Annotated in this window: 91 protein-coding genes (1 of these 91 running past the window's edge); 52 read left to right on the top strand and 39 right to left on the bottom strand. The window is 73.1% G+C overall.

The features are described from left to right. On the top strand, window positions 1-117 hold the 3' portion of the coding sequence (locus tag Plo01_RS29705) for an ABC transporter ATP-binding protein (RefSeq protein ID WP_203894024.1). Its footprint begins 1,101 nt before the window's first position; only the last 117 of its 1,218 coding nucleotides appear in the window; its start codon lies beyond the left edge, outside the window; the stop codon is at window positions 115-117. Window positions 118-267: 150 nt separating this feature from the next. On the opposite strand, the gene Plo01_RS29700 is transcribed toward Plo01_RS29705, so the two are convergent. Next, window positions 268-1,020 carry an SDR family NAD(P)-dependent oxidoreductase gene (locus Plo01_RS29700; RefSeq protein ID WP_203894023.1) on the bottom strand — a complete coding sequence of 251 codons (753 nt, stop codon included), beginning with the start codon at window positions 1,018-1,020 and terminating at the stop codon, window positions 268-270. 93 nt (window positions 1,021-1,113) lie between these two features. Here Plo01_RS29700 and Plo01_RS29695 point away from each other — a divergent pair, with 93 nt between their 5' ends. Further along, entirely contained in the window at window positions 1,114-2,304 is a 1,191-nt protein-coding gene (locus Plo01_RS29695) for a PQQ-dependent sugar dehydrogenase (protein ID WP_203894022.1), read from the top strand. Here the strand turns inward: Plo01_RS29695 and Plo01_RS29690 are convergent. Beyond that, window positions 2,301-2,699: a carboxymuconolactone decarboxylase family protein gene (locus Plo01_RS29690; protein WP_203894021.1), complete on the bottom strand. Its 399-nt coding sequence runs from the start codon at window positions 2,697-2,699 to the stop codon at window positions 2,301-2,303. The genes Plo01_RS29695 and Plo01_RS29690 overlap by 4 nt on opposite strands. Before the next feature lie 365 nt (window positions 2,700-3,064). Here Plo01_RS29690 and Plo01_RS29685 point away from each other — a divergent pair, with 365 nt between their 5' ends. The 4 genes from Plo01_RS29685 (at window position 3,065) to Plo01_RS29670 (ending at window position 9,275) form a co-directional block, all read left to right on the top strand. Further along, on the top strand, window positions 3,065-3,736 hold the full coding sequence (locus Plo01_RS29685) for a hypothetical protein (RefSeq protein ID WP_203894020.1): 672 nt from the start codon (window positions 3,065-3,067) through the stop codon (window positions 3,734-3,736). A 13-nt stretch (window positions 3,737-3,749) separates the two neighbouring features. After that, on the top strand, window positions 3,750-6,722 hold the full coding sequence (locus Plo01_RS29680; RefSeq protein ID WP_203894019.1) for an AAA family ATPase: 2,973 nt from the start codon (window positions 3,750-3,752) through the stop codon (window positions 6,720-6,722). Between the two features lie 122 nt (window positions 6,723-6,844). After that, a complete protein-coding gene (locus Plo01_RS29675; protein ID WP_203894018.1) occupies window positions 6,845-7,252 on the top strand; it encodes an ATP-binding protein in 408 nt (135 codons plus the stop codon). A 199-nt stretch (window positions 7,253-7,451) separates the two neighbouring features. Further along, window positions 7,452-9,275: a M14 family metallopeptidase gene (locus Plo01_RS29670; protein ID WP_203894017.1), complete on the top strand. Its 1,824-nt coding sequence runs from the start codon at window positions 7,452-7,454 to the stop codon at window positions 9,273-9,275. A 48-nt stretch (window positions 9,276-9,323) separates the two neighbouring features. Here the strand turns inward: Plo01_RS29670 and Plo01_RS29665 are convergent, their stop codons facing one another. Next, window positions 9,324-10,133 carry a class I SAM-dependent methyltransferase gene (locus Plo01_RS29665; RefSeq protein WP_239317314.1) on the bottom strand — a complete coding sequence of 270 codons (810 nt, stop codon included), beginning with the start codon at window positions 10,131-10,133 and terminating at the stop codon, window positions 9,324-9,326. A gap of 171 nt (window positions 10,134-10,304) precedes the next feature. Between Plo01_RS29665 and Plo01_RS29660 the strand changes: the two genes are divergently transcribed. Beyond that, a complete protein-coding gene (locus Plo01_RS29660; RefSeq protein ID WP_203894015.1) occupies window positions 10,305-10,625 on the top strand; it encodes a hypothetical protein in 321 nt (106 codons plus the stop codon). Between the two features lie 122 nt (window positions 10,626-10,747). Here Plo01_RS29660 and Plo01_RS29655 read toward each other — a convergent pair whose 3' ends face one another. Next, entirely contained in the window at window positions 10,748-12,283 is a 1,536-nt protein-coding gene (locus Plo01_RS29655; protein WP_203894014.1) for an aldehyde dehydrogenase family protein, read from the bottom strand. A gap of 116 nt (window positions 12,284-12,399) precedes the next feature. Continuing rightward, window positions 12,400-13,113: a TetR/AcrR family transcriptional regulator gene (locus Plo01_RS29650; RefSeq protein ID WP_203894013.1), complete on the bottom strand. Its 714-nt coding sequence runs from the start codon at window positions 13,111-13,113 to the stop codon at window positions 12,400-12,402. Between the two features lie 111 nt (window positions 13,114-13,224). Here Plo01_RS29650 and Plo01_RS29645 point away from each other — a divergent pair, with 111 nt between their 5' ends. After that, on the top strand, window positions 13,225-14,418 hold the full coding sequence (locus Plo01_RS29645) for an FAD-dependent monooxygenase (protein WP_203894012.1): 1,194 nt from the start codon (window positions 13,225-13,227) through the stop codon (window positions 14,416-14,418). Window positions 14,419-14,482: 64 nt separating this feature from the next. Here Plo01_RS29645 and Plo01_RS29640 read toward each other — a convergent pair whose 3' ends face one another. After that, complete coding sequence (locus tag Plo01_RS29640; RefSeq protein ID WP_203894011.1) at window positions 14,483-15,451, bottom strand: helix-turn-helix transcriptional regulator; 969 nt, start codon at window positions 15,449-15,451, stop codon at window positions 14,483-14,485. Between the two features lie 62 nt (window positions 15,452-15,513). Between Plo01_RS29640 and Plo01_RS29635 the strand changes: the two genes are divergently transcribed. Then, window positions 15,514-15,900 carry a VOC family protein gene (locus tag Plo01_RS29635; protein ID WP_203894010.1) on the top strand — a complete coding sequence of 129 codons (387 nt, stop codon included), beginning with the start codon at window positions 15,514-15,516 and terminating at the stop codon, window positions 15,898-15,900. A gap of 64 nt (window positions 15,901-15,964) precedes the next feature. Here Plo01_RS29635 and Plo01_RS29630 read toward each other — a convergent pair whose 3' ends face one another. The 3 genes from Plo01_RS29630 to Plo01_RS29620 form a co-directional block, all read right to left on the bottom strand. After that, on the bottom strand, window positions 15,965-17,065 hold the full coding sequence (locus Plo01_RS29630) for a LacI family DNA-binding transcriptional regulator (protein WP_203894009.1): 1,101 nt from the start codon (window positions 17,063-17,065) through the stop codon (window positions 15,965-15,967). A gap of 47 nt (window positions 17,066-17,112) precedes the next feature. Next, window positions 17,113-18,000: a PfkB family carbohydrate kinase gene (locus tag Plo01_RS29625; protein ID WP_203894008.1), complete on the bottom strand. Its 888-nt coding sequence runs from the start codon at window positions 17,998-18,000 to the stop codon at window positions 17,113-17,115. A gap of 85 nt (window positions 18,001-18,085) precedes the next feature. Further along, window positions 18,086-19,087, bottom strand: coding sequence for an SIS domain-containing protein (locus Plo01_RS29620; protein ID WP_203894007.1), 1,002 nt, complete (start codon window positions 19,085-19,087; stop codon window positions 18,086-18,088). Between the two features lie 326 nt (window positions 19,088-19,413). On the opposite strand from Plo01_RS29620, the gene Plo01_RS29615 reads away from it, so the two are divergent. The 4 genes from Plo01_RS29615 (at window position 19,414) to Plo01_RS29600 (ending at window position 23,482) form a co-directional block, all read left to right on the top strand. Further along, window positions 19,414-20,736, top strand: coding sequence for an ABC transporter substrate-binding protein (locus tag Plo01_RS29615; RefSeq protein WP_203894006.1), 1,323 nt, complete (start codon window positions 19,414-19,416; stop codon window positions 20,734-20,736). A gap of 36 nt (window positions 20,737-20,772) precedes the next feature. Beyond that, window positions 20,773-21,660, top strand: coding sequence for a carbohydrate ABC transporter permease (locus Plo01_RS29610; RefSeq protein ID WP_203894005.1), 888 nt, complete (start codon window positions 20,773-20,775; stop codon window positions 21,658-21,660). Next, window positions 21,654-22,490: a carbohydrate ABC transporter permease gene (locus tag Plo01_RS29605; protein WP_203894004.1), complete on the top strand. Its 837-nt coding sequence runs from the start codon at window positions 21,654-21,656 to the stop codon at window positions 22,488-22,490. The genes Plo01_RS29610 and Plo01_RS29605 overlap by 7 nt, the downstream gene beginning before the upstream one ends. A gap of 143 nt (window positions 22,491-22,633) precedes the next feature. After that, window positions 22,634-23,482 carry a sugar phosphate isomerase/epimerase family protein gene (locus Plo01_RS29600; protein ID WP_203894003.1) on the top strand — a complete coding sequence of 283 codons (849 nt, stop codon included), beginning with the start codon at window positions 22,634-22,636 and terminating at the stop codon, window positions 23,480-23,482. A 10-nt stretch (window positions 23,483-23,492) separates the two neighbouring features. On the opposite strand, the gene Plo01_RS29595 is transcribed toward Plo01_RS29600, so the two are convergent. Together Plo01_RS29595 and Plo01_RS29590 are read right to left on the bottom strand one after the other, a co-directional pair. Beyond that, window positions 23,493-23,945, bottom strand: a complete 453-nt coding sequence (locus Plo01_RS29595) for a cupin domain-containing protein (protein ID WP_307837416.1) — start codon at window positions 23,943-23,945, stop codon at window positions 23,493-23,495. Between the two features lie 152 nt (window positions 23,946-24,097). Then, complete coding sequence (locus Plo01_RS29590) at window positions 24,098-24,685, bottom strand: hypothetical protein (RefSeq protein ID WP_203894001.1); 588 nt, start codon at window positions 24,683-24,685, stop codon at window positions 24,098-24,100. A 198-nt stretch (window positions 24,686-24,883) separates the two neighbouring features. Here Plo01_RS29590 and Plo01_RS29585 point away from each other — a divergent pair, with 198 nt between their 5' ends. From Plo01_RS29585 to Plo01_RS29555, 7 genes are all read left to right on the top strand, one after another. After that, the gene (locus tag Plo01_RS29585) at window positions 24,884-25,939 is read left to right on the top strand and encodes a sensor histidine kinase (RefSeq protein ID WP_203894000.1); all 1,056 of its coding nucleotides are present in this window, start codon (window positions 24,884-24,886) and stop codon (window positions 25,937-25,939) included. Beyond that, window positions 25,909-26,589 carry a response regulator transcription factor gene (locus Plo01_RS29580; RefSeq protein ID WP_203893999.1) on the top strand — a complete coding sequence of 227 codons (681 nt, stop codon included), beginning with the start codon at window positions 25,909-25,911 and terminating at the stop codon, window positions 26,587-26,589. The genes Plo01_RS29585 and Plo01_RS29580 overlap by 31 nt, the downstream gene beginning before the upstream one ends. 67 nt (window positions 26,590-26,656) lie before the next feature. Continuing rightward, window positions 26,657-27,937 carry an SWIM zinc finger family protein gene (locus Plo01_RS29575; RefSeq protein WP_203893998.1) on the top strand — a complete coding sequence of 427 codons (1,281 nt, stop codon included), beginning with the start codon at window positions 26,657-26,659 and terminating at the stop codon, window positions 27,935-27,937. A 110-nt stretch (window positions 27,938-28,047) separates the two neighbouring features. Then, the gene (locus Plo01_RS29570; protein ID WP_239317312.1) at window positions 28,048-29,421 is read left to right on the top strand and encodes a DUF5691 domain-containing protein; all 1,374 of its coding nucleotides are present in this window, start codon (window positions 28,048-28,050) and stop codon (window positions 29,419-29,421) included. Next, the gene (locus Plo01_RS29565) at window positions 29,418-30,485 is read left to right on the top strand and encodes an ATP-binding protein (RefSeq protein ID WP_203893996.1); all 1,068 of its coding nucleotides are present in this window, start codon (window positions 29,418-29,420) and stop codon (window positions 30,483-30,485) included. Before Plo01_RS29570 ends, Plo01_RS29565 begins: the two co-directional genes overlap by 4 nt. Further along, the gene (locus tag Plo01_RS29560; RefSeq protein WP_239317310.1) at window positions 30,472-32,913 is read left to right on the top strand and encodes a DUF5682 family protein; all 2,442 of its coding nucleotides are present in this window, start codon (window positions 30,472-30,474) and stop codon (window positions 32,911-32,913) included. Before Plo01_RS29565 ends, Plo01_RS29560 begins: the two co-directional genes overlap by 14 nt. Beyond that, window positions 32,910-34,097 (top strand): VWA domain-containing protein, encoded by a 1,188-nt coding sequence (locus tag Plo01_RS29555; RefSeq protein ID WP_239317308.1) that lies wholly within the window; start codon window positions 32,910-32,912, stop codon window positions 34,095-34,097. Before Plo01_RS29560 ends, Plo01_RS29555 begins: the two co-directional genes overlap by 4 nt. A 123-nt stretch (window positions 34,098-34,220) precedes the next feature. Here the strand turns inward: Plo01_RS29555 and Plo01_RS29550 are convergent, their stop codons facing one another. After that, the gene (locus Plo01_RS29550) at window positions 34,221-35,678 is read right to left on the bottom strand and encodes an MFS transporter (RefSeq protein ID WP_203893995.1); all 1,458 of its coding nucleotides are present in this window, start codon (window positions 35,676-35,678) and stop codon (window positions 34,221-34,223) included. Window positions 35,679-35,972: 294 nt separating this feature from the next. Between Plo01_RS29550 and Plo01_RS29545 the strand changes: the two genes are divergently transcribed. The 3 genes from Plo01_RS29545 to Plo01_RS29535 all read left to right on the top strand — a co-directional run bounded on the left by Plo01_RS29545 (window position 35,973) and on the right by Plo01_RS29535 (window position 39,348). Next, window positions 35,973-36,788, top strand: a complete 816-nt coding sequence (locus Plo01_RS29545) for a TetR/AcrR family transcriptional regulator (protein WP_203893994.1) — start codon at window positions 35,973-35,975, stop codon at window positions 36,786-36,788. Window positions 36,789-36,836: 48 nt separating this feature from the next. Beyond that, window positions 36,837-38,225: an MFS transporter gene (locus Plo01_RS29540; protein ID WP_239317305.1), complete on the top strand. Its 1,389-nt coding sequence runs from the start codon at window positions 36,837-36,839 to the stop codon at window positions 38,223-38,225. Window positions 38,226-38,334: 109 nt separating this feature from the next. Then, window positions 38,335-39,348, top strand: coding sequence for an enolase C-terminal domain-like protein (locus Plo01_RS29535; RefSeq protein WP_203893992.1), 1,014 nt, complete (start codon window positions 38,335-38,337; stop codon window positions 39,346-39,348). A 66-nt stretch (window positions 39,349-39,414) separates the two neighbouring features. Here the strand turns inward: Plo01_RS29535 and Plo01_RS29530 are convergent, their stop codons facing one another. Continuing rightward, a complete protein-coding gene (locus Plo01_RS29530; protein ID WP_239317303.1) occupies window positions 39,415-40,878 on the bottom strand; it encodes an LCP family protein in 1,464 nt (487 codons plus the stop codon). A 224-nt stretch (window positions 40,879-41,102) separates the two neighbouring features. Between Plo01_RS29530 and Plo01_RS29525 the strand changes: the two genes are divergently transcribed. The 4 genes from Plo01_RS29525 (at window position 41,103) to Plo01_RS29510 (ending at window position 45,145) form a co-directional block, all read left to right on the top strand. Beyond that, window positions 41,103-41,984 (top strand): crotonase/enoyl-CoA hydratase family protein, encoded by an 882-nt coding sequence (locus tag Plo01_RS29525; protein WP_203893990.1) that lies wholly within the window; start codon window positions 41,103-41,105, stop codon window positions 41,982-41,984. Between the two features lie 5 nt (window positions 41,985-41,989). Beyond that, a complete protein-coding gene (locus Plo01_RS29520; RefSeq protein ID WP_203893989.1) occupies window positions 41,990-42,943 on the top strand; it encodes an alpha/beta hydrolase in 954 nt (317 codons plus the stop codon). Between the two features lie 140 nt (window positions 42,944-43,083). Further along, window positions 43,084-44,622, top strand: coding sequence for a carboxylesterase/lipase family protein (locus Plo01_RS29515; protein WP_203893988.1), 1,539 nt, complete (start codon window positions 43,084-43,086; stop codon window positions 44,620-44,622). Between the two features lie 184 nt (window positions 44,623-44,806). Further along, window positions 44,807-45,145: a VOC family protein gene (locus Plo01_RS29510; RefSeq protein ID WP_239317301.1), complete on the top strand. Its 339-nt coding sequence runs from the start codon at window positions 44,807-44,809 to the stop codon at window positions 45,143-45,145. 25 nt (window positions 45,146-45,170) lie between these two features. Here the strand turns inward: Plo01_RS29510 and Plo01_RS29505 are convergent, their stop codons facing one another. Continuing rightward, window positions 45,171-45,566, bottom strand: a complete 396-nt coding sequence (locus Plo01_RS29505) for an IS5 family transposase (RefSeq protein WP_275415435.1) — start codon at window positions 45,564-45,566, stop codon at window positions 45,171-45,173. Between the two features lie 59 nt (window positions 45,567-45,625). Here Plo01_RS29505 and Plo01_RS29500 point away from each other — a divergent pair, with 59 nt between their 5' ends. After that, window positions 45,626-46,783, top strand: a complete 1,158-nt coding sequence (locus Plo01_RS29500; RefSeq protein ID WP_203893986.1) for a sensor histidine kinase — start codon at window positions 45,626-45,628, stop codon at window positions 46,781-46,783. After that, a complete protein-coding gene (locus Plo01_RS29495; RefSeq protein ID WP_203893985.1) occupies window positions 46,780-47,379 on the top strand; it encodes a response regulator transcription factor in 600 nt (199 codons plus the stop codon). Before Plo01_RS29500 ends, Plo01_RS29495 begins: the two co-directional genes overlap by 4 nt. A gap of 125 nt (window positions 47,380-47,504) precedes the next feature. On the opposite strand, the gene Plo01_RS29490 is transcribed toward Plo01_RS29495, so the two are convergent. Further along, window positions 47,505-48,995, bottom strand: coding sequence for an alpha/beta hydrolase family protein (locus Plo01_RS29490; protein ID WP_203893984.1), 1,491 nt, complete (start codon window positions 48,993-48,995; stop codon window positions 47,505-47,507). Window positions 48,996-49,179: 184 nt separating this feature from the next. On the opposite strand from Plo01_RS29490, the gene Plo01_RS29485 reads away from it, so the two are divergent. The 3 genes from Plo01_RS29485 (at window position 49,180) to Plo01_RS29475 (ending at window position 56,270) form a co-directional block, all read left to right on the top strand. Further along, entirely contained in the window at window positions 49,180-50,331 is a 1,152-nt protein-coding gene (locus tag Plo01_RS29485; protein WP_203893983.1) for an exonuclease SbcCD subunit D, read from the top strand. Further along, window positions 50,332-54,669 carry an AAA family ATPase gene (locus tag Plo01_RS29480; RefSeq protein ID WP_203893982.1) on the top strand — a complete coding sequence of 1,446 codons (4,338 nt, stop codon included), beginning with the start codon at window positions 50,332-50,334 and terminating at the stop codon, window positions 54,667-54,669. It begins immediately after the preceding gene. 197 nt (window positions 54,670-54,866) lie between these two features. Beyond that, the gene (locus tag Plo01_RS29475) at window positions 54,867-56,270 is read left to right on the top strand and encodes a GGDEF domain-containing protein (RefSeq protein WP_203893981.1); all 1,404 of its coding nucleotides are present in this window, start codon (window positions 54,867-54,869) and stop codon (window positions 56,268-56,270) included. Window positions 56,271-56,282: 12 nt separating this feature from the next. Here Plo01_RS29475 and Plo01_RS29470 read toward each other — a convergent pair whose 3' ends face one another. From Plo01_RS29470 to Plo01_RS29450, 5 genes are all read right to left on the bottom strand, one after another. After that, complete coding sequence (locus Plo01_RS29470) at window positions 56,283-59,303, bottom strand: coiled-coil domain-containing protein (protein WP_239317299.1); 3,021 nt, start codon at window positions 59,301-59,303, stop codon at window positions 56,283-56,285. A gap of 101 nt (window positions 59,304-59,404) precedes the next feature. Beyond that, window positions 59,405-60,607 carry a hypothetical protein gene (locus Plo01_RS29465; RefSeq protein ID WP_239317332.1) on the bottom strand — a complete coding sequence of 401 codons (1,203 nt, stop codon included), beginning with the start codon at window positions 60,605-60,607 and terminating at the stop codon, window positions 59,405-59,407. A 28-nt stretch (window positions 60,608-60,635) separates the two neighbouring features. Beyond that, entirely contained in the window at window positions 60,636-61,853 is a 1,218-nt protein-coding gene (locus Plo01_RS29460; RefSeq protein ID WP_203893980.1) for a hypothetical protein, read from the bottom strand. An 84-nt stretch (window positions 61,854-61,937) separates the two neighbouring features. Further along, window positions 61,938-62,651 carry a M50 family metallopeptidase gene (locus tag Plo01_RS29455; RefSeq protein ID WP_203893979.1) on the bottom strand — a complete coding sequence of 238 codons (714 nt, stop codon included), beginning with the start codon at window positions 62,649-62,651 and terminating at the stop codon, window positions 61,938-61,940. Window positions 62,652-62,811: 160 nt separating this feature from the next. Then, window positions 62,812-65,019 carry a thiamine pyrophosphate-dependent enzyme gene (locus Plo01_RS29450; protein WP_239317297.1) on the bottom strand — a complete coding sequence of 736 codons (2,208 nt, stop codon included), beginning with the start codon at window positions 65,017-65,019 and terminating at the stop codon, window positions 62,812-62,814. A gap of 224 nt (window positions 65,020-65,243) precedes the next feature. Between Plo01_RS29450 and Plo01_RS29445 the strand changes: the two genes are divergently transcribed. Continuing rightward, window positions 65,244-66,350 (top strand): hypothetical protein, encoded by a 1,107-nt coding sequence (locus tag Plo01_RS29445; protein WP_203893977.1) that lies wholly within the window; start codon window positions 65,244-65,246, stop codon window positions 66,348-66,350. A gap of 119 nt (window positions 66,351-66,469) precedes the next feature. Here Plo01_RS29445 and Plo01_RS29440 read toward each other — a convergent pair whose 3' ends face one another. The 4 genes from Plo01_RS29440 to Plo01_RS29425 form a co-directional block, all read right to left on the bottom strand. Continuing rightward, window positions 66,470-67,327: an ABC transporter permease gene (locus Plo01_RS29440; protein ID WP_203893976.1), complete on the bottom strand. Its 858-nt coding sequence runs from the start codon at window positions 67,325-67,327 to the stop codon at window positions 66,470-66,472. Window positions 67,328-67,357: 30 nt separating this feature from the next. Beyond that, the gene (locus Plo01_RS29435) at window positions 67,358-68,332 is read right to left on the bottom strand and encodes an ATP-binding cassette domain-containing protein (protein ID WP_203893975.1); all 975 of its coding nucleotides are present in this window, start codon (window positions 68,330-68,332) and stop codon (window positions 67,358-67,360) included. Window positions 68,333-68,486: 154 nt separating this feature from the next. After that, on the bottom strand, window positions 68,487-69,803 hold the full coding sequence (locus Plo01_RS29430; protein WP_203893974.1) for an MFS transporter: 1,317 nt from the start codon (window positions 69,801-69,803) through the stop codon (window positions 68,487-68,489). A 694-nt stretch (window positions 69,804-70,497) separates the two neighbouring features. Further along, window positions 70,498-71,043 (bottom strand): SACE_7040 family transcriptional regulator, encoded by a 546-nt coding sequence (locus Plo01_RS29425; protein WP_203894075.1) that lies wholly within the window; start codon window positions 71,041-71,043, stop codon window positions 70,498-70,500. A 143-nt stretch (window positions 71,044-71,186) separates the two neighbouring features. Here Plo01_RS29425 and Plo01_RS29420 point away from each other — a divergent pair, with 143 nt between their 5' ends. The 4 genes from Plo01_RS29420 to Plo01_RS29405 are packed head-to-tail and all read left to right on the top strand — an operon-like array spanning window position 71,187 to window position 76,976. Then, the gene (locus Plo01_RS29420; RefSeq protein ID WP_203893973.1) at window positions 71,187-72,794 is read left to right on the top strand and encodes a carboxyl transferase domain-containing protein; all 1,608 of its coding nucleotides are present in this window, start codon (window positions 71,187-71,189) and stop codon (window positions 72,792-72,794) included. Window positions 72,795-72,841: 47 nt separating this feature from the next. Beyond that, on the top strand, window positions 72,842-74,836 hold the full coding sequence (locus Plo01_RS29415; RefSeq protein ID WP_203894074.1) for an acetyl/propionyl/methylcrotonyl-CoA carboxylase subunit alpha: 1,995 nt from the start codon (window positions 72,842-72,844) through the stop codon (window positions 74,834-74,836). Between the two features lie 55 nt (window positions 74,837-74,891). Further along, window positions 74,892-75,809 (top strand): hydroxymethylglutaryl-CoA lyase, encoded by a 918-nt coding sequence (locus Plo01_RS29410; protein WP_203893972.1) that lies wholly within the window; start codon window positions 74,892-74,894, stop codon window positions 75,807-75,809. Between the two features lie 12 nt (window positions 75,810-75,821). Continuing rightward, complete coding sequence (locus tag Plo01_RS29405; RefSeq protein WP_203893971.1) at window positions 75,822-76,976, top strand: acyl-CoA dehydrogenase family protein; 1,155 nt, start codon at window positions 75,822-75,824, stop codon at window positions 76,974-76,976. A 46-nt stretch (window positions 76,977-77,022) separates the two neighbouring features. Here the strand turns inward: Plo01_RS29405 and Plo01_RS29400 are convergent, their stop codons facing one another. Continuing rightward, window positions 77,023-77,913, bottom strand: coding sequence for a LysR family transcriptional regulator (locus Plo01_RS29400; protein ID WP_203893970.1), 891 nt, complete (start codon window positions 77,911-77,913; stop codon window positions 77,023-77,025). A gap of 72 nt (window positions 77,914-77,985) precedes the next feature. On the opposite strand from Plo01_RS29400, the gene Plo01_RS29395 reads away from it, so the two are divergent. The 6 genes from Plo01_RS29395 (at window position 77,986) to Plo01_RS29370 (ending at window position 84,164) form a co-directional block, all read left to right on the top strand. Next, entirely contained in the window at window positions 77,986-78,828 is an 843-nt protein-coding gene (locus Plo01_RS29395; RefSeq protein WP_203893969.1) for an NAD-dependent epimerase/dehydratase family protein, read from the top strand. 14 nt (window positions 78,829-78,842) lie between these two features. After that, the gene (locus tag Plo01_RS29390; protein ID WP_307837415.1) at window positions 78,843-79,712 is read left to right on the top strand and encodes an aldo/keto reductase; all 870 of its coding nucleotides are present in this window, start codon (window positions 78,843-78,845) and stop codon (window positions 79,710-79,712) included. A 22-nt stretch (window positions 79,713-79,734) separates the two neighbouring features. Then, window positions 79,735-80,538, top strand: a complete 804-nt coding sequence (locus Plo01_RS29385) for a MerR family transcriptional regulator (protein ID WP_203893967.1) — start codon at window positions 79,735-79,737, stop codon at window positions 80,536-80,538. Continuing rightward, a complete protein-coding gene (locus Plo01_RS29380) occupies window positions 80,538-81,377 on the top strand; it encodes a hypothetical protein (RefSeq protein WP_203893966.1) in 840 nt (279 codons plus the stop codon). The genes Plo01_RS29385 and Plo01_RS29380 overlap by 1 nt, the downstream gene beginning before the upstream one ends. Window positions 81,378-81,446: 69 nt before the next feature. Further along, entirely contained in the window at window positions 81,447-82,622 is a 1,176-nt protein-coding gene (locus Plo01_RS29375; protein ID WP_203893965.1) for a WD40 repeat domain-containing protein, read from the top strand. A gap of 204 nt (window positions 82,623-82,826) precedes the next feature. Further along, the gene (locus tag Plo01_RS29370) at window positions 82,827-84,164 is read left to right on the top strand and encodes a glycoside hydrolase family 6 protein (RefSeq protein WP_203893964.1); all 1,338 of its coding nucleotides are present in this window, start codon (window positions 82,827-82,829) and stop codon (window positions 84,162-84,164) included. Window positions 84,165-84,372: 208 nt separating this feature from the next. Here Plo01_RS29370 and Plo01_RS29365 read toward each other — a convergent pair whose 3' ends face one another. The 5 genes from Plo01_RS29365 to Plo01_RS29345 form a co-directional block, all read right to left on the bottom strand. Next, window positions 84,373-85,149: a class I SAM-dependent methyltransferase gene (locus Plo01_RS29365; protein WP_203893963.1), complete on the bottom strand. Its 777-nt coding sequence runs from the start codon at window positions 85,147-85,149 to the stop codon at window positions 84,373-84,375. Window positions 85,150-85,171: 22 nt separating this feature from the next. Continuing rightward, complete coding sequence (locus tag Plo01_RS29360; protein ID WP_203893962.1) at window positions 85,172-86,962, bottom strand: hypothetical protein; 1,791 nt, start codon at window positions 86,960-86,962, stop codon at window positions 85,172-85,174. 64 nt (window positions 86,963-87,026) lie between these two features. Next, complete coding sequence (locus Plo01_RS29355) at window positions 87,027-87,968, bottom strand: carbohydrate kinase family protein (RefSeq protein ID WP_239317329.1); 942 nt, start codon at window positions 87,966-87,968, stop codon at window positions 87,027-87,029. A 16-nt stretch (window positions 87,969-87,984) separates the two neighbouring features. After that, a complete protein-coding gene (locus Plo01_RS29350) occupies window positions 87,985-88,923 on the bottom strand; it encodes a pseudouridine-5'-phosphate glycosidase (RefSeq protein ID WP_203893960.1) in 939 nt (312 codons plus the stop codon). Between the two features lie 122 nt (window positions 88,924-89,045). Then, window positions 89,046-90,197 carry a YeiH family protein gene (locus tag Plo01_RS29345; RefSeq protein ID WP_203893959.1) on the bottom strand — a complete coding sequence of 384 codons (1,152 nt, stop codon included), beginning with the start codon at window positions 90,195-90,197 and terminating at the stop codon, window positions 89,046-89,048. A 265-nt stretch (window positions 90,198-90,462) separates the two neighbouring features. On the opposite strand from Plo01_RS29345, the gene Plo01_RS29340 reads away from it, so the two are divergent. The 7 genes from Plo01_RS29340 to Plo01_RS29310 all read left to right on the top strand — a co-directional run bounded on the left by Plo01_RS29340 (window position 90,463) and on the right by Plo01_RS29310 (window position 99,809). Further along, complete coding sequence (locus Plo01_RS29340; RefSeq protein ID WP_203893958.1) at window positions 90,463-91,368, top strand: LysR family transcriptional regulator; 906 nt, start codon at window positions 90,463-90,465, stop codon at window positions 91,366-91,368. A gap of 150 nt (window positions 91,369-91,518) precedes the next feature. Further along, window positions 91,519-93,039 carry a phytoene desaturase family protein gene (locus Plo01_RS29335; RefSeq protein WP_203893957.1) on the top strand — a complete coding sequence of 507 codons (1,521 nt, stop codon included), beginning with the start codon at window positions 91,519-91,521 and terminating at the stop codon, window positions 93,037-93,039. 113 nt (window positions 93,040-93,152) lie between these two features. Beyond that, window positions 93,153-93,860: a response regulator transcription factor gene (locus tag Plo01_RS29330; RefSeq protein WP_203893956.1), complete on the top strand. Its 708-nt coding sequence runs from the start codon at window positions 93,153-93,155 to the stop codon at window positions 93,858-93,860. Then, window positions 93,857-95,386, top strand: coding sequence for a HAMP domain-containing sensor histidine kinase (locus Plo01_RS29325; protein ID WP_203893955.1), 1,530 nt, complete (start codon window positions 93,857-93,859; stop codon window positions 95,384-95,386). The genes Plo01_RS29330 and Plo01_RS29325 overlap by 4 nt, the downstream gene beginning before the upstream one ends. Before the next feature lie 409 nt (window positions 95,387-95,795). After that, on the top strand, window positions 95,796-96,992 hold the full coding sequence (locus tag Plo01_RS29320; RefSeq protein WP_203893954.1) for a bifunctional glycosyltransferase family 2/GtrA family protein: 1,197 nt from the start codon (window positions 95,796-95,798) through the stop codon (window positions 96,990-96,992). Continuing rightward, on the top strand, window positions 96,989-99,070 hold the full coding sequence (locus Plo01_RS29315) for a glycosyltransferase family 39 protein (RefSeq protein ID WP_203893953.1): 2,082 nt from the start codon (window positions 96,989-96,991) through the stop codon (window positions 99,068-99,070). Before Plo01_RS29320 ends, Plo01_RS29315 begins: the two co-directional genes overlap by 4 nt. A 91-nt stretch (window positions 99,071-99,161) precedes the next feature. After that, a complete protein-coding gene (locus tag Plo01_RS29310) occupies window positions 99,162-99,809 on the top strand; it encodes a TetR/AcrR family transcriptional regulator (protein WP_203893952.1) in 648 nt (215 codons plus the stop codon). An 82-nt stretch (window positions 99,810-99,891) separates the two neighbouring features. On the opposite strand, the gene Plo01_RS29305 is transcribed toward Plo01_RS29310, so the two are convergent. From Plo01_RS29305 to Plo01_RS29265, 9 genes are all read right to left on the bottom strand, one after another. Further along, a complete protein-coding gene (locus Plo01_RS29305) occupies window positions 99,892-100,152 on the bottom strand; it encodes a hypothetical protein (protein WP_203893951.1) in 261 nt (86 codons plus the stop codon). A gap of 46 nt (window positions 100,153-100,198) precedes the next feature. Beyond that, a complete protein-coding gene (locus Plo01_RS29300; protein ID WP_203893950.1) occupies window positions 100,199-101,071 on the bottom strand; it encodes a helix-turn-helix domain-containing protein in 873 nt (290 codons plus the stop codon). Window positions 101,072-101,155: 84 nt separating this feature from the next. Then, entirely contained in the window at window positions 101,156-101,362 is a 207-nt protein-coding gene (locus Plo01_RS29295; RefSeq protein ID WP_203893949.1) for a hypothetical protein, read from the bottom strand. Window positions 101,363-101,516: 154 nt separating this feature from the next. Further along, window positions 101,517-103,349, bottom strand: coding sequence for an acyclic terpene utilization AtuA family protein (locus Plo01_RS29290; protein WP_203893948.1), 1,833 nt, complete (start codon window positions 103,347-103,349; stop codon window positions 101,517-101,519). Window positions 103,350-103,407: 58 nt separating this feature from the next. Next, window positions 103,408-104,232, bottom strand: a complete 825-nt coding sequence (locus Plo01_RS29285) for an enoyl-CoA hydratase/isomerase family protein (protein WP_203893947.1) — start codon at window positions 104,230-104,232, stop codon at window positions 103,408-103,410. A gap of 58 nt (window positions 104,233-104,290) precedes the next feature. Further along, complete coding sequence (locus tag Plo01_RS29280; RefSeq protein WP_203893946.1) at window positions 104,291-106,264, bottom strand: acetyl/propionyl/methylcrotonyl-CoA carboxylase subunit alpha; 1,974 nt, start codon at window positions 106,262-106,264, stop codon at window positions 104,291-104,293. Between the two features lie 8 nt (window positions 106,265-106,272). Further along, window positions 106,273-107,805 carry an acyl-CoA carboxylase subunit beta gene (locus tag Plo01_RS29275; RefSeq protein WP_239317326.1) on the bottom strand — a complete coding sequence of 511 codons (1,533 nt, stop codon included), beginning with the start codon at window positions 107,803-107,805 and terminating at the stop codon, window positions 106,273-106,275. Window positions 107,806-107,943: 138 nt separating this feature from the next. Further along, window positions 107,944-109,749: a protein kinase domain-containing protein gene (locus Plo01_RS41120; RefSeq protein WP_275415434.1), complete on the bottom strand. Its 1,806-nt coding sequence runs from the start codon at window positions 109,747-109,749 to the stop codon at window positions 107,944-107,946. Window positions 109,750-109,900: 151 nt separating this feature from the next. Continuing rightward, window positions 109,901-111,262 carry an FAD-binding oxidoreductase gene (locus tag Plo01_RS29265; RefSeq protein ID WP_203893943.1) on the bottom strand — a complete coding sequence of 454 codons (1,362 nt, stop codon included), beginning with the start codon at window positions 111,260-111,262 and terminating at the stop codon, window positions 109,901-109,903. Window positions 111,263-111,505: 243 nt separating this feature from the next. Here Plo01_RS29265 and Plo01_RS29260 point away from each other — a divergent pair, with 243 nt between their 5' ends. Continuing rightward, window positions 111,506-114,244: an immune inhibitor A domain-containing protein gene (locus tag Plo01_RS29260; protein ID WP_239317295.1), complete on the top strand. Its 2,739-nt coding sequence runs from the start codon at window positions 111,506-111,508 to the stop codon at window positions 114,242-114,244. A gap of 135 nt (window positions 114,245-114,379) precedes the next feature. Beyond that, a complete protein-coding gene (locus tag Plo01_RS29255) occupies window positions 114,380-115,318 on the top strand; it encodes a diacylglycerol/lipid kinase family protein (protein ID WP_203893941.1) in 939 nt (312 codons plus the stop codon). The last annotated feature ends 25 nt before the right edge of the window (window positions 115,319-115,343 follow it).

Genomic DNA, 115,343 nt, shown 5'->3' with positions numbered 1-115,343 from the left:
TCCCGCAGCCACGTCCGCCCGGGCCAGAACATCGAGCTGGTCGTGGACACCCACAACCTGCACTTCTTCGACCCGACCTCCGGTCTGTCGATCGGCCACGCCGGCGCCCGCGTCTGACCATCCCCGCAAGACGACTGGACCCGCGCCACGACCCCCTCCCGTGGCGCGGGTCCTTTCGTGTGCCCGGAACGGTACGGCGCGGCCGCGCGGCCGCGCGGCCGCGCCGTACGGAAAGCTACGCCGTGCGGCGGGGTCGGCCGCGGCGCCTCAGCGGCGGCCGAGGCGGCGGGAGATCTGGCCGGTGAGGCCGCTGGGGAGCAGCCTGCCGACCGCGACGATGGCCTTGTAGCGCAGGTCCGGCACGCTCACCCACCTGCCGGCGGCCAGGTCGCGCATGGCCTCGGCGGCCACGTCGTCGGCCGACAGCCACAGGAAGCCGGGGATGCCGGAGGTGTCCATCGAGGCGCGGTCGTGGAACTCGGTGCGCACGAACCCCGGGCACAGCGCCATGACCCGGACCTTGCTCCCGGTCAGCTCGGCGGCCGTGGACTCGCTGAAGTTGACCACCCACGCCTTGGAGGCGCTGTAGGTGCCGCGGGTGAAGAACGCCGCCACCGAGGCCACGTTGATCACCGCGCCCCGGTCGCGCTCCTTCATCCCGGGCAGCGCGGCCAGCGTCAGCCGGAGCACCGCCTCGCAGTGCAGCTTCAGCATGCGCAGCTCGTCGGCGACGGGCACCGCGAGGAAGGCTCCGGGATGGCCGAAGCCCGCGTTGTTGACCAGCAGGTCGACGCCCCCGCGCAGCCGCTCCTCGACCGCGGTCAGGCCTTCTTCGGCGGTCAGGTCGGCGGGAAGCACCTCGACCTCCACCCCGTAGCGCAGGCGGAGCTCCTCGGCGGAGGAGGCGAGACGCTTCTCGTCGCGGGCGACGAGGACGAGGGAGAAACCGTCGGCGGCCAGGCGGCGGGCGAACGCGGCACCGATGCCGGCGGTCGCGCCTGTGATCAGTGCGGAAGGCATGACCGCAGTCTAGGACGTTTCCGGAACCTTCCCGCTGGCGGCCGGGTACAAGGGATCATCGAGAGTACGGTTTCACGATGGAGGATGAGGACTGTGCCGATCTCTTACCGGACCGGGGCGGGGGCGGCCCTGCTCTGCGCGGTGCTGGCGGCCTGCTCGGCGGGCGAGCCCGTCGCGACCGCCGAGCCCGCCACGCCCGGGGCCCGGCCCGCCACGAGCGCCGCCCCGGACACGGGCACGGCGACGCCGGCGCCGTCCGGGGACGCCCGGCCCAGGTTCACCGAGATCGCCCGGCTGGACATGCCGGTGGCGATGGCCCTGCGTCCCGGTGACGACACGCTCTACGTCGCCGAGCAGAGCGGCCGGCTGCGGGCGATCACCGGCGGGAAGGTCGCCGAGGAGCCCGTCGTGAACCTCTCGGCCGAGATCAGCCGGGGCAACGAGCAGGGACTCCTGGGGGTGGCGTTCCATCCGGAGGAGGACTTCCTCTACCTGAACTGGACCGACCGCGAGGGGCACAGCCACGTCACCGAGTGGGCCTTCGACGGGCGGAAGGCGACCGGCCGCAGGGACGTGCTCACCCAGCGGCAGCCGTACTCCAATCACAACGGGGGGCAGCTCGCCTTCGGGCCGGACGGCCACCTCTACATCGCGCTGGGCGACGGCGGCAGCGGGGGAGACCCGCAGGGCAACGGGCAGAACCTGGACACCTGGCTGGGGAAGATCCTCAGGATCGATCCGCGCGGCAAGCCGTACACCGTTCCCGAGGACAACCCGTTCGTGGACCGGAAGGGCGCGAAACCCGAAATATGGTCCTACGGCCTGCGCAATCCCTGGCGCTTCACGTTCGACCGCCGGACCGGTGACATGTGGATCGGCGACGTCGGCCAGAACGCCTGGGAGGAGGTCGACTTCGAGCCCGCGGGCGAGGGAGGGCGCAACTACGGCTGGAACCTCCGGGAGGGCCGCCACCCGTTCCGGGGAGAGGCCCCCAAGGGGGAGACGGTCGACCCGGTCATCGAGTACCCCCTGGGCACGGGCGGCAACTGCTCGGTGATCGCGGGATACGTCTACCGGGGCACGAAGCTCCCCGGCCTGGCAGGCCGGTTCGTCTACGGCGACTTCTGCGCGGGCTGGGTGAAGGCGACCCCCGCCGACCAGCCCGGCGAGGGGCGCGACCTGGGCAGGATCGAGCAGCTGTCGTCCTTCGGCGAGGACCACGGCGGCGAGCTCTACGCGCTCAGCCTGGCCGGCCCCGTCTACCGCCTGGAGGCCGCCCCCTAGTCCTCCCCGTCCCGGCCGGATCGGGCGATCAGATCCTCGACCTGCCCGTTGAGCTGGGCCCCGCGCGGCCAGCCCGCGTAGTGGGTGAGGAAGACGACGATCTCCCGGAGCTCGCGGGGGGTGAGCTCCGCGGTCCGCAGGGCGGCGTCGAGCTGCACCTGCAGGGCGTCGTCCATGCCCTGGCCGACGAGCAGGCCGAGCAGGAGCAGCCTCCGGTCCCGCCCGGACAGTCCGTCGCGGGACCAGACCTCGGCGAACAGATGCTCGATCGTCATCGAGAAGAAGTCGCCGCCGGAGCCGGGCCCGCCGTCGGCGTCGCGGCCGGCGGCCTGCTTCGTGATCTCCAGGCCGCGGGTCCGCCGGCCGGGATCGGTCTCGTCCGAATGCTGGTCCATGGGGCAACTCCGGGTCCGTCGGCAGGCCGGGGCGGGACGGGCGTGACGTCCCCCGCGCCATCGAAGATCACACAAATGGGGTTGCGTCCACGTTGCCCGGCCGTCCACGTTGCCCGGCCGTCCACGTTGCCCGGCCGCGCCGGGGTCTCCCGACGGAGGCTTTCATCCACGGCGGGCGGCGGCTCGATTGGTTCACTGGACGGCTCTGATGTTCTGTAACGAACAGAGTCAATGTAACGCCAAAATTCGGTGAAGATTTCTCCGATGATCATGAGGTGGAGCGGGAGAGATGCCGAAAAGTGGGGCATAAGTTCCCCATTGGCCTGTAAAGCGGAGGTCCAGCCCTGGTGAGAAGATCGAGGGCAATGTTCACCGCGGCGGTGGTGCTCACCGCCGGCATGACCGCTGGAACGGCCGGGTGCGGGAGCCCGGAGTTCACCTACGTCAATCTCAACGACGGCCAGACCTACTTCAAGCTACCGACCTCTTGGCGGCAGATCGACGAGAAGGCGTTGCACGCCTTCTTCGAATCGGGCGACTCCGAATCTGCGACGGCCCAGATCCTCAGGCAGCGCACCGCGCTGGCCGCCTACGACGCCCACGCCGAACCCTCCGTCCTCCACTTCTACGGGCTCGGCGCCGCGGACGAGCCGTTCGTCCTCGTCCGGACCATGATCCTGCTCCCGTCCGAACGTGACGCGATCTCCCTGAACTCGCTGCGCGACTTCTTCATGCCCTTCACGGCGGCCAAGCGACAGCAGGCCGCACAGCTCCCGAACTATCCGATGAAGAAGTTCGAGCCGCTCATCGACGAGGTCGTCCAGCCCGGCGACGGGGTGCGCGGGATCCACGTGCGGTTCAACTACGAGGTCCGGGGGGCCGGCATCCACACCTTCGACGTCACCTCCTACCTGGCCGCCGACGGCCAGCGGGTCTCCATGATGCTGATCCGCTGCTCGGCGGCCTGCTACCGGAAGCGCGCGCAGGAGTTCGACAAGATCTCGCAGTCCTTCACGATCAAGCGCCCCATCGGGTGAGGAGAGCCCGGATATGAAGCCATCCTCGTCGACCTCGCACGTCGAGGGCCTCCGCCCGCCGGGCACCGGCCCGAACGACCCGCACCCCCTGACGCGCAAGCGCATGCCGATGTGGGACCGGATCAAGTTCCTCCTCATCCTGACGATCATCTACTTCGTGCTCGTCTGGAACCAGATGGCCTCCTACGAGGGCATCATGAGCTTCCAGGACGCGATGATCGTCACCGCGCGCGAGACCACCTGGATCTTCTGGTTGCTGGGGATCGAGACCCTGCGGCAGGTCCACTTCCTCATCAGTGAACGCTCCGCCGGGTACCACGGCTTCTGGACCCGCCGGGTGTTCGGCGGGTTCGAGGGCTGGAACCACCGCCGCTTCTCCGACTGGAACCGCTTCCGCATCGCCCGCCTGCTCAAGTGGCTGTTCTGGATCGCGGTCCTCGCCCTGGTACTCGGCCAGATCCTGGACACCTCGCCCGCCCTCGCGCTGTTCCAGGCCCCGGCGCTGCTGTGGTCGGTGCTGCCCTACGCCGCGCAGCTGGCGTTCGCGTTCTTCTTCATCATCTTCCAGTTCGTCGGCCTGTTCTGGTTCCTGTCGCGCGGCGGCGTCGAGACCTACTTCCCCGACGACATCAAGACCCGCTTCACCGACGTCTGGGGCCAGGACCACGTGGTCGAGCGGGTCAAGGAGAACATCGTCTTCCTGGAGAAGCCGGACGCCATCGAGGAGCGCGGCGGCTACGTGCCCAGCGGCCTGCTGCTGTGGGGACCGCCCGGCACCGGCAAGACCCTGATGGCCGAGGCGGTCGCGGGAGAGACCGGCAAGCCGTACGTCTTCGTGGATCCCGGCGCGTTCGTCAACATGTTCATGGGCATCGGCATCCTGAAGGTGAAGTCGCTGTTCCGCAAGCTGCGCAAGCTCGCGCTGCGCTACGGCGGCGTCATCGTCTTCTTCGACGAGGCCGACTCCCTCGGCCGCCGCGGCGCGCTGGCGCAGCAGGGGCCCCGCGGCGGGCAGCCCGGGTTCTCCGCGAAGGCCGGGCACGCCGGGCACCTCGACCAGCTCGGCGGCTGCCACGGCTTCACCTACCTGTCGGAGGACGCGCGCTCACTCCTCGCCGGCAAGGCGGGCAACGAACGGCCGGACCCCACGCGCAACCGCTTCTTCATGGGCGGCAACATGGGCGGCGGCGGCGATCCCGGCACCCTGCAGGCGCTGCTCACCGAGCTGTCCGGCCTGAAGAAGCCGCGCGGCCTGGTCAACCGCTACGTGCGCAGGCTGTTCGGCATGCAGCCCAAGCCGCCGCCCAAGTACCGGATCCTGGTCATGATGGCCACCAACATGCCCAACGCGCTGGACGAGGCGCTGCTGCGGCCCGGCCGCATCGACCGCATCTACAAGGTGGGCTACCCGTCCAAGGCGGGCCGGGTGCGCACCTACCGCGGCTACTTCGACAAGGTCCGGCACGAACTGACCGAGGAGCAGCTGGACAAGCTGGCCACGATCACCCCCTACGCCACCGGGGCCACGATCAAGGACCTGGTGAACGAGTCGCTGATCACCGCGATCCGCGACGGCCGGGAGGTCATCACCTGGTCCGACGTGATGCACGCCAAGCGGCTCAAGCAGCTCGGCCCGCCCGAGGACGTGGAGTACATCGAGCGGGAGCGGCACGCGGTGGCCGTGCACGAGGCCTGCCACGCGGTGGCCGCCTACCGCACCCGCTTCCACTTGGAGATCGACGTCGCCACGATCGAGAAGGGCGCCGACTATCTCGGCATGGTGGCCAGCATCAAGCCCGAGGACCAGTTCACCCGCTGGAAGTCCGAGCACGAGGCCGACATCACGGTCTCACTCGCCTCGCTGGCCGGAGAGCGGATGTTCTTCGCCGGGGACAACTCCTCCGGCGTCTCCGGTGACCTGTTCTCGGCCACGTACCTCACCGCGCTGATGGAGGCGCACTGGGGCATGGGCCGCGGTGTCACCTCCCTGCCGGCCCTGCAGGAGCTGGAGATCTCGGGCGGCAAGTCGATGCCCGGCGGCGGTCACGGGACTCCTCCGCCGCGGGGCGGCAGACAGGCGAGCGTGCCCGACGTGCTCGGCGAGCGGATCGAGTACAACCTGGTGCGCCTGCTGAAGGAGACGGAGGACCTCCTGGAGGAGAACCGGCGGGAGGTGCTCTGCCTGGCCCACGCGCTGGAGACGCACAAGACGCTCAACGGCGACGACGTGGTCGCGGTCCTGGAGCGACGCCCGGGACCGCTGGTCGACGGCTCGATCTACGCCTCGGACGAGTTCTACGCCGAGATCGAGGCCTACCACCTGGAAGCCGCCCGGGCGCACCGGGAGCACAACCGGGTGGAGCACGGGCTGCCCGTCCCGGCGACCGCCCTCCGGCTGGAGCCGGCCGCGGTCATCCAGGGCACGGTGGTGACCGGCAACGGGCACGGCGCGCCGGCCACCCTCGAAACCGCCGCGCTCGGACCGGCGGTGGAAGTGGGGCCGGAATTCGTGTCCTGGGAGAAGAAGGAGGCCTCGCCGCTCCATCCGGCGTCCCCGGCCGGCGAGACGATCGGGCCCGACCCCTTCGGGATCTCCCCGTCCCCGCGGCGGGGGCCGCGCAGGATCGTGCGGTCCGTCCTGACGGTCGCCGCCAGCCTGGCCGCGCTCGCCGCGTTCACTCTCCTGGGCGCGTACGCGCTCACCGGAGAGCAGCTGACGGCGGCCCGGACGGCGGGCGCGCCGCCCGGATCCAGCCCGCTGCTGGGGGTGTTCGTCGCCGCGGTGGCGGTCGCCCTCGTGGCGGGGATCGCCTACGCGGTCGTCCGGGGCGCTCAGGCCGCCCGGTCCAGGGCCGAGGGGCAGCGGGACCGCGCGGTGGAACGAGCCCAGCTGCTGGCCGCGGCGATGGACCCGGAGATCGCCATGCGGCTGCTGGGGTACCGCGGTACGGAGGGCGGTGAAGAGTCCGGGAGCGGGAGAAGTTGAGGGATTGCGCCCTTTGGCGGAACGAGCCGCTCTGATTTTGATAGAAAAGTTCACCGTGAGTGAGTGCGCCGTCTCGGAACGCGACCTCCAGTGGAGTTCGCCCGCCAGGAGTGAGGCCGGACATGGTGACCGGGCAGCAGATCGTTCCGCCCCGCTCGACGGTGACTCTGCGAGGGGTGCCCGAGTCGGTGGCGGTGGCCCGGCACCGCGCCATGGAGCTGCTGGGTGAGGGCCACCCGGCCTTCGAGGACGTGGTCCTGCTCGTCAGCGAGGTCGTCACCAACTCGGTGGTCCACTCCGGGTCGGCCGGCGGCGGCCGGGTGGCGATGACCCTGGCGGTGGAGGCCGGAACCGTGACGGTGGAGGTGCGCGACGCCGGATCCGCCGATTCCGTGCCGCGGGTGCGCATCGCGCCGGACGAGGAGGGCGGCCGGGGGATGTTCCTGGTCGACCTGCTCGCCGCCCGCTGGGGGGTCAGGCAGGACGGCTCGCGCGGACCGCGGACGGTCTGGTTCCAGATCGCCTTCTGAGAGGTACGGCCCCGCGGCCCGGATGATCGGGAGGGTGCGACGCCGGAGTGAACCGGGAGGCGGCCGGCCCGGAGGATGACGGTCTGCGACGCCGGGTGGGATTCAGGTGGAAATTTGGGCCTTTCCCTATCCACTGGTGTAGCTGACTCTCGGTTCAGGCGTGTGAAAACCCCCCGAGAACGCGCCTGAGGAGGACCCGGTGAGACACCGTCTGATCGTCGGAATCGCCGCCCTGGCGCTGTTGTGTCTGGGCATGACCGGGGTGGACGCCTCGGCCGAGCCACCGCCCAACAGCCAGTACACGGTCGAGGGTCCCAGCGACTCCCGGCAGCGCAGCGCGGTCGCGGCCACGGGCGCCGCGATCGACCAGGTGGACCCCGCCTCGATCGTGGTCACCGCCACGGAGGCCGAGGTCGCCGCCATCAAGAAGCTGGGCTACAAGGTCACGAAGATCGACAGATCGTTATCCCCCGAAGCCCGCGCCTTCGACTTCCCGCCGGCCGACTCCGGCTACCACAACTACGCGGAGATGAACGCCGAGATCAACGCGCTGGTCGCGGCCCATCCGACCATCATGAGCCAGTCCAACTACGGCACGTCCCACGAGGGCAGGCAGCTCCGCCTGATCAAGATCAGCGACAACGTCGGGGTCGACGAGAACGAGCCCGAGGTGCTGTTCACCCACCACCAGCACGCCCGTGAGCACCTGACGGTCGAGATGGCGCTGTACATCATGCGCCTGATGACCGACAACTACGGCAGCGACAGCCGCATCACGAACCTGGTGAACAGCCGCGAGATCTGGATCATGCCGGACATGAACCCGGACGGCGGCGAGTACGACATCGCCACGGGCTCCTACCGCTCCTGGCGCAAGAACCGCCAGCCCAACGCGGGCTCGTCCGCCGTGGGCACCGACATGAACCGCAACTGGGCCTACAACTGGGGCTGCTGCGGCGGCTCCTCCGGATCCGCCTCCAGCGACACCTACCGCGGCCCGTCGGCGGAGTCGACGCCCGAGGTCCGGGCCGCCGCCAACTGGGTGCGCAGCCGGGTGATCGGCGGCGTGCAGCAGCTCAAGTCGCACATCGACTGGCACACCTACAGCGAGCTGATCCTGTGGCCGTACGGCTACACCTTCAACGACACCGCGCCCGGCCTGACCCAGGACGACCGGGACGCCCACGCCACCCTCGGCCAGAACATGGCCTCCACCAACGGCTACACCCCGGAGCAGGCCAGCGACCTGTACATCACGGACGGGACCATCGACGACTGGATGTGGGGCGCCCACAAGATCTTCAGCTTCACGTTCGAGATGTACCCGACGGGCTCCAGCCCCGGCTTCTACCCGCCCGACGAGCAGATCGGCCCGCAGACCACCCGCAACCGGGAGGCGGTGCTGCGCTTCCTGGAGTACTCCGACTGCGTCTACCGGATCATCGGCAAGGAGGCGCAGTACTGCGGGACCGGCACGCCGCCGGTGACGGTCTACTCCGACACCTTCGAGACGGCCACCGGCTGGACGGTCAACGCCTCGGGCACCGACACCGCGACCACCGGGCAGTGGGAGCGCGGTGACCCCGAGGCCACCACCTCCAGCGGGGCCAAGCAGCTCGGCACCACCGTCAGCGGCGTCAACGACCTGGTCACCGGCCGTCTGGCGGGCTCCTCGGCGGGCGCCTACGACATCGACGGCGGCGTCACCAGCATCCAGTCGCCGGCGATCACCCTGCCGTCGAGCGGGACGCTGACCCTGTCGCTGTCGTGGTACCTGGCGCACGGCTCCAACGCCTCCAGCGCCGACTACTTCCGCGTGCGGGTCGTCGGCGCCACCACCTCGACGGTCCTCAACCAGGCCGGCGCGGCGACCAACCGCAACGGCTCCTGGGCGACGGCCACGGCGAACATCTCCGCCTTCGCCGGGCAGAGCGTCCGGATCGTGATCGACGCGGCCGACGCCTCCGGAGCCTCGCTGGTCGAGGCCGGGGTGGACGACGTGAAGATCACACAGCAGCCCTGATCCGCCGAGCGGTACGGCCGCCGCATGGCCGGCGGCCGTACCGCCGCCTCACACCCGGCAGATCAGCTCGCCGTGGAGCAGGGACAACCAGCCGTCCTCCTCGGCGGCCCAGGCCCGCCATCCCGCCGAGATGCGGTGCAGGTCCTCCTCGGCGGCGGCGCCCGAGTCGAGGGCCTGGCGGGCCATGTCGGACTTCAGGATCCGCTCGGCCCACAGGCCGCCCCACCACCGCCGGTCCTCGGGCGTCGCGAAACACCAGGTCGAGGAGGTCGCCGTGATGTCGGTGAAACCCGCCGCGCGGGCCCAGGAGAGCAGCCGCCGCCCGGCGTCGGGCTCGCCGCCGTTGGCGCGGGCGACCTTCTGGTAGAGGGCCATCCACTCGTCCAGCTCGGGCCGCGCCGGGAACCAGGTGAAGGCGGCGTAGTCGCTGTCGCGCACCGCGATGATCCCGCCCGGCCGGCAGACCCGCCGCATCTCGCGCAGCGCCAGGACCGGGTCGCCCACGTGCTGCAGCACCTGGTGGGCGTGGACGACGTCGAAGGAGCCGTCGGGGAAGTCCAGCGCGTGCACGTCGGCGACGGCGAAGGCGACGTTGGCCAGGCCGCGCCGGTCGGCCTCGGCGCGGGCCAGGCCGAGGGCCTCCTCGGTGATCTCGACCGCGGTGACCGTCCCCGGGGCGATCCGGTCCGCCAGGTCCGCGGTGATGGTGCCGGGACCGCAGCCCACGTCCAGCAGCGACATCCCGGCCTCCAGGTACGGCAGGAGGTGGCCCGCGGAGTTCTCCGCGGTGCGCCAGCGGTGGGAGCGCAGGACGGACTCATGGTGGCCGTGGGTGTATACGGCGTCTTTCGGTGTCACGGGGCCACTCCTCAAGATCGGGTGGATCCACCGTAACAGCAGTCTCATCAAATGAGAGTATTTGTCTTAAAATATGAGAATTACGCAATCCATACGTCTCTGTACTTGTTGTCACGGTGAACGGCGCACAGACTCGAACCATCGTCGGTGTCACCGATGGAGGTGGTTCGCGTGCGCGAGGAACTCAGCGTCCGCGAGACATGGCCGCTGGAGTGCCTGCACTGCAGGCATGAATGGCAGGAGGAGTACACCGTCCGCCGCATGACCGACGGACACGGCCACGACGTCGTGGTCTGGATGAGGGGAGAGGTCCCGGTCCAGCCGCCCTGGGCGGGGACGAACTGCCCCGGCTGCGACATGGACACGGTGAGCGTCTTCCCCCAGGGGGAGTACGCGCGGCGGCGCGCGCCCGCCTCGGCGGACTTCGCCAGCCCGCCCGTGGAGCAGCTGTACTCGCCCGTCCAGCCCCGCCCGTCGATCCCGCTCTACTGACGCGGCCGTGCGGGACCGCGCCGCAGCACGCGGTCCCGCACGGGCCGGGGCCGTCCCCTGCGGGACGCCCCCTGTGAGCGTGCCGCGATCATGGTGAGGGGAACCCCGGGGAACGGCAAAGATCAGATCCGGTAGTCCAGATCGGGGACGATCTCGGCCACGTCCATCTGCGCCTTCTGCAGGCGGCCGGAGTAGTCCCAGTTCATCGCCTGCCAGCGGGTGAACTGGTCGAGCACCCACATCCCCGACTGGCGGCTGCCGTTGCCCGACTTGCCGTTCCCGCCGAACGGCAGGTGCGCCTCGGCCCCCGAGGTGGAGTTGTTGACGCTGACCATGCCCGCGCCGATGCCCGCGCGGAACCGGAAGGCGGCCTTGGGATCGGTGGTGTAGATCGAGGACGACAGGCCGTACCCCGGCAGGTTGGCCAGCTCGACGGCCTCCTCCAGGGTGGTGAACGAGGTCACGCCCACGATCGGCCCGAAGGTCTCCTCCATGAACAACCGGTCCCCGGCGCGCACGCCGTCCACGACCACCGGGTGGTAGTACAGGCCGCCCGCGCCGTCGAAGCCGCCCCGCGGGTTGTCCGCCGTGATCCGGCCGGTCGGGCCCGACACGACCGTGTGATGGGGCTCGATCCAGCCGAGGTACTCCTCGTAGCGCTCGGCGAACTTGTGGTCGAGCAGCGGCCCGCAGAGCACCTCGCCCGCCGGGTCGCCGATCGCCGCGTCGGCCACGGCGCGCGTGTAGCGGGCGACGAACTCGTCGTGGACGCTCTCGTGCACGATCACGGTCCCCAGCGAGGTGCAGCGCTGCCCCGCCGTGCCGAACCCGGCGAACAGCGCGCCCTCCACCGCCAGGTCCAGGTCGGCGTCCGGCAGGACCACCATCGGGTTCTTGCCGCCGAGCTCCAGGCACGCCGACTGCAGGTGCCGCCCGCACAGCTCGCCGATCTTCCTGCCGACCGCGCTGGAACCGGTGAACCCGACCTTGTGCACCGTGCCCTCGCCCAGCGCCGTCTCCAGCCCGGCGTAGGTCGCCTCACCGTCGGCGAGCACCAGGTTGAGCACCCCCTCGGGCAGCCCCGCCGCCGCGAACAGCCGGTAGAGCGCGTGCGCGGACGCCGCGGCGTACTCGGCGGGCTTCCACACCACCGCGTTGCCGCACAGCAGCGCCGGGACGAGGTACCACGACGGCACCGCGACCGGGAAGTTCCCCGCCGTGATCACCGCCGCCACGCCCACCGGGACCCGGAAGGTGAACAGGTTCTTGTCCGGCATCTCCGACGGGACGGTCTGCCCGTACAGCCGCCGCCCCTCGCCCAGGAAGAAGTCGCACGTGTCGACGATCTCCCGCACCTCGCCCAGGGCCTCGGCGTACGGCTTGCCGATCTCCCGCGTGACCAGCCGGGCCAGCGCCTCGGCGTTGGCCTCCACCAGCCGCCCGATCGACGCGATCACCCGCCCCCGCACCGGCGCGGGGACCTGCGCCCAGTCCCGCTGCGCGGCGGCGGCCGTACGGCAGGCGGAGGAGAACGTGTCCGCGTCGGCCAGCCGCACCCGCGCGACGACCTCGTCCACGCGGGACGGGTTGATCGAATCGTAGACGGCGCCGCCGGACGCGTCCTTCCCGCCGATGACGGAGACGATCTCGAGGGTCATCGTTGACCTCCTTGATTAGGGCGTTGTAACCGCATTCTCTCCGCCCGCCGGGAAACCGTCACACCTCCCGCCGTCACCGCCTTCGGCGTGTTCGGGGCGGGGCGGGGCGGTCCGGGTCAGGCCGGGGGGACGCCGGATTCGTCGCGGCCGTCGTCGATGAGGTCGCTGAGCAGGGCGACGACGGAGTCCGCGAGGCCGGGCAGCGTGCCGTCGCCGGGCGCCGGGCCGTTCTCGAACGCCCGCTGGACGGTGCGCGCCAGCAGGTCCGCCCGCCGCTCCAGGCCCTCGGCGGGGACGCCGTCGTCGGCCCGCAGGAAGCCCTCGAACGTCGCCTGATAGGCGTAGCCGAGCTCGTCGGCGTCCATGTCGTCGCGGAGCAGGCCGTGCTCGGTGAGCAGGCGGAAATAGTCGCGGGCCATCGCGCGGTGCCGGCCGTCGAGGGCGGCGCCGCGGGAGGCGGCCAGCTTGCCCAGCAGGCCGGGATCGGCCAGGAGGAACCCGCGCAGCAGCGGCCGCCTGGTGATGGCCAGGAAATAGGCGCGCGCGAAGCGGTGCAGCAGGCACCCGCGCGGATCCTGTCGCAGCGCCTGCCGCAGCTCGTCGAGCGCGTAGCGGACCTCGCGCTCGAAGACCGCGCCGAACAACTGCTCGCGGGTCTTCCAGTGCAGGTAGACGGTGCCCTTGCCGATGTTCGCCCCGGCGGCCACGTCGTCGATGGTCACCCGCCGGTAGCCGTGGCGCGCCAGCAGATCGGCGGCCACGTCGAGGATCAGCCGGGCGCGTTCGGCCCGCCCCCGCGCGTCCCGGACCCGTTCGGTGCTGGCGCTCACCGGAGAACCGTATGACCGGATGTGAGTTTCGGTCAACTCACTCTCTGCTTGTTGACTGATTTTCAAATTTAGTCATATGTTCCTAAGGGTTCCCAACGACAGGAGCGCGTCATGAACATCACGAGCAGACCGACCGTGCTGATCTCCGGGGCCGGCGTCGCCGGGTCCACGCTGGCCTACTGGCTGGCCCGGCACGGGTTCCGCACCACCGTCGTCGAGCACTCGGCCGGGCCGCGCTCCGGCGGCAACCCGGTGGACGTCCGCGGCCCGGCCGTCCGGGTGGCCGAGCGGATGGGCGTCATGGGGCGACTGCGTGAGGCCGCCACGTCCGTGACGGCGATGAGTTTCGTCGACGGCTCCGGCCGTGAGGTCGGCCGGGTCGACATGCGGGCCCTGCGGCGGGCGAGCGGCAGCGGCGAGGTGGAGGTGACGCGCTCCGATCTGGCGAGGATCCTGTACGAGGCGAGCCGGGACACCGCCGAGTTCCTGTTCGGCGACACCATGACCGCGCTCAGCCAGGATGGCGACGGCGTGCACGTCACCTTCGAGAAGGCGGCTCCGCGCCGGTTCGACCTGGTCATCGGGGCCGACGGGCTGCACTCGGCGACCCGCCGGCTGGCCTTCGGGCCCGAGGAGCGGTTCGTGCGCCACATGGGCCTGTACGTCGCGACGATGCCGCTGAGCGGCCCGGCCGGGAACGGGCACGACGTCGTCCTGCACAACGCCCCGGGCCGGATGGTCTCCCTCCATCCCGTCCACGGCCGCGCGCTGGCGGCGTTCGTCTTCCGCAGCCCCGCCGTGGAGGGTTTCGACCACCGCGACATCGCCCGGCACCGGCGGATCCTGGCCGACGCCTACACCGGCGGCGGCTGGCGCGTGCCCGAACTGCTGGACCTGGCGCGCACCGCCGAGGACCTGTGGTTCGACTCCGTCAGCCAGGTGCGGATCGACCGCTGGAGCAACGGCCGCGTCGCGCTCCTGGGCGACGCCGCCTCATCGGTGTCGCTGTTCGGCGACGGATCCACCCTGGCCATCGCCGGAGCCCACACGCTCGCCCGGGAACTGGCGGCCACCCCCGCCGACCCCGTCTCCGCCTTCACCCGGTACGAGACCGGGCACCGCGCCTTGGTCGACCCCCGGCAGGGCAGCATCGCGACAGCCGCCGCGCTGATGGTCCCCGCGACCCGCGCCGCCATCACGGCCAGGAACCTGGCGACGCGGCTCTGGCCCGCCGTCGCCGCCGCCGGATGGCTGCGCGGGCGGCTCGGCCCGCGTCGGGAGCCCGTGCGGGCAGCCGCCGGATAGACAGCCGGCCTCCACGCCACCGCGTTGCCGCGGACCGGCCGGGGGCGGGGGACGAGGGCGGCGTCTACTGCGGGGACCGGCCGCCGCCGTTGTCCTCCGACAACTCCCGGGTACGGCGCAGCAGAGCCTCCCGGACCTCGTCCGGGGACAGGACTCGCAGCGGGGTGCCCAGGCCGAGGAGGTACCGGGCGAGCTCGTCGGCGTCGTTGGCGCCGATTTCGACGATGGTGGCATCGGGCCCGTCCGGGTGGTGGGCGCCGATCGTCGGCGGGATCAGCCGCAGGGCCCGGTCCATGGGGTGGGGGAGCCGGACCCTCCCGTAGAGGGGGTACACGACGCTCGCGATGCCCCGGGAGACCAGGAGGGCCGGGTCGGGCGGGTCGAGGAGTTCGACCGGCCGTCCGGTCGGCTGCACGTTCACCACCCGGTCGGCCCGGAACGTCCGCCACTGGTCTCTGGCCACGTCCCGGGCGACGAAATACCAGCGCAGGCCCGTGTGCACCAGGCGGTAGGGGTCGACGTCGCGGACACTCGCCCTGCCCGCATGGTCGCGGTAGGACAGACGGGCGCGCTCACCGCGGCGGCAGGCGGCGGCCAGCTCCAGCAGCACGCCGGGGGGGATCTGAGGCCCCTCGGGCCGGGGAGTGTGGACGAAGGTGGCGTCCATCTCACCCAGCCGGTCCGCGATCCGAGGCGGCAGGACCTGCCGCAGTTTCAGCAGCGCCGACAGCGCGGCCTGGTCGCTGCCGAGGACGCCGCTGAGCGCGGCCTCGCGCAGCGCCACGGCCACGGCGAGCGCCTCCTCGTCGTCGAGGATCAGCGGCGGCACCCGGGTGCCGCCGCCGAGGCGGTAACCGCCCCAGGGCCCGGGGTCGGACTCGATGCAGTAGCCGAGTTCCCGCAGCCGGGCGACGTCCCGCCGGACCGTGCGGTCGGTGACCGCCATCCGCTCGGCCAGCTCGCGGCAGGTCCAGGTCGGCCGGGTCGACAGCAGCGAGACCAGTCGCAGCAGGCGGGCGGAGGTGCTGATCACACTCTGAAGTGTCCCCGATGACCAGGACCGGAACTGTCCTGGTCCCGTCATAGCGTCTTCCCATGAGCACCGAACCCGTATCCGCGCCCGCCGTCCGCTTGCTGTCCATCGACTTCGACTGCCCGGACCCCGTCGAGCTGTCCCGCTTCTACGGCGAGGCTCTCGGCCTGCCCGTCGTCTACTCCAGCGACGACTTCGTCCTGCTCGGCCGCGACGGTTCACCGGGACTGGGTTTCATCCGGGTCGCCGACTACCGGCCTCCGACCTGGCCCGACCCCTCCCATGGCAAGCAGGCGCACATGGAACTGGGCGTCGACGACCTGGAGGCGGCTCAGGCACGGATGCTGGCCCTGGGCGCCACCGAGCCCCCGGCCCAACCGCATCCCGAGGAGCGGAGGGTCCTGCTGGACCCCGCCGGCCACCCGTTCTGCATCTCCACGCAGAACTGAACGTCATCGGCTGATGCCGTGACCGGCTCCGGAGCCGGACGCGGCCACGGTGAGCTCCCTCCCGTCAGTGGTGGGGGCCAGGGGGAGGGGCGACCGAGGAGCGGGCGATCAGGCGGGAACGGAGGGTGTGCGTCTCGCGGGCGGGCTCGCCTCCGGCGATCGCGTCGAGGAGCACCTCGGCCGCCTTGGCGCCGAGCCGGTGCACGGGCTGCTCGATCATCGTCAGCGGCGGTTCCATGACCGCCGCCCACGCGCTGTCGTCGAAACCGATCAGCGCGACGTCGCGCGGGCACGACAGGCCCGCCGTCCGCAGGGCGCGCAGGGCGCCGGTGACCCCGTCGGTCTCGGTGCAGAAGATCGCGGTGATGCGGTCGGGCAGGGAGAGCATGCGGGCGACCTCCTCGGTCACCCGTTCCTCGGTCTTGCGCCCGACCATCACCAGTTCGGGATCGAAGGGGATGCGCGCGTCGTCGAGCGCGTCGAGGTAGCCGCGCAGACGTTCGCCGTCGGTCCACAGGTTCCTGGACGCCTCGGCCAGCAGCCCGCGCCGCGTCACGGGCTGCTGCGCCGCCGGGGGCCCCCACACGAACCCGATGCGGCGGTGCCCGGCCGCGATGAGCGTCTCGACCGCCTCCCGCGCCGCGTCGCGGTTGTCGATGACGACCGTGTCGAGGTCGAGGGAGGCGACCGCGCGGTCGACGAGGACGACGGGGATGCGGTCCATCGCCGCCCTGATGTGCGCGACCTCGCGGCGGCCGACCGCGGCCGAGGCGATGATGACGCCGTCGACGCGCTTGTCGATGAGCACGTTCGTCGCCGCGACCTCCTCGTCGAGGTTCTCGTACGTGCTCAGCACGATCGTGTCGAAGCCCCGCGCCCGGGAGGTGTCGCAGATCCCGCGGACCACACCGGCGAAGAAGGGGTTGCCGATGTCGGCGACGATCACTCCCAGGGTGTGGCTCACCCCGGTCGACATGCTGCGCGCGAGGGCGTTCGCCCGGTAGCCGAGTTTCTCGGCCGCCGCGAGCACCCGCTCGCGCAGTTCCGGGCTGACGTATCCATATCCGCCGAGCGTGCGGGCCGCCGTCGCGCGGCCGACGCCGGCCTCGGCAGCCACTTCGGAGATCGTCGGCTGTCCCGCCGCCTGGCCCCGGTCAGCTGGCATGGATCGCGTCCCTCATTTCTCGCGTTCGGAGGCTCGCCACATGCTAGCTATCGCGGGCGCCCGGACGGCGCCTCGCAGGGGCGGCCGCGGCCGAAGGCCCCTTCGACGAAGCACTGCCGGTAGGCCGAGGCGGCGCCCGCGCGCAGCGCGCGGCCGATCAGCTGGGACCGCGGCGGGGAGCCCGCGGACCAGCCGTCGCGCAGCAGCGAGACCGCGAACCCGGCGAGGAAGGCGTCGCCGCACCCCATCGTGTCGACGATCTCGTGAGGGTCCTCCACCCGGCGTGCCGGGACCGACACGGCGGCGTGTCCGTCCCAGGCGATCGCCCCGTGCACGCCGCGGGTGGCGAGCGCCAGGCGCGCGCCCCGCCGTACGGCCTCGGCCAGCAGCGCGCGCGTGGCGGTCTCGTCCAGGTGGGAGCACGACAGCAGCACCAGGTCGGCGTGGGGGCAGACGCGGTCGAGGTAGGAGGGGGCGCGGAACTCCTCCTCACTGGAGAGGTCGAAGCTGACCAGCGTGCCGAGCCCGGCCAGCTTCGGCAGTTCGTCCTCGCTGCGGGAGTACACGCTCGAGTGCACCAGGTCGAAGGACGAGACGTACTCCAGGAGGCCGGAGTCGAGCGTGAGCGGCTCCCGCACCGTGACCCCGCCGCCGTTCCAGCCGAGGAAGACGCGGTCGCCGTCGTCGACCCGGAGCAGAGAGAGACCGGTCTCACCCGGCCGTACGACACAGCGGTCGACGGCGACCCCCTCGGCGGCGATCGTCTCGCCCAGGAAACGGCCGAGGTCGTCGTCGCCGAAGACCCCCAGGTAGGCGGCTTCGAGGCCGAGGCGGCGGGCGTAGACGGCGACGTTCACGCTGTTGCCGCCCGGGTAGTCGACGCCGCGGTCGACGAACCGGTCGACGATGTTGTCGCCGAAGCCGAGGACTCTCATGGGTTCTCCTGTGTGCGGGCCTCCGCGTGGGGGAGCGGGAGCCCGGGTGGGCGCGGCGGGGCCGGTGGGACGGGGGCTGGGCGCGTCAGTAGTCCATGACGCGGTAGTAGCGGCGCAGGTCGAGCGAGTGGTCGCGGACCCGCTCCAGGTGCTTGCTGACCCGGCCCAGTACGGTGTCGAGCACCAGCGGGGCGATCAGGCCGCGGAACTCGGGGCTGATCCCCTCCAGCGGGTAGTCACGGGTGTCGAAGACGGTGACGTCCTTGGAGATGCGCCGGGCGAAGGACTCGACGCGGTCGGTGAGCGCGCGGGTCTCGTCCTCGCCCTGGAAGATGACGACGCTCGTGTCCTCCTCGATCAGCTCCAGGGAGCCGTGGAAGAACTCGGCGCTGTGCACCCTGGTGGTGCGCAGCCACTGCATCTCCTCGAGGATGCACATGGAGTACAGGTAGGTGAACCCCCACAGGTTCCCCCCGCCGACCAGGAAGTGGTAGCCGGTGTCCTTGTGGGCCTCGGCGAAGGCCGCGGCCACCGGCTCGGCCTGCCTGGCCACCTCGAGGAGGATCCGCGGGAGGCCGGCGAGCTCGTCGGCGAGCTTCTCGTAGCCGGCGAACTCGCCGCGCCGCGACAGCAGCCGGCCCATGAACAGCAGCATCTGCGCGTCGAAGGGCCAGGCCTTGGGCTCGGAGACGAGGGCGACGTCGACCTTCTGGGCGACGGGCGAGTCGGGGTAGCCGGTGAGGCCGACGGTGCGGGCGCCCTTGGAGCGGCAGTACTCGATCGCGCGGACGCTGTCGTCGGTCGTGCCGGAGACCGAGGGGAAGATCACGACGGAGCGCTCGCCGAGGGACGCGTCACCGGAGGCGATCAGTTCCGCGGCGATCACGGCGCGCACGGGGAGGGTCGAGGAGCGCCGGGCCAGGTGCTCGTACGGCCACATCTGGGCGTAGGTGCCGCCGGCGCCGACGAGGAAGAGGTTGTCGAACCCCTCGTCCACGAGCCGATCGACCAGTTCCTCGATCTGCGGGCGCAGCGCCACGGTGCTGGTCAGCTGCTGGAGGAATTCCGGCTCGTTGAAACGGAGCATCTTGCGTCCTTTCGGGAGTGCCTGCGGCCGGCGCCGTTCTGAGGCTGATACCGGTATCACGCGGGGGTCACGCTGACACAGGTGGATGCGTGCCGTCAACACCGCCCCTTCGGACAGCTCCTCATTAGCTGGGGATACGCGATGCACTCGACTTGATCTCGTTAGTGCATCTCCGCCAAAGATCTTGGATTTAGATCTGGTACCGGTATCAGAAGGTCTGTACAGTCGGCCCACACCAAGCGCTTCGTGTCGCAGACCTCCAGGGCGGATCTGAGGTGCCCCACGCACCGGCGGTCCCCTCTCCCCCCGAGAGAAAGGAAGAGCCCATGCGCTCTCGCGCGCTGACGACGTTCGCGGTACTCGCCGGGACCTCGGTGCTCGCCCTCGCCGGCTGCGCCGGCGAGCCGGCCGCGAAGGCCCCCGCGGCCGACGCCGCCGCCACCCCGGAGTTCTCCGGGACGCTGAGCATCCTGACCAAGTTCGCCGGCGACTCCCTGAGCCCCTACTTCGAGGGCGTCGTCGCCGACTACCGGAAGCTGCACCCCGAGGTGAAGGTCGAGCTCATCCAGGAGACCGACCAGAGCATCAAGGACAAGACCAAGACCCTGACCGCCTCCGGGGCCCTGCCCGACATCTACTTCAGCTGGACCGGCAACTGGGCGGAGAACTTCGTCCGCGGCGGCCTGGCCGCCGACCTGACCAAGGTGATCGGCCCGGACACCGCGTGGGGCAAGACCTTCAGCCCGGCGGCGCTGTCGGCCTTCGCCTACGACGGCAAGTACTACGGCGTCCCGCTGTACAACAACGGCAAGTTCATGGGCTACAACAAGGCCGCCTTCGACAAGGCCGGGGTGAAGGCGCCGACCTCCTTCGAGGAGCTCGTGGCCAGCTGCGCCCCGCTGCGCAAGGCCGGATACGAGCCCATCACCTTCGGGAACAAGGACGGCTGGCCCGCCCTGCACTACCTGCAGCAGCTGTTCGCCTACAGCGTGCCGCGCGACGTCCTGACCGCCGACTTCGACCCCAAGACGGCCAAGCTCGACCACCCCGGCTACGTCACCGCGCTCAAGCAGTTCAAGACCGTCGTCGACGAGTGCACCGACACCCGCGACGGCACCAACGGCGTGCTGTACAGCTCCGCGCAGGAGAAGTTCCTCAACGGCAAGGCGGCGATGTACTACCAGGAGATCCTGGAGTTCGCCAACGTCACCGGCGAGCGGGAGCTCAAGCCGGAGGACTTCGGCATCTTCCCGCTGCCGGTCCCCCAGGGCGCCGCCGGAGATCCCAAGGCGATCGAGGGCGCGCCCGAGGGCTACCTGATCAACGGCAGGTCGCCGCGCGTGGCGCTCGCCGTCGACTTCATGAAGTTCCTCACCAGCACGGAGAACGCCGCGAAGCTCTCCGCCGCGCCGTACGCCCAGCCCAGCACGGTCATCGGGGCCGTCACCGAGGAGACCTCCGGCAAGGCCGTCCTCGAGGGCATCGAGATGGTCAACGAGGCCTCCTACCTGGCCATCTGGCTGGACACGGTGACCGTCCCCGAAGTCGCCGACGCCTGGCTGGCCGGCGGCGAAGCCCTCGTCAGCGGCAGCGCGACCCCGGAGAAGGTGCTCGAGAGCGTGCGCCAGGCCTCGGCGTCGGCCAAGTAGCCGTACGGCCGGAGGGAGAGAAGGGAGAGCACGCCGGTGCGCGCCATCGTGCGGAGAACACTCGGCCTCGCGTGGGTCGTCCCGGCCCTCGTGCTGGTGGGAGTGTTCGTCTACCTGCCGCTCGTGCAGAACCTCCAGTTCAGCACGCTCGAATGGGACATCTACAGCGGAAGCCGGGAGTACATCGGGTTCGACAACTACCGCAGGCTTCTGGACGACCCGGTCTTCTGGTCGTCGTTCGGCAACAACCTGCTGTACGCGGTGATCTCGATCGCCGTCCAGGTGTTCGGCGCCCTCGTGCTCGCCGCGCTGATCGAGAGCATCCGGAGCGAGCGGTGGCGGCGCAGCCTGCGGGCGATCTACTTCGTCCCCTCGGCGATCTCGCTGACCGTGGCGGGCCTGCTCTTCTACTTCATCTACGAGCCCAGCCTGGGACCGCTCAACCATCTGCTCCGGGCGGTGGGACTGGGGGAGCTGGCCCAGGCGTGGCTGGGGCAGGAGAGCACCGCGATGACCGCGATCATCGCGATGAGCCAGTGGCAGGGGTTCGGCTACTCGACCCTGCTGTTCGCCGTCGCGATCCAGCGGATCCCCGCCGAGATCTACGGCGCGGCGGCCATCGACGGCGTCGGGCCGATCGGCCGCTTCGTCCACGTGACGTTCCCGCTGGTGCGGGAGATGACCGGCCTGATGGCGATCGTGACCATCTCCGGGGCCTTCCAGGTGTTCAACGAGGTCATGGTGATGACCGGCGGAGGGCCGAACAACTCGACCCAGGTTCTGGGGACCTGGCTGTACCGGAGCGGATTCGTCCGCAACGACTTCGGCTACGCCGCGGCCATCGCGACGGTGCTCTTCGTGATCACGCTGGGCATCGCCCTGGTGCAGCTGTGGTTCACCCGGAGGAGAAGGGTGGAATGGTGAGTCGCCTGAGCTTTCTCGGGGTGATCGTCCGCGTGTTCATGTGGGCCTTCCTCCTCGGCCTCGCGGTGGTGGTGCTCTATCCGCTGCTGTGGATGCTGGTCAACGGGTTCAAGACCAACGCCGAGCTCTTCGGCGACCCCTTCGCCCTGCCCGTCGACTGGAGCTTCGACAACTACCGCAAGGCGTGGAACCGGGGGGTGAGCGACTACCTGACCACCAGCGTGCTCGTCACCGTGACCTCCACGATCGCCACCGTGTTCGTCAGCGCCTGGGCCGCCTACGGCCTCACCCGGGTGCGGATCCCGATGAACCGGACGGTCACCGCGCTGATCCTCGGCGGGCTGATGCTCGCCCCCACCGTGGCGCTCGTCCCGCTGGTGAAGATGTTCCAGGCGATGGGCCTGTACAACAGCTTCTGGGCGCTGCTGATCCTGTACACCGCCTTCCGCATCCCGTTCACGACCTTCCTCATCCGCGCCTACATGATCGACCTGCCGCGGGAGGTCGACGAGGCCGCCGAGATGGACGGCGCCGGCCGGTGGACCGCCTTCTGGCGGATCACCCTGCCCATGTGCAAGCCGATCATCACCTCGACGGTCCTGCTGCACATCCTCTTCACCTGGAACGAGTACCTGTTCGCGATGGTCTTCACCAGCGGCAGCGGCGTGCAGACCCTGCCGGTGGGCCTGACGAGCCTGATGAGCAAGCACGGCACCGACTTCCCCGTCGTCTTCGCCGGCATGGTGATCGCGGCCGTGCCGGTGGTGCTGCTGTTCTTCCTCGGCCAGCGCTACATCGTCAGGGGCCTGGCCGACGGGATCGGAAAGTGACCCTTCTCCGGCGGGGGCGGGAATCGGCCGCTCCCCGGCGGAGCTGGAACCGGTGATGGACGACCCTCCGGCGGGGCCGGGAACGGACCCCTCCGGCGGGGACGAAACAGGCCGGAGCGCGCCGCCGTACGACAGGAGTCCCGATGACCCTCTCCCTCCAGCAGATCACCGCTTCGAACTTCGCCTACCAGCACCTTCCGTTCGAGCGCTTCCTCGACGACGCCGCCGCCCTCGGCCGCGAGCGGGTGGAGCTGTGGGGCGTCGCGCCCCAGTTCCACATCCCGCAGGTGAGCGACGCCGAGGCGCGCGCCCTGCGCCGCCGCCTCGGAACACGCGGCCTGGCGGTGCACTGCCTCACCCCCGAGCAGGTGATGTACCCGGTCAACATCGCCTCGCCCGTCACCTGGCTGCGCGCGGCGAGCGTCGGAGTGTTCCGCCGCGCGGCCGAGCTGGGCGCGGAGCTCGGGGCGGAGCTGCTGCTGGTGACTCCCGGCCGCGGTTTCGAGGACGAGCCGGTGGAGGCCGCCCGGCGCCGCGCCGCCGACGCGATCGGGGAGATCGCCGCCTACGCCGCCACCCTCGGGGTGACGTGCGTGCTCGAACCGCTGCAGCGGGTGGAGTCGAATCTCGTCAACGACTCCCGCGCGCTCGCGGCGATGATCGACGAGGTGGGCGCGGCGAACCTCGGCGCCGTGCTCGACACCGTGGCCATGGCCGTGGCCGGTGAGACCGTCGACGACTACTTCGACGCGCTCGGCGACCGCGTCCGCCACGTGCACCTGATCGACGGCAAGCCGGCGGGGCACCTGGCGTGGGGCGACGGCGAGCTTCCGCTGGCCGGTTACCTGGCCGCGCTGGAGCGCCGGGGATACACCGGGTCCATGACCTTCGAGCTCTTCGGCGACGGCACGTACGCCTTCGACCCCCGGCCGGCGGTGGAGCGGTGTCTGGCGGCGGTCGGCGACGCGCTCGCGGGGCCGGGCCGCCCCTGAGGCCGCCGCTTCAGATCATCCGGAAGTCGGCGAAGTCGAAGCCGGGGGAGACCACGCAGCTCACCAGGACGGCCTCGGTCCCGGCCGGGCGGGCCGCCTGCCAGGTGCCGGCCGGGACGAGGGCCTGGGGGACCTGCCCCTCCTCCACCAGCGGGCCGAGGGTGAGGGCGGAGGCCGGCTGGCCCTCGTGGCCGCCCAGGACCAGGGTCAGCGGGCCGCCCCGGTGCCAGAGCCACACCTCGTCGGAGCGGACGACGTGCGGGCGCGACTCCTCGCCGGGCGAGAGCAGGAAGTAGATCCCGGTGGCGGTCGTCCGGGGCCCGCCGTACCCGGGCGGGGTGAGCTGGTGGGAGGTTCTCCAGGTCTCGCGGAACCAGCCGCCCTCGGGGTGGGGGCGGAGGTCCAGGATCTCGGCGAGCGGCGGACGCCGCGAAGGCTCTGAGGACTGAGGAGGTACGGTCACCGCTCCGATGGTAGTGAGCGGAAGATCCGGAGGCCGCGGCGGATCGTCGGACATCGGAGCGGTCCCGGAGACGGACCCGTCGGGCGGGCCGGGCAGACGCCGCACGGGGGCCGCTCTTCCCGGGGTCGGCGGTCCCGGCGCTCTTCCCGAGGTCAACGGTCCCGGCGCTCTTTCCGGGGTCGGGGGTCCCGGCGGCGCCGGTGGTAGGCGTAGGTGACGGCGGCGAGCAGCGGTCCCCACAGCAGGAGCGGCAGGTAGCACAGGTAGAAGATCACGGTCTCCCAGCCGCCCGCCCGCGTGGGGAAGTCCGGCGGAACCGGCTCGCCGTCGAGGGCGACTCCGGCGGGCACGACGACGAAGGCGTAGGTCCACAAGACCGTCAGGACCACGGCGCCGAGGGCCGCGGGGACGACCGCGGCCGGCGTCGGCACCCGGCGGCCGCGCAACCGGGGGATCCACCGCGGGAACCGCTCCCCCCAGGCGGCGATCAGCCCGACGGCGGCGAACGCCGCCAGCTCCGACACGACCGACAGCGAGACGATGTAGGCCCGCTCGCCGAACCCGACCCCGTCACGGAACACCAGCGGGAGCCGCCACAGGCCGGACGGCAGCACGGCGAGCGGAACGGCGTAGGCGGCGATCCGCGCCCAGCCGGGGACCCCGGGCACCGGGGCGTGGGCGGCCCTCCACGCGGCGCGCAGCCGTCCGGCGGCCACCGATGGACCGCTCACCGGAGTCATCGCCGATTCCCCCGCCGATGGGCTGCTCACCGGAGTCATCGCGGATTCCCCGGTTGCGGTCGTCACCGGGAGCGGGGGTGCCGCGCCGTGCAGTCGATCGGTTCTCGTCATGCCGCTCACGCTAGGAACCGCCGGACCGGGCCGCCTCCCCCCGGCGGGGGAGTGCGTCCGGCGAAACGTCGGCTAACGTCGGTCGTCGTGAAGCGCCGTATCACCCAGGCTGTGAAGGCCGGGATCTACCAGGTGCTGGGAGCCGCGCTGCTGACTCCGCCCGCCGTGGCGCTCGGCCTGCCGATCCTGACCGAGCTGACGCTGGAGCGCGTGCTGACGTTGTGGGCGGCGTGCCTGCCCGCCTCGGTGCTGCTCGCCATGACACCGCTGATGCGTCGTCTGGAGGTGGCCGCGCTGTCGGAACTGCTCGACGTCGAGGTGCCCGAGCGGGCCGACCGCGTCTACCTGGTGGCCCTGACCGGCCTGCACCTGTACGGCGGCGCCACGTTCGGCGCGGGCATCCTGGCGCTGGCTCCCGCACTGGTCCGGCTCGGCGAACTGTGGCGCGAGACCCCCGGCACGACGGCCGAGGTGCTCCTGCTCGCCACCGTCACGCTGGCCGCGATGGTCGCCGCGGGATCCGGCCAGCGCTGGGCGGCGCGCCGGCTGCTGCGCACCGAGCCGTCACGCGTGATCGACGAGCTGGGCCGACGCCAGACCCTCGCCCTGGAACTGCACGACTCCGTCGGCCACGCCCTCAGCGTCGTCCTGGTGCAGGCCATGGCCGCGCAGGCGGCGCTGCAGCGGACCGCGCCCGCGCTCGCCGCACAGTCCCTCGACCATCTGACGGCCGCCGCCCGCCACGCCCAGCAGGACCTGGACGTGCTGCTGAACGTGCTCGACGACGGAGTCACGGCCGAGACCCCCACGCTGGAGGCGCTCGGCACGCTCACGGACGGCCTCGACGTGGATGTGAGAGCCGACCACCTCGGCGGGGTCCCGGCCGCGACCTCGCGCGTGGCCTTCGCCATCGCGCGGGAGGCGCTCACCAACGCCCTGCGCCACGGGCGCGGCCCGGTCGCGCTCGGCGTCGCCGTCGGCGCCGACCTGGTCCTGACCGTGGACAACGCCACCGAGGGCAGCCCCGGTGAGGAGGGGCGCGGGCTGGCCGGCATGCGCATGCGGGCCCGCCTGGCCGGCGGGACGTGCACCTGGGAGGAGGAGGGCGGGACATGGCGCGTTCGGGCGAGGCTGCCGCTGTGATCCGGGTCGTCCTGGCCGACGACGAGAAGCTGATCCGTTCGGGATGGGCGACCATGCTCTCCCTCCACGACGACATCGCGGTGGTGGGCGAGGCGGCCGACGGCCACGAGGCCGTCGAGGCCGGCGCCGGCGCCGACGTCGTGCTGATGGACGTCCGCATGCCCCGCATGGACGGCCTGGCCGCGACCCGGGAGCTCACCCGCCGCTCCCCGGCGACGCGGGTCGTCGTGGTCACCACGTTCGAGAACGACCAGCTGGTCTGGGGCGCCCTGCGCGCAGGCGCGGCGGGCTACGTGCTCAAGCGCGCGCCCGCCGGCGAGCTGGTGGAGGCCGTCCGGCTGGTGCATTCACGCGACGCGGTGCTCTTCCCCGACGCGCTGCGCCGCATCGCCTCCCCGTATTCCGGTACGGCGCAGCCCCGCGTGCCGGTCGAGCTGACCCCGCGCGAGCTGGACGTCCTGCGGCACATCACGCTCGGCCGGAACAACGCGGAGATCGCGGCAGCCCTGCACGTCACCAAGGAGACGGTCAAAACGCACGTCGGCAACGTCCTGGACAAGCTCGGGGCCCGTGACCGCACCCAGGCGGCCGTCCTCGCCTACGAACTCGGCCTCGTCTTCGCCGGCACCCGACCGGTTTTAGGGCAATGAGCAGGGAAAACGCCGGCCATTTGAGGATGGTCGGAATTTGTCGGCGGGGTTGGCTAGCGTTCGGCGCGTGATCGAACGGTGGAACCGGGATCAGGTGCTCGCGCTCGCGCCCGACGCCTCGTCCCAGAAGGCGGCCCAGGGGGTCTCGTCCCCCGGAAAGTGGTCGAATGCCGGCGTCACCGCCGAGGCGGTGTGGGGCGAGTGCAAGGGCAGCGGCTCCAAGCCCTACCGGGCCTGCGTGGACCTGTCCGGTCCCGCCTACCGGTGCAGCTGCCCGAGCCGGAAGTTCCCCTGCAAGCACGCCCTCGGCCTGCTGCTCCTGTGGTCGGCCGACGGCGTCCCGGACGCCGACGCGCCCGCCGACTGGGTGGCCGAGTGGCTCGACCAGCGCCGCGTCCGCGCCGAGCGGCCCGCCCCCGCACCCCGTACGGCGGCCGGCGCGGCCCCCGACCCGAAGCGGGCCGAGCAGCGTGAGCAGCGGGTCGCGGCCGGTCTGGAGGAACTGGAGCGCTGGCTGGCCGACCAGGTGCGGCAGGGCGTCGCCGGGTCGCGCCGGCACGACCACTGGGACGGCCTGGTCAAGCGCCTGGTCGACGCCCAGGCCCCCGGCGTCGCCGGGACGGTCTCGCGGCTGGGGGCCGTCCTCGGGGGCGAGGACTGGCCGGCGCGCCTGCTGTCGGAGTACGCGCTCCTGCATCTCCTCGTCGTCGCCCACCGCCGCGAGCCGCCGGCGCCGGCCGTGCGGGGGCGGGTCGGGTTCCAGACCTCCAGGGAGGAGGTGCTCGCCGGAGAGACGGTCCGCGACCTGTGGGACGTGCTGGGACGGCGGGACGAGGAACAGGACCGGCTGATCTCGCGGCGGGTCTGGCTGCGCGGCCGGGCGAGCGGGCGGGCCGCGCTCGTGCTCTCCTTCGCCCCGGTCGGGCAGGCGCTCGACGCCTCACTCGTCACGGGCACGACCGTGGACGCCGAGCTGGCGTTCTACCCCGGTTCGGCCCCGCTGCGCGCCCTGGTCGCCGACCGGCACGGCGCCGTCCCCGCGACGGTCCCGCCCGGCTCCGCCCTGGAACGGGCGCTGGAGGAGGTGGCGGCGGCCCTGGCGGGAGACCCGTGGACGGACTCCTGGCCGCTCGTCCTGGACGCGGTGGCCCCCATGCGGGACGGGAACGGATCGTGGCTGCTGGGCGGCCCGGACGGCGGGCTCCCGCTGCACCCGTCGGCGGGCGCCCCGTGGCGGCTGGTCGCCGCCTCCGGCGGGCGGCCGCTGACCGTCGCCGCCGAATGGACCCCCCAGGGCCTGCGGCCCCTGTCGATGTGGGACGAGGAAGGCCAGGTGATGGTGCTGTGAGCGGTCCCATGAACGGTGCTGCGAACGGTTCCGCGGACGGCGCTGCGAACCCCGCGGCCGGTCCCGCGAAGCAGACTGCGCCCGGGACCATGACGGCGTGGGAGGACCTCGTGTCCACCGCGCTCGTCGGCACCGAGCGCAGGCCGCCGCAGGGTGTCCCGGCGGGCGCCGACCCGGCGGTGGAGCTGCTGGAACGCGCCGCCGTGCAGACCGTGCGCGCCCGCGCCGGGCAGCGGCCGCGCGCGGGCGAGCCGCTGGAGGCGGCCCCGCGGGAGGAGCAGCCCGTCGTCTCGCGCGCCGCCGCCGACCGGCTAGCCCGGATCCTCGGCGGTGAGCGGCCGAGGGTGCTCGCCGAGTGGCTCCGGACCGCGGCGGGCCGGGGGTACCGGCTCGCGCCGCACCTGCTGCCCGAACTGCTGGACCACGCCGCCCGCGACCGCTCGATCCGGCCGCACGCCGGCATCCTGGCCGGGCGCCGGGGGCGCTGGCTGGCCGCGCTCAACCCCGCCTGGGACTTCCTGCTGGAGGAGGTCACCGCGGCCCGGCCGCGGCCGGAGGTGTGGGAGCTGGGCACCTGCGGGGACCGGCGGGCCTACCTGGCCGCGCTGCGGGCCGCCGACCCCGGGGCCGCCCGCGAGCTGCTCGCGGCGGCGTGGGAGAAGGAGACGCCCGAGGACCGGGCGGCGTTCCTGGAGGTCCTCGGCGAGGGGCTCTCCCTGGACGACGAGCCGTTCCTGGAGGCCGCGCTCGACGACCGCCGCCGCGAGGTCAGGCACGAGGCCGCCGACCTGCTCACCCGCCTGCCGGACTCACGGCTCGGGCGGCGGATGGCCGAGCGGGTCGCCCGCCGCTTCGCCGTCGCACGCGGGAAGCTCGAGGTCGACGCGCCCTTCGAGTGCGACGCCGCGATGGAGCGCGACGGCATCCGGGCCAAGCCGCCCCGGGGCACCGGCGAGCGGGGCTGGTGGCTCCAGCAGCTGGTGGCCCGCACCCCGCTCGGCGTCTGGGGCGACCTGCTCGGGCGCCCGCCCCGCGAACTCGTCCGGACGAAGATCGTGGACTGGGAGCGGGAGGTCATGGCGGGCTGGGTCAGGGCGGCCGTGCTCCAGGGCGATCCGGAGTGGGCGCGGGAGCTGTTCGCCTCCGACCCGCTGGCCGATCTGCTGGCCGTACTGCCCCGCGAGGAGCAGGAGACCGTGGCCGCCGGGTTCGTCCGCAGGCACGGCCTGGACGGGCAGCTCATCATGGTCCTCGGCGGCGCGGCGGCCCCGTGGGGGCCGGAGCTGGCCCGGGCCGTGCTCCACAAGATCCTCGAACTGTCGGGCACCCAGCCGTGGAACCTCGGCGAGCTGACCAAGCTCGCCGGCGAACGCGTCGATCCCGCGCTGTACGGCCTGGCCGAGCGCCTCTCGCCCGAACCCCCCATCCAGGAGGTCGCCGCCCTCCTGCGTTTCCGTGACGACATGCTCAAGGAGCTCTCATGACGACGGTGCTGCGCGCCCACGCCGAGGACCAGTACGCCGAGGAACTGGAGGTCCTGGCCAAGGACGACGACCGGGTCCGGCCGCCGGGCTGGAAGTTGTCCCCGTGGGCGGTGACCACCTACATCCTGGGCGACGGGGAGCGGATCACCCCCAAGTACATCGGCCCCCGCCGCATCGTCGAGGTGGCCGTGGCGACGCTGGCCACCGACCGGGCGCTGCTCCTGCTCGGCGTGCCGGGCACCGCCAAGACCTGGCTGTCGGAGCACCTGGCCGCCGCGATCAGCGGCGACTCCACCCTGCTGGTGCAGGGCACGGCCGGCACCGCCGAGGAGGCCGTCCGCTACGGCTGGAACTACGCGCGGCTGCTGGCCGAGGGGCCGTCCCGGGAGGCGCTCACCCCCAGCCCGGTGATGCGGGCGATGGCCGAGGGCCGCATCGCCCGGGTCGAGGAGCTGACCCGCATGCCCTCCGACGTGCAGGACGCGCTGATCACCGTGCTGTCGGAGAAGACGCTGCCGATCCCGGAGCTGAACGAGGAGGTCCAGGCCGCGCGCGGGTTCAACCTCATCGCCACCGCCAACGACCGCGACCGGGGCGTCAACGAGCTGTCCAGCGCGCTGCGCCGCCGGTTCAACACGGTCGTGCTGCCGGTGCCGGGCACCGCGGAGGAGGAGGTGGACATCGTCACCCGCCGGGTGGAGCAGCTGGGCCGCTCCCTGGAGCTGCCCGGGATCCCGGCCGGGCTGGAGGAGATCCGCCGCGTCGTCACGGTCTTCCGCGAGTTGCGGACCGGCGTCACCGAGGACGGCCGCACCAAGGTCAAGTCGCCCAGCGGCACCCTCAGCACCGCCGAGGCGATCTCCGTCATCACCAACGGCGTCGCCCTGGCCGCCCACTTCGGCGACGGGGTGCTGCGCCCCGCCGACGTGGCGGCCGGGATCGTCGGCGCCGTGATCCAGGACCCGGTCTCCGACCGCGTCGTCTGGCGCGAGTACCTCGAGACCGTCGTGCGGGAGCGCCGCGACTGGCGCGACTTCTACCGGGCCTGCCGTGACGAGGGCTGAACCGGAGACCGCCGTGCGGGCGGCGGGTGTGTCCGTCCTCGGCGTCCGGCACCACGGGCCCGGCTCGGCGCGGTCCCTGCGCGCGGAGCTGGAGCGCCTCAAGCCGGACATCGTGCTCATCGAGGGGCCGCCGGAGGCCGACGAGCTGGTCGCCCTCGCCGCCGACCCGGAGCTGGAGCCGCCGGTGGCGCTGCTGGCGCACGTCCCGGGCGAGCCGTCCAGGGCCGCGTTCTGGCCGTTCGCGGTGTTCTCCCCGGAGTGGCAGGCGATCCGCTACGCGGCCGCGGCGGGGGCGCCGGTCCGGTTCTGCGACCTGCCCGCCGCGCACAGCCTCGCCTCCTCCGGGGAGGACCGCGAGGACGCCGGCGAGGACCCGGAGAAGGAGGAGGGGGCGCGGGCCGTACGGATCGATCCGATCGGCACGCTCGCCCGCGCCGCCGGATACGACGATCCCGAGCGCTGGTGGGAGGATGCGGTCGAGCACCGCGGGGACACGCCGTTCGAGGTGATCGCCGAGGCGATGGCCGCGGTCCGCGAGGGGCACGTCCCGGAGGGGAACGAGGCGCGGCGCGAGGCGTTCATGCGCCGGACGATCCGCAAGGCGGTCAAGGACGGGTTCGAGCGGATCGCCGTCGTCTGCGGCGCCTGGCACGTCCCCGCCCTGGCCGGATCGGCGGACGCCCGCAGGTGGGACGCCGGGCTGCCGCCGGCGAAGGCCGACGACGCGCTGCTGCGCGGCCTGCCCAAGGCCAAGGTGGAGATGACCTGGGTGCCGTGGACCTACGGGCGGCTGAGCGCGTGGAGCGGATACGGCGCGGGCGTGACCTCCCCGGGCTGGTACCACCACCTGTTCGCCGCGCCCGACCGGCCGGTGGAGCGGTGGCTGACCGGGGCCGCCGGGGTGCTGCGCGGCGAGGACCTGCCGGTCTCCTCCGCGCACGTCATCGAGGCGGTACGGCTGGCGCACTCGCTCGGGGTGCTCCGCGGACGTCCGCTGGCCGGGCTGGCGGAGGTCACCGAGGCGGTCAGGGCCGTCCTGTGCGAGGGCGACGACCTGCCGGTGGAGCTGATCCAGCGGCGCATGGTCGTGGGGGAGCGGCTCGGCCGGGTGCCCGACACGACCCCGATGGTCCCGCTCCAGCGCCACCTGCGCGAGGAGCAGCGGCGGGTCAGGCTGAAGCCCGAGGCGCTCGACCGCGAGCTCGACCTCGACCTGCGCAAGCCCCTGGACCTGGAGCGCAGCAGGCTGCTGCACCGCCTGCGCCTGCTCGGCGTGGACTGGGGGACCCTCCGGGAGAGCCGGAGCAAGGGCACCTTCCGCGAGTCGTGGACGCTCGTGTGGCGCCCGGAGTTCGACATCGACCTGATCGAGGCGAGTGCCTGGGGCACCACCGTCCCGGCGGCGGCCTCGGCCCGCGTCCGCGACCTCGCGGACGGGGGGAAGGCGTCCGGCGGCCCGTCCGGAGGGCGGAGAGTCGGGTCGGGCGGCCCGCCGGGGAGGCGGGGCTCCGGGGCGGGCGGCCCGGGAGGGGCCGGAGGGGGCGCCGGGGTCTCGCTCGCCGACCTCACCGGGCTGGTGGAGAAGTGCCTGCTCGCCGAGCTGCCGGACGCGCTGCCGCACGTGCTGGACGCCCTGTCGGCGCGGGCCGCGCTGGACAGCGACGTGACGCACCTGATGGCGGCGCTGCCCGCGATGGTCCGCGCCCAGCGCTACGGCGACGTGCGCGGCACGCCCGCCGCCGGGCTGGCCGCGATCGTCGACGCCCTGCTCACCCGGGTGTGCGTCGGCCTGGGCGCGGCGGTCACCGGCCTGGACGACGACGCCGCCCGCGACCTGCTCGGCCACGTCGACGCGGTGCACGCCGCGGTCGGACTGCTCGACCCGGGCACGGACTCCCATGGCGCCTCCGGCGGCGGGGGGACGGGCTCCCGTGAGCTCTCCGGGGAGGATTCACCCAAGGACCGCTGGCTGGGCGCGCTGCGCGGGGTGTCGGGCCGCTCGGACCTGCACGGGTTGATCGAGGGGCGGACCGTCCGGATCCTGCTGGACGCCGGAGACCTCGACGCCGACCGCGCGGGCCGGCGGATGTCGCGGGCGATGTCGGCCGGGCATCCGCCGGCGCGGGTGGCGGCCTGGGTCGAGGGGTTCGTCTCCGGCGGCGGGCTGCTGCTGGTGCACGACGCCCGGCTGCTCGGGCTGATCGACGGGTGGCTGACCGGCCTGGTCCCGGAGGCGTTCGTGGACGTGCTGCCGCTGCTGCGGCGGACCTTCGGCGCCTTCGCCGCGCCGGAGCGCCGCTCGATCGGCGAGCGGGTGCGCTCGCTCGGCGGGGGCGGGACCGCCGCCGCGGCGGCCGAGGAGATCGACGAGGAACGCGCGGCGGCGGCCGTGCGGACCGTGCTGGAGATCCTGGGGAGGACATCGTGACGGACGCTGCGGCGGAATCCGCGACGGGTGACGAGCGGCTGCGCCGCTGGCGGCTGGTGCTCGGCGGCGACGCCGACGGCACCGGGTGCGGGCTGGGCGGGACCGACGCGCAGATGGACGCCGCGCTGGCCGCGCTCTACAACGCCGGCGGCGAGGGAGGGTCCGCCGAGCGGAGCGCTGGGCTCGGGGCGTCCGCGCCGCGCGTCGCGCGCTGGCTGGGCGACATCAGGTCCTACTTCCCCTCCACCGTGGTCCAGGTGATGCAGAAGGACGCGGTCGAGCGGCTGAACCTGACCCGGCTGCTGCTGGAGCCGGAGATGCTGGAGGCGGTCGAGCCCGACGTGCACATGGTCGGCACGCTCCTGTCGCTCAACCGGGTCATGCCCGACAAGGCGCGCGAGTCGGCCCGCGCGCTGGTCCGCAAGGTCGTCTCCGAGCTGGAGCGGCGGCTGACGCAGAAGACCAAGGCCGCGGTGACCGGCGCGCTCGACCGGTCGGCGCGCACCCACCGCCCCAAGCGCGTCGCCGACATCGACTGGGACCGGACGATCCGCGCCAACCTCAAGAACTACCTGCCGGAGAAGAACACCGTGATCCCCTCGCGGCTGGTCGGGTACGGCAGGCGCCAGCGCGCGGTCCAGCGCGAGGTGGTGCTCTGCATCGACCAGAGCGGCTCGATGGCCGCCTCCGTGGTCTACTCCAGCGTCTTCGGCGCGGTGCTCGCCTCGATGCGGTCGCTGAAGACGTCGCTGGTGGTCTTCGACACCTCGGTCGTGGACCTCACCGACCAGCTCCACGACCCGGTCGAGCTGCTGTTCGGCACGCAGCTCGGCGGCGGCACCGACATCAACCGGGCCATCGCCTACGGCCAGGGCCTCATCACCCGGCCCAACGACTCCATCTTCATCCTGATCAGCGACCTGTACGAGGGCGGGGTCCGCCAGGAGATGCTCCGCAGGGTGGCCCAGATGACCGCCTCCGGGGTTCAGGTGATCGTGCTGCTGGCGCTGTCGGACGAGGGGGCGCCCTTCTACGACCGGGAGAACGCCGCCGCGCTCGCGGCGATGGGGGTGCCCGCCTTCGCGTGCACGCCCGACGCCTTCCCCGGCCTGATGGCCGCCGCGATCGAGCGCCGCGACATAGGCCAGTGGGCCGAGCGCTACCTGGAGCGCCCGGCCGGTTGAGGGCGGGCCCGGCGGGGCGGCACGGAGGCCCGTCCCCGCCGGGACCGGCCGGGCGGGGAGGGCATTCCGCCCGGCCGGTCCGGCCGGTGCGGTCCCGATCGGCCCGGCGGCCCGCGTCCCCGCTCAGTGGCCCGCGCCCTCCTGCGGGCGAGCCCTGAGCGGGAGCAGGAAGGCGGCGGCGAAGGCGGCGGCGACCATGCCGGTCGTCACCCAGATCGTCGTCTGCATCGTCTCGGAGAAGGCCCGGCCGTCTTCCAGCATGCCGAAGAAGAGCGTGCCGATCACGGCGGAGCCGAGCGCCCCGCCGAGCTGCTGGACGGCGGTGAGGGTGCCGTTGGCCGAGCCCGACTCGTGCGGCTCGACCCCGGCCAGCACGATGTCGAAGAAGGGCGCCATGACCATGCTCATCCCGGCGCCCGTGACGAACAGCGCCGGGGTGAGCTGCCACGGAGTGACGTCCGCGCCGGCCAGGTTCAGGGTGAGGGCGGTGCCGGCGAGACCGGCCGCCATCACGGCCGCGCCGAGGTGGATCAGCTTGCGGCCCACCTTCTGCGCCAGGCCGGCGGCGTTGACGGCGGCGAAGCCGATCAGCGAGCCGACCGCGTTGGGCAGGCTCGCCAGGCCCGCCTTGAGCGGGTCGTAGCCCAGGCCGATCTGGAAGTACAGGCTGAGCACCATCGAGAAACCGACCAGCGCGGTGAAGAAGACCAGCCCGGTCACCAGGCCGCCGGTGAAGGCGCGCTTGCGGAACAGGCCGGTCACCAGCAGCGGGTCGCCGCCCGCGCGCCGCTTGGCCGCCTGGTGGCGGGCGAAGAGCGCGAAGAGCGCGACGGAGGCGGCCATCGAGGCGAAGGTCCAGGCGGGCCAGTCGAGGTCGCGTCCCTGGACCAGCGGGTAGATCAGCAGGAAGGAGGCGGCCGAGGCCAGGCACACGCCCGTCAGGTCGAGGCGGGAGGCGTGACCGGATCTGGACTCGGGCAGGAAGCGGACCGCCCCGGCGAGGGCGAGCAGGCCCACCGGGAGGTTGATCAGGAAGATCATGCGCCAGCCGGTGCCGAACAGGTCGGCGTCCACCAGCCAGCCCGCGAGCACCGGCCCGCCCACCAGGGACAGGGCCATGACGGGGCCGAAGACGCCGAACGCGGCGGCCATCTCCTTCGGCGGGAACATCTCTTTGATGAGGCCGAGACCCTGCGGGATCATCATGGCCCCGAACAGGCCTTGCAGCGCCCGTGAGCCGATCAGCAGCTCGGGGGAGGCGGCCAGGCCGCACAGGAGCGAGGCGGCGGTGAAACCGGCCACGCCGGCCACGAACATGCGCCTGCGGCCGTAGAGGTCGCCGAGGCGCCCGCCGGTGAGCAGGCCGACGGCCATCGCCAGGGTGTACGCGGCGCCGAGCCACTGGATCATGCTGGTCGATCCGCCGAGGTCGGCGTGGATCGAGGGCGCCGCGATGTTGGTGATGACCGCGTCGACCAGGTCCATCACCTCGGCGGCGAGGATCACGAAGAGCGCCGGCCAGCGCAGGCGGTACGGGGCGGCGGTGACGGCCTGCGGGCCGGCGCCGGCAGAGTGGGTCATGGGGACTCCGCTCCGGGGAGGGGGTTCCGGGGCCGCTCCGGGGCGTTCGGGACGCGATCCGGGAGCGGGCCGTACGGGAAGAAAGGAGAGCCGGGCACATTGACGAACGACGTTCGTTGCTTACGAACACTGTTGTAATGACGAACACTGTTCGTGTCAAGTACGGTGTTCGTCCAATGGACGGCGTTCGCACGTCGTGCGGCGTTCGTCAGCGGGACGAAGTTCGTGGCACGTACACCGTTCGTGATCGGTACGGTGTTCGCGAGGGGAAACCGGGGCGGATACCATCCCGGCATGACCGACCTCCCCGCTCCGCCCTGGCGCAAGGCGCGCAAGACCAGTGCCCCGCGGACCGTCCTGAGCAGGGATCTGATCGTCTCCACCGGCCTGCGGATCGTCGACGCCGAAGGGGTCGACGCGCTGAGCATGCGCCGGGTCGCCCAGGAGCTCGGCACCGGCCCCGCCTCCCTGTACGCCCACGTGGAGAACAAGGAGGAGCTGCTCGACCTGATCTACGACGAGGTCATGGGCGAGATCCAGGTGCCCGAGCCCGAGCCGGAGCGCTGGCTGGAGCAGATCAGGGAGGTGGTCCTGGAGGCGATCCGGGTGTTCGGCGCCCACGCCGACATCGCCAGGGTCGGCCTCGCCAACATCCCGACCACCCCCAACGCGCTGCGGATCGCCGAGAACCAGCTGCGCATCATGATCGCGGGCGGGGTGCCGCCGAAGATCGCCTCCCTGATGGTCGACCGGCTCGGCCTCTACGTGTGCGCCGACGCCTTCGAGAGCTCGCTCTACTACCTCCGGCAGCGGGGCAGCGGCAAGGAACTGGAGGAGTTCCTGGGGGAGATCTTCGGGCAGATCGGGGACTTCTACCGCGCCCTGCCCGCCGACCGCTTCCCCACCCTCGTCGCGCACGTGGACGACCTGGTGGCCGCGGACGACCGGGAGCGGTTCGAGTTCGGCCTCGACCTGATGCTGCGCGGGCTGGCGTCCTACGCCGCCGAGGCGGGCCCCGCCTCCGGCGGGCCCGAGAACCCCAGGACCCCCAAGAGTCCCAAAACCCCCAGCATCCCCGGCGACCCCGGGGGTCCTACGCCCAAGGACTGATCCACCGGACCGATGTGCCGCCCGGGGCGGCGGCCGTACGGTCCGATCATGACAACGGTGCTGGAAGCCCCCGCGGGGACAGGAATATACGCCCGGCGCTACCGCGCGCTGACGGTCGGAGTGCTCGCCCTGGTCGTACTGGTGGCCTTCGAGTCGCTCGCGGTCGCGACCGCGATGCCGATGGTGGGACGCGATCTGGACGGGCTGGGCCTGTACGCGCTGGCCTTCAGCGGGTCGATGGCCGCCGGGATGATCGCGACCGTGCTGGGCGGGCGCTGGGGCGACCTGCGAGGACCGGTCGCCCCGCTCTGGGCGGGACTGGCCGCCTTCGTGGCGGGACTGCTGATCAGCGGGACCGCGCCCGGGATGGACGTGTTCCTGCTGGGCAGGTTCGTGCAGGGCTTCGGCGGCGGGGTGTTCCAGGTCGCGCTGTACGTGCTGGTCTCCCGCGTCTACCCGGCCGGGCTGCACCCCAAGGTGTTCGGCGCGCTCGCCGCGGCCTGGGTGGTCCCCTCCATGGTCGGGCCGGTGATCGCCGGGTCCGTGGCGGTGCATCTCGGCTGGCGCTGGGTCTTCCTGGGCGTGCCGCTGCTGGTGGCGCCCGCCGCCCTGCTGCTCTGGCGCGGCCTCGGCGCAGCGCCCATGGAGGAGCGGGACGGGGAGGGGGAGCCGGCCGGCCGCACGCCGATCGCCCGCAGGTTCGGCTGGGCGGTGCTGACGGCCGCCGGCGCGGCGCTCACGCAGTACGGCGCGCAGTCCGGCGGGACGGGGACGGACGGGACGGCGCCCGGCATCGGGATCGCCGTGCTCGCGGCGGGCCTGGTCCTGCTGGCGGTGTCCCTGCCCCGGCTGCTCCCGCCCGGGACCCTGCGCGGCGGGCGCGGCCTGCCCTCGGTGATCGCGCTGCGCGGGATCGTGGCCGGCGCGTTCCTCGGCGGCGAGGTGTACCTGCCGCTGATGCTCCACGCCGAGCGCGGTCTCTCGCTCACCCAGGCCGGGGCCGTCCTCACCGGCGGCGCGCTGGCCTGGTCGCTGGGCTCGTGGATCGTCGGGCGCAAGACCTACGACCGGACCCTGGTCCTGAGCGTCGGCCCCCTGGTGATGGGCGGGGGACTGCTGCTGATGGCCCTGTCGGTGCTCGACACCGTCCCGGTGGCCCTGGCCTTCGCCGGGGAGGCCCTGTCCGGGTTCGGCATCGGAATCGTGTACCCGACGTTGTCGGTGCTCGTCCTGGAGCTGTCCGCGCCCGGCCAGGAGGGGGAGAACAGCGCCTCGATGGGCGTGGGGGAGTCGGTCTTCACGGTGATGACGGTCGCCGCGGTGGGCGCGATCGTCGCGGGACTGGGCGCCACCGGCCCCGTCTACCTGGCCGGCTTCGCGCTGATCGCGCTGCTGGCGGTGACCGGGACGCTCGCAGCGCGCAGGGTGGCGCTTTGAGCCTCGTGGCACCATGGAAGAACGCGCCTCTCATTCATGTTGAGGGGATGGTCCCGCCCCCCGGGCGGGATTCGCGTTCTTTCCAGGGGTGAGAGATCAAGGGGACTTCATGCCGCGTGTGTGCGGGCTCGAGGTGTTCCGGCTGACCCTGCCGTACGGCAGGCGGACGGAGAGCATCCTCGTCAGGCTCACCGACTACGGGGGCATGACCGGGTGGGGCGAGGTGGTCGACCCGGATCCCAAGGCGTGGTCCATCCTGCAGGAGCAACTCGCTCCCGCGCTGATCGGCGTCGACTGGGAGCACCCCGACGAGCTGGGCGTGGTCCCCGGCGGCCCGGCCGGCGACATGGCCTGCTGGGACCTGTGGGCCCGGATGCGGGGCGTCCCGCTCGCCCACGCCCTCGGCGGCAGCCGGACGTCGCTGATGGCCACGGTGCGCGTCAGCGGCGACCGCAACCTGGAGAGCCTCGTCGCCCGGGTGAACCGGCACGTCTGCGCGGGATACGCGCACATCACGATGGACGTGCACCCCGGCTGGGACGTCGAGCCGCTGCGCGCCGTCCGCCTGGCCTACCCGGCCCTGGGCATCGGCCTGGACGCCCGCGGCGCCTACACCGACATCGACGCCCTGGAGGCGCTGGACGCCTACGCCCCCTCCGTCATCGAGCGGCCGTTCGCCGTCCCCGGCGGCCTGACCGACCACGCCGACCTGCAGGAGCGCGTCGCCGCACCGGTCCTGCTGGAGGTGGGCTCGGCGGCGGACCTCCAGGACGCGGTCGCCGCGGGCGCGGGCCGCGCGCTGCTGATGCGCCCGGCCGCGGTGGGCTCCCTGCGCGAGGTACGGCGGATGCACGACATCGCGGCGGAGGCGGGCTGGGAGATCGCCTGCGCCGGGGGACAGGGCACCGGTCTGGCCAGGGCGGCCACCGTCGCCGCCGCCAGCCTGCCCGGCTGCACCCTCCCGTGCGACGTGGCCGAGCCGCCCCGCAGCGCGCAGATCGTCACCCCGCCGGTCGGCGCCACCGGCGGGGTCGTGGCGGTCCCGCTCACCCAGCCGGGCCTCGGCCACGGGATCGACGAGGACCGGGTGCGCCGCCTGGCCAAGGAGTCCCACCGCGCGTAGCCGCGCCCGCTCCCGCCGCCCGCGGCGCACCCTCTCACCGGCCGGAGCGGCTCCGCCCGTCCGGCGTCAGCCGCAGCCCTCGGTGATGCCCTTGGGCTTGGCGGGGTCGGCCGGCTTGGCCGTGGGCTGGCCCGGCCTCACCTGGGCCCGTGCCGTCGCGGTGGCCGACGGGGCGGCGTCCGGGGTGGCGGAGGGCCGGGGGGAGGCGGCCACGAGCGGGGGCGTGACGACCGAGTCGCGCAGGGCCTTGACGGTGATGGAGCGGATCTTGGCCCAGTCGGGGTAACCGGTGTTGATCAGCGGCGGCACGAACTGCACGCTGGTGACCCGGGCGTTCTTCACCTTCAGCGCCAGCGGGACGAGGTGCTCCAGCATCGGGCGCGGGATGTCGGTCCTGATCAGCTCCTTGGTCGCCAGCGCGACCCGGTTGAACCGGGAGAGCACCGTCGCGGGGTCGGCCTGGGCGAGCAGGGCGCCCAGCACGCAGCGCTGGCGGCGCATCCGGGTGTAGTCGTCGCTGTTGGTGCGCGAGCGGGCGAACCACATCGCGTCGGCGCCCCCGAGCCTGCGGGTGCCCGCCTTGACGAGGCCCTCGTTGTACTTGCCGAAGACCACGTCCTCCGGGACGGTGATCGTCACGCCGCCGATGGCGTCGATGAGCCGGGCGAAGCCCCACATGTTGACCAGGGCGTACCAGTCGATCTCCAGGCCGAGCGTGTAGCCGACGGCGTCGATCAGCGTCCGGGCGCCCTGCCCCTTCCGGCCGCCGAAGATCTCCGGGTGGGCGTCGGCGTACTCCCAGACCCCGAAGAGCAGGTCGTCGCGCCCGCCTCCCGGTCCCGTGGGGAGCCGGAAGCCGGCCGGGAAGCGCTTGGCCATCGGGGTGCCCGGCGGGAAGCGCACGTTCTCGAGGTTGCGCGGCAGGCTGAGCAGGACGGTGTTGCCGGTCTTGACGTCGATGCTGGCCACGTTGATGCTGTCGGTCCGGACGCCGGGCCGGTGGTCGTCGGCGTCCCCGCCGAGCAGCAGGATGTTCACCCGGCTCCGGCCGGCCCACGGATCCTGCTCGCGCTCGGTGGGCAGCGGCGTGGGCGGGGCGGCGAAGACGTTGTCCAGCGCGGTCTGGGAGACCGCGGCGTACTGCCCGACCAGACCGAACGGGAGCAGCACCGCCACCGCGAGCACCCCCGCGACGATTCCGGCCACGGTCTGGCCGCCCTTGGGCAGCCTGCCGGGGCCGAGCACGGTGAAGGAGTGCACGATCAGGGTGAACCAGGCGACCCCGAGGGCCAGGGAGACGGCGGTGAGGATGGTCAGCCCGGAGGAGGCCACCAGCCGCCCGGCCAGGTCGCCGAGGTCGGAGGTGAGGCCGATCCAGAGCAGGGCGAGCAGGGCGGCGGTGTAGATCGAGAGCAGGGTCAGCCCGGTACGGCGCCAGCCGCCCCGCAGGTGGGCGACTCCCGGAGCGACGGCGGACAGCGCCGTCCATCCGATGACCGCACCGACGCTGGGTGGCTGTGACGTGTCCACCTGATCCCCGTTTCCTCCGCTTGTTGGCTTTTCATACCCACTCGTGCGCCGTAGGGGGAGATGGTAGGTAGATCGTCGGGACATCTAGCGACATGAGAGTTAACGGGATGGAAAGCCCTTCTGATCAGTTCTGTATCGAGGCGACTCGGTTCTGCGTCGAGGCGGCCGTCCGCCGCCACGGAGCCGGGTCCGGTCCGCCGCCCGTACTGGAATAAGATTCGGTCATGGCATTCACGGAGATCGAGTACGGCGTGGCCGACGGCGTCGCCACCATCACGCTCAACCGGCCCGAGCGCCTCAACGCCTTCACCTACGTCATGCGCGGCGAGCTGATCGAGGCGTTCGACCGCGCGGACGCCGACGACGAGGTCCGCGCCGTGATCGTCACCGGGCAGGGCCGGGCCTTCTGCGCCGGGGCCGACCTCGGCGGCGGCGGGGACACCTTCAACTACCGCAAGTCGGAGGAGATGTTCGGCGGCCGGGACACCATCGACGGCTCGCCCCGCGACGGCGGCGGCACGGTCGTGCTCCGCATCGCCCGCTCCCTCAAGCCGGTCATCGGCGCGATCAACGGCCCGGCCGTCGGCGTCGGCGTGACCATGACGCTCCCGATGGACATCCGGCTCGCCTCCGACACGGCGAAGTTCGGCTTCGTCTTCGCCCGGCGCGGCATCGTGACCGAGGCCGCCTCCAGCTGGTTCCTGCCCCGGATCGTCGGCATCTCCCAGGCGATGGAGTGGGCCGCGACCGGCCGGGTCTTCCCCGCCGCCGAGGCGCTCGCCGGCCGCCTGGTCTCCAAGGTCCTCGCCCCCGACGAGCTGCTCCCGGCCGCCCACGCGCTGGCCCGCGAGATCGCCGACAACACCTCCGCCGTCTCGGTCGCCGCCATCCGCCGACTCATGTGGTCCGGCCTGTCGGCCGCCTCCCCGTGGGAGGCCCACCGCGCCGACTCCAAGCTCATGCACGCGCTCGGCGGCGCCGCCGACGCGGCCGAGGGGGTCACGTCCTTCCTGGAGAAGCGCCCGGCGAACTTCCCCATGAAGGTCAGCCAGGACCTCCCCGAGGCGGTCCCCTCCTGGCCGGTCAACCCCTACGAACTATCTTGATGTCCATGTCCGACGTCCTCGGTCCCGACTACGAGCTCACGGTCCTGCCCATGGCCGACGACTACGAGGGCGAGGTCGTCGCCTCCCTCGTGCGCCGCCGCGCCACCGCGCCGCCGACCGGCAGGGCCGTGCTCTACCTGCACGGGTTCACCGACTACTTCTTCCAGACCCACCTGGCCGACCACTTCGCCGGCCAGGGGATCGACTTCTACGGCCTCGACCTGCGCAAGTACGGCCGCTCGCTGCTGCCGCACCAGACCCGGGGGTTCGTGCGCAGCGTCACCGAGTACTTCCCGGAGATCGACGAGGCGGTCCGGATCATCCGCGAGGAGGACGGCCACGACACGGTCGTCCTCAACGCCCACTCCACCGGCGGCCTCGTCGCGGCGCTGTGGGCCGACCGGGTCCGCGGCCGGGGCCGCGTCCAGGGCCTGGTGCTCAACAGCCCCTTCTTCGACCTGAACGTCCCCGCCGGGCTGCGGATCGCGGCCGACGTGCTGCACGGCCCGCTCTCCCGGCTGCCCGTGCGCGCCGTGCTGCCGCTGGGCCTGTCCACCGCGTACGGCACCAGCCTGCACCGGGAGCACCACGGCGAGTGGGACTTCGACCTGGAGTGGAAGCCGGTCGGCGGGTTCCCGGTCCACGCCGCCTGGCTGGCCGCCATCCGCCGGGCCCAGCGGCGCCTGCACGGCGGCCTGGGCGTGGACGCGCCGGTCCTGGTGCTCTGCGCGGAGAAGGGCCTGCAGCTGCGCGACTTCGCCCCCGAGGCGCAGAGCGCCGACACCGTGCTCGACCCCGAGCAGATCGCCCGCTGGTCCACCCGGGTGGGCGGGCACGTCACGTGCGTCCGGGTGCCCGGCGGCATGCACGACCTGGTGCTCTCGCCCGAGCCCGCGCGCAAGCGGGTCTTCGAGGAGATGGACCGCTGGCTGAACTGCTACCTCTCGCCGGGCGGGTGACGGCGCGGCCGAGGTCGGCGGGAGCAGGGCGGGGACCGGCGGAACCGCGGCGGGGACCGGGGGAACCAGGACTTTTGTCGTGGGAAAACCGGGATCGACGGATCTTCTGAGCGGGCCCCGTCCCCGGCAGCGTTGAACTCATGAGAGTTCTTCTGGCGACAGCCGTCCTGTTCACCGCCTGCGCCGGCGGACAGCCGCCGCAGGCGGACCCCGCGATCGTCGGGACCGAGGCGGGGGCCGTCCGCGGCACGGTCACCGCCGATCACCGGATCTTCCAGGGCATCCCGTACGCCGCCGCGTCGCGCTGGGCACCGCCGCGGCGGGCCGAGGGCTGGCGGGGCGTCAAGGACGCCACCAAGCCCGGGAACATGTGCCCGCAGGTCGGCTCCGACTACGCCCCCGTCACCAGCACCACCGAGGACTGCCTGGTGCTCAACGTCACCGCCCCGCGCGAGCGGGCGGGCGCGCTCCCGGTCATGGTCTGGCTGCACGGCGACGGAGCGCTCGGGGCAGGGCACTATTCCGACGCGCGCAGGCTCGCCTCGCGGGGCGCGGTCGTGGTCACGATCAACTACCGGCTCGACGTCTTCGGCGGGTTCGGCTACCCGGGGCTGCGCGGCTCCGGCACGTACGGCCTGCAGGACCAGCAGGCGGCCCTCGCCTGGGTGCGGCGCAACATCCGCGCCTTCGGCGGCGATCCGGGCAACGTGACGCTCTTCGGCGTCTCCTACGGCGGGATGTCCGTCGGCGGGCACCTCACCTCGCCCGGCGCGAAGGGGCTGTTCCACCGCGCGATCATGCAGAGCGGCGAGACCATGATGGACATGCCCGCCGGCAGCATGGTCCCCGGCCTGCCCGCGCAGCCGCACTTCGCCTGGCGCGGAGTCAAGGAGACCGAGCAGCTGGGCGTGTACTACGCCGGGCAGCTCGGCTGCGGCGACCTGGCGTGCCTGCGCGCCCTGCCGGTGGAGAAGATCCTCGAGGTTCCGCAGATCATGAACGCCTTCCAGGCGTACGCCTACGGCAACGAGGTCCTCCCGCAACCGCCGCCGGAGGCGATCCGCGCGGGGCGCTTCCACCGCGTGCCCGTCCTGGCCGGCGCGACCAGGGACGAGCACCGCCTCTTCGTCGGGATGACCTACGACGCGCAGGGCAGGCCGATCACCGGGCAGCAGTACCGCGACCTGGTGGCGGAGGCGTTCGGCGCGGACGCCGCGCGCGTCCTGCGGCGGTACCCGGCCCGGAGCTTCGCCTCCCCGGGCATCGCGTGGGCGACGGTCCTGACCGACCGGATGTGGGCCCGCGCCACCCACGAGCAGAACACCCTGCTCGCCCGGCACGCGCCGGTCTACGGCTACGAGTTCGCCGACCGCGACGCGCCGATGTTCCTGCCGCTGAAGACGGACTTCGACTGGGGCGCCTACCACGCCGGCGACCTGCCCTACCTGTTCCCGGACCCGGCGGCCGAGCTCACCGCGGGCCAGCGCGAGCTGTCCCGGCAGATGGTCGCCTACTGGACGAACTTCGCCCGCACCGGCGACCCCAACGGCCCCGGCCTGCCCGCCTGGACGCGCCTGGACGGGGGCGTCCAGTCGCTGGCCCCCGGCGCGGTCCGGCCGGTCGACTACGCGGCCGCGCACCGGCTGGACTTCTGGAACCGGCGCGGACCCGCGAACTAGGGCGTGTATCGAAAGCGCCGGTCACAGTCATCCGTTGCTTTGCGGCAGGGGTAAACCGCTACTTCAGCGGTGGATGTGGCGGGTACGGTGTGGCTGTGGCCGGTGATCGCGTGCAGCGGCGGCTTACGGAGACAGACGCGCGGACACGAAGGAGCGAACGTTGCCAGGCGCTGTACTGCGAGGGGTGACTTTGGACTGTGCTGATCCGCAGGTGCTGGCGGGCTTCTACGGTGCACTGACCGGGATGCGCGAGCTCTTCAGTACGGACGAGTTCGTCGCTCTGACGGACGGCTCCGGCTGTGATCTGGGATTCCAGCGGGTTGACGGATACCGGGCTCCGCAGTGGCCGGGTCAGGACGTGCCACAACAGTTCCATCTGGATTTCCGCGCCGACGACCTCGATGCGATGGAGGAGCTGGCGCTGGAACTCGGAGCGGCCAAACCGGACCATCAGCCCGGCGACGGACGCTGGCGGGTACTCCTGGATCCGGCTGGCCACCCCTTCTGCCTGACGTCTTCCTGACATCACCGGCGTGACAGGCCCCCGGTCAGACGCCGTAGCGCTCAGGCGCGGCCGGGCGGCTCCTTCTGCAGCTCCCCTTTTTCCTCGCCCCGGCGGCGTGCTGGTGGGCCCGGCGCACCGTGGAGTCGACGTTGATGTCCCAGGTGATCAGATCCTTCGCGTCAGCCCGGGCCTGGAGCGCGGTGAAGATCCGATGCCAGGTGCCGTTGCGCTGCCACCGGCGGAACAGGTCGTACACCCGGCCCCACGGCCCGTACTCGGCGGGCATGTCCCGCCGCGGGATGCCGGTGCGGACCCGGAACCGTATGCCGTCGATCAGCTGCCGCCGGGTCCACGTCGGCGGCCGACCGGGCTTCTTGCCCTTCGGCAACAACGGTTCCAACACCGCCCATTGCGCGTCCGTCAGATCTCCACGCGCCACGACTCAAGATCATCTCACGTCCAAGATCCACTTTCGACACACACCCTAGCGTGGGCCGGGTGAGGGCTGAGGCAGACCGGATGAGAGACGGCGCGGACCGGGTGAGAACCGGCGCGAACCGGATGCAGAACGGTCCCGCCGTGTTCTCCTTCTGGGTGGCGCTGGTCTTCTTCCCGGCCGCCGACCTGGCCCGCGGCTTCCGCTGGACGGAGGCGGCGGGCCTGGCCGCCGTCACGGCCTGCTACCTGCTGGGCGTGCGGGCCGCCTTCGAGCGGCCCGCCGCCGCGCGCGCGGCGCTGGCCGCTCTGGCCGGCGTCACGCTGGCCGGGTGCGCGGTCTGGGGCGGCACGTGGTTCTACCTGTGCCCGCTGGTCTCCATCGCCTGCGGCGTGGTGCTGCGCGGCAGGGCCGTGCCGGTCGCCCTGGCCACGGTGACCCTCGTCGCCATGGCGGTCACGCTCTGGAAGGGCGGGGGCCAGGACGCGGTCGCCGCCGTCGCCTGGGGCACCGGCATCGCGGGCGTCGTCGTCCACGTCACCCTTCAGCTGCACCGGACCCGGCGGGAGCTGGCCACGGCGGCGGTGAGCGAGGAGCGCGAGCGCTTCTCGCGCGACCTGCACGACCTGCTCGGGCACACGCTCTCGCTGATGGTCGTCAAGGCCGAGGCGGTGCGCAGGCTGGCCTCCCGCGACGCCGCCGCGGCCGCCCGGCAGGCCGCCGACATCGAGACCATCGGCCGCCGGGCGCTGGCCGAGGTGCGCGCGGCCGTCTCCGGCTACCGGGGACGCGGCCTGGCCGGCGAGCTGGACGCCGCGGGTGCGGCGTTGCGGGAGGCCGGGGTGCGGGCGGTCGTCGACGCCGGTGAGGTACGGCTCGCGCCGCACGCCGACGCGCTGCTCGGCTGGGCCGTACGGGAGGGCGTCACCAACGTGATCCGCCATGCCGGGGCCGCGGTGTGCGAGATCAGGGTGCGGGAAGGACGGGAAGAGGCTGTGCTGGAGATCGTGAACGACGGGGCCGCCGGGCCGGGGGAGTGGGGCAACGGGCTGCGCGGACTGGCCGAGCGGGCGGCCGCCGGGGGAGCGGCGTTCGAGGCCGGGCCCGCGGAGGGGGGCGGGTTCCGCCTCCGGATGGCGGTGCCGGTGCCGCGCGGGGACGCGCCGCGCGGGGCTGCACCGGGCGGGGACGCGGCGGGCCGTCCCGGGGAGACCGCGTGATCCGGGTGATGATCGCCGAGGACCAGGGCATGATGCGCGACGCCCTGGCGCTGCTGCTGGACATGGAGGACGACATCGAGATCGTCGCCCAGACGGGTGACGGCGATGCGATCACGGACGTCGCCCGGCGGGCCCGTCCCGACGTCGTCCTGCTCGATGTCGAGATGCCGGGCCGCAGCGGCCTCGACGCCGTCGGCGAGCTGTCCCGCGACGGCGCGGTCGTGCTCGTCGTGACCACCTTCGCCAGGCCCGGCTACCTGCGCAGGGCGATGGAGTCCGGCGCGGCGGGCTTCCTGGTGAAGGACGGTCCCGTGGAGGAACTGGCCGCCGCGATCCGCAGGGCCGTGGCGGGTGAGCGGATCGTCGACCCCGCCCTGGCCGCCGAGGCGCTCAACGCCGGGCCGAGCCCGCTGACCGGCCGCGAGCGCGAGGTGCTCGCCGCCGCCCTCGACGGCGCCGCCATCGCCGACCTCGCCGCCCGGTTGCACCTGTCGGAGAGCACCGTGCGCAACCACCTGTCGTCGGCCATCGGCAAGACCCGCACCCGCAACCGGATCGAGGCCGCGCGGCTCGCCCGCGACAACGGGTGGCTCTGAGCCTCGTCCCGGTGCCGCGGCGCCGTGGGCCGGACCCCGGCGGGGGCGGGGTGAGGGCCGCCCGTCAGGTCACCGGGGGCACTGTCACCGGGGCACTGTCGCCGGGGCGGGGCGAACAGGCTTCGTCACCAGGGCAGGGCGAACAGGCTGTAGTAGGCCGCCGCGACCAGCAGCAGGCCCGTCCCGCCGAGCGCCCCGGCGATCGCGACGTGCTGCGGGCGGCTGGGCCGCCAGCCCTCCCGCAGCGCGGAGACGACGGCGGCGACGGCCGTGACCTCCTGCAGGAGTATCAGCACGGCCAGGGCCCTGATGACGAGCCATCCGGCGAGCACCGCCGGCCAGGCTCCGGCCTGGTTCACCGAGAACAGCACCAGCAGGACGATGAACGCCATCACCGAGGCGAGCAGCCCGAGCGCGGTCCACGCCATCTGCCGGAACCTGCGCCGGATCGGCGGCCAGAGCCGGGCGTTGGCCTCGGCGGGCAGGTGGCGGCCGCGCAGCCGTACCACCATCGCGGCCACCGGGCCGGCCACGTACCCGACGGCGGCCAGGCAGAGCGTGAGCCCCAGGACCGCGCCCCCGGCGTACCACGGGGTGACGGGGACGTCGCTGGCCTCGAAGCGCTGGACCGGCGTGGCGCCCGCGATGGGCACCGAGGGGCGGGCCGTGCCGGGCAGGCCCGTGACCCAGTTGGCCAGCGTCTCCAGGTATCCCGGGACGAACGGCCCGCCGTGCAGGCGCATGCCGTGGTCGGCCCCGCCGAGGTAGCGGATCGTGTAGTCCGGGTTGCCCCCCGCCGTGAGCGCGCGGGTGAGCGCCCGGGTGCTCTCCACGAACGGGATCGAGGGGTCGCGCGTGCCGTACAGCGCCAGGACCGGCTGGTGGGTCCGGCGCAGCGCGGGCTCCGCGTCGTGACGGAGGAACTCCATGTCCACCGCGCCCATCGCCCGGATGAGCAGTTCGCGCACCCCGCCCGGCGCGTGCAGCCGGTCCAGCTGCTCGCCCAGCGCCCAGCTGACCTGCCGCATCGGTGAGACGTTCGGCGCGGAGACCAGCACGGTGAAGGAGACGTCGTCGCTGAGGGAGGCGGCGATGGGCACCACCCAGCTGCCCTCGCTGATCCCCCACAGGCCGGTGCGCGCCGGGTCGACGTCGGGGCGCTTGCGCAGCTCGGCCAGCATGCGCAGCGCGTCGTCGGCGAGCAGGCCGAAGTCGCGCTGGCGGAAGTCGTAGCCCACCGTCCGCTTGTCGTAGACGAGCGTGACGACGCCGGCCTTGGCCAGCCACTCGGCCTGCGTGGTGAACTCGCCCCGCACGCCCGGCCCCGCCCCTTGGACGAAGATCATCGCCGGATGCCTGCCCGGGGTGAGCGGCGCGCGGACCGTCGCCCTGAGGATGGTGCCCCGGGCCTGGACGGAGAGGTCCTGGGTGCTGATCGCGGCGCCGGCGGCGACCGGCCGGCGCTCGGCCTGAGGCTGGGCGGGGAGGGACTGGAAGGTCGCGTCCGCGTTCAGCGGGGCCGGGTCGAACGGCGGAGGCAGGGTGTAGCCCACCGTCGCGAGAGCCACCATGATCAAACCGGCGGTCACGCCCATCGTGCCACGGCCCACCCGCATGCCGATTCCGCTCCCCGATCGCCCTTGCGATTGCCACGTGTTCGGATGGTTTTCGTTACGTTTCCCGCTAGATCTTCAAGCCTACTCGTAACAGGCGTTTCCCGGCATTTCTTAACGGAGCGAGCGAGAGCGGAGAGGTAAGAGTGGCGTCATTTGTCGCTGAGGGCTGTTAGCTTCAGGCGACATGCGGGTGCTGCACACATCGGACTGGCATCTGGGCCGCTCGTTCCACCGGGAGAGTCTCCTGGCCGCCCAGGGCGCCTTCGTCGACCACCTGATCGAGACGGTCAGGGCCGAGCGGGTCGACGTGGTCGTCGTCTCCGGTGACGTCTACGACCGGGCGCTGCCCTCGGTCGACGCGGTGGACCTGTGCAACCAGGCGCTGCGGCGGCTGGTCGCCGAGGGCGTGCGCACCGTGCTGATCAGCGGGAACCACGACTCCGCGCGCCGCCTGGGCTTCGGCGCCGACCTCATCGACGCCGCGGGCGTGCACCTGCGCACCGACCCCGCGCGGACCGGCGAGCCCGTGATGATCGGGGACCCGGCGGGCGGCGGGGCGGGGGAGGTGGCCTTCTACGGCATCCCCTACCTGGAGCCCGAGCTGGTCCGCGGCCCGTGGGAGCTGCCCGAGCGCAGCCACACCGCCGCGGTCGGGCACGCCATGTCCCTGATCCGGGCGGACGCGGCCCGGCGCGGCACGCGCTCGGTGGTCCTGGCCCACGCGTTCGTGACCGGGGGACAGGGCAGCGACAGTGAGCGCGACATCAGCGTCGGCGGTCTCGCGCACGTCCCGGTCACGGTCTTCGACGGCGCCGACTACGTCGCCCTGGGGCACCTGCACGGCCGCCAGCGGATGACCGAGACCGTGCGCTACAGCGGCTCACCGATCGCCTACTCCTTCTCCGAGGCCGACCAGGTGAAGGGTTCGTGGCTGGTGGAGCTGGGGCCGGACGGGTTCGCCGGCGCCGAGTTCGTCGAGGCCCCGGTGCCCCGGCGGCTCGGGCGGCTCACCGGCCGCCTGGACGACCTGCTCACCTCCGCCGAGTACGCCGGCCACGAGGACCGCTGGCTCCAGGTGACGCTGACCGACCCCATCCGTCCCAAGGGGGCGATGGAGCGCCTGCGGACCCGCTTCGAGCACACGCTCACCCTCTCCTTCGAGCCCGAGGGCGGCGTCCGGGAGACGGTGACCCGCGCCCGGACGGCCGGCCGTCCCGAGATCGAGGTGGCGCTCGACTTCGTCCGGGAGGTGCGCGGCGAGGCCGCCGACGCCGAGGAGATCCTGCTGCTCCAGCGGGCCGTGGAGGCCTGCCGTACCAAGGAGGCGATGGCGTAGATGCGCCCGCACCGCCTGCGGATCACCGCGTTCGGCTCGTTCCCCGGGGAGGAGGAGGTCGACTTCGACGCCCTCTCCGAGGCCGGGCTGTTCCTGATCCACGGCCCCACCGGCGCGGGCAAGACCACCGTGCTGGACGCGCTGTGCTACGCCCTCTACGGCCAGGTGCCCGGCCAGCGCAACAGCGCCAGGAGCCTGCGCTGCGACCACGCTCCCCCGGCCCGGGGCCCGAGCGTGGTCCTGGAGGTCACCATCCGGGGCCGCCTCTTCAGGATCACCCGCTCGCCCGCCTGGCAGCGGCCCAAACAGCGCGGCACCGGCACCACCGAGGAGAAGGCCAAGGTCATCGTCGAGGAGCTGCAGGCCTCCGGCGAGTGGATCGGGCTGACCACCCGCGCCGACGAGGCCGGAGAGCTGGTCAGCGGCCTGCTCGGCATGAACGCCGCCCAGTTCTGCCAGGTCGCCATGTTGCCCCAGGGAGAGTTCGCCCGCTTCCTGCGGGCCGACGGCGAGGAACGCCGCAAGGTCCTGGAGCGGCTGTTCTCCGTCAAGATCTACGCCGCCGCCGAGTCCTGGCTCGCCGACCGCCGCACCGAGGCCTTCCGCGACCAGCAGGCCCTCCGCAGGGAGGTCGACTCCGTCGTCAACCGCATCGAGGAGGCCGCCGGTCTCGACCTGCTGGCCGCCCTCGCCGCCGTCCTGGAGGCCCCCTCCCCGCCGGGGGACGACGACTCCGATCCCGGCCTCTTCCCCCTCCCCGGCGCGGAACCGGGTACGGACCCCGCACCCGGCGGAACGGTCCCGGTGGAGGGCTCCGCCGCGGGTACGGCGGAGCCGGGCGGAACGGCGCCGGGACCGGGTACGGCGGGACCCGAGGGGGCGCGATCGCGCCCGGAGGGGTCCGCTGGAGCGGTTTCGGCGGAGGACGACCCGCTGGGCTGGGCGGACGCGCTCGTGACGCTGGCCGGGGAGGCGGCCGCCGCGGTGGCCGGGGAGGAGATCGAGGCCGCCGTGCTGGAGGCGCGCAGGCGGCTGGAGGACGGCGTCGCGCTGGCCGACCGGAGGCGGCGCCACGCCGAGGCGCTGACGCGGAGCCGGGCGCTGGAGGAGCGCGCCGAGGAGCGGGCCGACCTGGAGGCGATCCTCGCCGAGGCGGCCCGGGCCGACCGGGTGCTGCCCCTGATCCAGGAGGCCGGGCAACGGGCCGAGACGGCGGCCAAGACCCGCAACCTGGCCGCCGACGCGCGCTCCCGCGCCCTCCCGCTGCTGCGCGGGGCCGCCCCCGCGGCCGGGGGAGAAGACCGGGTCGCCGGTCCCGGCCGTCCCGCCGGGCCGGGCCGCGGCCCGGACGGCGCTCTCGGGTCCGCCGAGGAGCGGAGCGTCGGCCCGGACCTGCTCGCCGCGCTGGAGCGCGACCGGCGAGATGAGATCACCCGGCTGGGCGAGCTGCGCGCCGAGGAGACGCGACTGGGCGAGATCCTCCGCGAGCGCGTGCTGGAGGAGCAGGAGATCACCCGGCGGACCGTGGAGCAGGCCGGGGTCGAGACCCGCTTGGAGATCCTGCCCGCCCTCCGCGACGGGCTGGACGCCCGCCTCACCTCCGCCCGGCTGGACGCCGCCCGGCTTCCCGCGGCCGAGGCGGCCAGGGAGACCGCGGCCGCCCGGCTCCGGGCGGTCGAGAACCGCGACCGCCTGGCCGCCGACCTGGACGCCGCCCGGCGGGAGCTGACGGAACGGCTCTCCGTCCTGGAGCAGGGACGTGCCCCCCAGAACCCGGCGACGGACGCGGCCGGGCCCGAGGGGCGGGGCCCGGATGCCCCCGGGGAGGGGACCGGGGACCGGGAAGCGGCCGGGAGCCGGGATTCGGGCGCGCTCAGGGACGCGGCCGAACTCCGGGAGGGAATCGAGGGCTGGGATCCGGATGTCCCCGGGGACGTGGCCGAGCTGCGGGAGGCGCTGGGCTCCCGGGAGCGGGAGCGCCGTGACGCCCTGGCCGGGCTGGAAGGGCTCCGCGCCGACGAGGCGCGCCTCGCGGAGCTGGACGCCGAGCTCGCCGTCCTCGACGCGGACCTTCACGGCCTGACCGAACAGGAGGCCGCGCTCGCCGGGGCCCAGCGGGAGTTGCCCGCCGCGCTCGCCGAGGCGTCTGCCCGGCTGGCGGCCGTCCGGGCCGAGGCGGCCGGGATCCCGGCGGCCCAGGCCGCCGCCGACGCCGCCGCCGTCGTGCTGGAGTCCGCCCGGCGGCGGGACGCGCTCCGCGCCGACCTTGAGGCGGCGCGCGCCGCCAGGTCCGGGGCCGTCGACCGTGCCCAGGACCTCCGCGACCGGCTCCAGCACATCCGGCAGGCCCGCATCGACGGGATGGCGGCCGAACTCGCCGCCGGGCTCGTCCCGGGGGAGGCGTGCGCGGTCTGCGGTTCGCCCGACCACCCCGCCCCGGCCTCCCCGGCGGAGGCCGCGCCCACCGCCGACGACGAACGCGCCGCCCAGAGCGACTACGACGCGGCCACCGACCGGCGTCAGGCCGCCGAGAGCGCGGTCGCCGCCCTGGCATCCCAGCTGGACGAGGCCGTCGCCGTCGCCGGCGATCTCGCCGCCCCGGAGGCCGGGGAGGCGCTCGACGCGGCCCGGGGGGAACTCGCCGCCCTGCTCTCCGCGGCCGAGGCCGAGCCCGGGCTCGCCGCCGACCTGGACCGGGCCGCCGCCGAATTGGAGGCGGTGAAGGGGCGCGCCGGGGAGATCGACCGGCGCCTGGCCGAGGGACAGGCGCGCAGGATCGGCGCGCGGGCCGAGCAGGCCCGGCTGGAGTCCCGCCTCGACGAGGCCCGCGGCGCCGACCCCACCGTCCGGGCCCGCCGCGACCGCCTCGCCGCCGAGGCCGCCGCCCTCGCTCTCGCCCTGGCGGCCGCGGCGCGGGTGGAGGAGATCTCCGCGCTGCACCGGGAGGCGGCCACCAGGCACGGCATCGACCGCGACACGATCGGCCGCGGCCCGGCGGACGAGCCGGTCGGCGGGGATGAGTCACTCGGCGGGGACGAGCCGGCCGCCGGAGACGCGCAGGGAGAGCCCCGCGCGCTGAGCGCCGTCCGGGCCGCCGAGGACCTCCGGGAGGCGGAGCGGATCCTGGACGGGCTGCGGGAGGCGGCCGGCGCCGTTCCCGCGCTCGAAACCGAGCTGGGAGGCCTCGTCGCCGAGCTCAAGGACCTGCAGGAGCGCTCACGCGGGCTCGCGGTGGACCTGTCCGCGCGCCGCGCGAACGTGGAGCGGCTCACCGCCGAGGCCGACCGGACGGCCGCGCGCCTCGACGCGGCCCGGGGGGAGGACCCGACGCTGGCCGCCCGGCTGGAGCGGCTGGCCGACGAGGCCGAACTGCTCCGGGAGGCCGCCGAGGCCGCCCGGCAGGAGCGGGCCGCCGCGGCCGAGCTGGAGGCGGCCCTGGCGCGGGCCGGGGCGGCGGCCGCCGAGGCGGGATTCCTCGGGGTCGAGGACGCTCGCGCGGCGGTCCGGCCGGCCGCCGAGCAGGCGGACAAGGCCGAACGCCTCCGCGCGCTCGACCGGGAGCGCGCCGCCGTCGACGCCCAGCTGGCCGATCCGGAGCTGATCGCCGCCGCCGCGGAGCCCGAACCCGACCTGGCCGCGCTGGAGGCGGCCCGGGACGCCGCCGACACCGCGCACGCCGCCTTCCTGTCCACCCGGAACCGCGCCGAGGGCCGCCGCGACCGGCTGGCGGCGCTCCGCGCCGAGCTGGCCGGATGCCTGGGCCGCTGGCGGCCCGCCGCCGAACGCCACCGCCTGGCCGACCGGCTCGCCGCTCTGACCAGCGGAAACTCCTCCGACAACCGGTGGAGCATGCGGCTGTCGTCCTACGTGCTCGGCGAGCGGCTCCGGCAGGTGGTCGACTCGGCCAACGAGCGGCTGGACCACATGTCGGGCGGGCGCTACCTCCTGGAACACGATCTCAGGCGGGCGGCGGGCGACCGGAGCAGATCCGGCGGCGGGCTCGGGCTGCGCGTCCTCGACGGCTGGACCGGGGTGGACCGCGACCCCGCGACCCTGTCCGGCGGGGAGGGCTTCATCACCTCGCTGGCGCTCGCCCTCGGCCTGGCCGACGTGGTCACCGCCGAGGCCGGGGGAGTGGAGCTCGGCACGCTGTTCGTGGACGAGGGGTTCGGCACGCTCGACGAGGACACCCTGGACGGGGTCCTCGACATCCTGGACGGCCTGCGCGACGGCGGACGGGCCGTCGGGATCGTCAGCCATGTGGGCGAGCTGCGCACCCGGATCCCCGCTCAGCTCCAGATCCGCAAGGAACGCCACGGCTCGTCCATCCGCCAGTGATCCGGAGGGCCGCCGGCGCTCTCCGGGCCCGGGATCTCCCGTTGTCGCAGGGGATGCGGATGTGGCGGCAAATCACACATCGTGTAACAATTCGCCTACTCTAAGGATTGTTTGCGATCCGCCGATGGAGCGGCATGGACAGTTCTCGCGCTTGGCGTGTCTATCTCCTTGGCGGCTTCGCCGTCCTGGGAGTGTTCATGCTGCTGCCGTATGGCATGTCCAGAGACGTGGTGTACGTCCTGATCGGCCTGTCCGGTGTGACGGTCATGCTGATGTCGGCCGCCCGCTTCCGCAGCTCGATCTCCCTTCCCTGGGCGCTGATGGGAACGGGCGTGCTCATGGCCGTCCTCGGCGACAGCCTGTGGGTCTACTACGAGCACATCGCCGAGGTGAATCCCTTCCCCTCTCCGGCGGACGGGCTCTACCTGCTGGAATACCCCATCGTCGCGACCGCCCTGCACATCCTCGCCCGGCACCGGCGCTCTCCCGCCGACCGGGAGTCCCGGCTGGACAGCGCCATCCTCGTCGTCGGCCTGGCGTTGCCGTACTGGGTCCTGCTGATCGATCCCCAGCTCGGCAGCCCGGGGCCGGTCCTCACCCAGGCGATCCTGCTGGGATATCCCGTCGCCGACATCCTGCTGCTCGCCGGGCTCGTGCGGCTGGTGACCACCGCAGGCCCACGCACCCCCTCCTTCCGGATGATCACGATGGCGCTGGTCTGCGTGCTCGCGGGTGACGTGGCCTTCGTCCTGGTGGAGGACCCGCAGGGGTTCAGCGTGTCGCTGGGCGTCGTGCCCTTCCTGACGGCGTACCTGCTCTGGGGCGCGGCGGCGCTGCATCCCTCCGCCGCCGACCTGCTCCGCCCCACCCCGGAGGCGGCCCCCTCCCTGACCACCCGGCGGTTGCTCGTCCTCACCGCGGTGGTCCTGCTCGCCCCCGGCACCCTGATCGTGCAGCTCGTCGCCGGAGTGGAGCCGAGCACCTGGGCCGTGGCGATCACCTCCGCCATTCTGTTCGTCCTGGTGGTCGTCCGCATGGCCGCGATGCTCCGGCGCATGCAGGAGCAGGCGCGGCGGCTGGACGAGATCGCCCGCACCGACACCCTCACCGGCCTGCCCAACCGCCGCACCCTGGACGCCCAGCTCGCCCGCGAGTACGACCGCGCCGCCCGCGGCGGCACCCCGCTGACCCTGGCGCTGCTGGACCTGGACCGCTTCAAGCGCTTCAACGACACCTACGGCCACCAGGCCGGCGACGAGCTGCTGGCCGGGGCCGCCACCGCGTGGAGCCTGGTGCTGTCCTCCGGTGACATGCTGGCCCGCTACGGCGGCGAGGAGTTCGTGCTGCTGATGCCCGGCCGGGACCTGGACGGCGCCGAGCACCTGCTGTCGGCGCTGCGCCTGGTCACCCCGGAGAAGCAGACCTTCTCGGCGGGCCTGGCCCGCTGGGACGGCCGGGAGAGCCCGCTGGAGCTGCTGCGCCGCACCGACAAGGCCCTCTACGCGGCCAAGGAGGCCGGGCGCGACCGCGTCGTGCGGGCGGACCCGCCGGTGACGTCCGGCGCGCCGCCCCTGGAACCCACCTCCCTGACCAGCACCTGAAGACCGCCCGTCCTACCGGCTCACCGCCGAGGCGAGGGCGCGCACCCGGTCGGCGTGGCGGTCATGGCCGATGATCACCGGCGGCTCGTTGTACGGCATGGCGTCGGAGGAGCGGCGCAGCTTGACGTACTGCCCGCAGGCGTCCACCGCGTAGGGCTCCATGTCGTCCTGGAGCGCGCCGATCACCGTGATCCCGTAGGTCTCGCCGATCCGGCGGAACAGCGCCACGGCCTCGCGCCGGTGCTCCTTGCCGAGGTTGCGGCCCAGCTCGTCCAGGACCAGGCAGAGGTGCCCGCCGCCGGAGGAGGCGATCGCCGCCGCGCAGACCAGCTTCACCGCCTTCTCGTCCATCAGCGCGGTGTTGGCCCGCCGGTTGTACGGCACGAAGCCCTGGCCCTCGCCCCGGCGCCACTTCGGGACGACCCGCCACGCCCAGCGCTGCTCCGGGTCGGCGGGCGCGGGCGGGACCGGGAACTCCAGCGTCGCGCCGTACCCGCCGTAGGAGGTGTCCAGCTTCTCGAACTCCTCGGCCACCCGGGTCAGCCGCGCCTTGATCGCCGCGGTCAGCGCCGCACGGTGCACGGCGGTGGACTGGGCGGCCTCCTCGGCGCCCCTGGCGGCGGCGGACAGGTCTCGCTGCCGGGTGGCGAGCTGGGCCTCGATCTGGCGGCGCTGGTGGCGTTCGTACTCCTCCTGGGCGCGCAGGTAGGACGAGAGCGCCCCGCACACGCCGGGGAACGTCGCCTGCTCCCGGGCGGTCCGGCCCGCGCCCGGCTCGGCCCGCTCCCGCAGGAGGAAACGGAGCTCCTCGGGCATCTCCTCGTCCTCGGCGGGGAAGGTGGCGCGCAGGGCCTCGTCCAGGCGGCGCTCGGCCGCCCGCCACCACTCCTCGGCGGTCAGCGGGCGCTCGTCGTCGCCCAGCGCGTCCAGCCACTCGCGCGCGCCCTCGGCCGTCCCGCCCCACTCGCGGGCCAGCGCGTCCAGGCGCAGGGCGTCGCGGTCGGCGGCGATCCGGGCCGTCTGCTCTCCGGCCCGGTCGCGCTCGGCCTCGTGGCGGGCCCGGCGGCCCTCCAGCCGCTCGATCTCCATGTTCCTGGTCCGGGCGCGGAAGTCCAGCGCGCTCGCCCGCTGCTCGGCCTCGGCGATCTTCGGCGTGATCTCGCCCAGCGCCTCGGTCAGCTCGGTGAGCCGGGCCCGCCGCTCGGCCAGCCGCCGCTCGACGTCGGTCAGCCGCACGGCCGCCCGGGCGCCCTCCAGCCGCCGCTCGGCCTCGGCCACCCCGTCCTCGGCGGCCCGTACGGCGTCCGCCGCCGTCTCCTGCGCGTCACGCGCCCGGTGCAGCCGCACCTCGGCGGCCTTGATCCGGGCCTCCCGGCCGGTGGTCACCGCCTCGAACGCGCCCACCACGGTGATCCCGGCCGAGCTGACCAGGACCGACCCGGGAAGCCCGGCCAGCGCCCGCGCCGCCGCCTCCAGGTCGGCCGCGTCGACGACGACCGCGTGCTCCTGCGGCCAGCCCCGGCTCCCCGTCACAGAGACCGCGCCCGCCGCGCCGCCCGCGCCCCCTGCCCGGTCCGCCGCGTCGTCACGGGCCTGCTCGGCCACGTCGATCGCGTCGAGCAGGCCGCTCGCCCCGACGCCCGCCGTGGCGAGCGCCTTGAGCTGGGCCGCGGCCGGACCGCCCTCGGCGTCCTCCAGCGCCGCCGCGGCGCCGGCGGCCTCCCGGTCGGCCACGCCCAGGGACTTCAGCGCCTCGGTCAGCCGCACCCTGGCCTGCGCCAGCTCGGCCTCGGCGGCCTGGGCGTCACGGCCGTCGGCCAGCCGCCGCCGCTCCTCCAGGGCGGGGATCAGACCGCGCAACTCGTCGGCGGAGTTCTCCGCCACGGCCCGGTCGGCGTCGAGCTTGGCCGCGCGGGCCTGCAGGGCGGCCAGCTCGCCGCGGGCCTCGGCCAGGCCGCGGTCCAGCGTGTCGTCCTTCAACGTGGCGATCTCCGCGCGGACCGTCTCGATCGCCTCCGCGGCGCGCTCGCCCTCCTGCCGGAACCGCGCGAGCTCGGAGGCGAGCGCCTCGTCCCGCCGCGTCGCGTCGGCCAGCCTGCGGGCCAGCCGCCCCCGCCAGCAGCGCAGCGCGTCCGCCAGGCCGACCCTGGCCCGGTCCCGGCGGTCGAAGGTCTCCAGCAGGGTCCGCGACTCGTCCTCGAACTCCTTGAGCAGCTCCATGGCCCGCCCCGCCCGGACGCGCTTGGCGTGCTCGTCGCGCCGGGCCTCCCGCTCCTGGTCGAGCTCGGCGTCCAGACCGGTGAGCGCTGCGATCGCCTCGAAGACCCGTTCCGGGGAGATCTCGTTGAGCGGCTGGGAGAGCAGGTTCGTGGCGACCTTGCTCCGCACCGAGGTGGACAGGAACGACACGCAGCGGACGCGGTCGCCGTACAGGAACCTCGTCAGGTCGCGCGCGACCACGTCACGCCGCCCGGCCGAGCGCGGCAGGGTCGCCCACACCTCGTCGGCGCGCGCCACCCGCTCCGCCTCCGAGGACGCCGCGGCGACCCGCACCCCGCGCGTCCACCGGATCTCCAGATGCGGCGCCTCCTGGTTGACCCGCAGCCAGACGGTCACCGCGTCGTCCATCGTGCCGGCGCCGGCGAAGACGCCCACGATGTAGCCGTGGGAGGCGCTGGACCAGGCGCGCCCGCCGCCCCCGGCCGCGAGCTCGGCGTTGAACAGCAGCTCGGAGACGGCCTTCGCGCCGGAGGCGAAGCGCCACTGCTCGTCGCCGAGCAGTGCCGTGATCATCGCGATGAACGAGGACTTGCCCGCGCCGTTGGAGTCCTTCGGCCCCGCGCCGGCGACCACGATCAGCGTGCCCGGCACGATCGGCACCGGATGCGTGGACAGCCGGGAGATGTTGACCGCCTGCACGGCGATCAGAACCCGGTCGCCGACCACGTTCTCGCTGGGCGCGCCCGTCCGCGCGTCCACCGCCACCAGGCTCGCCTGGTCCCCGCGGTCCGTCTGGCTCGGCTGCTGGGTCAACCCTGTCGTTCCTTCCTCCGGAGCCCTCGGCGCGGCACTGGGTGCGGTCTCCGCCGTGGCTGTCGATGTGCTCTCCGCGTGGGTTCCGCCGTCCGCGGGGTTCACCGGCGCTTGGCCCGTACGGCCGCCGCCAGCGGGGTGTTCGGACCGGCGGCGAGGATCAGCTCCTCCTGCAGGCGCCGCCGGGCCCGGCCGGTCAGCCGGTGGAACTGCGGGCCCGGCACGTAGCCGCCCGCCTCCTCCCCGGCCTTCACCTGGGTCAGCAGCCCCGCGTGACGCAGGGCCCGCAGCGCGGCCTCCAGCTCGCCGATCGGCATCATGGTGTGCCGCCGCAACTCCTCCACCTGGGTGGGGAACGGCGAGGACCAGCTGTCGGCGGGCAGCACGCCCTCGGCGCGCGGGATCGCCACCGAGTGGATCAGCACCAGCGTCAGGACGGCGCGCTCGGCCTCGCCGGGGGCCGTGCCCGCCTCGGCCGCCACGTCGTCGGCGTAGCCCGAGGTCCAGACCTCCCGCCCCGGGACGAGGACCCGCCCGCGCCGCTGGAGCAGCTCGGCGAGCACGCGGCGGAGCGCCGGGTCGCGCAGCGCGGGGAAACGGGCCTCGTGCACCGGCTCGGCGGCGTGCTCCACCGCCATGAAGGCGGCGACGACCTCCGCCCGCCGGCGCTCGTCGAGCGGGCCGAGCACGTCGTCGTCCACCGCCTCGGGCACCGTGACGCTCGCGGCGGTCCCGGCGGCGCCCGCGGTGGGCAGTACGTCGAGCCCGGCCGCCTCCGCGCCCGGGGCGGGCAGGCGGCGCACCAGCTCCCGCAGCTGCGCGTGCGACTCCGCGGGCCAGGAGGCGCACCGGGGGCCGAGCCGTACCAGACCGTCGCCGACCACCAGCCAGGCGGAGTCGTGCAGCCGGCGCAGCGCGCCCACCGCCCAGTTGCGCATGAGATCGTCGCCCCGGCCGATGAGCGCCCGGTAGGCGGCGAGCACGTCGTCCACCGGCGCGGGCGCGCCCGGCCAGGGATCGGCGGTCAGGTCGCTCCAGCAGCACTTCAGCGCGGCGGCCAGCACCCGCCGGGTCTCCCCGGACCGTTCCACCTGGACCGGCGCGACCTGGTATTCCTCCAGGACCGCGGGGGTCGCGCCGTCGGGCCAGGCGGGCAGCGCGAAGCCGGAGCCGTCGCCGCGCGCCAGCCGGATCATGCCCCGCGGGGCGGGGGCGTCCGCCTCCAGGGCGAGCGGGCCGGCCGCCCGGGCCCGCACGTGCGCGAGCTCGGTCGTCACCTCGGAGGCCGGTCTCACCTCGGACACCGGTGTCACCTCGGACACCGGTGTCACCTCAGGCCTCACGGTCGGTCCTCTCCAGCACGCCGTGGGAGAGCCAGGCCGGCTCGGCGCCGGGGCCGGCGGTCAGGCCGTCGCTCCAGCGCAGCCGGTAGGGCGACTCGGGGCGCAGATCGATCGAGACCAGGTCGGCCAGGAGGCGGCGGGCGGAGACCCACTCGCCGTCGGCGGTGAGCAGCTCCTCCAGCCGGGCCGAGGTCCGCGTGCCGAGCGCGCCCTCGGCGACGGAGGCCAGCCGGTCGAGCCCGTCGGAGGCCGCGTCGTAGGAGTCGGCCGGGCCGGGGTCGGGCAGGGCCGAGCGCGGGGGAGTGGGCTGGACGGGCGCGGGACGCGGGCTCTCGTCGACCGCCCGGACGATCGCCGCCGGGTCGTGCCACGGCGCGGGGGCGTCGAAGACGAAGCCGTCGAGCACCGCGGCCAGCCGCTCCTTGCTCGCGGTCTGGGCGAAGGTCCGCCAGGTCTCGGCGGGCAGCAGCGTCAGGTTGCGCGTGGTGCCCGCGGAGTCGGCCAGCCGCCCGGCCGCGCGGCGGGAGGCGTCGCTGTAGGCGTAGATCGCGGAGCGCAGCTCGGTGCAGGTGCGGTCGAGGTCGGGCCAGCGGTTCAGGATCGTGCCGTGCAGGTTCTGCGCCCGGCGGGCGATCTCCTCGGTGCCCCAGAGCTTGGGGGCCTGCTCGCGCAGCTCCTCGATGGTGCCGCCGGTCAGCGTGACCAGCTCCAGCGCCCACAGGCGGAACGCCCGCGCCAGGTTCTGCGCGCTGGCGCGCGCCTCCTCCATGGTCGTGCGCGGGTCGGCGACGTTGAGGTCTTCCAGCGCCAGCAGCCGGTGCATCTCCGACTGGCCGCCGTCGTCCATCATCCGCCGGATGAACATCAGCCCCACCACGCTGGTGAACGACGCCCGGTAGCGGAGCTGGTTGGGCTTGGGGAACACCTCGCGGATCGCGCCGAGGCCCTTGAGCACCCGCAGGCGGTTCTCGAACATGTCGGGGGAGTAGGCCCGGCAGACGTGCCGCATCTGCTCGTGGGTCAGCCACTCCTCCCCGGCCTCGGCGAAGGCCGCGAACAGGGTCTCGGCGATGTCGACCAGGACGGGGTCGTCCACGACCGCGCCGCTGTCGCGCGCGAGCGCGGCGAACATCCGGCGGTAGGTCGCGAGCACGGCCTCCTCGCCCAGCGCGGAGTCGAGCGTGATCTCGTGGTTGGTCTCTGGCACGCGCTATACCGTACGGCCTGCGCCCGACAATCCCGTCCCGGATCCGCCCAGGGCGATCAGACCGGGCGGGCCGGCGGAAGAGCCTCAGAACAGGCCGCGGGGCAGCGGGACCAGCAGGTAGGCGCCGCCCGCCAGGGACGCGAGCGCGACGAGCAGGAACAGCACCACCCAGATCCCGGCGGGCAGGAAGGTCAGCCGGGCGAGCTGGTCGGCGTCGGAGTCGGGCACCCCGCCGTACCTGCGCTTGCGCCGCAGCTCCAGGATCGGCCGGATCCCGCCGAACAGCAGGAACCAGACCGCCAGGTAGGCGATGATCGCGTCCACGTCCGGCGGGGCGTACCAGGTCAGCGCGGTGATCGCCCCGCCGGTGGCCAGCAGGCTCACCACCCCGAACAGGTTGCGGATCAGCAGCAGCATGCAGATCAGCAGCACGATCACGACGGCGATGAGCACGGCGACGTAACCCGCGGAGGTCAGCCAGGCCCCGCCCAGGCCCAGCAGCGACGGCGCGACGTACCCCGCGGCGGCCGTCAGGATCATGCCGGGTCCGGTCGGCCTGCCCCGGGTGAGCGTCACGCCCGAGGTGTCGGAGTGCAGGCGGATGCCCTGGAGCTTGCGCCGGGTGAGCAGCGCCATCAGAGCGTGCCCGCCCTCGTGCGCGATGGTGACCAGCCCGCGGGAGATCTGCCACGAGGTGGACCACCCCACCACGGCCAGCGCCGCGAGCGCGGACAGCAGCACGACCCAGCCGGACGGTTTGGGCTGGGCCGTGGTCAGGGTCACCCACACTTCGGTCAAGGATCGACTCTCCCCACGGAGGTTCCGGAACGCCGGAGCAAAGCGTCCCACGACATCCAGTCTGATGGCGACCGCGGGGGAACGCCGAACTCTCCGGGAGGATGACGGCGGGTCCCGCCCCGGACGCCTTCGGCGCGGGGACGGGACCCGCCGCGGTGGCTCAGCCGAGGAGTTTGCGGGCGGCTTCCTCGATCTCGTCCTCCGACAGCAGCACGTGCTTGGCGGCGTCGCCCAGGGGGACGAAGCTGTCGCAGGAGGTCACCCGGGCGATCCGGCCGGTGAAGCCGGCGTCCAGCAGCTCGGCGACGATGCCCTCCGAGACGCCGCCGGAGCGGCGGGTCTCGTCGGCGATCAGCACCTTGCCGGTCAGCTCGGCCGCGTGCAGCAGGTCTTCCACCGGCAGCGGGGACAGCCAGCGCAGGTCGAGGACCCGGCAGCCGTGGCCCTCGGCGGTGAGCTTGACGGCGGCCCGCAGGCTCATCCGCAGGCCGTTGCCGAAGGTCACGATGGTCAGGTCGCGGCCGTCGCCGTAGCTGCGGGCACGGCCGATGGGGACGTGGGTCTCCGCCCAGCGGGAGGGCGGGACGTACGGCGCCAGCCAGCCGTTGTCGCCCTCCTCGAACATGTCGCGGGTGGTGTAGAGGGCGATCGGCTCGAGGAAGACGCAGACGCTGCCGTCGACGCGGGCGGCGGCCAGACAGGTGCGCAGCATGGCGGCGGCGTCGTCGGGCCGGGCCGGCGAGGCGACGACCAGGCCCGGGATGTCGCGCAGCGCGGCCACGGAGTTGTCGTTGTGGAAGTGGCCGCCGAACCCCTTCTGGTAGGCGTATGCGGCCACGCGCACCACCATCGGGTTGCGGAAGGCGGCGCGGGAGAAGAAGGGGAGGGTCGCGGCCTCGCCGCGGATCTGGTCCAGCGCGTTGTGCAGATAGGCGAGATACTGGATCTCGGGGACCGGCACCAGCCCGGACAGGCCGGAGCCGAGGGCCAGGCCGAGTACGGCCTGCTCGTCCAGGAGGGTGTCGAACACCCGGCCCGCGCCGAAGCGCTTCTGCAGGCCCCGGGTGACGCCGTAGACGCCGCCCTTGCGGGCGACGTCCTCGCCGAAGACCAGCACGTCGGGGTGGGCGGCCAGGGTGTCGGCCAGGGTCCGGTTGATCGCCTGGGAGAGGGTGAGCAGGCCCTCGTGCTCGGGCAGGCGCCCGCCGAACGCCTTCTCCCGGGAGGCGGCGGCGACCGCGCTGGCCGGGGCGACGGTCTCCGGGGTCCGGGGGGCCAGCGGCTCCATGATGTCGGCGGCGGAGGTCAGGCGCGGCCGGCGGGAGCTCTCCATGGCCATCTTGAGCACGTGCTCGCGCGTCGTGTCGTAGCGGGCGAGCACCTCCTCGGGAGTGGTCAGGCCGGCCTCGACGAGCAGCCGGGCGGTCGACACCAGCGGGTCGCGTTCGAGGTCGGCGCCGATCTCCCGCTTGGTCCGGTAGGACAGCTCCACATCGGAGCCCGCGTGCCCCATCAGCCGGACGGTGCCGACGCGCAGGAGGGCCGGGGCGCGGTGCGCGCGGACGTGCTCGGCGGCGGCCCGCGCCACGTCGTACACGTCGGCCAGGTCGCAGCCGTCGGCTTCGAAGTACTCCAGCAGGGAGTGTCGGGCGGCCTCCACCCAGCCGCTCGGGGTCCGCACGCTGATGCCCAGCCCGTTGTCCTCGCACACGAACAGGACGGGCATCCCCAGGCCCTGGTAGGAGCCGTAGGCGGCGGTGTTGAGGCCGGACAGGGCGCTGGCGTGGTTGGCCGAGGCGTCGCCGAAGCTGCACACCGCGATCGCGTCGTCCGGCCACGGGCTCGCCACGCCGAGCTGGCGCGCGCGCTCGACGGCGAAGGCCACGCCCGCCGCGCGCGGCAGGTGGCTGGCGATCGTGGAGGTCTGCGGGATCACCGCCAGGTCCGGGTGGCCGAAGACCTTGTGCCGGCCGCCCGCGATCGGTTCCTCGGCCGCGGCCACCAGTCCGAGCAGCACGTCGCGCAGGCCCTCCTCGGGCAGCCGCCCGGCCATCGCGGACCTGGCCAGGTAGAAGGCGCCGGAGCGGTAGTGCAGCAGGGCGGGGTCGGTGACGCGCAGCGCCGCGGCGACGGCCGCGTTGCCCTCGTGGCCCGCCGAGCCGATGGTGTAGAAGCCTTCGCCCTGCTCGCGCAGCCGGCGTGCGGCGATGTCCAGCAACCGGCTGCCGAGCTGGAAGTCGAACAGCTCCCGGCAGCGCGCTCCGGTCAGCGTCGTCCCCTCGCGCACCGGCAGGGCCGGATCGCGGGGGGTTCCCGGCGTCAGGGCCGCCACCGCCTCGGCGAAGTTGGTCTCAACAGCGTCGCGCACCACAAGCTCGATTATGTCTCCGCGAGCCCGTCTCGTCGCCGTCCTTCACCGCATTGGTCGGCCGCGTTCATCCGCCGGGGTAAGTGGACCGCTCCTATTCGACAGTTATTAATAACTGTTTGTCAGACCTGTCAACGTTTAACGCTCTATAGACGTCTACTTGGGAGAACCCTTACGCGGCACCCTCACGCCGCGTTCACGCAACCGGGAGGATGGACACCCGCATGTTGCAACGCACCCGATCCATCGTCGTCGCGGTGGCCATCGGAGCCGGAGCCCTGGCTCTGGCCCCGACCGCGACGGCCGCCGCAGGAGCCCCTTCGTCGGCTCCCGCCACCGTCGGCGCGGAGACCAGAACCGCGGCCGCCACCAAGATCGTCGACTTCGACGCCACCCCCGACGACGTCCTCAAGGGCAAGAGCCTCGAGGTCTCCGGCCAGTTGCTCCGGGAGGACGGCGGCTGGAAGGGCCTGGCCGACCAGGAGGTGGCGATCACTTTCCGGGCCAAGGGCACGGATGCCTTCAAGCAGATCGTCAAGGTCAAGACCGGTAAGGACGGCCTGTTCAAGGCCACGGTGACGGCCGAGGTCACCGGCTGGTGGCGGGCGGACTTCGCGGGCACCGCGACCGCGAAGCCGTCGACGAGCGACACCGACCGCGTCGACGTCAAGGAGCCGCCGAAGTTCGTCTACAGCCGGATCACCGACTTCCGCGTCTGGCCCGGCTCCGTGGACGAGGGCGACACGATCCACGTCCGCGGCCACCTGCAGGTCGAGACCGACAAGGGCTGGGCCGCCTACAAGGACCAGCGGGTCCACATCCTGTTCCGGGCCGACGGCTCGTCCCGCTGGGAGCACGTGACCTCCGACTGGACCGGCCACGACGGCCGCTTCGCCGCCGACCTCGAGGCGCGGGCCTCCGGTCACTGGCGTGCGGTGTTCGAGGGGGCCAAGGGCGTCAAGGGCGCCGGCAGCCACGCCGTCCACGTGACGGTCCGCGAGCCGGAGCCCGAGCGCGAGGCCAGCCGGGTCGTCAAGTTCAACGCCTCGCCGGAGCCGGTCCGGTACGGCAAGTACCTGAAGTTCACCGGCAAGCTCCAGGTCCGCGACGACTGGGGCTGGGACGGCCACCACGCCAAGGTCGGGCTGTACTTCAAGCCCAAGTACTCCGACAAGTGGTACTTCGTGAAGAACACCTGGTCCACCGGGAGCGGCAAGCTCTACACCAAGGCCAAGGCCTACCGCTCCGGTTACTGGAAGTTCGTCTTCAGGGGCGACGAGGACTTCTACGGCGACTCCAGCCGGAGTGACTACGTCCGCGTCAAGCGCTGATCCGGTCGGCGCCGACCTGAGCGGGTCCTGACCCGGGTCGGGGCAGACGAGCCGCCGGGCCCGCTTCCCGAGGGCGGGCCCGGCCGGAACGACGGCCCGGGTGCCGAGCATCCGGGCCGTCACTCGCTCCTGCGGAACTGGGCGACCGCCACCCCCAGCAGGGCGGCGCCGATGAGGGCGACCAGGCCGAGCTCCAGCGCGACCGGGACCTGCCAGCCGAACCAGCTCACGCCGGGATTGAGCGTGGCGTCCACGTGGGGCGGCACGTCCAGGCGGGAGAAGACCGCCTGGCGCATCGGGTCCACCGCGTAGGTGAGCGGGTTCACCGTGGTCAGGACGTGCAGCCAGGAGGGCAGGTTCCCCAGCGGGAACATCGCGCCGGACAGGAACATCATCGGCATGATGGCCATCTGCATCAGGCCGAAGAAGGTCTGCATGTTCTTCATCCGCGCGGCGAGCGTGACGCCGAACGCGGTGATGGTGAACGCCGCCAGGAACATCTCCGCCAGCAGCGTCACCATCAGCAGCGGGTCGTACGGCACGCCGACGGCGCCCGCCAGGGCCAGGATGATGACGCCCTGCCCGACCGCGACCAGCGCCCCGCCCAGGCACTTGCCCACCACGATCGCCCCCCGGCTGACCGGGGCGACCAGCATCTCCCGCAGGAAGCCGAACTCGCGGTCCCACACGATGGACCCGGCCGAGAACATCGCGGTCATGATGACCGTCATCGCGATCATGCCGGGGTACATGAACGTGCGGTAGTCGATCCCCGGGATCGCCCCCTGGGCCAGCGTGCCGAACCCGGTGCCCATCACGAACAGCCAGAGCACCGGCTGCACGAGCATCGAGAGCATGCGGGTGCGGTCGTTGACGAACCGCAGCATCTCCCGGTGGAGCACGACCTTGACCGCGCGCACGTCGTGCCCGGTGCTGCGCAGCGGGATGCGCACGCCCACCACGTCGGTGGCCATCATCTGCCTCCTTGAGGTATCCGTGCGGGCCGCTCAGCGGCGGGCCATGACCCGCATCCAGGCGTTCATCGAGTTCTCGGCCTCGGCGTCGCGGATGGTCGATCCGGTGTAGGACATGAACACGTCGTCGAGGGAGGGCCGCGACACGCTCACCGAGCGGATCGGCACGCCCAGCTCGGCGAAGAGCCGGGGCACGAACTGCTCGCCCGAGGCGACCGCGAACGTCACCTGGCCCTCGCGGATCGCGGCCTCCAGCCCGAAGCGCTCGCCCAGCGCGGCGATCGCGGCCTCGTCGTCGGCGGTCTGGATCTGGACGCGGTCCTCGCCGACGCTCGCCTTGAGCGCCTCGGGGGAGTCGATCACGACGATCTCCCCGTGGTCGATGATCGCGATCCGGTCGCAGAACTCGGCCTCGTCCATGTAGTGGGTGGTCATGAAGATCGTGATGTCCTCGGCGTGCCGGAGCCGGTTGATGTAGCCCCAGATGGCGGAGCGGGTCTGCGGGTCGAGCCCGACGGTGGGCTCGTCCAGGAACAGCACCCGGGGGGAGTGCAGCAGTCCCCGGGCGATCTCCAGCCGGCGCTTCATGCCGCCGGAGAAGTTCTGGACCTTGTCGCCCTTGCGGTCCCACAGGGCGACCATCTCCATCACCTGCTCGATGCGGTCGTCCACCAGCGCCTTGGGCACGCCGTACAGCTCGGCGTGGAATTTGAGGTTCTGCTCGGCGGTCAGATATCCGTCCAGCGTCGGATCCTGGAAGACCAGCCCGATGTTGCGCCGCACCTCGTCGCGCTCGCGGACCACGTCGTGCCCGGCCACCGTGGCCGAGCCGCCGGTGGGGTCGGCGAGCGTGCAGAGCATGCTGATCGTGGTGGTCTTGCCCGCGCCGTTCGGCCCGAGGAAGCCGAACACCTCTCCGGGCGCCACCTCGAAGTCGATTCCCTTGACGGCCTCGATCTTCCCGAACGTCTTCGTGAGACCCTTGACCGCCACTGCCGCTTCAGCCATCGCCACCGCCCTCCGCGCGTCGTGTCCGATTCTCCGCCGCAGGCGTGATTCCGTCTTCTCATTGCCCCTAGGGCGAAATATACTGAATATCTAGATATAGTAAAGATATATCTTTTATGAGGGCGGATATCCGGCCGGCCGGCGTTCTCCCGTCTCAGCCGGAGGCCGGCGCCGGGCGGTTGAGCTCCGCAGCGCGTGCGACCTCGGTGTCGATGACCTCCTTCGACGGCCACCTCGTCACCGCCACCGTCATCAGGGCCAGGCCGCACAGCGACCAGATCCCGACGACCGTCGCCACGGAGAACGCCTCGGCGAGCGCCCCGGCGGCGAGCACCGCGACCGCGTGCGTGATCTGCATGCCGCCCTGCATGAGCCCGAAGGCGCGGGCGCGGAAGGCGCTGGGCAGCACCTGCACGAACAGGCCGTTCAGCGGCACGATCACCGTGCCGGCGATCCCGGCTCCCAGCATCATGAGGAACACCGCGGCGAGCGGCGGGGACAGCAGCGCGGGCACCAGGAGCAGGGGCCCGGCCAGAAGGAACAGCCTGATGAGCCTTATCCGCCGCTCCGGCGTCATCATGCGGCCGATCACCACGGCGCCGACGGCGCTGCCGACCGGGAGCGCCGCCATGAGCAGGCCCGCCGCCCGGGACCCTCCGCCGAGATCGGCCGCCCAGGCGACGGCCAGCCCCTCGGGGACGATCACAATCGCGACCATGCTGAACGCCACGAGCGCGATCGGCCGCATCACCCGGTGCCCGAAGACCACCCGCGCGCCGTCTGCGGTCTCCCTCAGCAGGGAGGCGCGGGCGGTCGCGGTCGCCGCCGCCGGGCGGGGGCGCACGCCGTACCGGAGCAGCAGCGCCGAGGCGGCGAACGAGGCCGCGTTGAGGAGCAGGGCCACCCGGGCGTCGACGGCGGTGATGACCCCGCCGACCGCGTAACCGGCGACCTGCGCGGTCTGGCCGGCGATGTTCTGCAGGGACAGGCCCACGACGTACCGGTCCCCGGTCAGCACCTGCGCCAGCAGGGCCGAGCGGGCGGCCTGGAACGGCGGGGTGAGGACCGAGGCGGCCAGGAGCAGCAGGAGCAGCGCGGGCAGCGGCACGCCGGGCACGGCCATCAGCGCGATCAGCGCCGTCCGGGCGACGTCGCACAGGATCATCACGCGCCGGTACGGGTACCGCTCCGCGAGCGCGGCCAGGATGGGTCCTCCGGCAACCCAGGGCAGGAAGCTGACGGCGAAGCCCGCCGCGGACAGCAGCACCGAGCCGGTGTCACTGAAGATCAGATAGGCGACCGCCACCCGGGCGAAGTAGTCACCGATCCAGGACAGGATCGCCGAGGCGAAGAGGTAGCGGTACTCGGCGACGCCGAAGACCTCCCGGAAGGTGGCGGGGCGATCCGCCACGTCGTCGGTGGTGCCGTCCGCCGCCGACGCGTCGGTGACCTGCTGTGCTTTCTCCGCCATCGGCGTGTGATCTCCAGCGTACGGGAACGTCGGGCATGACTTGGACCCGCCGGGCGAGAGCCGCGGCAGCCGATGATCATAGGCGATTAATCCCTATATGGGGAGACATATAGAGGTTTCGGACACAACCGTAATTTTGGCCGCGAGAGCCTCTGTTGCCGCCCTGTTAACTTCGGTCCCGGCCGGAGAAGCGTGCGCACGGGCGTGGAACGTTCGAAAAACTGTTCGCGCTGATTTGACATGTCGACGACCTGCTGTAAAGCGATCATGGTGATCCGCGTGTGGATGACGGGCGTCTGGACCATACGGCCTGCTGGGGTGAATATCGGTCCCTCTGTATGTCCGTATATAGAGCAATCTCTATTGATTGCTTACGATCATCGCGACAGCCACGGCGGTGGCTGCACGCCGGAAGGGAGGCGTCATGCGACGCAGTCTGGACTGGACCTGAGCCTTGACGATCGTGCCGGGGCGCTGCGGTCGGCAGCGTGGATCTGGAAAGGAGGGTGTCATGAAGCGTGAGTTCCACTGGACCTGAGGTGCTGTTCGTCCTGGCGGGTCACCGCGGTGGCGGTGCGGAGCCGATGGAAAGGAGGGCGTCATGCGGCGTACCTTGGACTGGGCTTGAGTCTGACCCTTAACTATGTGCATCCAGGTGCGCGCCGGTCCGGCGCGCACCTTTTGTTAGCAGTCGTTAATTTCCGGCCTCGGTGAACGCGGCGCGGGCCATCGCGCGCAGCAGGGGGGCCATCGCCTCGGGGGGAAGCTCGCCCGCGCTGTGCGGGGTGGAGTTGAGCAGTCCGAAGACCGCGTGGGTGGCGGCGCGCAGCCGGGGCGGCGGGCAGCCGGGGTGGAGCTCGCTCAGCACCGTGACCCACTCCTCGACGTACAGGCGCTGGAGCCGGCGGATCTGCCGGCGGGCCGGCTCGGGGACGTTGCCGAGCTCGCGGTCGTGCACGGTGATCAGCGCCGGGTGGCCGAGCGCGAACTCGATCTGGCCGGTCAGCAGGGCGTCCAGGGCGTGCTCGGCGTCCGGGGCCGCGGTGACCCGGGCGGCCGCCGAGGCGTGCAGCCGCTCGCTGATGTCCAGCAGCATCTCGCTCAGCAGCGCCTCCTTGCCGCTGAAGTGCCGGTACAGGGCGGGGCCCGAGGTGCCGACGGCCGCGCCGATGTCCTCGATGGAGACACCGTGGAAGCCGCGTGCCGCGAACAGCCTCGCGGCGGCCTCCAGGATCTCCATGCGACGTGACCCGCGATTGCGGGTAGGGGTCTGGGCAGTCGTCACCTCTCGAATGGTAGACGGTTACGTTAATGATGACTAACATCCACGGCAGGGTTAGTGACCGTTAACCCCGGCAACGGAGCCGGGTGGAGGGGGCTCACATGGGTGGCTGGCCGGTGCTGCGGAGCACCTGCGACCCGGGCGGCGAGGCGTTCAAGGCCAACGCCGAGACCAACGAGCGGCTCGTCGCCGACCTGCGCGAGCGGGTCGCGGCCGCCGCGCTGGGCGGCCCGGAGAAGTCGCGGGCCCGGCACGTCTCGCGCGGGAAGCTCCTTCCCCGCGACCGCGTCGACACCCTGCTCGACCCGGGCTCCCGGTTCCTGGAGCTGTCCCAGCTGGCCGCCACCGGCCTGTACGGCGACGAGGCCCCCGCCGCCGGGATCATCACCGGCGTCGGCCGGATCTCCGGGCGCGAGTGCGTGGTCGTCGCCAACGACGCCACCGTCAAGGGCGGCACCTACTACCCGATCACGGTCAAGAAGCACCTGCGGGCCCAGGAGGTCGCCCTCCGCAACAATCTGCCGTGCGTCTACCTCGTCGACTCCGGCGGCGCGTTCCTGCCCCGGCAGGACGAGGTCTTCCCGGACCGAGAGCACTTCGGCCGGATCTTCTACAACCAGGCGACCATGTCGGCGCGGGGCATCCCGCAGATCGCCGCGGTCCTCGGCTCCTGCACGGCGGGCGGCGCCTACGTCCCGGCGATGAGCGACGAGGCCGTCATCGTGCGGAACCAGGGCACGATCTTCCTGGGCGGCCCGCCGCTGGTGAAGGCCGCCACCGGCGAGGAGGTCAGCGCCGAGGAGCTGGGCGGCGGCGACCTGCACGCCCGGGTCAGCGGCGTCACCGACCACCTGGCCGAGGACGACGCCCACGCGCTGCGGATCGTCCGCGACATCGTCTCGACCCTCGGCCCCCGGCCGCCCGCGCCGTGGGAGCGCGCGCCCTCGGAGGAGCCCGCGCACGACCCCCGCGACCTGTACGGGATCGTCCCCGCCGACACCCGCACGCCGTACGACGTCCACGAGGTCATCGCCCGCGTCGTCGACGGCAGCCGGTTCGGCGAGTTCAAGGCCGAGTACGGCTCCACCCTCGTCACCGGCTTCGCCCGCATCCACGGCCACCCGGTCGGGATCATCGCCAACAACGGCATCCTGTTCGCCGAGTCCGCGCTCAAGGGCGCGCACTTCATCGAGCTGTGCGACCGCCGCTCCATCCCGCTGGTCTTCCTGCAGAACATCAGCGGCTTCATGGTCGGCAGGGCCTACGAGGCCGGGGGCATCGCCAAGCACGGCGCCAAGATGGTCACCGCCGTCTCCTGCGCCCGGGTGCCCAAGTTCACCGTCGTCATCGGCGGCTCCTTCGGCGCGGGCAACTACGCCATGGCCGGGCGCGCCTACTCGCCCCGCTTCCTGTGGATGTGGCCCAACGCCCGCATCTCGGTGATGGGCGGCGAGCAGGCCGCCACCGTGCTGGCCACCGTCCGCCGCGACCAGCTCGGCGACGCCTGGAGCGCGCAGGAGGAAGAGGAGTTCAAGCGGCCCATCCGCGAGCAGTACGAGGACCAGGGCAACCCCTACTACTCCACCGCCCGCCTGTGGGACGACGGCGTCATCGATCCGCTCGACACCCGCACCGTCCTGGGCCTGGCCCTGTCCGCCTCGGCCAACGCCCCCCTCGACCCCGTCGGCTACGGCGTCTTCCGGATGTGATCGCGACCATGACACTGACCACGACACACCTGCCGGGCTCACCTGCGATGTTCCACACCGTCCTCATCGCCAACCGGGGCGAGATCGCCCTGCGGATCATCCGCACCCTCCGGCGACTGGGCGTGCGCTCCGTCGCCGTCTGCAGCGACGCCGACGCCGGGGCCCGGCACGCCCGCGAGGCCGACGTCGCGGTCCGGCTCGCCGGCGGCTACCTCGACATCGAGGCCGTCATCGAGGCCGCCGCGGCCACCGGCGCGCAGGCCGTCCACCCCGGGTACGGCTTCCTGGCGGAGAACACCGCCTTCGCCCGGCGCTGCGCCGAGGCCGGCCTGGTCTTCGTCGGGCCGCCGCCGGAGGCCATCGAGGCCATGGGCGACAAGATCCGCGCCAAGGCGACCGTCGCGGCGGCCGGGGTGCCGGTGGTCCCCGGCGCGGCCGAGCCGGACGACGACCTGCTCACCGCCGACATCGGCTTCCCCGCGCTGATCAAGCCGTCGGCGGGCGGCGGCGGCAAGGGCATGGTGCTGGTCCGCTCCGCCGCCGAGCTGCCGGACGCGCTGGAGTCCGCCCGCCGTACGGCCGCCGCCGCGTTCGGCGACGCGACCCTGCTGGTCGAGCGGTTCGTGGAGAACCCCCGGCACATCGAGATCCAGGTCCTGGCCGACGCCCACGGCAACGTCATCCACCTGGGTGAGCGCGAGTGCAGCCTGCAGCGCCGCCACCAGAAGATCATCGAGGAGGCGCCCTCGCCGCTCCTCGACGCCGGGACCCGGGCCCGGATGGGCGCCGCCGCGGTGGAGGCGGCCCGGTCCGTCGGCTACGTCGGCGCCGGGACGGTGGAGTTCATCGTCCAGGGCTCCACGGCCGACTACTACTTCATGGAGATGAACACCCGCCTGCAGGTCGAGCACCCGGTCACCGAGATGGTCACCGGCCTGGACCTGGTGGAGCTCCAGCTGCGGGTGGCGGCGGGCGAGCCGCTCCCGCTCGCCCAGGACGAGGTGCGGCTCCGCGGCCACTCCGTCGAGGCCCGCGTCTACGCCGAGGACCCCGCCCGCGGCTTCCTGCCCACCGGCGGCCGCATCCTCGCCCTCCAGGAACCCGCCGCCCCCGAGGTCCGCGTCGACTCCAGCCTCGCGGTCGGGGGGACGGTCGGCAGTGACTACGACCCCATGCTGTCGAAGGTCATCGCCTGGGGCCCCGACCGCGCGAGCGCGCTGCGCACCCTCGACGACGCCCTCGCCGCGACGACCGTCCTGGGCGTGACGACGAACATCGCCTTCCTCCGCGCGCTGGTCACCCACCCTGAGGTGGTCGCCGGCGACCTCGACACCGGCCTCGTCGAGCGCCGCCTCGACGAGCTGGTCCCCGGCGCCTCGACCCCCGAGGACGTCCTGGCCGCCGCGGCCCTGCTCCTCCAGCACGAGCGGGCGCCCGCCGCCCCGGCCGACCCGTGGGACGTCCCCGACGGCTGGCGGCCCGGCTCCCCGGCGGCCTGGACCGCCTGGCGCCTGGAGAGCCGCGACGGCGTGGCCGGGATCGGCGTGCGCGGGCTGCCCGCCTCCGGCGCCGAGGTCCTGCTGCCCGCGGGTGAGAGCGCAGACGGCACGGAACCCGGAGCGGGCAGGACCGTACGGGCGCGGCTGGAGGAAGACGGGTCGGCGCTGCTCGTCACCCTCGACGGGGTACGGCGGCGCTACGCGGTCGCCCGCGACGGCGACGCGGTCTGGCTCGGCCGCGACGGGAAGGCCTGGGCGCTCACCCGTCACCACCTGGGCGACCCCGGGGACCGGGCGGGCGCGGCCGGGGCCGGGGACGGCGTGGTCCGCAGCCCGATGCCCGGCACCGTGCTCGTGGTGAAGGCGGCGGCCGGGGACCGCGTCGAGGAGGGCCAGCCGCTGGTCATCGTCGAGGCGATGAAGATGGAGCACACCGTGACCGCCCTCGTCGCGGGCGTGGTCGCCGAACTGCCGGTCCGCGCCGGGCAGGCGGTCGACATGGACGCGGTCCTGGCCGTCGTCCGGCGGGACGGGGAGGCGTGATGGCCGGGACGCGCGGCGGGAGCCGTACCGGACGAGGGATCGGACGGAGGGCCGGATGGAAGGCGTGACGCGCAAGCCGTACCGGATGGAGGGCCTGCCGGAGCGGGTCACGGTCTACGAGGTCGGGCCGCGCGACGGGCTGCAGAACGAGTCCGCGGTGATCCCCGTCGAGGTCAAGGCCGAGTTCGTGGCCCGTCTGGCGGCGGCCGGGCACCGGGTGATCGAGGCGACGAGCTTCGTCCACCCGAAGTGGGTGCCGCAGCTGGCCGACGCCGCCGAGCTGCTGACGTCGATGGAGCGGGTCCCCGGGGTCCGCTACCCGGTGCTCGTGCCCAACGAGCGCGGGCTCGACCGGGCGCTCGAACACGGCGTCACCGAGATCGCGATCTTCGGCAGCGCCACCGAGACGTTCGCCGCCAAGAACCTCAACCGCTCGCTCGACTCGCAGTTCGAGATGTTCGCGCCGGTCGTCGCGCGGGCGCTGGAGCACGGGCTGAAGGTCAGGGCGTACGTCTCGATGTGCTTCGGCGACCCCTGGGAGGGGCCGACCCCGGTCGCCCAGGTCGTCGAGGTCGGGCGCAGGCTGCTCGACCTCGGCTGCTACGAGCTCTCGCTCGGCGACACCATCGGCGTCGGCACCCCCGGGCACGTGACCGCCCTGATCGAGGCGTTCGGCGGCCCCGACCGGCTGGCGGTGCACTTCCACGACACCTACGGCCAGGCCCTGGCCAACACGCTGGCGGCGCTGCGCGCGGGCGTCACCGTGGTGGACGCCTCCACCGGCGGGATCGGCGGCTGCCCGTACGCCGAGAGCGCCACCGGCAACCTCGCCACCGAGGACCTGGTCTGGATGCTGCACGGCCTCGGCGTGGAGACCGGCCTGAACCTCGACGCGCTGGTGGAGACCAGCGCCTGGCTGGCCGCCCGGCTCGGCCGCCCCAGTCCCTCCCGGGTCGTCCAGGCCCTCTCCTAGGAGTTCGAACCCATGAAGCTGACCGAAGAGTACGAAGACCTGCGCAAGACCGTCGAGGCGTTCGCCCGCGACGTGGTGGCCCCGGTGATCGGCGACCTGTACGAGCGCGAGGAGTTCCCCTACGACATCGTCCGCCAGATGGGCCAGATGGGCCTGTTCGGCCTGCCCATCCCGGAGGAGTACGGCGGCATGGGCGGCGACTACTTCGCGCTCTGCCTGGCCCTGGAGGAACTGGCCCGGGTCGACTCCAGCGTCTCGATCACGGTGGAGGCCGCGGTGTCGCTGGGCGCCATGCCGATCTACCGGTTCGGCACGGCCGAGCAGCGCGCCGAGTGGCTGCCGAAGCTGACCACCGGCGAGATGCTGGGCGCCTTCGGCCTGACCGAGCCGGGCGGCGGCTCCGACGTGCCGGGCGGCATGCGCACCACGGCCGTGCTCGACGGGAACGAGTGGGTGATCAACGGCTCGAAGGCGTTCATCACCAACTCCGGCACCGACATCACCGGCGTCGTCGGCGTGGCCGCGATCACCGGGCGGCGCGCCGACGGCCGCCCCGAGATCTCCACGATCCTGGTCCCGGCGGGCACGCCCGGGTTCACCGTCGCCAAGAAGTACTCCAAGGTCGGCTGGAACTGCTCCGACACCCGCGAGCTGGCCTTCACCGACTGCCGGGTGCCCGCCGAGAACCTGCTCGGCGAGCGCGGCCGGGGCTACGCGCAGTTCCTGCAGACCCTCGACGAGGGCCGCATCGCGATCGCGGCGCTCTCGGTCGGCCTGGCCCAGGGCTGCGTGGACGAGTGCCTGCGCTACGTGCGCGAGCGCCAGGCGTTCGGCCACCCGATCGGCCACTACCAGGCCATCCAGTTCAAGATCGCCGACATGGAGGTCCGCACCCACACCGCCCGCCTGGCCTACTACCACGCGGCGGAGAAGATGCTGGCCGGCGAGCCGTTCAAGAAGGAGGCGGCCATCGCCAAGCTGGTCTCCTCCAACGCCGCGATGGACAACGCCCGCGACGCCACCCAGATCTTCGGCGGGTACGGCTTCATGAACGAGTACCCGGTGGGCCGCTTCTACCGGGACGCCAAGATCCTGGAGGTCGGCGAGGGCACGAGCGAGGTCCAGCGCATGCTGATCGCCCGCCAGCTCGGCCTCGGCGACCTCTGACCCGGAGACGGGCGGGCCGATGAGGGCGGCGTCGACGCCGGCGCGCTCACCGTACGGCCGCGGCGGCCTGCCGCAGCGCCTCGCCGACGGCGTCGGCCAGCGGTGAGCGGCGCGTTCCCGCGACGGCGATCCCCACGTACCGGGCCGGACGCGGCGGGCTGACCGGCACCAGGACGGCGTCGGCCGCCGAGGGATCCAGACCGAGCCGGGGGATGAGGCCGACCCCCAGCCCGGAGGCCACGAGCGCCTGCGCGAAGAAGTAGTCGGTGGTGCTGCCCGCCACCTTCAGCTCGAACCCGGCCTGCGCCGCGTACCTGCGCAGGAACGCCTCGGTCTTGCTGCAGCCGATGACCCACGGGTCGGCGGCCAGTTCGGCGAGATCGACGCTCTCCCGACCGGCGAGCGGATGCCCGGCGGGCAGCGCGGCCGACATCGGGTCCTCCATCACCGGCGTCCACTCCAGGCCGCCGGCCGACGGGAGCGGCCCGTCGAAGTGGTAGGCCAGGGCGAGATCGGCCCGCCCCTCGCGGACCATGGGCAGGCTCTCCTCGGGCTCGGCCTCCACGACGTTGACCTCGACCTCCGGATGCCCGGCGACGAACCGGCGGAGCGCGTCCGGCAGCAGCCGGCGGCCGCCGCTGGTGAAGGTGGCGACGGTCAGCCTGGTGCGCCCGGTCGCCAGCCGGTCGATCCGCTCGCGGGCGTGCCGCAGCTCGGCGAAGATCGTGTCGGCTGACTCCACGAGCAGCCGCCCGGACTCGGTGAGCGTCACGCCGCGGGTGCTGCGCTCGACCACCGGGACGCCGAGGGTCCGCTCCAGGGCGGAGATGTGCTGGGAGACCGCCGAGGGGGTGAACAGCAGCGCCGCGGCGGCCCCGCTGAAGCTGCCGTGCCGGGCGACCTCCCGCAGGACGCGCAGGCGGGCGACATCGATCATCAGTTCTCCTTAAAGCGAGTTAAGCAGGTTACTACTTCTGCTTAAAGCGCCGGGCGAGCAGGCTGGTGCCCCATGAGAAACGTTTGCGTCATCGGCGGCAGCCGTTACTTCGGCCGCCACCTCGTGCGATCCCTGTCGGCCTCCGCCGACGTCACGGTGATCACCCGCGGGTCGAGGCCCCCGGCCGGCGCCCGGCACCTGGTCGCCGACCGGGACTCCCGCGGGTCGCTGCTGGAAGCCCTGGGCGGCCGGACCTTCGACGTGGTCGTCGACCAGGCGTGCTACACCCCCGAGCAGGCGCGGATCGCCCGCGAGGTGTTCGGCGGCCGGACCGGCAGGTACGTCATGACCTCCACCGTCGAGGTCTACGCCGACCTGGACCACGCGCGGCCCGCGGCCGAGGAGAGCGTGGACCCGCTGTCCTGGCCCGTACGGCGGAGCAGCGACGGCCTGCCGTACGGCGAGGGCAAGCGGCAGGCCGAGGCGGTGTTCGCCCGGGACCCCGTGTTCGACTTCGTCAGCGTGCGCAGCGGCCACGTGCTCGGCGGGCGGGACTTCACCGGGCGGCTGGCCCACTACGTGGAGCGCATCGGCCGGGGGCGTCCGATAGGCGTTCACCCGGCCGCGAAACCGGCGAGCTTCATCGGCGACAGGGAGATCGCCGAGGTGCTGGAGTGGGCCGCGCGGGCCCGCTTCACCGGCCCGGTGAACGCCTGCTCACACGGTGAGCTCGACGTGTACGCCCTGTGCGAGGCGATCGCCGCCCAGGTGGGCGGCTCACCGGTCTACCAGGCCGGTGAGTCGCCCTACTCCTTCGACCGCTACTACGCGATGGACAACGGCCGCGCCACCGGGCTCGGCTTCCGCTTCTCCCGCGTCGAGGACTGGCTGCCGGAGGCCGTGGCATGCGCATGATCGGAAATGTCGGGGTGAGTCCCATCGGGCTGGGCGCCATGCCGCTGTCGATCGAGGGCCGCCCGGACAGGGAGCGGGCGCTGGAGACCGTCCGCGCCGCGCTCGACGCCGGGGTCACGCTGATCGACACCGCCGACTCCTACCACTGGCACGCCGGCGAGACGGGCCACAACGAGGAGCTGCTCGCGCCCTTCGCCCGCGAGGTCATGATCGCCACCAAGGGCGGGCGCGGGCGGCCGGGCGACGGCTCCTGGACCGTGAACGGCGCCCCCGGCCACCTCAAGCGGGCCTGCGAGGGCTCGCTGCGGCGGCTCGGCGTCGAGGCCGTCGACCTCTACCAGCTCCACAAACCCGACCCGGCGGTGCCGTGGGAGGACTCCGTCGGCGCCCTGCGCGACCTGCTGGACGAGGGCAAGATCCGGATGGCGGGCGTGTCCAACGTGACCGTGGAACAGATCCTGCTCGCCCGGGAGATCCTCGGCGACCGGCTGGTGTCCGTGCAGAACCGTTTCTCGCCGGCCGTGCGCGACGACGAACCGCAGCTGCGGCTCTGCGCCGGGCTCGGGCTGGCGTTCCTGCCGTGGAGCCCGCTCGGCGGCGTCTCCCGCAGCTCGCTGGACGGCCCCTTCGCGAGCCCGGGTCCCCGGACGCCGTTCCACGAGATCGCCCGCGAGCGCGGCGTGAGCCCCCAGCGCGTGTGCCTGGCCTGGCTGCTGTCGCTGTCGCCGGTGGTCATCCCGATCCCCGGCGCCAGCCGGCCCGGGTCGATCCGCGACTCGGCCGCCGCGGCCGGTCTCGTGCTCTCCGAGGAGGAGCTCGCCCGGTGCGGCTCCCGGACGGAGCACGAGGTCAGGCATCCCGCGGCCGGTTTGACCTTGCCGTAGCGTCAACGTTTCTAATGGGGGCATGCGGATCGGCGAACTCGCCGCGCTGGTCGGGGTGTCCACCCGGACCGTGCGCCACTACCACCACCTGGGTCTCCTCCCCGAGCCGGTACGGCTGTCCAACGGCTACCGGGAGTACCGGCTCCGGGACGCGGTCATGCTGGCGCGGGTGCGGAGACTGGCCGAGCTGGGCCTGTCCCTGGACGAGATCCGCGACGTGCTCGCCGACGACCGGGGCAAGGAGCTGCGCGAGGTGCTGGCGGAGCTGGACGCCGACCTGGCCAGGCAGCAGGAGGCGATCGCGTTGCGGCGGGCCCGGCTGGCCGTGCTGCTGGCGGAGGCGGACCTGCATCCCGACTCGACGGTCTCCCCGGACGTGGCGGCGGCGCTGCGCGACCTGTCCGCCGGGGGCTCGGCGTTCGCCGCGATCGACCGGGAGCTGCTGGCGCTGATGGACACCACGGCCGGCCCCGCCGAGCGGGAGTGGCTGCTGGAGGTGATGCGCCCGCTCACCGAGCCGGAGGCCCTGGCCCGGGTGCACGCGCTGTACGCGCGCCTGGACGAGCTGGCCGGCGCCGGTTCCGACGATCCCCGCGTCCCCGCGCTCGCCGCCGACCTGGCCGCCCACATCCCCCGGGAGATGGCGGCGGCGATGGTCGAGCACATGCCCGGCGATCTCAGATCCCCGGCCGGCGCCGCCACGCCTCAGCCCGGCCCGCGCGACGCCGATGGCGGGGCGTGGCTGGAGGCGCTGTCCGCCGAGTTGTCCCCCGCGCAGGTCGAGGTCTTCCTGCAGGCCATGGTCATCCTCGAGGAGAGTGTCTGATGCTCAAGGTCGCCCGTGCCGCGATGTTCGCCGTCCTGCCCGCCGAACTGCTGATCGCGGTCCTGCTGCTGTCGGGGGTGTCGCTTCCCCTCCCGGTGATCGTGGCGGCCGAGACGCTCGTGGCGGCGGTGTTCGTCCTGGAGACGGCGGTCGCCTGGCGGCTGTTCCGGGCCGAGCGCCGCGGCGGCGCGGACCGGCGGGCGGCGCTGCGGGCGACCCTGCACCTGCTGGTCCCCGTGAAGGTGCGCAGGATCATGGAGTTCGAGCTGAAGAGCGCGCTCAGCCTCCTCCAGTGGGTCGCGCGCCGCCGGGTCGGCGTGTCGCCCGGCGACGCCGCGGTGCCGTACTGGGGCGGGCAGTCCACGATGTGGACGATGTTCACGTTCGCGATGGTCGTGGAGACGGTGGGCCTGGAGATACTCCTGCGGGCGCTGGAGGCGCCGGACGGGCTGCGGATCGCGGTGCTGGTGCTCGACCTCTACGGGATCCTGTACGCCCTGGCGCTCGCCGCGGCCTGCGTCACCCGGCCCCACGTCGTCTCGCCCGCGGGACTGCGCGTCCGCTACGGCGTCTACCTCGACGTGCGCGTCCCCCGCGAGCTGATCTCCTCGGCGCGGACGGCGCGCAACTACAACGAGTCCGGCATGGTGAGCGTGCAGGACGGGCGGCTGGGCGTGGCGGTCTCCTCCCAGACGAACGTGGTCGTGGAGCTGACGGAACCCCTCACCGTCATCCGCCCCCTCGGGGAGAGCACCGAGGTCACCCAGATCCGCCTGTTCGCCGACGACCCCGCCGCGGTCCTCGCCGTCCTCCGCCCCCTCCCGAGCCCCGCCGCCTGATCGTGCGGGAGCGGTCTCGGCCGGGATTGGATCTTGACGTCCGGCCCGGCGGCGGAAGATGATCAATTAATGCCCTCACGCGTAGGCGTCACCGTGGCCGGAGCGCTCGTCCTCATCCTGGCCGGGGCCTGCGGTGACGACGGCGGCGGGCGTGCCGCCGAGCGGGTCCGGCTCGACGGGCGGACGTCTCCCACGGCCGTGACGACGGTCTCGTCCTCACCGCTGCCCGCGCCGCCCTCCCCGCACGCCACGGGAGGGCATCCGTCGGAACCGGACGCCGCGCCGCCGTCGCAGCCCTTGGAGACCTCCCTGCCCTCGCCCGCGGCGACCTCCTCACCCCTGCCCGTGACGGGCCCGCCGCGCTTCATCGTCACCGCGAGGGCTCCGCTCGCACGCTTCCCGCAAGGTTCCAAGGAGGCGGTCTTCACCCCGGTGCGACCCGCCGTGCACGACGCCGGGACCGGAAGGTTCGTCGCCGAGATCCCGCTGCCGGAGGGGGTGCGGTCCTCGTGGCAGCTCCTGGCGGCGGCGCCCGACAACCGCACCTTCGTGCTCTCGGGGTGGACCGGGCCGGACTCTCCCATCCGGCTCTTCCGCGTCACCCTCGGCGATGACGGGCGGCCGGGCGCGCCGGTGCCCGTCCCCGGGTTCGAGGGCGACGCGTCGGCCCCGGGGCACGCCCTCGCCGTGAGCCCGGACGGCACCAGGATCGCCTATGCGACCACGGTCGTCGGAGGCGGGGCGAAGGTCTCCGTCGTCGACGTCGCCACCGGACTGCGCCGCGACTGGAGCACGCGCGTCTCACCTGTGGTGAGCGGTCTCTCCTGGGCTCCGGACGGGCGGCGGATCGCGCTGGTGGTGATGGGCTGGGGCGTCGGCGTCCTCGACCTCGAACGGCAGGACACCGACCTGCTCGCCGCCGCCCGCCTCGTCCGCCCGGCCGGCGGCGTCCCGCTCCTGCACTCGGTGGCCTACACCCACGGCGACGTCCTGGTCTACTCGGCCGGCCACACCATCGAGCGCGTCCCGGCCGGCGGCGGGGAACCGCAGACCCTCGCCCGGGTTCCGATGCCGCCCGGGGCGTCGGCGACCCTGCGTTTCAGCCTCGACGGCACCGGCGGGCACCTGCTCTGCACGCACGGGTGGCAGGGCTTCCGGGTCGACCTCGCCGACGGCTCGACCGTGCCGGTGCCGCTCACGGGCGGAGAACGACCGGGCAGGGGCGACCCGCACGCCGCCTGGTGAGGCCGCCTCCGCGCGCGGGCGGCGCGGCGCGCCGGGCGGGTCGGCGGTCCGAAGGCCGTCCTGTGAAACTTTCACCGCCCGCTCGGAGCGTCCGCGCAGCTCAGCGGAGTGATCGGGAAGCGGGGGAGTGGCCTCGGCTGGGGCGGGAGAAGGCGGGCGGTTAGCGTGGGAGCGCTCTCTGAAGCCCCCCGAGGAGTTCATCCCATGTCACGAAAGCCCGTCCTGGCGGCGATGTTCGCGGCGCTGGTCGTCGCGTCCGGCGCCGCGGTGTCGCTGACCGCCGGAGCCGCCGGCGCCGCCGCGGCCGACTCGTCCTTCTACGTCGACCCGGAGACCGGCGCGGCCAAGTGGGTCGCGGCCAACCCCGGTGACCACCGGGCCCCGGTCATCCGCGACCGGATCGCCTCGGTGCCCCAGGCCCGCTGGTTCACCACGACCAACACCGCCACGGTCCGCTCCCAGGTGTCGGCGTTCGTCGGCGCGGCGGCGAACGCGGGCAAGACCCCCATCCTGGTCGTCTACAACATCCCCAACCGCGACTGCAGCGGCGCGAGCACCGGCGGCGCCCCCAGCCACACGGCCTACCGGCAGTGGATCGACGAGCTCGCCGCGGGCCTCCAGGGGCGTCCGGCCTCGATCATCCTCGAACCGGACGTGCTCCCGATCATGACCAACTGCATGAGCTCCTCCCAGCAGCAGGAGGTCAACGCCTCCATGGCCTACGCGGGCAAGAAGCTGAAGGCGGCCTCCGCCCAGGCGAGGGTCTACTTCGACATCGGGCACTCCGGCTGGCTGGGCGCGGGCGAGGCCGCCGACCGCCTGCGGGCCGCCGGCGTCGCGGACAGCGCGGACGGCATCTCGCTCAACGTCTCCAACTACCGGTGGACCTCCACCGAGGTGGCGTACGCCAAGAGCGTCATCTCCGCCACCGGGGTCTCCCGGCTGCGCGCGGTCGTCGACACCAGCCGCAACGGCAACGGCCCGCTCGGCAGCGAGTGGTGCGACCCCGCCGGGCGGGCGATCGGCACCCCGAGCACGACCGCCACGGGCGACTCCATGATCGACGCCTTCCTCTGGATCAAGCTGCCGGGCGAGGCCGACGGCTGCATCGCCGGGGCCGGGCAGTTCGTCCCGCAGCGGGCCTACGACCTGGCCATGGCGGCGCCCCAGCCCACCCCCACGGTGACGCCCACCGTGACCCCGACGGTGACGCCCACGGTGACGCCGACCGGCGGTAAGGAGTGCGCCGCCTCCTACAAGATCGTCAACTCCTGGCAGGGCGGCTTCCAGGCCGAGGTGACGGTCAAGAACACCGGCGGCGCGGCCCTGTCCGGCTGGACGGTGGGCTGGTCCTTCCCGAACGGCCAGACCGTCAGTCAGCTCTGGAACGGCCGGCACACCCAGAGCGGGGCGGCCGTCACGGTGAGGAACGCCGAGCACAACGGCAACCTCTCCGCAGGAGCCTCGTCCTCCTTCGGCTTCACCGGCGCCTGGTCCGGGAGCAACGGGGCCCCGTCGGCGGTGAGCTGCTCGGCCGCCTGACCTCCCCGGTGATCCCGTACGGCCCGCGCCCGGCGTCCTGATGCCGGGGCGCGGGCCGTACCGCGTCCCGGTCGCGGGAGTGCCGGGCCGTGGAAGGCCGGGAGGTATGGGGAGGTCCCGCCGTGGAAGGCCGGAAGACGTGGGGGGCGGAAGGCCAGGGAGGTCAGAAGACGAGGGGTCAGAAGCGGGCGGCCGGGAGGCGCGGGGGTCAGAAGGCGCGGACCGTCACCGTGACGATGGGGAGCTCGAACTCGCCGTCGGCGGTCTCCGGGACGGAGCGCAGGTAGCCGACGACCCGGGCCATCAGTTCCGCGCGCTCGGTCTCGGGGAGCGTGAGCACGTGGGAGTGGGTGGCGATCGTCGCCGCCATCGACTCGGCGGTCCTGCGCTGGCCGTGCGGGAACTCGGCCCGCTCGACCACGCGGAAGCCCCGCCCCTCGAGGCGGTCGCTCCCGGGATCCCACTGCCGGAACGACACCGTGCTCGTCGCGATCTCCTTCAGCCCCCTGACCCAGGGGACCCGGTCGTCGTCGAGGTTCCACAACCCGCCCAGCACGCCGCCCGGGCCGAGGACCCGGCGGATCTCCGGCAGCGCCCGGTCGAGGTCGAACCAGTGCATCGCCTGCCCGACCAGGACGGCGTCGACGGAGCCGTCCGGCAGGGGGATCTCCTCCGCGGTCCCGGGCAGCGCCCCGACCTCGGGCAGCGCGGACCGGAACTGGGCGAGCATCGCCGGGTCGGGCTCCACCGCGACGACGTCGGCGCCGAGCCGGACCAGCGACTCGGTGAGCTTCCCCGTCCCGGCCCCCAGATCGAGCACGCGCGGCGGCGTGCGGCCGGAGACCGGTTCGAGGGCCCAGCGCACGGCGGCGTCGGGGTAGCCGGGCCGCTCCCGGGCGTAGGCGGCCGCCTGGCCGCCGAACGACGAGGCCCGCCGCGAGAAGGTCTCCGGGTCGATGTTCCCGAAGGCGGATGATCTGGTCACGGGCCCACCCTAACGCCGGACGTCAGCTGGGCAGCTGGGCGTCCAGGCGGTAACCGTCCACGGTCACGTAGACCTGGTCGCCCGGGCGGGCGTTCAGGCGCATCAGCACGGGCTGGAGCGAGTCGAAGACCGGGTGGTCCCGCCAGACGAGGACCACCGCGTTGTCGCCGGGGCCCGTCACCGAGAGCAGGGTGCCGGGCCGCATGCCCAGCTGGGTCGCGTACCCCTCCGGGACGGCCACCGGGGCGCCCCGCAGGTGCTCGCTGGTCACCTCGATCCGCTGCCAGCGGCTGGGATCGGTGGCCGGGTTGGTCGGCGGGGGCATCGGGGCGCGCTGGCTGGTGATCAGATGCGGGCGGCTGTTGCCCGACAGCGCGGAGAGCGTGGCCAGGGCGGCCCGCGGGTCGATCGAGCTGGTGCTGACCTGGGGGACCGGCTGACCGCCGCGGTGGTGGCCGTTCGCGCCGGGTGTACGGCGGGGCAGCTGCCGGGTGGTCTCGGCGGCCGGATCGGCGGTCTCGGGCTTCGTGGCCGCGGCGAGCGCGTCCAGCCAGGCCTGGGCGGAGTGGGTGCGGATGCCGAGCTGGTGCTCCATCAGCACGACGATGTCGGCGTCGGCCGGTTTGGCCGCCATCAGCTGCCGGGTGCGCTCACGCAGGCCGGTCAGGTCGCCGACGACGAGCCAGCCGTCCTGGAGCCTCCGGTCGGGCATCAGGGTGACCAGGACCCGCCAGAGCGGGGTGCGGAGCGTGGGGACCTCGACGGGGTGGGCGGGGTCGGCGCCGATCAGCTGTTCCTGGGTGGCGGCGGCGCCCAGCCACTCGGTGAGGCCGAACATGTGGCCGGTGAGCGGGGCGGACTCCGACGAGCGCAGCCAGAGCAGGACGCGCTCCTCGGCGGCGCGCTGGGCCGCCGACAGGGCGCTGAGGTCGGCGTTCAGCTTGTGGGCGAGGGCGCGCAGGCTGATCGGGTCGACGGCGAACAGGCGGTCCACGGCGACCGCGCGCTCCAGCGGGTCCCAGTCGCGGAACATGGTGTCCACCAGGCGGACCAGCGGGTATTCGCTGAGATCGGGCTGGGCCGGGGCGGCGGGCGGCGCGGGCTGCTGGACCGGGGCCGGCGGCGCCTGGGGCTCGGCGACGGCGGGGAAGGGCCGGGTGGCGGGCGCGGCGGGCGCGGCGGCTGCGATGCCGGGCGCGACGGGGACACCGGGCGCGACGCCGGGGGAGACGGGCGGGGCGGGGGTGCCGGGCGCGACGCCGGGGGAGACGGGCGGGGCGGGGGTGCCGGGCGCGGCCGGGACGGCCTGCGCGGGCGCGCTCACGGCGGCGGGCGTGGCGGGCGCGGTCTGCGCGGCGGCCGCGGCCGGGGCGTGCTGCTCGGCGGCCTGCGGGATCTGGCTGAGCACCTCCCGGAACATCGCGGTGACCAGGACCTCGGGGGAGGCGGGCACGGAGGGCCCGGTGAGGTCTCCGGCGGTCAGGCGGCGCAGCCGGGACCAGCCGCCCAGCCCGGTGATGGCCGAGCGCGCGGGCTCGGACCAGCCGGGGAGGGCGGGGTCGACCGTGTGCACGTGCAGCGCGGGCAGGACGTCGCTCAGCGGCAGGTGGTCCCAGCGGGACACCGAGAGCCGGGCCAGGCGATCGCAGATCCAGTCCAGGCCGGCGGTGCCGAGGGCTTTGGGCAGGGTGACGGAGGACCACCAGCCCGCGGGCAGGCGGGGGTCGGCGAGGGCTTCGGCGACCTGCTGCTGCCGGCTCCAGCGCAGGGCCGGGACCAGATCACTCAGGCAGATCGATGACTCGGCATCCATCGGCGGACCGCAACCTCCCCAAAGTGACGCATGTGGCTAATGGTGCAGCCTACGCCGCAAGCTATCAATTGGTAGTAAGAGGGTAAAGCTGGTTGGAACCCAAATCCGACTGAAGGATACGCGGACGACCCCCTATGACTGTAACGGCCTCGGCTCCGGCCCGGCATCCCGCGGCGAGCGCGGTCTCGTCGTCCGCCCCGGTCAGCAGGGCGGTCAGCAGCCCGGCGGCGAAGGCGTCGCCGGCCCCGGTGGAGTCGACGACCTCGGCGGGCAGCCCGGGGACCCGGGAGACGACACGTCCGTGGCGGGCCATCAGCGCGCCCCCGGGACCGAGTTTCACCGCCGCCGCGCCGTACGCGAGGCTGAGCAGCTCGGCCGCCCGCTCGACGGAGGTCTCGCCGGTCAGGAACAGGGCCTCGTCCCGGTTCGGGATGAGGATCCGGGCGGCCCGGGTCTCCAGGACGAACCGCTCGGGCCCGAACGCCCGCAGGAAACCGGTGGAGGCGGGGTCCACGCTGGTCGTCACCCCGCGCCGGGCCGCCTCGGCCAGGGCCAGCCGGGACAGCCGCAGGCCAGGCTCGGCGAACAGCGTGTATCCCGACAGGTGCAGGTGGGCCACCCCGTCGAGCAGGTCCTCGTCCCAGTCGTCGATTCCGATGTGCCCGCCCGCGCCCCGGTTGGTGAGCATGGACCGCTCCCCGGTCACGTCCACCATGGCGATCACCACGGCGGTCGGCCGCTCGGGATCCACCCGCAGGTGCGGCCGGACCCCGCTGCGGCGCAGCTCCGCGCCGTGCCACTCGCTGGTGTCGGAGCCGACCCTGGTGAGGATCCGGGCGTCTGCGCCCAGGCGGGCGGCCCACGAGGCGGTGTTGGCCCCCGAGCCGCCCGGACGCAGCGCGATGTCGGCGGCGGTGTCCGTCCCGATCTCCAGACCGGCCAGGCCCGGTCCACCGTGAAGCGCGACGACATCGGTGACGACGTCGCCGATGACCAGCAGGCCCATTTCGGTCACGGGTGCCTCAGCTTTCCTCGCTCCATGATGTCGCGATCTGTCCCGCAATGTGGGTATTTCCACGGACGGCAGCCAGATTCGCCTCGAGGGAGGCGCCGCCGGTGCCGCGCACCAGGTAGTCCAGGAGGAACGGAGTGATGGCCTGACCGGTGACCTTCCTCCTCTCCGCGGCGGCCAGCGCCTCGGAGAGGACCCGGTCGTGCAGGGCGGGGTCCAGTTGCTCGGCCAGCGGCACCGGATTGGCCACGATCAGCGCGGTCTCCGGGCCGCCCAGTGCGTCCTGGGCCCGCATGACCTCGGCGGCCTCGCCGGGCGTCTCGATCCGCCAGTCGAGCCGCTCGCCGGAGCTGTGCAGGTAGAAGCCGGGGAACTCGTCGGTGCGGAAGCCGACGACGGTGACGCCGCGCGTCTCCAGCCGCTGCAGGGTGGCGGGGACGTCCAGGATCGACTTCACGCCCGCGCAGACGACGGTGACGCGGGTACGGCTGAGCATGTCGAGGTCGGCCGACTCGTCCTGGCTGTCGGCCCACCCCCGGTGCACGCCGCCGAGACCGCCGGTGGCGAAGACCCGGATGCCCGCCCGCGCGGCCAGGAACGAGGTCGCCGAGACCGTGGTCGCGCCGCTGGCCCGCAGCGCCGTCGCGGCGGGCAGGTCGCGGAAGCCCAGCTTGCGCAGGCCCGGCTCGGTGGAGATCCGCTTGAGCTCGCCCGCCTCCAGGCCGATGCGCGCCACCCCGTCCAGCACCGCGATCGTCGCCGGGACCGCTCCGGCCTCGCGGACGATCTCCTCCAGTTCGAGCGCGACCTCGAGATTGCGCGGCTGCGGGAGGCCGTGCGAGATGATCGTGGACTCCAGCGCCACGACCGGCGCGCTCTGCGCCAGAGCTGCTGACACCTCCTGGGACGGACGGAGAAGCGTGCCGATCGACTGCTGGGTGGTACGCATGGGCTGGTTCTGTCTCCTCGGGTCAGGACCGTATGCTTGCCTGATTAGAACGGTGTAAACAGAGATCTTCGTTCTAAAAAGAGCACGCTAAGGTTCCGGCTCGCGAAGAGTCCATCGGAAGATCAGCCGATGGCGAGGACCCCGAGTAGTGAGATGACGCCGATGACGGCGGTGGCGACCCCGCCGAGCAGGAGCGCCCGCCCGCCGCGGAGCAGCCGCCTCAGGTCGACCCCGGCGCCCAGCGCGAACAGCGCCGCGGCCAGCAGGACCCCCGTCACCTCGGGGAGCGGCCGGGTGATCGCCTCCGGGACCGCGCCGGTGGCGCGCAGGGCGACCATCGCCACGAACGCCGCGACGAACGGCGGCACCGCCGGCGGCCGCCGCCCGGCCCCCGCCTGCCGCGTCTGCTCCGCCCGCGTGTCCGCCGCCTGCCGCGTCTGCTCCGCCCGCATACCCGCCGTTTCCCGCGTCCGCTCCGCCCGCATACCCGCCGTTTCCCGCGTCTGCTCCGCCCGCATACCCGCCGTTTCCCGCGTCCGCTCCCCCCGCGCGTCGGCCGCTCCCCGTGACTCCCCGGTCCGTGCGAGTGCCGCCCGGCGCGCCTGACGGGTGGCGGCGCGGCGCAGGCCCGCCGAGGTCAGCGCCACTATCGGCGCCAGCAGGAGCACCCGGGCCAGCTTGACCACCACCGCGCCCGCCAGGACCCCCGTCCCGGCCGCCGCGCCGATCGCCGCGACCTGCGCCACCTCGTGCACCGCAGCCCCGGCCCAGAGGCCGAGCTGGTGGGGCGACAGGTCCAGCAGACCGCCGAGAGCGGGGAGCACGACGATCGCGGCGCTGCCGTACAGGACGACCACGCCGACCGCGCTCGCCGCGTCGTCGTCGTCGCTCCCGGCGACCTCGTGCATCGCGGCGATCGCCGCGGCCCCGCAGACGGACACGCCGGTCGCGATGAGCAGCGACCTGCGCGCGTCCACCCCGAGCCGCGGCCCGGCCCACCGCGTCACCGCGAAGGTGACCCCGGTCGCCACGGCGACCAGGGCCAGCGTCCGCCCGCCGAGGGCCAGGACCTCCGGCAGCGCGATCTGCAGTCCCAGGAGCACGATCGCCAGGCGCAGCATCCGGCGGCTCGCCAGGCGCAGGCCGGGGCGGAAGGAGTCGCGCAGGCCGCCGAGGTTGGCCAGGGCGATCCCGCCGGCCACCGCGGCCGCCGCCGGGCTCACCCCGGGCAGGGTGCGGCTCACCCAGAACGCGGCGGTGACGGCCGCCGCCACCAGGACCGTTCCCGGAACGAGCGGGAGAAGTAAATCTACAACGTAAAGGCGTCGGGACCGCGACATGCCTTCCGCCGGTGAGGGAAGCGGCGCCGTACCGCGAGAGAAGCAGCTGGGCAGGCGCCCCCGAGCCCATGCCCGTGCCGCAGGGGACGGCCACCGCCACGGATGGCGGGAAGGGGGAAAAGCGCTCATGAGCGCAGTGTTCGCGGGGAGACGCATGCCCGGTAGACGCCATCTCCCTCTCAGGTCATAGCCTAGGGCTATGACTAGCCTGCCCGATCTGGAATCCCTCCGCCTGCTCGTCGACGTCGACCGCCTGGGCAGTCTCGGACAGGCCGCCCGGGCCGCGGGCATCGCCCAGCCCTCCGCGAGCAAGCGGATCGCGCTCCTGGAGCGCCGCCTCGGCCTGTCGCTGCTGGAGCGCACGCCCCGCGGCTCCACGCTCACCTCGCAGGGGACGATGATCGTGGCCTGGGCGGCGCAGGTGCTGGCGGCGGCGGAGGAGCTGATGCGCGGGGCGCAGGCCGTACGGCACGCACGGGCGGCGCACCTGCACATCGCGGCCAGCATGACCGTGGCCGAGTACCTGCTGCCGCGCTGGCTGGGGGAGTTGCAGAGCCGCGAGCCGCAGGTGCAGGTCGGGCTGGACGTGCAGAACTCGGCGGAGGTGGCCCGGCTGGTCGGCGAGGAGGTCGGGGGGATCGAGCTGGGGTTCGTGGAGGGGCCGTCGGTGCCGCAGGGGCTGGCCTCCCGGGTGGTGGCCACCGACCGCCTGGTGGTGGTGGTCGCGCCGGGCCATCGGTGGGAGCGCCGCCGCACCCCGCTGCTCGCCGCCGAGCTGGCCGCGACCCCGCTGGTGGTCCGGGAGCGGGGGTCCGGCACGCGCGAGACCCTGGACCGGGCGCTGGCCGGTCACGACGCGGCGGCCCCCCGGCTGGAGCTCGGCTCGAACGCGGCGGTCAAGGGCGCCGCGGGCGAGGGCGCCGCCCCGGCGGTGCTCAGCGGCTACGCCGTCGAGGCGGAGCTGGCCACCGGTCGCCTGGTCGAGGTGGCCACCCAGGGCATCGATCTGGAGCGCCGCCTGCACGCGATCTGGCGTAGGGGACGCACTCCCACCGGCCCCGCCGCGACCCTGCTGGCCATCAGCCTCGCCGCCTCACCCCGGTGACTGTGGAACCGCCGGCCGTGCCGGGGTAGGGTGCCGGGCATGGCGGCGATCGAGACGCCAGGCGTGCTCTGCCCCGAGCCGCACTGGCAGACCGGGCTCTGACCCACGGGCTCCCTCCGGCTCCCCGTACGTCTCACCCTGGATGTCGCCATGCTCCGTTCCCGCTATGACGCTGTGATCATCGGAGGCGGCCACAACGGCCTGGTCGCCGCCGCCTACCTCGCCCGCGCCGGCCGCCGGGTCCTCGTCCTGGAACGCCTGGACCACACCGGGGGCCTGGCCGTCTCGGCCCGGGCCTTCCCCGGGGTGGACGCCCGGCTCTCGCGCTACTCCTACCTGGTCAGCCTGCTGCCATCCAAGATCGTCAAAGATCTGGGGCTCGGCGTGGAGCTGCGCCGCCGCCGGTACGCCTCCTACACGCCGGTGGGCGGGACCGGGCTGCTGGTGGACAACGACGACGCCGCCCGCACCGCCGCGTCGTTCGCCCGGGTCACCGGCGGCACCGCCGACCTCGACGCCTGGCGCCGGTTCTACGCGATGACCGCGCGGGTGGCGGCGGCGGTCGCGCCGACGCTGCTGGAACCCCTCGCGGACCGTACGGCGATGCGCGGCCTGGTGGGCCGCGAGGCCTGGCGGGAGCTGTTCGAGCGGCCGATCGGCGAGGTCGTGGACGAGCGGTTCGCCGACGACACCGTGCGCGGCGTCGTGCTCACCGACGCTCTCATCGGCACCTTCGCCGACCCGTGCGGCGACGACCTGCTGGCCAACCGGTGCTTCCTCTACCACGTGATCGGCGACGGCACCGGGGACTGGAACGTCCCGGTCGGCGGCATGGGCGCGGTCTCCGGAGCCCTGGCGGACGCCGCGCGGGCGGCCGGGGCCGAGATCGCGACCGGCGCCGAGGCCGTGGCGGTCGACCCGTCGGGCGAGGTCGTCTTCCGCGACGCGGCCGGGGAGCACGCGGTCACCGGGGAGCGGGTGCTGGCCAACGTGCCGCCCGCCGTACTGGCCCGGCTGCTGGGCGCGGAGGAAACCGTGCCCGAGGGCGCCCAGCTCAAGGTCAACATGGTGCTGTCCCGGCTGCCCCGGTTGAAGGATCCGGACGTCGACCCGGCGGCGGCCTTCAGCGGGACCTTCCACATCAACGAGGGCCGCGACCAGCTGGCCCGCGCGCACGCCGAGGCCGCGCGGGGGGAGATCCCGGCTCTGCCCCCGGCCGAGGTCTACTGCCACTCGCTGACGGACCCGTCGATCCTGGGGCCGGACCTGCGCGCGGCCGGGGCGCAGACGATGACGCTGTTCGGCCTGCACATGCCCGCCCGCCTGTTCCGCGAAGACCCCGCCGCCTCCCGCGAGAGGGCGCTGCGCGCGACCCTCGCCTCGATGGAAGCGGTCCTCGCCGAGCCGATCGAGGACTGCCTGCTGCGCGCCCCGGACGGCAGCCTCTGCCTGGAGGCCAAGACCCCCGTGGACCTGGAGGACGAGGCGGGCCTGCCCGGCGGGCACATCTTCCACCGCGACCTGTCGTGGCCGTTCGGCGAGCCCGGCGCGTGGGGCGTGGAGACCGGCCACGAGCGGATCCTGCTGTGCGGGGCGGGCGCCCGCCGCGGCGGCGGCGTCAGCGGCATCCCCGGTCACAACGCCGCCATGGCGGTGCTGGGCGGGGCCTGAACATCCGGGCGGCCGGGGACGTCACGCGTCCGTGCATATTCCAGGTGAGCGTTCTCAGGGAAACGCACGGGGCCCTTCATGAGGCTCTCATGAAGGGTGCTTACGGTGGGGGCATGGGTGAGGGCGAGACGGCGCGTGTGCTGGTCGTGGACGACGAGCCCGCGCTCAGGGAAGCGCTGCAGAACAGCCTGGAGTTCGAGGGGTACCGGGTCGGCCTGGCCGTCGACGGGCAGGCCGCGCTGGAGGCCCTGGAGCGGGAGCCGTACGAGCTGGTGCTGCTCGATGTGATGATGCCCCGGCTGGACGGGCTGACCGCCTGCCGCAGGCTCCGCGCCGCGGGGAACCGGGTGCCGGTGCTCATGCTGACCGCCCGCGACGCCGTGGGCGACCGGGTGTCGGGGCTGGACGCGGGGGCCGACGACTACCTGGTCAAGCCGTTCGAGCTGGACGAGCTGCTGGCCCGGGTGCGGGCGCTGCTGCGGCGCGGCGCCATGGCCGCCCCGGCGTCGGAGGAGTCCGACGTGCTGGCCTTCGGCGACCTGCGGATGGACGTCGCGGCCCGGGAGGTCACCCGGGCGGGCGTCCCGCTGGAGCTCACCCGGACCGAGTATCTGCTGCTGGAGCTGTTCATGGTCCACCCCCGCCAGGTGCTCGCCCGCGAGCAGATCCTCAGCGAGGTGTGGGGCTTCGACTTCGAGCCGTCGTCCAACTCCCTGGACGTCTACATCATGTACCTGCGCCGCAAGACCGAGGTCTCCGGGTTCTCGCGGCTGATCCACACCGTCCGCGGCGTCGGTTACGTGTTGCGGAACACCCCGTGAGGGGCCGCCGCTCCCTGCGCTCGCGGCTGACCGTGCTGGTCGCGGTGGCCGTGGCCGTGGCGATCGCGGTGTGCGCGGGGGCCTGCTGGTTCATCGTGCGCAAGGCGCTGCTGGACCAGGTGGACCGTTCCCTGGAGGGCTCCAGGCGAGGGCAGATCGAGTGGGTCGCCGGCCACTGCCTCGGGGACGCCGCGATCGGCGACGTCCCCGTGCCGGACGGCGTCCGCCCGCGGGCGGACGACCGGGCTCTCCCGCCCGGGCTGCCGCCGAACTTCCCGCCGATCCAGCTGGTCGACGCGCAGGGGACGGTGTGCGCCGTCGGCGACACCGCCATCAAGGTCGTCGCGGAGGACCTCGCCCTGGCGAAGGCGCCGAAGGGCACGCGCGCGCGCCGGGACGGGGTGACCGCGGACGGGGCCGAGGTGCGGGTGACGACCCGCTCCATCGGGTCGGGCTACGCGGTGATGGAGGCCCGCGAGCTGGGAGAGTTCAAGACCACGCTGACCGGGCTGGCCGGGATCCTCGCCGGGGTCGCCGGGCTCGGCGTGGTGGGCGCCGCGACGGCCGGCAGGCTCATCGCCCGTACGACGCTGCGGCCGGTGGAGCGGTTGACCGGGGCGGTGGAGCACATCGCCAGGACCGAGGACCTCGGCACCCGGATCCCGGTCGAGGGCACCGACGAGATCGTCAGGCTCGGCACCTCCTTCAACGCGATGACCGCCGCGCTGGCCGGGTCCCGCGAGCGGCAGCGCCGGCTGATCGCCGACGCGGGGCACGAGCTGCGCACGCCGCTCACCAGCCTGCGGACGAACGTCGACCTGCTGCTGCGCAGCGAGAACACCGGCCGGCCGCTGGCCCCGGCCGCCCGGCACCGGCTGCTGGGCAGCCTCAAGGCGCAGTTCGAGGAGATGTCCACGCTGATCGGGGACCTGCTCCAGCTGGCCCGCGGCGAGGAGGAGCACGGGCCGCACACCGAGGTCGCCTTCCACGAGGTGGTCGAGTCCGCGGTGAACCGGGCCAGGCTGCGCGCGGGGAGCATCCCGATCGAGGTCGACCTCCGGCCCTGGTACGTCCGGGGAGACCAGGCCGCCCTGGAGCGCGCCGTGGTCAACCTGCTCGACAACGCGGTGAAGTTCTCCGGGGCCCCGGCCGACGGTCCGGCCGGCGGCTCGGCTGGCGGCTCGACGGGGGAGAGCGCGGCGGACGAGGGCGCGGGGGACGGCGGTCCCGGTGGGCGGGGCCCCGTGGTCGTCCGGCTCCGCGACGGCGAGCTGACCGTCCGCGATCACGGACCCGGCATCGCGCGGGACGAGCTGTCCTACGTGTTCGACCGCTTCTGGCGGTCGTCCTCGGCCCGCGGCATGCCCGGGTCCGGGCTGGGCCTGGCCATCGTGGCGCAGGCCGTACGGGACGCCGGGGGAGAGGCCGTCCTGGAGAACGCCCCGGGCGGGGGCGCCCTGGCCCGGCTGCGGCTTCCGGGGGCCGTCGCCCCGGAGAGCCTGCCCGGCTCCGCGGTCGCGCGCTGACACGCCGGTGGGGGGGAAGGGCGCGGGCGAGGTACGGCCACGGCGGGTTGATCGCGTCCCGCGTTCCCGGCAGACAACCGGGACGTCCGTCCCGCATATTAAACGGGACGCTTGTTCCGGTTCAAGGGCTCCCCGTCCGTGTCGCCTCAAGCTCCGCCTCGCACGACATCCGCACTCAAGCCCGCCTGCGGCAGGTGTCCGAGCGCCTCACCGGGGTCGGCCCGGTCATGGAGCCGGGGCGGGTGTGATCGCCGGGAGCCCTCCGGCCGTCAGGGCTCCCCGGATCGAGTGATAAATCAGGAAATCTCGGTTTTCTCACCCTGTGTTAATGATCGCCTTAGGATCGCCCAAGACCGCTTGCCGAACCTGAGGCCATGACAGATCAGAGCCACGATCCACGGGGAGCAGAATGAACCAGCTGACGGCGCCGGCACGCACTCGGCTGGTCGAGGTTGTGATCCCGGTCCACAACGAGCAGCGGGTGCTCGCCGAGAGCGTCCGGCGCCTGCACTCCTACCTCGCCACCACGTTCCCGTACGGCTTCCGCATCACGATCGCCGACAACGCCAGCACCGACGCGACCTGGCCGATCGCCGTGGAGCTGAGCGAGCGGCTGCCGCACGTGCGGGCCGTCCACCTGGAGGCCAAGGGGCGGGGCCGGGCGCTGCGCCGGGTCTGGTCCGGCAGCGACGCCGACGTGGTCAGTTACATGGACGTGGACCTGTCCACCGACCTGGACGCGTTCCTGCCGCTGGTGGCCCCGCTGCTGTCCGGCCACAGCGACCTGGCCATCGGCACCCGCCTGTCCCGGAACGCGAACGTGGTGCGCGGGCCCAGACGGGAGTTCATCTCCCGCACCTACAACCTGCTGCTCCGTTCCACGATGGGCGCGGGCTTCTCCGACGCCCAGTGCGGGTTCAAGGCGGTCCGTACGGAGATCGCCCAGGCGCTGCTCCCGGCGGTCGAGGACGAGGAGTGGTTCTTCGACACCGAGCTGCTGCTGCTCGCCGAGCGGCACGGGCTGCGCATCCACGAGGTCCCGGTGGACTGGGTGGACGATCCCGACAGCCGGGTGGACATCGTCAAGACCATCAAGGACGACCTGAAGGGCATGGCCCGTGTGGCGCGCAAGACCCTCTCGGGTCCGGCGGGGATCCCGATCCCGCCGCGCGTGCGCGACGCCCGGCTCCCGGCCGGCATGGCCCGCCAGCTGCCCAGCTTCGCGGTCATCGGCGTGATCAGCACCCTGGCCCACCTGGGCCTGTTCATGTTCCTGCGGCTGCTGACGCCCGCCGTGATGGCCAACGCCCTGGCCCTGTTCATCACCGCGGTCGCCAACACCGCGGCCAACCGGCGCTTCACCTTCGGCGTCACCGGCCGCGCGGGAGCCCTGCGCCAGCAGCTCGAAGGCGGCCTGGCCTTCCTCATCGGCCTGGCGCTGAGCACCGGAGGGCTGGCCCTGCTGAACTCGCTGGCCCCCGGCGCGTCCACGGCCGCCGAGGTCGCCGCGGTCATCGCCGCCAACGCCCTGGCCACCCTGGTGCGCTTCCTGCTGCTGCGCGGCTGGGTCTTCAACCCGCGCCGGGTGAAGGGGCCCGCGCGATGACCGCCCCTATCTCCCCGGCCCCGGCCCCGTCCCCGGCCCCGGCCCCGGCCTCCGCGGCCCCGCGCTGGGCCCGCCCGGCGTTCTGGGCGGTCCTGGCGCTGGCCGCGGTGCTCTACACCTGGGCGCTCGGGAACAACGGCCACGCCAACGACTACTACGCCGCCGCCGTCCTGTCCGGCGCCCAGAGCTGGAAGGCGTTCTTCTTCGGCTCCCTGGACGCGGGATCGTTCATCACCGTGGACAAGCCGCCCATGGCGCTGTGGGTGATGGCGCTGTCGGCCAGGATCTTCGGGTTCGGGACGTGGAGCATGCTCCTGCCCCAGGCCGCCGCGGGCGTCGCGGCCGTCGCCGTGGTCCACTCGGCCGTACGGCGCTCGCTGCCGGGGACGGCGGGACACGCCGCCGGGCTGGTGGCCGCGCTGGTGATGACGCTGACCCCGATCACCGTCGCCATCAACCGGGACAACAACCCCGACACCCTCCTGGTGCTGCTGCTGGTGCTGGCCGGATGGTTCTGCCTGCAGGCCGTGCGCGACGGCCGGACCCGCAGCCTGGTGATCTCCGCGGTCTTCGTCGGCCTGGCCTTCACCACCAAGATGCTCCAGGCGTACCTGGTGGTCCCCGCCCTCGCGCCGGTCTACCTGGCCATGGCCCCGGGCACGGTGCTCCGGCGGTTCGGCCGGCTGCTCGCGGCGGGCGCGGCCCTGGCGGTCTCCAGCGGGTGGTGGATGCTGATCGTCGACCTGTGGCCCGCTTCCGACCGTCCCTACATCGGCGGCAGCACCGACAACTCCGTCTGGGACCTGGTCATCGGCTACAACGGCCTCGGCCGGATCTTCGGCGGCGGGGGGCGCGGCGGAGGGTTCGGCGGCGAGGCCGGTGCGGGACGCCTCTTCAACGACGTCATGGCCGGGCAGATCTCCTGGCTCCTGCCCTTCGCGGTCCTCGCTCTGGTCTGCGGCCTCGTCCTGACCGCCCGCCGACCCCGACCGGCCGAGGCGTCCGCGGCATCCGGGGACGACGCCCCGGCGGCCCGCGGGGATTCGCGCGGGGCGAGCGTGGCCCTGTGGCTGTGGGGCGGCTGGCTGGCCGTGCACTACGTGGTGTTCAGCTTCTCCAGTGGAACGTTCCACCCCTATTACTCCACCGCGATGGCCCCGGCCGTCGCCGCCCTCACCGGAATCGGCGGGGTGCTGATGTGGCGGGCCTACCGGGAGTCCCGTGCCTGGGCGTGGGTGCTGCCGGTGGGGATCGCGGCCACCGGGGCGTGGGCGTTCACGGTGCTGCGCCGTACCCCCGAGTTCGTGCCCTGGCTGGCCTGGGCGGTGGCCGGAGCGAGCGTGGCAGCCGCTGCGGCGCTGGTCGCGGCGCGGATCGGGCGGCGGGTGAAGCTGCGGATCGCCGCCGTCGCCCTGGTGGCCGGGCTGGTCGCCGGGCTCGCCGGGCCCGCCGCCTACGCCCTGACCCCGCTGGGCTCGGCCGTCAACGGCACCAACCCGACCGCGGGCCCGGCCGGGAGCGGCGGCTTCGGCGGCATGCGCGGCCCCGGCGGGACGCCGGACGGGACCCGGGAGGGCTTTCCCGGCGGGGCTTTCCCCGGTGGGACGCGGCAGGACGGTGCGGACGGCGCGTCCGGTACGGCGGAGCGACCTCAGGGGGACGGCGCCCCGGCGGACGGCGGGTTCGCGGACGGCGCCCGCGGCTCGATGCGGGGCGGTCCCGGCGGGACCGTGAGCGAGCAGATGGTCGAGTACCTGAAGGCGAACCGGGGCGGCGCGACCTGGCTGGTGGCGGTGGGCAGCGCGCAGAGCGCCTCGTCGATCATCCTCTCGACCGGCCTGCCCGTCATCGCGATGGGCGGTTTCACCGGGAGCGACCCCGCGATGACCGTGGCCCGGCTGCGGGAGCTGGTCTCGGCGGGCGAGCTCGCGTACGTGATGCCCGGCGGCGGCCGGGGCGGTCCCGGAGGCGGCGGCGACTCCGAAGTGAGCGCGTGGGTCCAGGCCAACTGCGGCGTGGTCTCCCCGTCGGAGTACGGCGGGCGGGAGAGCGGGCAGTCCCTCTACCGCTGCGGCTGACGAGTCCCTTCCGTCCCCTCGTGTCACCGGTCGCACAGCCGATCAACCTTGCGACGGGGGGCGGAAGGGTGCGCTGCTGTAGTCTTGCGCCGTGCACAGCGGAGGAGGATCGCGCGGCAGTCGCGCCGACCAGGCAGACCAGCGGCGGGCCGAGTTGCTCGAAGCCGCCCGGAAGGTCGTCCTGGAGCGGGGGCTGGCCAGCACCCGCGTGGCCGACATCGCGAAGGCGACCAATGTGAGCGGCGGGCTGATCCACTATCACTTCGCCACCAAGGACGATCTCATCACCGAGATGCTCCGCAGCACGAGCGAGGCGGAGATCCAGCGGCTGCGCGAGATCGCCGACGGTCCGGAGAGCGCGGTGGAGCGGCTGGACCACATCCTGCGCCTGTGCATCCCCGCCTCCCGGGACGACCAGGGCTGGATCCTCTGGCTCGACGCCTGGGCGGTCGGGATGCGCGAGGAGCACGTCCGGACCATCCTGCTGCAGTTCGAGGGCGCCTGGATCGAGATCCTCAGGGACGTGATCGCCATGGGGGTGGCCGCGGGCGAGTTCGTCTGCGACGACCCGCAGGGCGCGGCCGAACGCCTCGACGGCATGCTCGACGGCCTGGCCATCCGCTACACCCTGGAGGCCGGCAACATGTCCCGTGACCGGCTGCTGGAGCACGCGCGCGTCGCCGCGGCCCGGGAGGTCGGCCTGGAGCGGTCCGCCTTCCCCGCCGAGGCCGCCCCGTAGCCGTACGGCGGAGGGGATCGCCGGTTCGCGGGCCCGGAAGCGGGCGGCGCCCGGAGGCTCGGGGGCTCAGGGGGCCGGGGACTCAGGCGGGGAGAGCGGCGAGCAGGAAGGCCAGGCGCGCCGCGGCGTCCTCGATGTTGTCGGCGCTGCCGAGGCGGTAACCCCAGGAGGTGATGAAGCCGCCGTCGGGCGAGCACGTCACGGTCTCGATGAGGGTCTCGCTGAAGCGGTTGCGCACGCGCACGTAGGCGGGATCACCGAAGGACATGCTCTGCACGGACAGATCGGCGTGCGAACGGATCGCCGTGGCGAATCTCTCCAGGCAAGACAGCGTGTCCAGCATCGTGCGTCACCTCCGTCTCGGATGAGGATTGCACGATCTTGGGTGCTTAATCAAGCAATTGCGGAGACTCGTCTCTCGATTGTCGAGAAAAATCGTCGAGCACCCGCATGATGACCGCCCTGGCCTCCCCGTGGAAAACCGCGACCTCGCAGAACTCGTCGAAAGCCCGCTCGTAGAAGGTGATGTCCTCCGGGTCGCGCAGGATCAGGTCCCGCGTCCGGGTCGGCACCGCGACGTGGTCCTGGTCGTAAATCCAGAAACCGTTGAGAAGGGCGGACGGGAGAGTCGCCTCGAAAGGCACCACGCCGAATTCCACGTTCGGCAGCGCGGTCACCGCCAGCAGCCGGTCGAGCTGGCCGCGCATCACGTCGAGCGGGGCCAGCCGGTAGCGCAGAACCGCCTCGGGAAGAATGAAGCGGAAGCGTTTGCGCTGGTCGTAGAGGATCTCCTGGCGCCGCATGCGGACCAGGATGGCCGCGTCGATCTCGTCGGGCGCGTTGTAGAGGCGTTTGATCCTGGTGAAGATGCTCCGGGCGTACTCGGTGGTCTGCAGCAGGCCGATGACCACGCCCGGCTCGAACACGCGGAACGTCGTGGTCCGCGCCTCCAGGTCGCGGATGTCCTCCTGGAGGGCGGCCAGGCCGCTGCGGTGCCGCTGTCTCCAGGAGTCCTGCCGTTCCATCAGGGCGTCGAGCTGTTCGGCCAGTTCCTCGACGAGCTCGGGGGAGGCGCCGGTGACCCGGCCCCACTGGGCGATGTCGTCCTCGGTCGGGGTCTGCCGGGCGTTCTCGAGCCGGGAGACCTTGGAGGCCTGCCATCCGAGGCGTTCGGCGAGATCCTTGCCCGAGAGCCGGGCGGTCTCCCGCAGCTGCCTGAGCTGCATGCCGAGGTCTGCCCTGGCCTGCTGGAACCCACTCAACGCGACCTCCCGTACGGTGCCGCACGAGAGTAGACCCGCAGGCGTGGATCAGGCCATAGGGACGGCCCTAATCGTGATCAATATTTATCGCAGCACCTCGCGGGCGATGTCCACCAGGAGTTCCCGGGGGACCTCGACCGCGATTTCCCCGTCCAGGACGTGAAGGAGATCGGACAGGGCCTCGGTGTCCGTGACATGGAGCCCCTGGACGACGATGGTGCCCCGGTCGGTCTCGTAGAGGGAGGGGCAGGCGCCCGCCTCCGACGTGGAGCCGAGAAACCGCAAACGCATGACTGCTTCCTTCCCCGATCCAACATCGGCTTGCAATTGCGCGCAATATTAGAGGGTGCGAGGGGTCGGACGCTAACAATCGTTAAATTGCACCCATCCTTTTCGGGGGATTTGTTGCCTGATATGACCTCATGTCCGTATGTGAGGCGTGAGGTCAGAGGAACCGCTGGGGGATCAGTGCGCTCCTGGCGCGCAGCTCCTCGCCGAGAGCCTTGGCCTGGGCGTCGAGCCGGGGGCTGGCGGCGACGCCCCGTCCCAGCAGGCCGTGGACGACGAAGTTGAGGGCGAGCAGGTTGGGCAGCTCGAAACGCTCGATCTTCAGCCCGGCGGTCGCGGGGAGCAGCTCCCTGATCCGTTCGACCGTCAGATGGCCGGCCAGCCACGCGAACTGCTCGGCCGTCCGGACCCAGACGCCGAGATTGGCGTTGCCGCCCTTGTCCCCGGAACGCGCCCCCATGATCGCCCCCAGCGGGGCCCGGACGACCGGCGGGTCGCCGTCCACGGGCGCCGCCCCGCGCCGTTCCCCCTCCCGCCGACCCGGCGCCGGGAGGAGGGGGTCGGTGGTGGCGGAGGAGGAGGCGGTCTGCCCGGTGGAGGCGGGGACGGTGCCGGGTCGTTCGGTGATGGCGGACGCCGGGGGGAGGGGGTCGGTGGCGGCGGGGAGTTCGCGGCCGTCGAGGTGGACGCGGGGGGAGACGGAGGCGGCGGGGACCAGGACGGGCCAGTAGACGCCGTACGGCGAGGCGTCGCCCGGAGGGGTCAGCCCGTAGAAGCCCGGATAGCTCGCCAGGCCGGTCTCGACCACGGCGGAGGAGAACCGGCGACCGGCCTTCGCGCGGTCGGAGTCCATCACCGTGATCCGGAGCAGGGCGGCGTCCCCGAGGGGGGTGAGCTCGGTGTGGACCTGCTCGAAGGCGTCCCGGGGAACGCGGGCCCAGACGGCGTCCTGGGCGAGGCGGGCCTTGGCCTCGATGTCCAGGCCGGTCAGGACCAGGGTCATGGTGTTGCGGTAGCCCCCGAGGTAGTTGACCGCGACCTTGAGCGTGTCCGGCGGGGCCTCCCCGCGCACGCCGGAGATCCGGACGCGATCGGGCCCCTGCTGCTCCAGCCGGATCGTGTCGAACCGGGCCACCGCGTCGGGACCGAGGTAACGGGGGGAGCCGATCTCGTACAGCAGCTGGGCCGTGACCGTGCCGACCGAGACCAGGCCGCCGGTCCCGGGATGCTTGGTGACCACGCTGGACCCGTCGGCCTCCAGTTCCACCAGCGGGAAACCGCAGTGGGCGAGGTCCGGCGCCTCGCCGAAGAAGGCGTAGTTGCCGCCGGTCGCCTGACAGCCGCACTCGATGACGTGCCCGGCGACCACCGACCCGGCCAGCGCGTCGTAGTCGTCCGGGCGCCAGCCGTACCGCCAGATGCCGGGCCCGGTGACCAGCGCCGCGTCGGTGACGCGCCCGGTCACCACCACGTCCGCCCCGGCGGACAGGGCGGTCGCGATCGGCCGGCCGCCCAGATAGGCGTTGGCGGTCAGGGGGGCCGCCGGCAGCTTCTCCCCGGTGTCCGCGTTCACCGCCTCGCCCAGGACGTCCCGCCAGGGCCGTTCTCCGGAAGGCGCGGAGCCTCCCGACTCGCCGGGTCCTCCGCCGAGCAGGTCGTCCCCGGTCACGTGGGCGACCCGCACCGTCAGGCCGAGCCGGTCGGCCAGCGCGGACACCGCCGCGGCGCACCCCTCGGGGTCCAGCCCGCCGGCATTGGCGACGATCTTGATGTTCCGGTCCGCGCAGGTCCCCAGGACCTGCTCCAGCTGCTTCAGGAACGTCGGCGCGTATCCGGGCCGGCCTTTCAGCCGGTTCCCGGCGAGGATGAGCATGGTCAGCTCGGCGAGCCAGTCACCGGTGAGCACGTCGATCGGCCCGCCCTCGACCATCTCCCGCGCGGCCGAGAGCCGGTCGCCGTAGAAGCCGGAACAGTTGGCGATGCGGAGCATCGGGCCTCCTTCGGCCGGGTGGTCGCGGGACGGTGCCGTGCGGTCTTCGCGGGACGGCTCACCCGGGGGCCGCGGTCTCCTCCCGGGACGGGATCCAGGAGGGCGGGCGCTTCTCCATGAACGCGGCGATGCCCTCCTGGCCCTCGGCCGAGGTGAACCGCTGGGCGGACAGCTCGGCCATCCGCCGCATGCCCTCCTCGACCGTGAGCCCCGGCACCTGCCGGATCAGCTGCTTGGTCAGCGCCAGCGCCTCGGGACCGCCGCGCAGCAGCATGCCCGCGTAGTGGGCGACCGTGGCGTCCAGCTCCCCGGCCGGTACGGCGCGGGTCAGCAGGCCGATCTCCTGGGCGCGGGCGGCGTCGAAGGTCTCCCCGGTCATCAGGTACTCGGCGGCGGCGCGCGGGTCGAGCCGCCGCAGCACGGTCACCGAGATCATCGCGGGTACCACGCCCAGCCGTACCTCGGTGAACGCGAACGACGCCGAGTCGGGGGCGATCGCGAAGTCGCAGGCCGCGACCAGACCGAGCCCTCCGGCGCGCGCCGTGCCGTTCAACCGGCAGACGACCGGCTTGGGGCTGTTCCAGATCATGCTCATGATCTCCGGGAACGACGCGGTCACCGGCGCCTCGTGCGCCTCGCCCGGCTCGACGCGCTGCTCCTTCAGATCCGCTCCGGCGCAGAACACCGGCCCGGTCCCGGTGAGCACGATCACCCGGACGCTCTCCTCGGCCAGCGCCCAGTTGAGCCGGTCCTCGAGATCGCCCAGCAACCGCACCGACAGCGCGTTCCGGTTGCGCGGGGAGTCCAGCGTGATGGTGGCGACCCCGCCGGACACCTCCTTGTGCACCAGCCGCTCCACCGGCCAGCCACCGTCTCTGCTCACCTGACCCACTCCGCTCCTCGGCGCCTCGCGGGTGAGGCTCCCTGCCTCCGCGCGGCGTTCATGCCTGTTCTTCCTCGATCACGGCCAGTACGGCCCCCGCCTCGACCTGGCGGCCCGGCGTCGCGTTCAGCTCCGCCACCGTGCCCCCGGCGGGCGCGATGATCCGATGTTCCATCTTCATGGCCTCCAGCACCACGACCACCTGGCCCGCGGCGACCGGTTCCCCGGACTTCACCTCGACGCGCAGCACGGTACCGGGCATCGGGGCCAGCAGGGAGCCCGGGGCCAGTGTCTCGACCGGTTCGGGCAGGCGCGGCAGGGGCGTGAGCCGTACCGCGCCGAGCGGGGAGTCCACGTACGTCACGCCGTCGTGGCGGGCGACCGAGAAGCGGCGCCGCACGCCGGAGGTCTCCAGCACCACGGTCCCGGGCGTGGCGCCGACCAGGACGGTGCCCGGGAAGCCGTCGGCCCGCAGGCCGTCCCGGGTGAGGCGGTAGGCGACCGCGCACACGTCCGCGCCCGTCCCGCCGTCGACCTGGAAGGAGACCCGCTGCGGCTGGGACGGCACGTTGCGCCACCCGCTGGGCAGCCCGGCCTGCACGGTCGCCGCCGCCCGGTTGGCGGCGGCCTCCGCGAGGGCGGCGGCGAGCGCGGAGAGGCCGTACTCCCCGGAGGGGGAGGCGGCGGGGGCGTGCTCGTCCAGGAAACCCGTGTGGGTCTCGCCCGCCAGGAAGGACGGGTGACGCAGGACCGCCACCAGCAGGTCCCGGTTGGTGACGGGGCCGTGGACGCGCGCCCGGGCGAGGGCGGCGGCGAGCCTGCGGGCGGCGTCGGCGCGGTTCACGCCGTGCGCGACGACCTTGGCGAGCATCGGGTCGTAGTGGACGCCGATCTCGGAGCCGTCCTCGACGCCGGAGTCCAGCCGGAGGCCGTGGGTGACGGGGGAGAAGCGGGCGTCCACGCCGGGGACGTCGAAGCGGTGCAGGACGCCGCTCTGCGGGAGCCAGTCGCGGGCGGGATCCTCGGCGTACAGGCGCACCTCGATGGCGTGACCCCCCGGCTCCGGGGGAGCCGGGGGCAGGGGCTCACCCTCGGCGATCCGGAGCTGGAGCTCGACCAGGTCGACCCGGTGGACGCACTCGGTGACCGGGTGCTCGACCTGCAGGCGGGTGTTCATCTCCAGGAAGGCGACGGTGTCGTCCTTCACCAGGAACTCGACGGTGCCCGCGCCGATGTATCCGATGGCGCGGGCCGCCCGGACGGCCGCCTCGCACAACCGGGCGCGCAGCTCCGGGGAGACGCCGGGGGAGGGCGTCTCCTCGACCACCTTCTGGTGCCGCCGCTGGATCGAGCACTCCCGCTCGCCCAGCGCCCAGACCGTCCCGTGCGCGTCGGCCAGGATCTGCACCTCGATGTGCCGGGCGCGCTCCAGCAGCGGCTCGACGAAGACCGTCCCGTCGCCGAAGGCCGCCTCGGCCTCCCGCCGCGCCGCCTCGATCTCCCGGCCGAGCTCGCCGGGCGTACGGACGACCCGCATGCCCCGGCCCCCGCCGCCCGCCGACGCCTTGACCAGCAGCGGGTACGGCCAGTCCCCGGCCGCGCCCACGGCGCCGGCGGCGGCGGGGACGGCGAGGCTGGGGAGGGTGGGCACTCCGGCGGCGGCCATCAGGGACTTGGCCTCGATCTTGGAACCCATGGCGGCGATGGCCGCGGGGTCCGGGCCCACCCAGGTCAGGCCGGCGTCGAGGACGGCGCGGGCGAACGCGGCGTTCTCCGACAGGAAGCCGTAGCCGGGATGGACGGCGTCCGCGCCGCCGCGCCGGGCGGCCTCGACGATCTTCTCGATCGACAGGTAGGTGTCGGCGGGCCGGGCCCCGGGGAGCCGTACGGCGTGGTCGGCCTCGGCGGCGTGCGGCGCGCCGTCGTCGGCGTCCGAGAAGACCGCGACCGTCTCGATGCCGAGGGCGCGGCAGGTGCGGAAGACGCGGCGGGCGATCTCGCCCCGGTTCGCGACGAGCAGACGAGTGATCATGGGGGCGGTCACATCCGGAAGACGCCGAAGCCCGCGGGCTCCGGGGCGGGGGCGCTGTTGACGGCGGACAGGCACAGGCCCAGGACGGTGCGGGTGTCGCGGGGGTCGATGACCCCGTCGTCGTAGAGCCGCCCGGACAGGAAGAACGGCAGGGACTCGGCCTCGATCTGCGCCTCCACCATCGCGCGCATCGCCGCGTCGGCCTCCTCGTCGTAGACCTGCCCGCGTGCCTGCGCCGCGGCCCGGCCCACGATGGACAGCACCCCGGCCAGCTGCGCGGGCCCCATGACGGCCGACTTCGCGCTCGGCCAGGAGAACAGGAACCGGGGGGCGTAGGCCCGGCCGCACATGCCGTAGTTGCCCGCGCCGTACGACGCCCCCATGACGACCGTGAGGTGCGGGACCGTCGAGTTGGAGACCGCGTTGATCATCATGGCGCCGTGCTTGATGATGCCGCCCTGCTCGTACTCCTGGCCGACCATGTAGCCGGTCGTGTTCTGCAGGAAGATCAGCGGCGTGCGTGCCTGGTTGGCCAGCTGGATGAACTGCGCCGCTTTCTGGGCCTCCTCGCTGAAGAGGACTCCCCGCGCGTTGGCCAGGATCCCGACCGGGTAGCCGTGCAGGCGCGCCCACCCGGTCACCAGGCTGGCGCCGTACAGCGGCTTGAACTCGTCGAACACGCTGCCGTCCACGACCCGCGCGATCACCTCGCGCGGGTCGAACGGGATCCGCAGGTCCTCCGGGACGATCCCGAGCAGCTCGTCCTCGTCGTACAGGGGATCGCGCGCGGCGCCCGCCGCGTGCCCGCGCTTGACCCAGTTGAGGCCGCGGACGATCCGCCGCCCGATCCGGAGCGCGTCGTGCTCGTCGGCCGCCAGGTAGTCGGCCAGCCCGGAGACGCGGGCGTGCATCTCCGCGCCGCCCAGCGACTCGTCGTCGGCCTCCTCGCCGGTGGCCATCTTCACCAGCGGCGGGCCGCCCAGGAAGACCTTCGCGCGTTCCCGCACCATGACCACGTGGTCGCTCATCCCGGGCACGTAGGCGCCCCCGGCGGTGGAGTTGCCGAACACCAGGGCGATCGTCGGGATCCCGGCGGCCGACAGGCGGGTCAGGTCGCGGAAGATCCGGCCGCCCGGGATGAAGATCTCCTTCTGCGTCGGCAGGTCGGCCCCGCCCGACTCGACCAGGTTGACCAGCGGCAGCCGGTTCTCCAGCGCGATGTCGGCGGCCCGGAGCGTCTTGCGCAGGGTCCACGGGTTGGACGCGCCGCCCCGCACGGTCGGATCGTTGGCGACGATCACGCACTCGACGCCCTCGACCACCCCGATGCCGGTGACCACGCTCGCCCCGACCGGGAAGTCGCTGCCCCACCCGGCCAGCGGCGACAGCTCCAGGAACGCCGAGTCGGGGTCGAGGAGCAGCTCGATCCGCTCGCGGGCGAGCAGCTTGCCGCGCCGCCGGTGACGCTCGACGTACTTCTCGCCGCCGCCCGCGACCGCCTTGGCCTGCTCGGCCTCCAGCTCGGCCAGTTTGGCGAGCATCGCCTCACGCCGGGCCGGGTAGTCGCCCGAGGAGGTTTCCAACCGGCTCACGAACGTCTCCCTTGCCAGCGCATGTCCTTCGGATTCTCCACCCGGCGGCGGTCCGGGGCACGGAACCGGGCCGCCGGACGGCCGGGGTCAGCCGCAGTGGCTCCAGCCGCTCTTCCAGGTCACCGTGCCGTACGTGCCGCCCCAGATGATGCACTTCTTGGCGGCGGCGAGCCGGACCGGGCCCGCGTAGGCGGTGAAAGCGCCCGGGTTGCTCGCCGTCGCGCCGCCCTGCACCTGGATGACCGCGTTCATCTTGATCTTCTGGGGGACCACGTACTTGGACATGGTGACGACGCAGTTCTTCCCGGTCGCGGCGTTGTAGAGGAGGTGGACGGTCGCGCGGGCGCCGAGGGCGCGGGCGTTGATCTGCTTGAACCCCGACCCGCACAGCGCCGCCGCCCTGTACGGGTTCGGCTTCGGCGTGGGCGTCGGCTTGACGGTGGGTTTCACGGTGGGCTTCACCGTCGGCTTGACGGTGGGCTTGGCGGTGGTGGGCCTGGCCGTCGGGCTCGGCGGGTCGCTCGTCGGGCTCTGCGACGGCGCGTCGCTCGGGTCCAGCAGCCCGTCCCCGGATCCGGAGGGCTCCGGGTCCGGCGCCTTCTTCGTCGGGCGGTGGCTCGACCCCGGCTTGGACGCGTGCTCGGACGACTCGGGCCCGGACTCCGGCCGGGGTTCCGGCTGGGGCTCGACGTCACGCGTGGGCTGGAGGGCCACCAGGGAGCTCTCCTCCGGTCCGGGGTTCTCCTCACCGGGGCCGGCGGAGGTCTCCGCGGCGGGCGGATCGTCGGGGACGAGCTGCGGGTCGGGGGTCTCGGACCGCTGCTCCTGCCGGTGTGCGGACGCCTCCGGCGCGGGGGACCGCGCGGCCGAGGCGCTGCCGGTGTTCTGGATGACGACCACGGTCCCGGCGGACACGGCGAGCGCGGCCGCTCCCGCCGCCGCGGCCAGCAGCAGGCCCGTCGGGCGGCGCGACCCGCGCGCCGGCTTCCGCCGCGCGGGGCCGGGCGCGGACGCGGGGCCGGGGGCGGGGACGGGGCCGGGGGCGGGGACGGGGCCGGGGGCGGGGACGAGGCCGGGGGCGGACGGCAGGGTGGACGCGTCCCGCAGGGCCGGGGCGGCGGGGGCCGTGCCGGCCATGAGGTGGGAGACGAGCTGCTCGGCGGTCGGCCGCGCCGCCGGGTCCTTGGACAGGCAGGCCGCGACCAGGCCGCGCAGCGGCCCTTCCAGGCCGCCCAGCTCCGGCTCCACGGTCAGGATGCGGTTCATGACCACGGGGATGGAGTCCTGGCCGAAGGCGGGCGCGCCGGTGGCGGCGAAGACCATCGTGACGCCCCAGGCGAACACGTCGGCCGCGGGCGTCACCTCGCCCCCGCCGAGCTGCTCGGGCGCCAGGTAGGAGGGCGTCCCCATGGCCATCCCGGTCGCGGTCACGCCGGGGGCGTCCAGGGCCCTGGCGATACCGAAGTCGATCACGACCGGGCCCTCGGGGCCCATCAGCACGTTGGCGGGCTTGAAGTCCCGGTGCAGGATCCCGGCGCGGTGGATCGCCGCCAGTGCGGTGGCGGTGCTGACGGCCAGCCGTTCCAGCGCGGCGCCCCGCCGCGGGCCCTCCCGGTCGACGAGCTGGCGCAGGGACGGGCCCGGCACGTACTCGCTGACGATGTACGGCTGGCTGCCCTCGAGATCGGCGTGCAGGACCGGCGCGGTGCAGAACCGGGCCACCCGCTGGGCGACCGCCACCTCCCGGAGGAAACGGGTGCGCGCGTCGGGGTCCGCCGTGAGTCCGTGATGGAGGAGCTTGACGGCGACCTGCTCGCCCTGGGGCCCCCGCCCCAGATAGACGACACCCTGGCCGCCCTCCCCGAGCCGGCCGGTCAGCTCGAAGGCGCCCAACCGCTGAGGATCCCCCGCCGCGAGCGGCTGTACCACGTTACCCCCCGGCAAACATGCAAAATTCGGTCACGTGGGGCAGCACGCTACCAGCGTGGGCTGAGGTGTGGACGATCGGTTGATAACGGTCTCGCCCCATCCAGCCCGCCGGGCGTCAGACGGCCTTGCCCGGATTCAGGATGCCCAGCGGGTCGAACACCCGCTTGAGGCCCCGGTGGATCTCCTCGGTGACCGGTCCCGTCTCCAGCGCCAGCCAGCGCTGCTTCAGCAGCCCGACGCCGTGCTCCCCGGTGAGGGTGCCGCCCCGGCGCAGCGTCTCGCGGAAGACCTCGTCGGCCGCGGCCCACACCTGCGGCGGCGGCTCCGGCAGCCCCCGGTCGAAGACGAAGACCGGGTGCAGGTTGCCGTCCCCGGCGTGGGCCACGGTGCAGATCAGCACCTCGTGCCGGGCGGCGATGTCCTCGATGGCGGAGATCATGTCCGGGAGCGCCGAGCGCGGCACGCACACGTCCTCCACCAGGCACGCGCCGAGCCGCTCCTTGGCGTGGTAGGCCAGGCGCCGCAGGCCGATCAGCTCCTCGGCCTCCTCCCGGCCGGCCGAGACCGCGACGAACGACGCCCCGTTGCCCTCGCACAGCCCGCGCATCCGCTCGGCCACCGCCTGCCCGTCCACGGCGTCGGACTGGGCGATCAGCATCGCCTGCACGGACGGCTCCAGGCCGATGTTCTTCCAGTCGTCGATGGCCTTGAGGGTGGCCCGGTCGAGCATCTCCAGCAGCGAGGGCTGGCAGCCGTCCGCGATGATCGCCGCCACGGCCGCCGCCGCGTCCCGCAGCGAGCCGAACTCCGCCGCGATCGTCGCGGGGTAGGCCAGCGGGGCCCGGCGCAGCCGTACGGTGGCCGCCGTGATCACCCCGAGCGTGCCCTCCGAGCCGACGAACAGCCCGGTCAGGTCGTAGCCGGTCACGCCCTTGACGGTCCGCCTGCCGGTGTTCAGGATCCGCCCGTCGGCCAGCACGACCTCCAGCCCGAGTGCCGAGTCGCGGGTCACGCCGTACTTCACGCAGCGCAGCCCGCCCGCGTTGGTGGCCAGGTTCCCGCCGATCGTGGAGATCTCGTAGGAGGAGGGGTCGGGGGCGTACATCAGCCCGAACTCGCGGGCCGCCCGGTCCAGATCCGCCGTGATGACGCCGGGTTCCACCACGGCGATCTCGTCGGCGGGCGACAGCTCCCTGATCGCCGCCATCCGGTGCAGCGCCAGCACCACGCACCCCTCGACGGCCGTCGCCCCGCCGGCCAGGCCGGTGCCGGCCCCGCGCGGCACCACCGGCACCCGGTGGGCGCTCGCCCATCGCATGACGGCGACCACGTCGTCGCGGCCCCCGGCGAGCACGGCGGCCAGCGGCCTGCCGGGTTCGAGGAAGGTCCGGTCGCGGGCGTAGGAGTCCGTCACGTCGGGGTCGGTCAGCACCTTCTCGGGGCCGAGAGCGGTGATGAGCTCATCGATAGCGGTCACACAGGGACTGTACGACGCCAGGCTGAACGCCTAAATTCGCCCACCCTCCGACATAAACGATTGATCACACTTTGACAACATAAGTCGGCGTCTTTACTTCTCCTTTACCTTCTCCTCTAACGTCCCGCACGGTGCGCTCATACCGGCGTGCCGGGGAACGTCCGCGCCCGGCGAACCCGGGCAGGGAGGGTAATTCCGTTGTCCAGCAGAGGCAGAGGCGCCGGTAGGCGCCTGCTCGCGCTCGTGCCCGTGCTCGGGCTGGCCGCCACGGGGCTGTCCGTGAGCGGCGCGTCGGCCCAGGCCGACGATTCGGCAGCACGGTACGTCCCGACGGCGAGCGACTACTACATCAACTACGCGCCTCCGTACGTCCAGGGCGACACCACCACGACCGACGAGCGGTTCCAGCCCGGGACGGCCAAGCGCTCGCGGTCGGGGCTCGCCCACGCCCAGGAGATCGACCGCAAGTTCGCCGAGGGCAACCCGGTCGCCGCCAAGGTTCTCTCCTCACGCGAGAGCCGGGCGATCAGGACGGGCAAGAACCCCTTCGACTTCATCTTCAAGAAGGCGGGCCAGACCCAGCAGGCGAAGCTGCTGACGCTCCTGGTCGAGTTCAACGAGAACGCCAACGACGACTTCTCCGGGTTCAGCCGGCCCAAGTCGATCGACGACGTCAACGACTGCGTGACCGAGCCGCCGGGCACCAAGCTCAACGGCCCGCTGCACAACAACATCCCCAACCCCGCCAGCTCCGGCGCGGGCAAGGACAACAACACCATGTGGGTTCCGGACTTCAGCCCGGATCACTACAACAAGATGCTCTACTCGGACAAGGGGATCACCCAGCGCGTCCGGACGGACCTCACCGACCCCCGGGACGGTAAGAAGGGCATCGACATCTCCGGCTACACCATGAAGAAGATGTACGAGGAGATGTCCAAGGGCGCCTACACCGTCACCGGTCAGGCGATCGGCTGGATCAAGGTCCCGCACTCGGAGGCCTGGTACGGCGCCGGCCGCTGCGGCACCCGGCCGCAGGACATGGCCGGCCACCCCGACAACCCGGCGGGCCCCGGCGCGCTCCCCATCGACGCGGTCAACGTGCTGGCCCAGCAGCAGCCGGACTTCCCCTGGGCCGACTACGACGTCGAGGACGTCTCCGACGCCGACGGCGACGGCAACTTCCTCGAGCCGGACGGCGTGATCGACCACCTCGTGCTCGTGCACGCCGGCGCCGACAAGTCCGGCGGCGGCGGAGCCGAGGGCACCTACGCCATCTGGGCCCACTCCAGCGCGGTGGCCGGCGGCTACACCGTCCCCGGCACCGACAAGAAGATCTCCAACTACATCGTGCAGCCGGAGGACTCCGGGGTCGGCATCTTCGCCCACGAGTACGGGCACGACCTGGGCCTGCCGGACTTCTACGACGCCACCGGCGGCGGCGACACCAGCGTGGACTTCTGGGACCTGATGTCCTCCGGTTCGCACGCCGGCCCGCTCATCCAGTCGATGCCGACCCACATGGGTCTGTACGCCAAGTGGGTGATGGGCTGGGCCGACCCGGAGATCCTCAACCCGGGTGACCGCAAGAAGGCCCTGACCGTCGGCCAGGCCTCCCGCACGCCCAAGCACACCGCCGACGGCGTCCGCGTCAACCTCCCGGACAAGACCGTCGTGATGGCGGTCCCGCACAGCGGCGGCAAGATGTGGTGGTCGGGCAACGACCAGAGCTGGGCCGACGTCAAGCTGACCCGGACCATCCAGGTCCCGGCCGGCGACGACGCCCGGTTCTGGATGTGGAACCAGTACGCCATCGAGGCCGACTGGGACTACGGCTTCGTCGAGATCTCCACCGACGGCGGAACCACCTGGACCGAGCAGAAGATCTACGACGAGTCCGGCGCCCTGGTCTCCACCGACGACGGCTACGCCGACCCCAACGGCCGGATGCACGACTACGGCGACAAGAAGTACGGCCTGACCGGGGCGACCAGCGGCTGGCGCCACGACTACGTGGACCTGGCCCCGTTCGCCGGCCAGACCGTCCAGCTGCGGCTGCGCTACGCCACCGACGCCGGCACCGAGGAGACCGGCTGGTTCTCCGACGACTTCTCCGTCACCGCCGGCGGCGCCACGGTGTGGAGCGACGACGTCGAGGGCGGCGAGAACGGCTGGACCGCCGTCAAGGGCACCTTCACCGACACCTCCGGCATCGGCTGGAACATCCACAGCGGCAGCCTGCAGAGCGCCCAGTACTACCTGGCCGAGTGGCGCACCTTCGACGGCTTCGACAAGGGCCTGCAGTACGCCTACGACACCACCTGGGCGCACGAGAACGCCTGGAAGGTGGAGAAGCTCAAGTACAACGCGCCCGGCCTGCTGGTCTGGTACCGCGACGCGGCCTACCCGGAGAACGACGGCGACGCCCACACCTTCGAGCTGCCCTCGGTCGGCCCCAAGGGCGAGATCCTCGTGGTCGACTCGCACTACGAGCCGCTCCGCCGGACCGGCGAGGCGGCGGCGAAGGACCCGTCGGCGCTGAAGAACCTCCCCTCGCGCCCGCAGTCCTCCAACGCGGCCTTCACCTTCGGCAAGACGTACCCGTTCACCGAGTGCATCGAGGGTGAGCCGTTCACCGAGTACTGCACCAAGTTCCCGGCGCTGCCCGGCGTGAAGACCTTCAGCGACGCCAAGACCTGGTACCCGGGTCTGGAGGTCCGCGACGGCAGCCTGTTCTACCGTCACCGCGACGCCTCGGCGGTCGTGCCGTCCAAGGGCGCCCAGCCGTACAGCACGCGGGTCGTCAACCCCGACGGCACCCCCGCCACCGAGATGTACGGCACGGACATCGGCGGCGGCCACATCCTCGGCTCCGGCAACCCCGGTGACGAGGGCAAGGCGCTGGGCGTGCAGATCAAGCTGATCGCGCCGCTCCCGGCGAACCTCGGCGTCATCGTCCAGGTCACCCCGCCCGCGAAGTGACCCCCGGCGCCGATCCCGGCCCGCACGGAGCCTGACCCGGTGTCCGGGACATGATCGGACAGGGGTGGAGCCCCGCCGTCGACTGACGGCGGGGCTCTACCATTTACCGGGAACATCTCCATGAAAAGGTGAAGTGTGAGCGAGCTTCGCAGCAAGGCCGAGCACACCGCGGCGATCCAGAGTGAGCGCAGGGTGTGCGTGGTGGTCAACACGCGGTCCCGGCGCGGCCGTCACCGCTACCCGCGGGTGATCAGCACGCTCCGGTCCGAGGGCTTCGACCTGGTCGGCGTCTTCCCGGTGGACGACCCCAAGCGCCTGCGCGCCACCTTGGACACGGCCCTGGACGCCAAGCCCGACCTGCTCGTCGTGGGCGGGGGCGACGGCACGCTCAGCGCCGCCGTCAAGCACGTCGCCCACCGCGACGTCGCCCTCGGGGTGCTCCCGCTGGGAACCACCAACAACTTCGCCCGCAGCCTCGGCCTGCCGCTGGACCTGGCCGGGGCGATCCGGGTCTTCCGCACCGGCAAGGTCGCCGACATCGACCTGGGCATCGCGGGCGACCGGGAGTTCGCCAACCTGACCAGCTTCGGCGTCTCGGTCGAGGTCGCCGGGACGGTCAAGCCCTGGCTCAAGCGCGTCCTCGGCCGGGCCGTCTACCCGCTCACCGCCCTGACCATCCTCCCCGGCCACCGGCCGTTCCGGGCGTTCCTCACGGTGAACGGCAAGCGCCACGAGCTGCTCACCCACCAGCTCAACATCGCCAACGGCCGCTTCCACGGCGGCTGGCAGGTCGCGCGCGACATCAGCATCGACGACGGCATGCTGGTCGCCTACCAGCTCGGCTCGGGCAAGCGCCTGCGGCTGCTGCTGGAGACCCTGGTCCGGGCCAGCACCGGCCGCTGGCGCAGCCTGGCGGGCGGCCCGTTCGTCATCGGCACCGAGATCTACCTGGAGACCGACCCCCCGATGGCCGCCGACGTCGACGGCGAGGTCCGCCTGCGCACCCCCATCACGATCAGGACCGTCCCCAACGGCCTGCGCGTGATGGTCCCGCAGAGCTTCGTCGACTCCTGACCCTACGTCTGCGCTGGTACGGCGC

This window comes from Planobispora longispora (assembly GCF_016863135.1).
GTDB classification, from domain to species: Bacteria; Actinomycetota; Actinomycetes; order Streptosporangiales; family Streptosporangiaceae; genus Planobispora; species Planobispora longispora.
This window is presented reverse-complemented; position numbering and strand designations above follow the sequence as displayed.

What these genes read in the sequence shown, in the direction of transcription:
- Plo01_RS29400 (WP_203893970.1), bottom strand. Translation starts at nt 77,913, where the DNA reads ATGATCGATGTCGCCCGCCTGCGCGTCCTGCGGGAGGTCGCCCGGCAC.
- Plo01_RS29415 (WP_203894074.1), top strand. Translation starts at nt 72,842, where the DNA reads ATGTTCCACACCGTCCTCATCGCCAACCGGGGCGAGATCGCCCTGCGG.
- Plo01_RS29280 (WP_203893946.1), bottom strand. Translation starts at nt 106,264, where the DNA reads ATGATCACTCGTCTGCTCGTCGCGAACCGGGGCGAGATCGCCCGCCGC.
- Plo01_RS29395 (WP_203893969.1), top strand. Translation starts at nt 77,986, where the DNA reads ATGAGAAACGTTTGCGTCATCGGCGGCAGCCGTTACTTCGGCCGCCAC.
- Plo01_RS29690 (WP_203894021.1), bottom strand. Translation starts at nt 2,699, where the DNA reads ATGGACCAGCATTCGGACGAGACCGATCCCGGCCGGCGGACCCGCGGC.
- Plo01_RS29675 (WP_203894018.1), top strand. Translation starts at nt 6,845, where the DNA reads ATGGTGACCGGGCAGCAGATCGTTCCGCCCCGCTCGACGGTGACTCTG.
- Plo01_RS29275 (WP_239317326.1), bottom strand. Translation starts at nt 107,805, where the DNA reads ATGCTCGCCAAACTGGCCGAGCTGGAGGCCGAGCAGGCCAAGGCGGTC.
- Plo01_RS29680 (WP_203894019.1), top strand. Translation starts at nt 3,750, where the DNA reads ATGAAGCCATCCTCGTCGACCTCGCACGTCGAGGGCCTCCGCCCGCCG.
- Plo01_RS29625 (WP_203894008.1), bottom strand. Translation starts at nt 18,000, where the DNA reads ATGAGAGTCCTCGGCTTCGGCGACAACATCGTCGACCGGTTCGTCGAC.
- Plo01_RS29305 (WP_203893951.1), bottom strand. Translation starts at nt 100,152, where the DNA reads ATGCTGGACACGCTGTCTTGCCTGGAGAGATTCGCCACGGCGATCCGT.
- Plo01_RS29630 (WP_203894009.1), bottom strand. Translation starts at nt 17,065, where the DNA reads ATGCCAGCTGACCGGGGCCAGGCGGCGGGACAGCCGACGATCTCCGAA.
- Plo01_RS29420 (WP_203893973.1), top strand. Translation starts at nt 71,187, where the DNA reads ATGGGTGGCTGGCCGGTGCTGCGGAGCACCTGCGACCCGGGCGGCGAG.
- Plo01_RS29590 (WP_203894001.1), bottom strand. Translation starts at nt 24,685, where the DNA reads ATGACTCCGGTGAGCGGTCCATCGGTGGCCGCCGGACGGCTGCGCGCC.
- Plo01_RS29635 (WP_203894010.1), top strand. Translation starts at nt 15,514, where the DNA reads ATGAGCACCGAACCCGTATCCGCGCCCGCCGTCCGCTTGCTGTCCATC.
- Plo01_RS29375 (WP_203893965.1), top strand. Translation starts at nt 81,447, where the DNA reads ATGCCCTCACGCGTAGGCGTCACCGTGGCCGGAGCGCTCGTCCTCATC.
- Plo01_RS29315 (WP_203893953.1), top strand. Translation starts at nt 96,989, where the DNA reads ATGACCGCCCCTATCTCCCCGGCCCCGGCCCCGTCCCCGGCCCCGGCC.
- Plo01_RS29405 (WP_203893971.1), top strand. Translation starts at nt 75,822, where the DNA reads ATGAAGCTGACCGAAGAGTACGAAGACCTGCGCAAGACCGTCGAGGCG.
- Plo01_RS29655 (WP_203894014.1), bottom strand. Translation starts at nt 12,283, where the DNA reads ATGACCCTCGAGATCGTCTCCGTCATCGGCGGGAAGGACGCGTCCGGC.
- Plo01_RS29370 (WP_203893964.1), top strand. Translation starts at nt 82,827, where the DNA reads ATGTCACGAAAGCCCGTCCTGGCGGCGATGTTCGCGGCGCTGGTCGTC.
- Plo01_RS29295 (WP_203893949.1), bottom strand. Translation starts at nt 101,362, where the DNA reads ATGCGTTTGCGGTTTCTCGGCTCCACGTCGGAGGCGGGCGCCTGCCCC.
- Plo01_RS29615 (WP_203894006.1), top strand. Translation starts at nt 19,414, where the DNA reads ATGCGCTCTCGCGCGCTGACGACGTTCGCGGTACTCGCCGGGACCTCG.
- Plo01_RS29525 (WP_203893990.1), top strand. Translation starts at nt 41,103, where the DNA reads ATGGCATTCACGGAGATCGAGTACGGCGTGGCCGACGGCGTCGCCACC.
- Plo01_RS29545 (WP_203893994.1), top strand. Translation starts at nt 35,973, where the DNA reads ATGACCGACCTCCCCGCTCCGCCCTGGCGCAAGGCGCGCAAGACCAGT.
- Plo01_RS29645 (WP_203894012.1), top strand. Translation starts at nt 13,225, where the DNA reads ATGAACATCACGAGCAGACCGACCGTGCTGATCTCCGGGGCCGGCGTC.
- Plo01_RS29340 (WP_203893958.1), top strand. Translation starts at nt 90,463, where the DNA reads ATGACTAGCCTGCCCGATCTGGAATCCCTCCGCCTGCTCGTCGACGTC.
- Plo01_RS29515 (WP_203893988.1), top strand. Translation starts at nt 43,084, where the DNA reads ATGAGAGTTCTTCTGGCGACAGCCGTCCTGTTCACCGCCTGCGCCGGC.
- Plo01_RS29385 (WP_203893967.1), top strand. Translation starts at nt 79,735, where the DNA reads ATGCGGATCGGCGAACTCGCCGCGCTGGTCGGGGTGTCCACCCGGACC.
- Plo01_RS29430 (WP_203893974.1), bottom strand. Translation starts at nt 69,803, where the DNA reads ATGGCGGAGAAAGCACAGCAGGTCACCGACGCGTCGGCGGCGGACGGC.
- Plo01_RS29330 (WP_203893956.1), top strand. Translation starts at nt 93,153, where the DNA reads ATGGGTGAGGGCGAGACGGCGCGTGTGCTGGTCGTGGACGACGAGCCC.
- Plo01_RS29565 (WP_203893996.1), top strand. Translation starts at nt 29,418, where the DNA reads ATGACGACGGTGCTGCGCGCCCACGCCGAGGACCAGTACGCCGAGGAA.
- Plo01_RS29335 (WP_203893957.1), top strand. Translation starts at nt 91,519, where the DNA reads ATGCTCCGTTCCCGCTATGACGCTGTGATCATCGGAGGCGGCCACAAC.
- Plo01_RS29540 (WP_239317305.1), top strand. Translation starts at nt 36,837, where the DNA reads ATGACAACGGTGCTGGAAGCCCCCGCGGGGACAGGAATATACGCCCGG.
- Plo01_RS29685 (WP_203894020.1), top strand. Translation starts at nt 3,065, where the DNA reads ATGTTCACCGCGGCGGTGGTGCTCACCGCCGGCATGACCGCTGGAACG.
- Plo01_RS29535 (WP_203893992.1), top strand. Translation starts at nt 38,335, where the DNA reads ATGCCGCGTGTGTGCGGGCTCGAGGTGTTCCGGCTGACCCTGCCGTAC.
- Plo01_RS29445 (WP_203893977.1), top strand. Translation starts at nt 65,244, where the DNA reads ATGTTGCAACGCACCCGATCCATCGTCGTCGCGGTGGCCATCGGAGCC.
- Plo01_RS29580 (WP_203893999.1), top strand. Translation starts at nt 25,909, where the DNA reads ATGGCGCGTTCGGGCGAGGCTGCCGCTGTGATCCGGGTCGTCCTGGCC.
- Plo01_RS29700 (WP_203894023.1), bottom strand. Translation starts at nt 1,020, where the DNA reads ATGCCTTCCGCACTGATCACAGGCGCGACCGCCGGCATCGGTGCCGCG.
- Plo01_RS29620 (WP_203894007.1), bottom strand. Translation starts at nt 19,087, where the DNA reads ATGCTCCGTTTCAACGAGCCGGAATTCCTCCAGCAGCTGACCAGCACC.
- Plo01_RS29425 (WP_203894075.1), bottom strand. Translation starts at nt 71,043, where the DNA reads ATGGAGATCCTGGAGGCCGCCGCGAGGCTGTTCGCGGCACGCGGCTTC.
- Plo01_RS29475 (WP_203893981.1), top strand. Translation starts at nt 54,867, where the DNA reads ATGCTGCTGCCGTATGGCATGTCCAGAGACGTGGTGTACGTCCTGATC.
- Plo01_RS29480 (WP_203893982.1), top strand. Translation starts at nt 50,332, where the DNA reads ATGCGCCCGCACCGCCTGCGGATCACCGCGTTCGGCTCGTTCCCCGGG.
- Plo01_RS29605 (WP_203894004.1), top strand. Translation starts at nt 21,654, where the DNA reads ATGGTGAGTCGCCTGAGCTTTCTCGGGGTGATCGTCCGCGTGTTCATG.
- Plo01_RS29355 (WP_239317329.1), bottom strand. Translation starts at nt 87,968, where the DNA reads ATGGGCCTGCTGGTCATCGGCGACGTCGTCACCGATGTCGTCGCGCTT.
- Plo01_RS29440 (WP_203893976.1), bottom strand. Translation starts at nt 67,327, where the DNA reads ATGATGGCCACCGACGTGGTGGGCGTGCGCATCCCGCTGCGCAGCACC.
- Plo01_RS29410 (WP_203893972.1), top strand. Translation starts at nt 74,892, where the DNA reads ATGGAAGGCGTGACGCGCAAGCCGTACCGGATGGAGGGCCTGCCGGAG.
- Plo01_RS29360 (WP_203893962.1), bottom strand. Translation starts at nt 86,962, where the DNA reads ATGGATGCCGAGTCATCGATCTGCCTGAGTGATCTGGTCCCGGCCCTG.
- Plo01_RS29350 (WP_203893960.1), bottom strand. Translation starts at nt 88,923, where the DNA reads ATGCGTACCACCCAGCAGTCGATCGGCACGCTTCTCCGTCCGTCCCAG.
- Plo01_RS29380 (WP_203893966.1), top strand. Translation starts at nt 80,538, where the DNA reads ATGCTCAAGGTCGCCCGTGCCGCGATGTTCGCCGTCCTGCCCGCCGAA.
- Plo01_RS29520 (WP_203893989.1), top strand. Translation starts at nt 41,990, where the DNA reads ATGTCCGACGTCCTCGGTCCCGACTACGAGCTCACGGTCCTGCCCATG.
- Plo01_RS29485 (WP_203893983.1), top strand. Translation starts at nt 49,180, where the DNA reads ATGCGGGTGCTGCACACATCGGACTGGCATCTGGGCCGCTCGTTCCAC.
- Plo01_RS29290 (WP_203893948.1), bottom strand. Translation starts at nt 103,349, where the DNA reads ATGCTCCGCATCGCCAACTGTTCCGGCTTCTACGGCGACCGGCTCTCG.
- Plo01_RS29320 (WP_203893954.1), top strand. Translation starts at nt 95,796, where the DNA reads ATGAACCAGCTGACGGCGCCGGCACGCACTCGGCTGGTCGAGGTTGTG.
- Plo01_RS29550 (WP_203893995.1), bottom strand. Translation starts at nt 35,678, where the DNA reads ATGACCCACTCTGCCGGCGCCGGCCCGCAGGCCGTCACCGCCGCCCCG.
- Plo01_RS29435 (WP_203893975.1), bottom strand. Translation starts at nt 68,332, where the DNA reads ATGGCTGAAGCGGCAGTGGCGGTCAAGGGTCTCACGAAGACGTTCGGG.
- Plo01_RS29600 (WP_203894003.1), top strand. Translation starts at nt 22,634, where the DNA reads ATGACCCTCTCCCTCCAGCAGATCACCGCTTCGAACTTCGCCTACCAG.
- Plo01_RS29490 (WP_203893984.1), bottom strand. Translation starts at nt 48,995, where the DNA reads ATGCGGGTGGGCCGTGGCACGATGGGCGTGACCGCCGGTTTGATCATG.